At 60.7% G+C, this 112929-nt stretch carries 107 protein-coding genes and 2 pseudogenes (1 of these 109 cut by a window edge); 54 read left to right on the top strand and 55 right to left on the bottom strand.

From position 1 onward, the window contains the following. Positions 1–367: pseudogene (locus FJD34_RS03240) on the bottom strand (ribonucleotide-diphosphate reductase subunit beta); the annotation flags it as partial. A 322-nt stretch (positions 368–689) separates the two neighbouring features. Between FJD34_RS03240 and fae the strand changes: the two are divergent. From fae to FJD34_RS03220, 4 genes are all read left to right on the top strand, one after another. Next, on the top strand, positions 690–1202 hold the full coding sequence (gene fae / locus FJD34_RS03235) for a formaldehyde-activating enzyme (protein ID WP_032860693.1): 513 nt from the start codon (positions 690–692) through the stop codon (positions 1200–1202). A 10-nt stretch (positions 1203–1212) separates the two neighbouring features. Beyond that, the gene (locus FJD34_RS03230) at positions 1213–2247 is read left to right on the top strand and encodes an aldo/keto reductase (protein ID WP_065943304.1); all 1035 of its coding nucleotides are present in this window, start codon (positions 1213–1215) and stop codon (positions 2245–2247) included. After that, a complete protein-coding gene (locus FJD34_RS03225; RefSeq protein WP_032860688.1) occupies positions 2244–3677 on the top strand; it encodes an NAD-dependent succinate-semialdehyde dehydrogenase in 1434 nt (477 codons plus the stop codon). Before FJD34_RS03230 ends, FJD34_RS03225 begins: the two co-directional genes overlap by 4 nt. 103 nt (positions 3678–3780) lie before the next feature. Then, positions 3781–5154, top strand: coding sequence for an MFS transporter (locus FJD34_RS03220; protein WP_090293128.1), 1374 nt, complete (start codon positions 3781–3783; stop codon positions 5152–5154). On the opposite strand, the gene FJD34_RS03215 is transcribed toward FJD34_RS03220, so the two are convergent. Continuing rightward, positions 5101–5976 carry a LysR substrate-binding domain-containing protein gene (locus FJD34_RS03215; protein ID WP_032860685.1) on the bottom strand — a complete coding sequence of 292 codons (876 nt, stop codon included), beginning with the start codon at positions 5974–5976 and terminating at the stop codon, positions 5101–5103. The two genes, FJD34_RS03220 and FJD34_RS03215, sit on opposite strands and share 54 nt — an antisense overlap. Positions 5977–6241: 265 nt before the next feature. Here FJD34_RS03215 and FJD34_RS03210 point away from each other — a divergent pair, with 265 nt between their 5' ends. The 3 genes from FJD34_RS03210 to FJD34_RS03200 all read left to right on the top strand — a co-directional run bounded on the left by FJD34_RS03210 (position 6242) and on the right by FJD34_RS03200 (position 10022). Beyond that, positions 6242–6682, top strand: a complete 441-nt coding sequence (locus tag FJD34_RS03210) for a c-type cytochrome (RefSeq protein WP_029294425.1) — start codon at positions 6242–6244, stop codon at positions 6680–6682. Between the two features lie 3 nt (positions 6683–6685). Then, the gene (locus FJD34_RS03205; protein WP_032860682.1) at positions 6686–8107 is read left to right on the top strand and encodes a cbb3-type cytochrome c oxidase subunit I; all 1422 of its coding nucleotides are present in this window, start codon (positions 6686–6688) and stop codon (positions 8105–8107) included. A 73-nt stretch (positions 8108–8180) separates the two neighbouring features. Next, the gene (locus tag FJD34_RS03200) at positions 8181–10022 is read left to right on the top strand and encodes a nitric oxide reductase activation protein NorD (protein ID WP_090290994.1); all 1842 of its coding nucleotides are present in this window, start codon (positions 8181–8183) and stop codon (positions 10020–10022) included. Here FJD34_RS03200 and FJD34_RS03195 read toward each other — a convergent pair. Continuing rightward, the gene (locus FJD34_RS03195) at positions 10016–10216 is read right to left on the bottom strand and encodes a hypothetical protein (RefSeq protein WP_032860680.1); all 201 of its coding nucleotides are present in this window, start codon (positions 10214–10216) and stop codon (positions 10016–10018) included. The two genes, FJD34_RS03200 and FJD34_RS03195, sit on opposite strands and share 7 nt — an antisense overlap. Continuing rightward, on the bottom strand, positions 10213–10914 hold the full coding sequence (locus FJD34_RS03190) for a Crp/Fnr family transcriptional regulator (protein ID WP_032860678.1): 702 nt from the start codon (positions 10912–10914) through the stop codon (positions 10213–10215). The genes FJD34_RS03195 and FJD34_RS03190 overlap by 4 nt, the downstream gene beginning before the upstream one ends. 514 nt (positions 10915–11428) lie before the next feature. Here FJD34_RS03190 and FJD34_RS03185 point away from each other — a divergent pair. After that, entirely contained in the window at positions 11429–12616 is a 1188-nt protein-coding gene (locus FJD34_RS03185; protein ID WP_032860676.1) for an NnrS family protein, read from the top strand. 10 nt (positions 12617–12626) lie between these two features. Further along, the gene (locus FJD34_RS03180; protein WP_065943300.1) at positions 12627–13058 is read left to right on the top strand and encodes a hypothetical protein; all 432 of its coding nucleotides are present in this window, start codon (positions 12627–12629) and stop codon (positions 13056–13058) included. Positions 13059–13171: 113 nt separating this feature from the next. Here FJD34_RS03180 and FJD34_RS03175 read toward each other — a convergent pair. Continuing rightward, positions 13172–13621: pseudogene (locus FJD34_RS03175) on the bottom strand (hemerythrin domain-containing protein); the annotation flags it as partial. Positions 13622–13799: 178 nt separating this feature from the next. On the opposite strand from FJD34_RS03175, the gene norR reads away from it, so the two are divergent. The 7 genes from norR to ubiT all read left to right on the top strand — a co-directional run bounded on the left by norR (position 13800) and on the right by ubiT (position 20388). Next, entirely contained in the window at positions 13800–15317 is a 1518-nt protein-coding gene (gene norR / locus FJD34_RS03170) for a nitric oxide reductase transcriptional regulator NorR (protein WP_090293129.1), read from the top strand. Positions 15318–15417: 100 nt separating this feature from the next. Then, positions 15418–16065, top strand: a complete 648-nt coding sequence (gene pdxH / locus FJD34_RS03165; protein ID WP_032860674.1) for a pyridoxamine 5'-phosphate oxidase — start codon at positions 15418–15420, stop codon at positions 16063–16065. A 91-nt stretch (positions 16066–16156) separates the two neighbouring features. Continuing rightward, positions 16157–16711, top strand: a complete 555-nt coding sequence (moaB, locus tag FJD34_RS03160; RefSeq protein WP_032860673.1) for a molybdenum cofactor biosynthesis protein B — start codon at positions 16157–16159, stop codon at positions 16709–16711. Then, positions 16708–17943: a molybdopterin molybdotransferase MoeA gene (locus FJD34_RS03155; RefSeq protein ID WP_090290995.1), complete on the top strand. Its 1236-nt coding sequence runs from the start codon at positions 16708–16710 to the stop codon at positions 17941–17943. Before moaB ends, FJD34_RS03155 begins: the two co-directional genes overlap by 4 nt. 87 nt (positions 17944–18030) lie before the next feature. After that, positions 18031–19026, top strand: coding sequence for a ubiquinone anaerobic biosynthesis protein UbiU (gene ubiU / locus FJD34_RS03150; protein WP_090290996.1), 996 nt, complete (start codon positions 18031–18033; stop codon positions 19024–19026). A 10-nt stretch (positions 19027–19036) separates the two neighbouring features. Then, positions 19037–19927, top strand: coding sequence for a U32 family peptidase (locus tag FJD34_RS03145; protein ID WP_090290997.1), 891 nt, complete (start codon positions 19037–19039; stop codon positions 19925–19927). Continuing rightward, positions 19921–20388 carry a ubiquinone anaerobic biosynthesis accessory factor UbiT gene (gene ubiT, locus FJD34_RS03140; protein ID WP_032860669.1) on the top strand — a complete coding sequence of 156 codons (468 nt, stop codon included), beginning with the start codon at positions 19921–19923 and terminating at the stop codon, positions 20386–20388. Before FJD34_RS03145 ends, ubiT begins: the two co-directional genes overlap by 7 nt. Positions 20389–20539: 151 nt before the next feature. On the opposite strand, the gene ampC is transcribed toward ubiT, so the two are convergent. Further along, positions 20540–21682: a class C beta-lactamase gene (gene ampC / locus FJD34_RS03135; protein ID WP_065943296.1), complete on the bottom strand. Its 1143-nt coding sequence runs from the start codon at positions 21680–21682 to the stop codon at positions 20540–20542. A 133-nt stretch (positions 21683–21815) separates the two neighbouring features. Here ampC and FJD34_RS03130 point away from each other — a divergent pair, with 133 nt between their 5' ends. Next, a complete protein-coding gene (locus FJD34_RS03130) occupies positions 21816–22694 on the top strand; it encodes a LysR family transcriptional regulator (RefSeq protein ID WP_090290998.1) in 879 nt (292 codons plus the stop codon). Positions 22695–22743: 49 nt separating this feature from the next. On the opposite strand, the gene yghX is transcribed toward FJD34_RS03130, so the two are convergent. From yghX to FJD34_RS03115, 3 genes are read right to left on the bottom strand one after another with little or no spacing between them, the layout of a single operon-like run. Beyond that, the gene (yghX, locus tag FJD34_RS03125; protein ID WP_032860665.1) at positions 22744–23631 is read right to left on the bottom strand and encodes a YghX family hydrolase; all 888 of its coding nucleotides are present in this window, start codon (positions 23629–23631) and stop codon (positions 22744–22746) included. Between the two features lie 46 nt (positions 23632–23677). Beyond that, positions 23678–24172: a PaaI family thioesterase gene (locus tag FJD34_RS03120; RefSeq protein WP_090290999.1), complete on the bottom strand. Its 495-nt coding sequence runs from the start codon at positions 24170–24172 to the stop codon at positions 23678–23680. A gap of 51 nt (positions 24173–24223) precedes the next feature. Then, entirely contained in the window at positions 24224–25114 is an 891-nt protein-coding gene (locus FJD34_RS03115; RefSeq protein WP_032860662.1) for a DMT family transporter, read from the bottom strand. Positions 25115–25205: 91 nt separating this feature from the next. Between FJD34_RS03115 and FJD34_RS03110 the strand changes: the two genes are divergently transcribed. Next, positions 25206–26534, top strand: coding sequence for an aminotransferase-like domain-containing protein (locus tag FJD34_RS03110; protein ID WP_032860661.1), 1329 nt, complete (start codon positions 25206–25208; stop codon positions 26532–26534). Positions 26535–26623: 89 nt separating this feature from the next. On the opposite strand, the gene FJD34_RS03105 is transcribed toward FJD34_RS03110, so the two are convergent. The 4 genes from FJD34_RS03105 to FJD34_RS03090 all read right to left on the bottom strand — a co-directional run bounded on the left by FJD34_RS03105 (position 26624) and on the right by FJD34_RS03090 (position 35723). Then, positions 26624–31633, bottom strand: a complete 5010-nt coding sequence (locus FJD34_RS03105; protein ID WP_090291000.1) for a glycosyltransferase — start codon at positions 31631–31633, stop codon at positions 26624–26626. Positions 31634–31794: 161 nt separating this feature from the next. Beyond that, a complete protein-coding gene (locus tag FJD34_RS03100; RefSeq protein ID WP_090291001.1) occupies positions 31795–34206 on the bottom strand; it encodes a TonB-dependent siderophore receptor in 2412 nt (803 codons plus the stop codon). A gap of 75 nt (positions 34207–34281) precedes the next feature. Continuing rightward, positions 34282–35211 (bottom strand): FecR family protein, encoded by a 930-nt coding sequence (locus FJD34_RS03095; RefSeq protein ID WP_090291002.1) that lies wholly within the window; start codon positions 35209–35211, stop codon positions 34282–34284. Then, entirely contained in the window at positions 35208–35723 is a 516-nt protein-coding gene (locus FJD34_RS03090; RefSeq protein ID WP_032860657.1) for a sigma-70 family RNA polymerase sigma factor, read from the bottom strand. The genes FJD34_RS03095 and FJD34_RS03090 overlap by 4 nt, the downstream gene beginning before the upstream one ends. A gap of 589 nt (positions 35724–36312) precedes the next feature. On the opposite strand from FJD34_RS03090, the gene FJD34_RS03085 reads away from it, so the two are divergent. Genes FJD34_RS03085 through FJD34_RS03075 form a run of 3 tightly spaced genes read left to right on the top strand, consistent with a single transcriptional unit; the run spans position 36313 to position 40388 of the window. Next, the gene (locus FJD34_RS03085) at positions 36313–37722 is read left to right on the top strand and encodes an NAD(P)/FAD-dependent oxidoreductase (RefSeq protein ID WP_032860656.1); all 1410 of its coding nucleotides are present in this window, start codon (positions 36313–36315) and stop codon (positions 37720–37722) included. Continuing rightward, positions 37709–38947: an NAD(P)/FAD-dependent oxidoreductase gene (locus tag FJD34_RS03080; RefSeq protein ID WP_065943291.1), complete on the top strand. Its 1239-nt coding sequence runs from the start codon at positions 37709–37711 to the stop codon at positions 38945–38947. The genes FJD34_RS03085 and FJD34_RS03080 overlap by 14 nt, the downstream gene beginning before the upstream one ends. Before the next feature lie 25 nt (positions 38948–38972). After that, entirely contained in the window at positions 38973–40388 is a 1416-nt protein-coding gene (locus FJD34_RS03075) for an FGGY family carbohydrate kinase (protein ID WP_032860654.1), read from the top strand. Positions 40389–40392: 4 nt separating this feature from the next. On the opposite strand, the gene FJD34_RS03070 is transcribed toward FJD34_RS03075, so the two are convergent. Then, a complete protein-coding gene (locus tag FJD34_RS03070; RefSeq protein WP_065943290.1) occupies positions 40393–41172 on the bottom strand; it encodes a DeoR/GlpR family DNA-binding transcription regulator in 780 nt (259 codons plus the stop codon). Positions 41173–41572: 400 nt separating this feature from the next. On the opposite strand from FJD34_RS03070, the gene eutH reads away from it, so the two are divergent. The 3 genes from eutH (at position 41573) to FJD34_RS03055 (ending at position 44292) form a co-directional block, all read left to right on the top strand. After that, positions 41573–42817, top strand: a complete 1245-nt coding sequence (eutH, locus tag FJD34_RS03065) for an ethanolamine utilization protein EutH (protein ID WP_032860651.1) — start codon at positions 41573–41575, stop codon at positions 42815–42817. Between the two features lie 56 nt (positions 42818–42873). Then, a complete protein-coding gene (locus FJD34_RS03060) occupies positions 42874–43230 on the top strand; it encodes a DUF1937 family protein (RefSeq protein ID WP_090291003.1) in 357 nt (118 codons plus the stop codon). Between the two features lie 210 nt (positions 43231–43440). After that, positions 43441–44292: an urea carboxylase-associated family protein gene (locus FJD34_RS03055; protein WP_032860649.1), complete on the top strand. Its 852-nt coding sequence runs from the start codon at positions 43441–43443 to the stop codon at positions 44290–44292. 106 nt (positions 44293–44398) lie between these two features. On the opposite strand, the gene FJD34_RS03050 is transcribed toward FJD34_RS03055, so the two are convergent. Together FJD34_RS03050 and FJD34_RS03045 are read right to left on the bottom strand one after the other, a co-directional pair. Beyond that, entirely contained in the window at positions 44399–45421 is a 1023-nt protein-coding gene (locus FJD34_RS03050) for an NAD(P)/FAD-dependent oxidoreductase (protein WP_090291004.1), read from the bottom strand. Then, positions 45408–47615: a hypothetical protein gene (locus FJD34_RS03045; RefSeq protein ID WP_090291005.1), complete on the bottom strand. Its 2208-nt coding sequence runs from the start codon at positions 47613–47615 to the stop codon at positions 45408–45410. The genes FJD34_RS03050 and FJD34_RS03045 overlap by 14 nt, the downstream gene beginning before the upstream one ends. A gap of 405 nt (positions 47616–48020) precedes the next feature. Here FJD34_RS03045 and FJD34_RS03040 point away from each other — a divergent pair, with 405 nt between their 5' ends. The 3 genes from FJD34_RS03040 to FJD34_RS03030 all read left to right on the top strand — a co-directional run bounded on the left by FJD34_RS03040 (position 48021) and on the right by FJD34_RS03030 (position 52424). Then, positions 48021–48527, top strand: coding sequence for a sigma-70 family RNA polymerase sigma factor (locus FJD34_RS03040; protein ID WP_032860645.1), 507 nt, complete (start codon positions 48021–48023; stop codon positions 48525–48527). Continuing rightward, positions 48524–49489: a FecR domain-containing protein gene (locus FJD34_RS03035; RefSeq protein ID WP_090291006.1), complete on the top strand. Its 966-nt coding sequence runs from the start codon at positions 48524–48526 to the stop codon at positions 49487–49489. The genes FJD34_RS03040 and FJD34_RS03035 overlap by 4 nt, the downstream gene beginning before the upstream one ends. A gap of 97 nt (positions 49490–49586) precedes the next feature. Then, positions 49587–52424, top strand: a complete 2838-nt coding sequence (locus FJD34_RS03030; RefSeq protein ID WP_090291007.1) for a TonB-dependent receptor — start codon at positions 49587–49589, stop codon at positions 52422–52424. Positions 52425–52590: 166 nt separating this feature from the next. On the opposite strand, the gene FJD34_RS03025 is transcribed toward FJD34_RS03030, so the two are convergent. Beyond that, positions 52591–53394 (bottom strand): helix-turn-helix domain-containing protein, encoded by an 804-nt coding sequence (locus tag FJD34_RS03025; RefSeq protein WP_032860641.1) that lies wholly within the window; start codon positions 53392–53394, stop codon positions 52591–52593. 112 nt (positions 53395–53506) lie between these two features. On the opposite strand from FJD34_RS03025, the gene FJD34_RS03020 reads away from it, so the two are divergent. Then, on the top strand, positions 53507–53818 hold the full coding sequence (locus FJD34_RS03020; RefSeq protein ID WP_032860640.1) for a hypothetical protein: 312 nt from the start codon (positions 53507–53509) through the stop codon (positions 53816–53818). Between the two features lie 18 nt (positions 53819–53836). Here FJD34_RS03020 and FJD34_RS03015 read toward each other — a convergent pair whose 3' ends face one another. Further along, complete coding sequence (locus tag FJD34_RS03015) at positions 53837–54439, bottom strand: glutathione S-transferase family protein (protein WP_032860639.1); 603 nt, start codon at positions 54437–54439, stop codon at positions 53837–53839. Between the two features lie 107 nt (positions 54440–54546). Here FJD34_RS03015 and FJD34_RS03010 point away from each other — a divergent pair, with 107 nt between their 5' ends. From FJD34_RS03010 to FJD34_RS03000, 3 genes are all read left to right on the top strand, one after another. Further along, positions 54547–55455: a LysR substrate-binding domain-containing protein gene (locus FJD34_RS03010; RefSeq protein WP_090291008.1), complete on the top strand. Its 909-nt coding sequence runs from the start codon at positions 54547–54549 to the stop codon at positions 55453–55455. Positions 55456–55528: 73 nt separating this feature from the next. Then, entirely contained in the window at positions 55529–55705 is a 177-nt protein-coding gene (locus tag FJD34_RS03005; RefSeq protein ID WP_082445595.1) for a DUF2188 domain-containing protein, read from the top strand. A gap of 236 nt (positions 55706–55941) precedes the next feature. Then, a complete protein-coding gene (locus FJD34_RS03000; RefSeq protein WP_090291009.1) occupies positions 55942–56673 on the top strand; it encodes a DUF533 domain-containing protein in 732 nt (243 codons plus the stop codon). Positions 56674–56877: 204 nt separating this feature from the next. Here the strand turns inward: FJD34_RS03000 and FJD34_RS02995 are convergent, their stop codons facing one another. The 10 genes from FJD34_RS02995 to FJD34_RS02950 all read right to left on the bottom strand — a co-directional run bounded on the left by FJD34_RS02995 (position 56878) and on the right by FJD34_RS02950 (position 65992). After that, positions 56878–57684, bottom strand: coding sequence for a hypothetical protein (locus tag FJD34_RS02995; RefSeq protein ID WP_090291010.1), 807 nt, complete (start codon positions 57682–57684; stop codon positions 56878–56880). 25 nt (positions 57685–57709) lie between these two features. Beyond that, complete coding sequence (locus tag FJD34_RS02990; protein ID WP_032860634.1) at positions 57710–58057, bottom strand: DUF2493 domain-containing protein; 348 nt, start codon at positions 58055–58057, stop codon at positions 57710–57712. 61 nt (positions 58058–58118) lie between these two features. Continuing rightward, positions 58119–60833 (bottom strand): magnesium-translocating P-type ATPase, encoded by a 2715-nt coding sequence (mgtA, locus tag FJD34_RS02985; protein ID WP_090291011.1) that lies wholly within the window; start codon positions 60831–60833, stop codon positions 58119–58121. 208 nt (positions 60834–61041) lie between these two features. Continuing rightward, complete coding sequence (locus FJD34_RS02980) at positions 61042–61326, bottom strand: hypothetical protein (RefSeq protein ID WP_083204843.1); 285 nt, start codon at positions 61324–61326, stop codon at positions 61042–61044. A 309-nt stretch (positions 61327–61635) separates the two neighbouring features. Further along, positions 61636–62247 (bottom strand): LysE family transporter, encoded by a 612-nt coding sequence (locus FJD34_RS02975; protein WP_065943279.1) that lies wholly within the window; start codon positions 62245–62247, stop codon positions 61636–61638. A 15-nt stretch (positions 62248–62262) separates the two neighbouring features. Further along, entirely contained in the window at positions 62263–63099 is an 837-nt protein-coding gene (locus FJD34_RS02970; protein ID WP_090291012.1) for an AraC family transcriptional regulator, read from the bottom strand. A gap of 52 nt (positions 63100–63151) precedes the next feature. After that, positions 63152–63838 carry an arsenical resistance protein ArsH gene (gene arsH / locus FJD34_RS02965; protein ID WP_090291013.1) on the bottom strand — a complete coding sequence of 229 codons (687 nt, stop codon included), beginning with the start codon at positions 63836–63838 and terminating at the stop codon, positions 63152–63154. A gap of 12 nt (positions 63839–63850) precedes the next feature. Next, positions 63851–64321, bottom strand: a complete 471-nt coding sequence (locus FJD34_RS02960) for an arsenate reductase ArsC (RefSeq protein ID WP_065943276.1) — start codon at positions 64319–64321, stop codon at positions 63851–63853. A 12-nt stretch (positions 64322–64333) separates the two neighbouring features. Further along, on the bottom strand, positions 64334–65617 hold the full coding sequence (locus FJD34_RS02955) for an arsenic transporter (RefSeq protein ID WP_032860626.1): 1284 nt from the start codon (positions 65615–65617) through the stop codon (positions 64334–64336). Between the two features lie 18 nt (positions 65618–65635). Continuing rightward, positions 65636–65992 carry a metalloregulator ArsR/SmtB family transcription factor gene (locus tag FJD34_RS02950; RefSeq protein WP_032860624.1) on the bottom strand — a complete coding sequence of 119 codons (357 nt, stop codon included), beginning with the start codon at positions 65990–65992 and terminating at the stop codon, positions 65636–65638. 176 nt (positions 65993–66168) lie between these two features. Between FJD34_RS02950 and FJD34_RS02945 the strand changes: the two genes are divergently transcribed. The 5 genes from FJD34_RS02945 to FJD34_RS02925 all read left to right on the top strand — a co-directional run bounded on the left by FJD34_RS02945 (position 66169) and on the right by FJD34_RS02925 (position 68713). Then, the gene (locus tag FJD34_RS02945) at positions 66169–66384 is read left to right on the top strand and encodes a hypothetical protein (RefSeq protein WP_003212603.1); all 216 of its coding nucleotides are present in this window, start codon (positions 66169–66171) and stop codon (positions 66382–66384) included. Positions 66385–66503: 119 nt separating this feature from the next. After that, the gene (locus FJD34_RS02940; RefSeq protein WP_090291014.1) at positions 66504–67199 is read left to right on the top strand and encodes an alpha/beta hydrolase; all 696 of its coding nucleotides are present in this window, start codon (positions 66504–66506) and stop codon (positions 67197–67199) included. A gap of 117 nt (positions 67200–67316) precedes the next feature. Further along, positions 67317–68012 carry an AzlC family ABC transporter permease gene (locus tag FJD34_RS02935; RefSeq protein WP_032860728.1) on the top strand — a complete coding sequence of 232 codons (696 nt, stop codon included), beginning with the start codon at positions 67317–67319 and terminating at the stop codon, positions 68010–68012. Further along, positions 68009–68320, top strand: coding sequence for an AzlD domain-containing protein (locus FJD34_RS02930; RefSeq protein WP_032860621.1), 312 nt, complete (start codon positions 68009–68011; stop codon positions 68318–68320). Before FJD34_RS02935 ends, FJD34_RS02930 begins: the two co-directional genes overlap by 4 nt. A 39-nt stretch (positions 68321–68359) precedes the next feature. Next, on the top strand, positions 68360–68713 hold the full coding sequence (locus FJD34_RS02925) for a hypothetical protein (RefSeq protein WP_032860619.1): 354 nt from the start codon (positions 68360–68362) through the stop codon (positions 68711–68713). Positions 68714–68850: 137 nt separating this feature from the next. On the opposite strand, the gene FJD34_RS02920 is transcribed toward FJD34_RS02925, so the two are convergent. The 10 genes from FJD34_RS02920 to FJD34_RS02875 form a co-directional block, all read right to left on the bottom strand. Further along, positions 68851–69555 (bottom strand): YoaK family protein, encoded by a 705-nt coding sequence (locus tag FJD34_RS02920; protein ID WP_032860618.1) that lies wholly within the window; start codon positions 69553–69555, stop codon positions 68851–68853. A gap of 80 nt (positions 69556–69635) precedes the next feature. After that, entirely contained in the window at positions 69636–71270 is a 1635-nt protein-coding gene (locus FJD34_RS02915; protein ID WP_090291016.1) for an ABC-F family ATP-binding cassette domain-containing protein, read from the bottom strand. 312 nt (positions 71271–71582) lie between these two features. Next, positions 71583–72668, bottom strand: a complete 1086-nt coding sequence (gene modC, locus FJD34_RS02905; protein ID WP_223232751.1) for a molybdenum ABC transporter ATP-binding protein — start codon at positions 72666–72668, stop codon at positions 71583–71585. Beyond that, entirely contained in the window at positions 72668–73348 is a 681-nt protein-coding gene (gene modB / locus FJD34_RS02900) for a molybdate ABC transporter permease subunit (protein ID WP_032860616.1), read from the bottom strand. The genes modC and modB overlap by 1 nt, the downstream gene beginning before the upstream one ends. Beyond that, on the bottom strand, positions 73349–74101 hold the full coding sequence (gene modA, locus FJD34_RS02895) for a molybdate ABC transporter substrate-binding protein (RefSeq protein ID WP_032860615.1): 753 nt from the start codon (positions 74099–74101) through the stop codon (positions 73349–73351). It abuts the gene before it with no gap. 110 nt (positions 74102–74211) lie between these two features. Beyond that, positions 74212–75276 carry an NAD(P)H-dependent flavin oxidoreductase gene (locus FJD34_RS02890; RefSeq protein WP_032860614.1) on the bottom strand — a complete coding sequence of 355 codons (1065 nt, stop codon included), beginning with the start codon at positions 75274–75276 and terminating at the stop codon, positions 74212–74214. Between the two features lie 83 nt (positions 75277–75359). Further along, positions 75360–76436 carry a bifunctional DNA-binding transcriptional regulator/O6-methylguanine-DNA methyltransferase Ada gene (gene ada / locus FJD34_RS02885; protein ID WP_032860613.1) on the bottom strand — a complete coding sequence of 359 codons (1077 nt, stop codon included), beginning with the start codon at positions 76434–76436 and terminating at the stop codon, positions 75360–75362. An 86-nt stretch (positions 76437–76522) separates the two neighbouring features. Further along, positions 76523–77191: a DNA oxidative demethylase AlkB gene (gene alkB / locus FJD34_RS02880; protein WP_032860612.1), complete on the bottom strand. Its 669-nt coding sequence runs from the start codon at positions 77189–77191 to the stop codon at positions 76523–76525. A 32-nt stretch (positions 77192–77223) separates the two neighbouring features. Next, positions 77224–77391, bottom strand: a complete 168-nt coding sequence (locus tag FJD34_RS28025) for a hypothetical protein (RefSeq protein ID WP_090293131.1) — start codon at positions 77389–77391, stop codon at positions 77224–77226. A 29-nt stretch (positions 77392–77420) separates the two neighbouring features. After that, positions 77421–77723 carry a DUF1883 domain-containing protein gene (locus FJD34_RS02875; RefSeq protein WP_003173824.1) on the bottom strand — a complete coding sequence of 101 codons (303 nt, stop codon included), beginning with the start codon at positions 77721–77723 and terminating at the stop codon, positions 77421–77423. 212 nt (positions 77724–77935) lie between these two features. Between FJD34_RS02875 and FJD34_RS02870 the strand changes: the two genes are divergently transcribed. The 4 genes from FJD34_RS02870 (at position 77936) to FJD34_RS02855 (ending at position 80345) form a co-directional block, all read left to right on the top strand. Next, a complete protein-coding gene (locus FJD34_RS02870) occupies positions 77936–78286 on the top strand; it encodes a hypothetical protein (protein WP_029294633.1) in 351 nt (116 codons plus the stop codon). A gap of 183 nt (positions 78287–78469) precedes the next feature. Further along, on the top strand, positions 78470–79120 hold the full coding sequence (locus FJD34_RS02865) for a c-type cytochrome (RefSeq protein WP_032860610.1): 651 nt from the start codon (positions 78470–78472) through the stop codon (positions 79118–79120). Further along, positions 79117–80040: a c-type cytochrome gene (locus FJD34_RS02860; RefSeq protein ID WP_090291017.1), complete on the top strand. Its 924-nt coding sequence runs from the start codon at positions 79117–79119 to the stop codon at positions 80038–80040. The genes FJD34_RS02865 and FJD34_RS02860 overlap by 4 nt, the downstream gene beginning before the upstream one ends. A gap of 74 nt (positions 80041–80114) precedes the next feature. Next, positions 80115–80345 carry a hypothetical protein gene (locus tag FJD34_RS02855; protein WP_032860607.1) on the top strand — a complete coding sequence of 77 codons (231 nt, stop codon included), beginning with the start codon at positions 80115–80117 and terminating at the stop codon, positions 80343–80345. Positions 80346–80354: 9 nt separating this feature from the next. Here the strand turns inward: FJD34_RS02855 and FJD34_RS02850 are convergent, their stop codons facing one another. Continuing rightward, a complete protein-coding gene (locus FJD34_RS02850; protein ID WP_065943270.1) occupies positions 80355–80636 on the bottom strand; it encodes a YgdI/YgdR family lipoprotein in 282 nt (93 codons plus the stop codon). A gap of 145 nt (positions 80637–80781) precedes the next feature. Next, on the bottom strand, positions 80782–80967 hold the full coding sequence (locus FJD34_RS02845) for a hypothetical protein (protein WP_032860603.1): 186 nt from the start codon (positions 80965–80967) through the stop codon (positions 80782–80784). Between the two features lie 309 nt (positions 80968–81276). On the opposite strand from FJD34_RS02845, the gene galU reads away from it, so the two are divergent. After that, positions 81277–82116, top strand: a complete 840-nt coding sequence (galU, locus tag FJD34_RS02840) for a UTP--glucose-1-phosphate uridylyltransferase GalU (RefSeq protein WP_029294645.1) — start codon at positions 81277–81279, stop codon at positions 82114–82116. Positions 82117–82217: 101 nt separating this feature from the next. Continuing rightward, on the top strand, positions 82218–83576 hold the full coding sequence (gorA, locus tag FJD34_RS02835) for a glutathione-disulfide reductase (protein WP_090291018.1): 1359 nt from the start codon (positions 82218–82220) through the stop codon (positions 83574–83576). On the opposite strand, the gene FJD34_RS02830 is transcribed toward gorA, so the two are convergent. Continuing rightward, positions 83577–84584 carry a DNA-binding protein gene (locus tag FJD34_RS02830; RefSeq protein ID WP_065943268.1) on the bottom strand — a complete coding sequence of 336 codons (1008 nt, stop codon included), beginning with the start codon at positions 84582–84584 and terminating at the stop codon, positions 83577–83579. Positions 84585–84778: 194 nt separating this feature from the next. Here FJD34_RS02830 and FJD34_RS02825 point away from each other — a divergent pair, with 194 nt between their 5' ends. The 3 genes from FJD34_RS02825 to ahpF all read left to right on the top strand — a co-directional run bounded on the left by FJD34_RS02825 (position 84779) and on the right by ahpF (position 88091). Beyond that, the gene (locus tag FJD34_RS02825; protein ID WP_065943267.1) at positions 84779–85711 is read left to right on the top strand and encodes a site-specific integrase; all 933 of its coding nucleotides are present in this window, start codon (positions 84779–84781) and stop codon (positions 85709–85711) included. 132 nt (positions 85712–85843) lie between these two features. Next, positions 85844–86407: an alkyl hydroperoxide reductase subunit C gene (ahpC, locus tag FJD34_RS02820; protein WP_010210361.1), complete on the top strand. Its 564-nt coding sequence runs from the start codon at positions 85844–85846 to the stop codon at positions 86405–86407. Between the two features lie 130 nt (positions 86408–86537). Then, positions 86538–88091, top strand: coding sequence for an alkyl hydroperoxide reductase subunit F (gene ahpF, locus FJD34_RS02815; RefSeq protein WP_065943266.1), 1554 nt, complete (start codon positions 86538–86540; stop codon positions 88089–88091). 65 nt (positions 88092–88156) lie between these two features. Here ahpF and gloA read toward each other — a convergent pair whose 3' ends face one another. Further along, positions 88157–88678, bottom strand: a complete 522-nt coding sequence (gene gloA, locus FJD34_RS02810; protein ID WP_090291019.1) for a lactoylglutathione lyase — start codon at positions 88676–88678, stop codon at positions 88157–88159. A gap of 199 nt (positions 88679–88877) precedes the next feature. On the opposite strand from gloA, the gene FJD34_RS02805 reads away from it, so the two are divergent. Beyond that, on the top strand, positions 88878–89414 hold the full coding sequence (locus FJD34_RS02805) for a DUF4946 domain-containing protein (RefSeq protein ID WP_223232752.1): 537 nt from the start codon (positions 88878–88880) through the stop codon (positions 89412–89414). 201 nt (positions 89415–89615) lie between these two features. Here the strand turns inward: FJD34_RS02805 and FJD34_RS02800 are convergent, their stop codons facing one another. Together FJD34_RS02800 and FJD34_RS02795 are read right to left on the bottom strand one after the other, a co-directional pair. Then, positions 89616–89981: a histone-like nucleoid-structuring protein, MvaT/MvaU family gene (locus tag FJD34_RS02800; RefSeq protein WP_029294664.1), complete on the bottom strand. Its 366-nt coding sequence runs from the start codon at positions 89979–89981 to the stop codon at positions 89616–89618. Positions 89982–90186: 205 nt separating this feature from the next. After that, positions 90187–91722 carry an EAL domain-containing protein gene (locus tag FJD34_RS02795; protein ID WP_090291021.1) on the bottom strand — a complete coding sequence of 512 codons (1536 nt, stop codon included), beginning with the start codon at positions 91720–91722 and terminating at the stop codon, positions 90187–90189. A gap of 350 nt (positions 91723–92072) precedes the next feature. Between FJD34_RS02795 and FJD34_RS02790 the strand changes: the two genes are divergently transcribed. The 5 genes from FJD34_RS02790 to FJD34_RS02770 are packed head-to-tail and all read left to right on the top strand — an operon-like array spanning position 92073 to position 97800. Further along, complete coding sequence (locus tag FJD34_RS02790; RefSeq protein ID WP_032860593.1) at positions 92073–92636, top strand: fimbrial protein; 564 nt, start codon at positions 92073–92075, stop codon at positions 92634–92636. 18 nt (positions 92637–92654) lie between these two features. Continuing rightward, entirely contained in the window at positions 92655–93401 is a 747-nt protein-coding gene (locus FJD34_RS02785; RefSeq protein WP_090291022.1) for a fimbrial biogenesis chaperone, read from the top strand. Positions 93402–93431: 30 nt separating this feature from the next. After that, the gene (locus FJD34_RS02780; RefSeq protein ID WP_223232750.1) at positions 93432–96044 is read left to right on the top strand and encodes a fimbria/pilus outer membrane usher protein; all 2613 of its coding nucleotides are present in this window, start codon (positions 93432–93434) and stop codon (positions 96042–96044) included. Further along, on the top strand, positions 96041–97081 hold the full coding sequence (locus tag FJD34_RS02775) for a fimbrial protein (protein WP_157695978.1): 1041 nt from the start codon (positions 96041–96043) through the stop codon (positions 97079–97081). The genes FJD34_RS02780 and FJD34_RS02775 overlap by 4 nt, the downstream gene beginning before the upstream one ends. Beyond that, positions 97078–97800 (top strand): fimbrial biogenesis chaperone, encoded by a 723-nt coding sequence (locus tag FJD34_RS02770; RefSeq protein WP_090291024.1) that lies wholly within the window; start codon positions 97078–97080, stop codon positions 97798–97800. Before FJD34_RS02775 ends, FJD34_RS02770 begins: the two co-directional genes overlap by 4 nt. Before the next feature lie 47 nt (positions 97801–97847). Here the strand turns inward: FJD34_RS02770 and FJD34_RS02765 are convergent, their stop codons facing one another. After that, entirely contained in the window at positions 97848–98735 is an 888-nt protein-coding gene (locus FJD34_RS02765) for a LysR family transcriptional regulator (protein ID WP_032860590.1), read from the bottom strand. A 78-nt stretch (positions 98736–98813) separates the two neighbouring features. Here FJD34_RS02765 and FJD34_RS02760 point away from each other — a divergent pair, with 78 nt between their 5' ends. Then, the gene (locus FJD34_RS02760; RefSeq protein ID WP_032860589.1) at positions 98814–99743 is read left to right on the top strand and encodes a DMT family transporter; all 930 of its coding nucleotides are present in this window, start codon (positions 98814–98816) and stop codon (positions 99741–99743) included. A 269-nt stretch (positions 99744–100012) separates the two neighbouring features. Beyond that, entirely contained in the window at positions 100013–101089 is a 1077-nt protein-coding gene (gene hppD / locus FJD34_RS02755; protein ID WP_032860588.1) for a 4-hydroxyphenylpyruvate dioxygenase, read from the top strand. Between the two features lie 47 nt (positions 101090–101136). Here hppD and rarD read toward each other — a convergent pair whose 3' ends face one another. Next, on the bottom strand, positions 101137–102018 hold the full coding sequence (rarD, locus tag FJD34_RS02750; RefSeq protein ID WP_090291025.1) for an EamA family transporter RarD: 882 nt from the start codon (positions 102016–102018) through the stop codon (positions 101137–101139). Positions 102019–102151: 133 nt separating this feature from the next. On the opposite strand from rarD, the gene FJD34_RS02745 reads away from it, so the two are divergent. Beyond that, positions 102152–102628: an Lrp/AsnC family transcriptional regulator gene (locus FJD34_RS02745; protein WP_032860586.1), complete on the top strand. Its 477-nt coding sequence runs from the start codon at positions 102152–102154 to the stop codon at positions 102626–102628. A gap of 108 nt (positions 102629–102736) precedes the next feature. On the opposite strand, the gene FJD34_RS02740 is transcribed toward FJD34_RS02745, so the two are convergent. From FJD34_RS02740 to FJD34_RS02700, 9 genes are all read right to left on the bottom strand, one after another. Next, the gene (locus FJD34_RS02740; protein ID WP_090291026.1) at positions 102737–103747 is read right to left on the bottom strand and encodes an aldo/keto reductase; all 1011 of its coding nucleotides are present in this window, start codon (positions 103745–103747) and stop codon (positions 102737–102739) included. 54 nt (positions 103748–103801) lie between these two features. Next, complete coding sequence (locus tag FJD34_RS02735; protein ID WP_032860583.1) at positions 103802–104974, bottom strand: acyl-CoA dehydrogenase family protein; 1173 nt, start codon at positions 104972–104974, stop codon at positions 103802–103804. Positions 104975–104982: 8 nt separating this feature from the next. Beyond that, the gene (locus FJD34_RS02730) at positions 104983–106623 is read right to left on the bottom strand and encodes a dipeptide ABC transporter ATP-binding protein (protein ID WP_090291027.1); all 1641 of its coding nucleotides are present in this window, start codon (positions 106621–106623) and stop codon (positions 104983–104985) included. Then, complete coding sequence (locus FJD34_RS02725; RefSeq protein ID WP_090291028.1) at positions 106620–107471, bottom strand: ABC transporter permease; 852 nt, start codon at positions 107469–107471, stop codon at positions 106620–106622. The genes FJD34_RS02730 and FJD34_RS02725 overlap by 4 nt, the downstream gene beginning before the upstream one ends. Beyond that, positions 107468–108796 carry an LLM class flavin-dependent oxidoreductase gene (locus FJD34_RS02720; RefSeq protein ID WP_032860580.1) on the bottom strand — a complete coding sequence of 443 codons (1329 nt, stop codon included), beginning with the start codon at positions 108794–108796 and terminating at the stop codon, positions 107468–107470. The genes FJD34_RS02725 and FJD34_RS02720 overlap by 4 nt, the downstream gene beginning before the upstream one ends. 14 nt (positions 108797–108810) lie before the next feature. Continuing rightward, positions 108811–110052, bottom strand: coding sequence for an acyl-CoA dehydrogenase family protein (locus FJD34_RS02715; protein ID WP_090291029.1), 1242 nt, complete (start codon positions 110050–110052; stop codon positions 108811–108813). Positions 110053–110151: 99 nt separating this feature from the next. Continuing rightward, positions 110152–111075, bottom strand: coding sequence for an ABC transporter permease (locus FJD34_RS02710; RefSeq protein WP_032860578.1), 924 nt, complete (start codon positions 111073–111075; stop codon positions 110152–110154). Then, complete coding sequence (locus FJD34_RS02705; protein WP_090291030.1) at positions 111072–112784, bottom strand: ABC transporter substrate-binding protein; 1713 nt, start codon at positions 112782–112784, stop codon at positions 111072–111074. Before FJD34_RS02705 ends, FJD34_RS02710 begins: the two co-directional genes overlap by 4 nt. Positions 112785–112800: 16 nt before the next feature. Then, on the bottom strand, positions 112801–112929 hold the 3' end of the coding sequence (locus FJD34_RS02700) for a TonB-dependent receptor family protein (protein ID WP_223232749.1). It continues 2001 nt past the right edge of the window; only the last 129 of its 2130 coding nucleotides appear in the window; its start codon lies beyond the right edge, outside the window; its stop codon occupies positions 112801–112803.

The raw sequence follows: 112929 nt of genomic DNA, 5'->3' as shown, positions 1-112929 counted from the left end.
CCTCTTGCGGCATCCAGTGGTTGGCGCAGCCGTCGAGGTATTTCTGCCAGGCCCAGTCGTACTTGAACGGCACGAGTTGGTTGAGGTCGGCGCGGCAGTTGATCATGCGTTTTTCGTCAACGGCGACACGGGCGCTGGCGCCTTCGAGCTCGGCGAGGCCTTCGGCGACGTCGAGTTTGTCCAGGGCAGCCTTGGCCCGCACGATGGCGGCGGAGTCATTGGCGGTGACGGCGCGGGCTTCGATGGCGGCGGCAGCGCCGGCACCGTCGAGGCGGTCCATGTTGGCTTCGGTGGCGTGGCCGGCGTTGGCGCCGCGGATCACGGCTGCACCGGTGTCTTCGTTGTCGACTTCATCCCAACTCAGCATGAAATACTCCTTCCTGGTCTGTGCTGACGGGCGTGTAGACCCGTCCAAAAATATGTAATTTGCAGGCTTCAAGGCATTGAAATGCTGCGCATAGTGTGGTCGACGAATAGCGGGCTTGCACACTATGTAGTGGTCGGTTGTGTTTGTTGGCACACTATATGGTGTGTAGGAAAGATGGTCAACGCACAAGAAGGGTCCGTTGTCGCAGGGCGCTATGAGTAAAACTCACATCACCATGACTTTTAATGGTTACGCCCGATTTCATCGCCAGTGCTAAAAAATCGCCAACCAGCTCCCCATAACAACAAAGAGCGTTTGCGAAATGAAAGCACTTGATCTGTACATCGGCGAAGGCTTCGAAGGCCCAGGCGTCAATGCCGCCCATATCAATATCCTGATCGGTCCGCGTAATGGCCCGGCCGGCCAGGCCTTCGCCAATAGCCTCGCGTCCCCAAGCCAGGGGCACTGCCCGTTCATGGTCATTGCGCAGCCCAATATCCCCGTCAAACCCATGACCCTCTACGTCAACAAGGCTGCGATTGGCAGCGAGTTGCATGGCAATGCCACCTGGGGCGCGTCCCAGGCCGGTATCGCCAAAGCGGTACTTGAGGCTCTGCTGGATGGGACTTTGCCGCCGGAAGCGGAAGATGAATGGGCCATCGTCACGGCCAACTGGGTGAATCCGGCCTGCGACGACCTGGATGCGGTCTACCTGAATAACTACAACGCCTGCCGCACCGCGATCCGCGCCGCCCTTACTGGCAAACCGCAGACTGCGCAGTTAGCCGATGTGGTCAACCACATCAGTAACCCTTTCTACACGCCAAAAGCCTGAGGACAACCCTATGCAATATATCCGCTTGGGTAACTCCGGCCTGCAAGTCTCGCGTCTGTGCCTGGGCACCATGAACATGGGCACCCCGGACTGGAAACCGTGGATTTTTGACGAGAAGCAAAGCGAACCCATCGTTGCTCACGCCCTGGACAATGGTGTCAACTTTATCGACCTGGCGGACTTCTACTCCGCAGGTGTCGGTGAAGAAGTGGTGGGGCGCATCCTCAAGCGCCTGGCACGGCGTGAAGATATCGTGGTCACCACCAAGGTTGGCTACGGCACCGGTAGCGGCATCAACGCCAGCGGCCATTCACGCAAGCACATCATGGACAGCATCGACGCTTCACTGAGCCGCCTGGGCATGGATTACGTCGATGTGTTCATGCTGCATTACTTTGATGTGAACACCCCGGTGGAAGAGACCATGGGGGCGTTGAACGACATCGTGCGTTCCGGCAAGGCGCGCTATATCGGTGTGTCCACCATGCTTGCCGGGCAGTTGGCGAAGATCCTCATAGCGTGTGAGCGCAACGGTTGGGTCAAGCCGATCAACATGCAACTGCAACTGAACTGCGCCTACCGCGAGGAAGAGCGCGAAATGATCCCGTTCTGCCGCGACCAGGGCCTGGGCGTCTCGGTGTTCAGTCCACTGGCTCGTGGGTTGCTCACCGGTGATGCGCAGTCCAACCGGAACCAGACTGACTTCTTTACCCAGCAGATGTACAGCGACCAGGCATCGTTCGACATTGCCCGCTCTGTACAACGCGTGGCCCGTGCCCGTGGTGTGAGCAATGCGCAAATTGCTCAAGCGTGGGTCGCCAACCATCCTGGCGTGGATGTGATGCTGGTGGGCGCCGATACCACCGAGCAATTTGATAGTGCTCTCGCGGCCTTGGATACCCAATTGGATGCCGAGGAACTGCATGAACTGGAGCGCAACTACACCCCGTGCGATGTGATCAACGATTACACCGCTGGCAAGCGCATCCTGCGCAGCGCCCGTCCGGGCCTGGACCGTTTTAACCTGATTGAGGTTGTGGCATGAACCCGTTGATTCGTACTGGCAACTACATCGATGGCCAATGGTCCAGCGGTGGTCTGACCTACCCGGTGGTCAACCCGGCCAATGGCGCGTTGATCGTAGATGTACAGCGCGCTGGCGCTGAGGAAACCAACCTGGCTATCAAAGCCGCTGATTGCGCTTTGCCGGCCTGGCGCAAGCTTACTGCCAAGGAACGCAGCCAACGCCTCAAGCGCTGGAGCGAGTTGATGCTGAGCAATCAGAAGGATCTGGCTCACTTGCTTAGCCTTGAACAAGGCAAGCCCCTGGCCGAAGCCATGGGGGAGGTGGTCTACGCCGCGAGCTTTTTGGAGTGGTTCGGCGAAGAAGCCAAGCGTGCCTATGGTGATGTGATCCCTAGTCACAAGGCCGATGCACGAATCATCGTGACCAAGGAAGCGATTGGCGTGGTTGCTGCGATCACGCCGTGGAACTTCCCCCTGGCCATGGTCACCCGTAAGGTTGGCCCGGCTCTGGCGGCCGGTTGCACGATGATCCTCAAACCTTCGGAAGAAACTCCGCTGTCAGCTTTTGCCCTGGCAGTATTGGCTGAGCAGGCGGGTATTCCCGCCGGTGTATTCAATATCGTCTCTGGCGACGCAGTGGCCATCGGCGGCGCACTGCAAGCCTCCAGCGTAGTGCGTAAATTGTCCTTCACCGGCTCCACCCGGACCGGCAAGTTATTGATGCGCCAGGCGGCAGACACCCTCAAAAAAGTCTCGCTGGAACTGGGCGGCAATGCGCCGTTTATCGTGTTCGAGGATGCGGACCTGGACGCTGCCGTCAAAGGCGCCATGGCCTCCAAGTTCCGCAATACCGGGCAGACGTGTGTGTGCGTCAACCGCTTCTTTATCCAGGACAGTGTTTACGACGCGTTCACCGGTAAACTGGCGCAAGCGGTCAGCGCCATGCGCATTGGCAGTGCTTTGGACGGTGAGACCGAACAAGGCCCGCTGATCAACGCTGCCGCCCTGGCCAAGGTTGAAGCGCATGTCGGTGACGCCTTGGAGAAGGGCGCCAAACTACTGTGCGGCGGTCGTCGCCATGCATTGGGCGGCACCTTCTTTGAGCCGACCATCCTCACCGAAGCCAGCGGCGAGATGCTGATTGCCCAGGAAGAAACCTTTGGCCCGGTGGCCGCCTGCTTCCGATTCAATGATGAAGCTGAGGTGTTGCAACGGGCCAACGACACGCCGTTCGGTTTGTCGGCGTATTTCTACAGCCGTGATATCGGCCGTGTCTGGCGTATGGCCGAAGGGCTGGAAGCGGGCATGGTCGGTATCAACGAAGGGATTATCTCCACCGAAGTCGCGCCGTTTGGCGGCATCAAGGAATCGGGCCTGGGCCGTGAAGGTTCCAAGTACGGCCTGGACGACTACCTGGAAATCAAATACCTGCTGATGGGGGGGTTGTGAACACAACCACCTGAGCAAAAGCCCCATCCCGCCCAGCCCGCACCCCCGAGGGAATGGGGGTAGCTGCCGTTACTCCGTCAAGAACAACAATATGGAGAACACCATGTCTACTCAACCAGTAAACATCGACGACCTGCCCATCGGTCGGTTTCACCTGAAAATCGCTGGCCTGACGTTCGGTGCACACCTTGCTGATGGCTACATCCTGGGGATGATCGGTATTGCGCTGACCCTCATCAGCCCACAGATGCAACTGGATGCTTTCTGGCAGGGCCTGGTCGGAGCTTCGGCGCTGATTGGGCTGTTTCTCGGTAGCCTGTTTTTTGGCTGGATTTCCGACACCCTTGGCCGGCAGAAAATTTTCCTGGTCAGTTTTGTTCTGATCACCATCGCCTCGGCGATGCAGTTTTATGTCGAGACAGCCTTGGCGCTGGTCCTGTGCCGGGTGCTGATCGGTATTGGTCTTGGCGGTGATTACAGTGTCGGTCATGCCCTGTTGGCGGAGTTCTCGCCAAAGAAATATCGCGGTGTATTGCTGGGTGCCTTCAGCGTGATCTGGACCTTTGGCTATGTAGCCGCCACGATTGTCGGCACCACAATGCTCAGCCTGGGCGATGATGCCTGGCGCTGGATGTTGGCTTCGTCGGCAATCCCGGCCGGTTTGATTCTGATTGCCCGTATTGGTACTCCGGAATCGCCACGTTGGCTGGTCAACCGTGGGCGAATCGCCGAGGCCCGGGCCATCGTCAAGAAATACTTGGGCGAGCATGTCGTGCTCGACGAAGAGCCTGCGCCGCAGGAACACTCGGGATATGCGGTGTTGTTCAGCCGGCAGTACCGTAAGCGCACCGCGTTTAACTGTCTGTTTTTCGTGTGTATTGTCATGCCGTACTTTGCCATCTACACCTTCTTGCCATCGATTTTGCAGACGATGGGCTTGGCCGAAGGTTTTGGTACCGAATTGATGCTTAACCTGCTGTTGATCATCGGTGCACTGATCGGTATCTGGTGCACCGTGAAATTCTCCCGGCGCGGCTTTTTGATCAACTCATTCATTATTCTGGCGGTGGCGTTGTTTCTGTTGGCAGTACTGCCGGGCAATCTGGCCTGGTTGATGGTGTTGACCTTTGGTGTATTTACCCTGGTGTTATCGGCGGTGAGTAACTTGGTGGGGGTATTCCCGGCCGAGAGTTTTCCGACCCATCTGCGCGCCAGCGGCATCGGCCTGGCGACGGCGGTGAGCCGGCTTGGGTCGGCGGTAAGTACGTTCTTGTTACCGGTGAGTGTGGCGGGGATTGGCTTGAGCCCGACCATGGGCATCCTTGCCGGCATTCTGGTGTTTGGCGCGGTGATCTCCTGGGCCTGGGCACCAGAGACCAAAGCCCTGACGTTGAATCAGGCGTGCCAGGCCGAGCCCGGCGAATCAGGGATTGCTCACCTGGTTCAGCCATTGGGTAAACAAACGAACCTTGGATAAACCCTGTTTGTCACCCGGCACATCCAGCCAGTAGCCATAGGGGCCGATCACTTCTACCGGGGTGATCGGCAACAGGCTGCCATTGGCCAGTTCACGCTCAATCATCTGCCGGTCGATCACCGCCAGGCCACCTCCGGCCAGGGTGGTATGGATGACTTGATCCAGGGTGCTGAACTCCAGGCCCTGATCGGCTTCGATATCCTCACGACCCATGGCTGCGATCCAGTTCTCCCAGACTTTCAGGCGTTTACCGTCGTGCAGGATATGCAGCAACGGAAAACGACGCAGGTCAGGCGGATGGTCGCCTTCGAACAGTTCTGGACTGGCCACGGCGATGTGTCGTTCCATCACCAGCAACTCGCTGTTGCAATGGGTGGCGGGCTCAAGTCCGAAGCGAATCTGACAGTCGATTTCCGCCAAATTGTCGTGACTGCTCTGGTGGGTAACACTGAGGTTGATATCCGGGTAACGCTCACAGAATCCGCGCAAATGCGCCGACAACCAGCGGGTGGCCCAGGTCGGTGGCGCCAGAATGCGCAGTCGCTGACGCAGGTTGGGTACGCGCACGGCTTGCATGGCCCGCTCGATATGGTCGAAGGCGTCGCTCAGGTGCGGGGAAAGGGCCATGCCAGCCTGGGTCAGCGACAGGCCCTGGGGGGTGCGGACAAACAGCGCGATGCCCAGGTAGTCTTCCAACTGCTTGATCTGGCGGCTGACGGCGCCTTGGGTCACGTTCAGACCCACGGCGGCCTGGCTGAAGCTGCGATGGCGCGCGACCTCTTCAAAGACCCGCAGCATATTTAGGGGGGGCAGTTGGCGCATCGAGCGCGACTCCATATTTATTATTCGAGTACTCGGAGCAAGGATACACCGTCGCGCGGCCTTCAATCGCGCCAAGCGAGCGCCGTATTTGGTAACACCTTGGTTTTCTCACTCTAAGAGTCCCTCAAATAAAAGGGTATTGAGTTAACCAAACCTGTTAGTCCCAATACCCGACCAAAACCATCGGCATTTCTTGATCGCCATCAAGCAGGTTTCACCTCCCAGCTTTCTATCATGGTCCCCGCCAAGCAATGAGGAAGCGACCATGTCAGAGACCTTCACCAAGGGCATGGCCAGGAATATCTACTTCGGAGGAAGCGTGTTCTTCTTCCTGATATTCCTGGCCCTGACCTATCACACCGAACAAACCTTTCCCTCTCGCAGCAATCAGGAGCTACTCACCGAATCAGTGGTGCGCGGCAAGGGCGTCTGGGAGCGCAACAACTGTGTCGGCTGCCACACTCTGCTGGGCGAGGGCGCGTACTTTGCGCCGGAACTGGGCAATGTGTTCAACCGCCGTGGCGGCGAGGAAGCGTTCAAGCCGTTCCTGCATGCCTGGATGAAGATGCAACCGTTGGGCGTTCCCGGCCGGCGCGCGATGCCGCAATTCAACCTCAGCGACCAAGAGGTGGACGATATGGCCGAGTTCCTCAAGTGGAGCTCGAAGATCAACACCAACGGCTGGCCGCCAAACAAGGAGGGCTGAGGGATGCGTACCGTCAATCCATATCTGAAATTCCAATCCCAGGCCGTGGCCAAACCCTACTTTGTGTTCGCCCTGATCCTGTTCCTGGGCCAGGTGCTGTTCGGTTTGATCATGGGCCTGCAATACGTGGTCGGCGACTTTCTGTTCCCGTTGATCCCCTTCAACGTGGCCCGCATGGTCCACACCAACCTGTTGATCGTCTGGCTGCTGTTCGGCTTCATGGGCGCCGCTTACTACCTGGTACCGGAAGAAGCCGACCGCGAGTTGCACAGCCCCAAGCTGGCAATCCTGCTGTTCTGGGTGTTTGCCGTGGCGGGGGTGTTGACCATCCTCGGTTACTTGCTGGTGCCCTATGCGGCCCTGGCCAAGCTGACCCACAACGAACTGCTGCCGACCATGGGCCGTGAATTCCTGGAGCAGCCGACCATCACCAAGATGGGCATTGTGGTCGTGTGCCTGGGCTTTCTCTACAACATCGGCATGACCCTGCTCAAGGGCCGCAAGACTACCGTGAGCATGGTGATGATGACCGGGCTGATCGGCCTGGCGGTGTTCTTCCTGTTCTCGTTCTACAACCCCGGCAACCTGGCACGGGACAAGTTCTACTGGTGGTGGGTGGTGCATCTTTGGGTCGAAGGCGTGTGGGAGCTGATCATGGGCTCGATGCTGGCTTTCGTGCTGATCAAAGTCACCGGTGTCGACCGTGAGGTGGTGGAAAAATGGCTGTACGTGATCATCGCCATGGCCCTGATCACCGGGATCATCGGTACCGGTCACCACTTCTTCTGGATCGGCGCGCCCGAGGTGTGGTTGTGGGTCGGTTCGATCTTCTCGGCCCTGGAGCCGCTGCCGTTCCTGGCGATGGTGATGTTTGCCTTCACCATGGTCAAACAGCGTCGGCGCCAGCACCCGAACCGGGCGGCCACATTGTGGGCCAAGGGCACCACGGTCACGGCGTTCTTCGGCGCCGGGGTCTGGGGCTTCCTGCACACCCTGGCACCGGTCAACTTCTACACCCACGGCACTCAACTGACGGCCGCCCACGGCCACCTGGCGTTCTTCGGCGCCTACGCGATGATCGTGATGACCCTGATCAGCTACGCCATGCCGCGTTTGCGCGGTATCGGTGAAGCGCCGGACGCACGCTCGCAGACCTTGGAGATCTGGGGCTTCTGGATGATGGTTCTGTCGATGGTGATGATCACGCTGTTCCTGACGGCGGCCGGTGCCGTGCAAGTCTGGTTGCAACGCTGGCAGGTGGACGGTGTGGCGCTGCCGTTCATGGCCACCATGGACCACCTGAGCCTGCTGTTCTGGGCACGACTGGCCAGTGGCGTGGTGTTCCTGCTGGGCCTGCTCTGCTACCTGTGGAGCTTCCGGCAGCGCGGCAAGGGCTTGAACGCAGCCATCCCCGTGGCTGCTTGAGCGGTCAACGTTAATCCCCAAGAGGGCGGCCCGGCAGGTAGTGCGGGCCGTTTTTATGTCTGGAGCACTTCACATGGCCTTCACCCTTGAGTTGGAAGAGTGGGTTGGCAGTGTCTGGCACCGCTTTATCACCCGCCGCGCCAGTGCTGACTTCCCCGAAGCGCGGGTTGATCTGGTCGACCGCCAGCGCAGCCTGGCCCTGTTGTTCCGCGCCCTGGGCGGCGCCCACGGGATTGCCCTGGAGGCCGCCCGCGAGCGCGACCTGCTGCTGCGGCGCAATCTGCTGATGCGCATCGCCGGCACTTGCCGGCAAGTCCCCTTGGCCTCGTGCGATGGCCATCGACTGCGCCTGCCGGCAAGTCTGGCGGTGTTTCCTTCGGTGGCCCTGAACCTGGAACTGTACCGCTGGCTGGCGCTACTGGCCGCACACGCCGGACCGATGACCCACTGGGCCCGCGACAACCAGCGCTGGACCTGGCTACTGTTGCAGCGCTACCCGGCCATGCTCCCCAGTTATCAGCGCCTGGTGGACGCCCATCTGCAATTGCGCCCGGATCCCGCCACCCTCAACCCCGCCGAAGCCGCCGTGGAAAAGGCCTTGCGCAAGGCCCTGCGTGAACCCGGCAGCATCCGTCAGTTACCCCGTAGCGAGCGCGCCGCCTGGCCGCTGCCGCTGTGGTTGTATCCACCTTTGCACCTGCACAGCCCGCAGGCCGGCGATCTGGATGAGGAGGGCGATGACCTGGCGACCCGCCCCGGCGAACAACAGGGCGCGCCCAAACAAGCCAACCGGGTCGATGACAACAGCCGCGACGGCGGCCTGCTGGTGGTGCGCCTGGAAAACCTGTTCAGTTGGACCGAACACGTCGACCTCGATCGCTGGGCCGATGACTCCGAGGACGAAGATGCCGCCCGGGTCGCCGAAGACCTCGACCAGTTGAGCCTGTCACGCCAGCGCGTGCGCAAGAGCGGCGGGCTGAAGCTGCACCTGGATCTGCCACCGGCCGACGTCGATGACATTCCCCTGGGCGAAGGCATCAAGCTGCCGGAGTGGGACTACCGACAGCAGTGCCTGCAAGCCAACTTCGTCAACCTGCAACTGATGCAACCCCGCGACAGCACGCCCCAGCCGCTGCCGGCGCGCCTGCTGCCCCAGGCCGCGCGGTTGCGCCGCCAGTTCCAGCAACTGCGCACCGACCGTCAATGGTTGCGCCAACAGCCCCAGGGCGCGGAGCTGGACCTGCAGGCGTGGCTGGATTTTCATGTCGAGCGCCAGCACGGCGCGTGCGCCGAGCGCGGTCTGTTCAAGGAGCAGCGCCGCACCCGGCGTGACCTGGCCTGTTTGCTGCTGGCCGATTTGTCGATGTCCACCGACGCCCACCTGAACGATACGCAAAAGGTCATCGACGTGATCCGCGACAGCCTGTTGCTGTTTGGCGAGAGCCTGGCGGGCCTGGGCGATGCGTTTGCCCTGTATGGCTTCTCTTCCCTGCGTCGCCAGCAGGTGCGCCTGCAACAGCTCAAGTCATTCCAGCAACCCTATGATGACCACATCCGTGGCTGCATCCAGGGCCTGAAACCGGGTTACTACACGCGCATGGGCGCAGCCATCCGCCAAGCCACCCAGACCCTTGGCGCTTGTAAGCAGCGGCGCAAACTGCTGTTGATTGTGACCGATGGCAAGCCCAACGATCTGGACTTGTATGAGGGGCGCTATGGCGTGGAGGACACCCGCCAGGCCGTGATGGAGGCGCGGCGCCAGGGCCTGGTGCCGTTCTGCATCACTATCGACAAACAGGCCGGGGATTACCTGCCGTACATGTTCGGCGCCCATGGCTACACCTTGATCCGCCAGCCGGAGCAACTGCCGTTGCGCTTGCCGCAGCTGTACCGGCAGTTGACCGAAGATCAGTAGAAATTGCGGGGCAGCCAGAAGAACATCGTGATGCAGAACACGGCCAGCCCCAGGCAGAACCATTGGAAACGTTTGAGTCGGCGGGCCTCAAGGCTGGCGGTGGACGCGGGCAGGGGCATGGCGCAGCGTTCGCAGGCCGGCTGTGTCGGCGGGTTGGCATGTTGGCAATACAGGCACACACACGCTGCACTCATTCGAATTGCTCCAGGCGCAGGCGATCAAGAATGGCGATCTGGCGACCGTCCTGGGTGATGATTTTTTCATCGATCAGCCGGCGAATGATCCGCGAGAACGTCTCCGGCTGGATCGATAGGTGCCCGGCGATCAACTGCTTGGCCATGGGCAGCTCGAATGAGCTGTCAGCATTGTGCAGGCGCACCAGTTGCGTCAGCAGGTAGCGCACCACGCGGTGGGTGGCGTTTTTCAGGGACAAGGTCTCGATCTCGTTGACCCGCTGGTGCAGGCGCACACACAACTTGCCCAGCAGGGCGAAGGTCAGGCGGCTGTTGCTGTGGAGCAGGCGCATATAGGTGGCGTTGGACAGGCGGTACAACTGCGTCGGGCACACCGCTTCGGCACAGGCCACGTAGTTGGGGGTGTCCATCAGCATCATCGCCTCGGCGAAGGTCTGCCGCTCGCCAATCACCTCAAAGACTTTTTCCTGGCCGTCCGGGGTCAGGCGGTAGATCTTCACCGCGCCGGCAATCACGAAGTAAAACCCATCGGCCGGCTCGCCCTGGCGGAACAGTGGTTCGCCCTTGTCGACACTCAGCAATTGACTGCTGGCCATCAACTCATCCATCTGCTCTTCGTTAAGTGGTTCAAACAGGTGATGGCTGCGCAGGATCTGATGATGTACGCGGTGCAGGACCCTCGGCGCGTCGAGGATCATACAAGCCACAACGACAGGCCACTGGCCGCCGCCATCATCGAACCGAGGATCACGAACCAGGCCAGGGGCTGGATGACTTTTTTCATGGGGACTCCGTGGGGCAGGGTAATGACGGGATAACCGGGTAGAGCAAGAGCTGGGCCAAGGCACGGGCCACGTAAAATCAGAGCTGTAGCCCCTCAAGGGTTGAAATGACCCTACCATTAAGGGTTCTTTTAACCCTTTGATGGTTATTTAAACCCTCATAAACAACGCCAATCCCATGTGGGAGTTGGCTTGCCTGCGATGCAGGCACCTCGGTCTTCCAGTAAAACCGCAGCGATGCCATCGCAGGCAAGCCAGCTCCCACACATGATTGCGGTGGGCCTGAGGACCCGGCCCGGCCCTTGCAACGCCCATCCCGCGACGGCCCCCAGGATATTGCGCCGCCACTGGCCCCTGCTTGATCTGCGACAAGGGCCCGGCGCGGACAATCCCGGATGATCGGGCCGGCAATGACTTGAGGAGTGGTGGTATGCAAGTGCTGGATCGACGCAAGGCTATGTCGATAACCCCGTTGTTTCGCCTGGCTTTCCGGCCATTTTTCCTCGGTGGCTGCCTGTTGGCGCTGCTGGCGATTCCTTTGTGGCTGCTGGCCCTGGCCGGCGACGCGGGTTGGCAGCCGGCAGGTGGCTGGCTGGCTTGGCATCGCCATGAACTGCTGTTCGGTTTTGCCTTGGCAATCATCGGCGGGTTCCTGCTGACGGCGGTGCAGACCTGGACCGGTCGCCCCGGCATCAGCGGTACGCCCCTCGCGATGTTGGCCGGGGTATGGCTGGCGGCACGCCTGGCCTGGCTGTTCAACCTGCCATGGCCGCTGTTGGCCGTGTTGGAACTGACTTTTCCCCTGGCCGTCGCCGGGTTGATGGGCTGGACCTTGTGGAAAGTGCGGCAACAGCGCAACTACCCGATTGTGCTGGTGTTGCTGCTGTTGACCCTGGCCGATGGCCTGTCCCTGTATGGCTTGCTGCGCGGTGACGAAGGCTGGCAGCGCCAGGCGGTGTTGACCGGGCTGTGGCTGGTGGCGGCGATGATGGGCTTGATCGGCGGTCGGGTGATTCCGTTTTTCACCCAGCGTGGCCTGGGGCGCACGGAAGCCGTGAAGCCCTGGCCGTGGCTGGATTACCTGTTATTGGGCGGCTCGGCAGCGGTGGCGCTGCTATACGCGAGCGGCCTGGCGTTGACCGCTAGCCTGTGGGTAGGCCTGTTGTTCGGCTTGCTGGGGCTCGGTCATCTGCTGCGCCTGGTGCGCTGGCACGACCGTGGCCTGTGGCGCGTGCCGTTGTTGTGGTCGCTGCACCTGGCCTATGCCTGGCTGGCCGTGGCTTGCCTGGGCATGGCGCTGTGGCATTTCGGCGTGGCGCTTAACCCGAGTCTGGCGGTGCATGCGCTGACGGTTGGGGCGATGGGCGGGTTGATCCTGGCGATGATCGCACGGGTCAGTCTCGGCCATACCGGCCGACCGCTGGCGCCGCCCAAGGGCATGACCCTGGCCTTCATCCTGTTGAACCTGGCCTGCCTGAGCCGGGTGATGCTGGTGCTGATCTGGCCGTATGCCGCGCTGTGGCTGGCGGGCCTGTGCTGGACCCTGGGCCTGGGTGTGTATCTATGGCGCTATGCCCCAATGCTGTGGCGCGCGCGGGTTGACGGCCATCCGGGCTAGGAGAATGGGAATGCTGTATTCGTGGCTATTGATTGTGCATCTGCTGGCGGCCATCGCCTTTATCGGCACGCTGTTCTTTGAGGTTTTCATCTGGCACCGCGCCCGTGAAGCGTTGGCCTGGTCGGCGCAGTTCACCAGCGAGCAAGCCATTGCCCGACGTTCGCGGCAGGTGCTGCATGGCGTGGTGGTGCTGTTGTATGGCGCGGGGATCGGCCTGGCCTGGCATTACCGCGGCGTGCTGGGCGCGCCATGGGCCAGTCATTTTTCCGCCCTGTTGAGCCTGAAGATTGTATTGGCGCTGAGCATCATCGGGCATTACCTGCTGCTCGCGTACTGGCTGACGCAAAAGCGCCTGAGCCCGCTGCGGGCGGTGTGGATCCGCCGCAGCATCCTTGGGCATATGGTACTGATCGTGATCCTCGCCAAGCTGATGCTGCGCTAAGACACCTCGATCCCATCCTGTAGGAGCGAGCGTGCTCGCGAAAAACATCAACGAAAACGCGGGCTGCCTGGGTAAACGCGTTGTCCGTGAGTTCTTCGCGAGCAATCTCGCTCCTACAGGTTTAGCGCACGGACAAACAACACATCGTTTTCCAGATGAATATGCTCCAGCAAATCCCGATGAAACACTTCCAGTCCGTGATACAGCGTACGCCAGGTATTGCACGCATCGCTGGGCGGCTGGATGTGGTTGGTCAGCGCCTGCAACTGCTCCAGGGCCTGGCCATGTTGCTCATGTTCAAAACGCATGACCTGGATCGGCGGCGCGGCCTGGGGCCCCAGGCCCATTTGCAGCATCGGGAACAATACCTGCTCCTCCTTGAGCATATGGCCTTCCAGCTCTTGCTCGATATCGCGCAGCAAGTCGGCCAGGCCGTTGGGGCAGGCCAGGTGGTGACCGTGAACCTGCTCGACGCGGCTGGCCAGGCGAATCAGTTCCGGCAGTTGTTCGCGGTGGCGGGCGTGGTAGCGCTCCAGCAAATGTTCGATCAGTTGCGTCTGGGGCAAGGTGTCCGGGGCGATGGCGTGCATGGGGTTTCCTCATCAAGTGAACAGATGAAGCGGTGATTGCATGCTGTGTGCCATCGCCAATTTATTGAAAAATAGAGATTAATTTTTTGTGGTGGTCAGGATCACCCTGATGCTGCACGGTAGAACCGACCATACAAGGGTAGTAATGACCATGCTGCGTGAAAGTCTGTCGGCCGACCTGATTGTTGAATTACCCAACGCGGTGCGCCTGCAACGCCTGGTGCAGACCCTGCGTGAATATTTTCATAGCGGCGCCGTCGGCCTGTTGCGCCTGGATGGTGACGACAGCCTGCGCCCCGTGGCCACGGTGGGGCTGGTGCATGAAGCCCTTGGCCGGCGCTTTATGATTGCCCAGCATCCGCGACTGGCGGCGATCATGGCCTCTCGCGAGCCGACCTGGTTCGAACCCGACAGCCGCCTGCCGGACCCGTACGACGGGCTGCTGGACAACCAGGTCGGCGAACCGCTGTCGGTGCATGATTGCATGGGCGTGAGCCTGTTCGTCGAAGGCCGGCCGTGGGGTGCGATCACCCTGGATGCGCTGCATGCCGGTACCTTTGATGCCAACGCGCGCGAGCAACTCAAGCGCTGCACCTTGCAGATCGAGGCGGCGGTACGGGTTACGCGCCTGGAACAGGAAAACCGTAGCCTGCGCCTGTCGCGCAGCGAGCCGGTGGTGGGTTCGCCCGGCGTCGAAGACGGTGAAATCCTCGGCCAGAGCCCGGTATTGCATCAGTTGCTCAACGAGCTGGATGTGCTCGCCGACTCGGACCTGCCCGTGCTGCTGCTTGGCGAAACCGGGGTCGGCAAAGAGCTGTTCGCCCGGCGCCTGCATCGCCTGTCGCGGCGCAGTAAAAAGCCGCTGATCCAGGTCAACTGCGCGGCGCTGCCGGAGTCCCTGGCCGAGAGCGAGTTGTTCGGGCATGTCAAAGGCGCGTTTTCCGGCGCCACCAGTGACCGTGCCGGGCGTTTTGATGCAGCCAACGGCGGCACTTTATTCCTCGATGAAGTGGGCGAGCTGCCGTTGAGTGTGCAGGCCAAGCTATTGCGCACCTTGCAGAATGGTGAGATCCAGCGCCTGGGCGCCGACAAGCCGTTGCATGTGGATGTGCGGATCATCGCCGCCACCAACCGACACCTGCCCGAGAGCATTCGCGAAGGGTTGTTTCGCGCCGACCTGTACCACCGGCTGTCGGTGTACCCGGTGCCGATCCCGGCGCTGCGTGAGCGTGGCCACGATGTGTTGCTGCTGGCCGGGCATTTCCTTGAGCTCAACCGCGCCCGACTTGGCCTGCGTGGTTTGCGCCTGTCACCGGCGGCCGAGCAGACGCTGCTCGGTTATGGCTGGCCGGGCAATGTGCGCGAGCTGGAGCACGTGATCAGCCGTGCGGCGCTGAAGCAGTTGAGCCGGGGCGGCAATCGCAACCAGATCATGACCCTGGAAGCCGAACTGCTGGATCTGGACAGCGCCACCTTGGTGCAGGCTCCTGTGGTTCAAGCCCCGGCGCAGGCGTTCCAGACCTTGAGCGACGCAGTGGACGATTGCCAGCGACAGAAGGTGCGCCAGGCGTTGAGCTTGTCGGGCGATAACTGGGCGAGCGCTGCGCGAATGCTCGGCCTGGACTCCAGCAACCTGCACAAATTGGCGCGGCGCCTGGGGCTCAAGTAGCGGCGCTGCGACGCCATGCCGCGGCGCGCAGTTGATCGCGGTCAAGGTGCCAGGCGCGTCGGCTGATCAGACTGTGGCGAACTGACCGGAGGTTCGCCCCATGCCCCTTTCCCTGGCGCAGATGCGCCGCAACTACACCTTGTACGGTTTGCGGGATGACCTGGTACAGGACGATCCCCTCGTGTTGTTCGGCCAGTGGCTGGAGCAGGCGCGCAAGACCGAAGTGGCGCCGGTGGAGGCCAACAGCATGGCCCTGGCCACGGTCGATGCCCAGGGCCGCGCCCATTGTCGGATCCTTCTGCTCAAGGGCTTTGGCGCCGAGGGCTTCACCTTTTTCGGCCACTACCAGAGCGCCAAGGGCCAGGAGCTGGCGAGCAACCCCAGCGCGGCCATGACCTTTTTCTGGCCGGGCCTGGAGCGCCAGGTGCGCATCGAAGGCACGGTGGTGCGCCTGGCGCCGCAGCTGTCCGACGACTATTTCCACTCGCGGCCGCTGGCCAGCCAGGTCGGCGCCTGGGCGTCGCCGCAAAGCCAACCCCTGGCCCACCGCGCCGAGCTGGAAGGTCGCCTGCGCGATGTGACTCAACGCTTTGCCGGGCAACAACCGCCGCGCCCACCGGAGTGGGGTGGCTATTGCCTGCAGCCCGAGCGCGTGGAGTTCTGGCAAGGCCGCGCCGACCGCCTGCACGACCGTCTTGATTACCGCCGCCACGACGGCATCTGGCAGCGCAGCCGCCTGGCGCCCTGACGCCGCCTAGAGGTACCTCCTCGGAGGAATAGGCCCGCCGGCCTTTGCGGTGCAGGCTGGGCCATTGCTCATTTATCCCGGGATTTTCACCATGGCACATCTGACTCAACGCAATTTTGTCTCGCTGAATATCGCTGTACTGACCATCAGCGACACGCGCAACTTTGACAACGATACCTCCGGGCAAACCCTGTGCGATCGTGTGCAAGCGGCCGGTCATGAACTGATCGACCGGGCCCTGGTGGTAGACGACATCTACCAGATCCGCGCACGGCTTTCGCAATGGATCGCCGACCCGCAGGTGCAGGTGATCCTCACCACCGGTGGCACCGGTTTCACTGCGCGGGACAACACTCCGCAAGCGGTGCTGCCGTTGCTGGACAAGCATGTCGAAGGTTTTGGCGAGCTGTTTCGCCAGGTTTCCCTGCAAGAGATCGGCATGTCGACCCTGCAGTCGCGTGCCCTGGCCGGCATGAGCAATGGTGTGCTGGTGTGTTGCATGCCCGGCTCGCCAGGCGCGTGCCGTACCGGTTGGGACAAGATCCTTCTGGGGCAACTGGACAGCCGCACCGGGCCATGCAATTTCGCCCCGCACCTCAAGCCCCAGGTCGCCCAGGCCCTGCAAGCCTGCGAGGCGCGGTCATGAACCTATCGGTGTGTGAAAGCGGCGAGTTGATCCCGGTGGATGAGGCCATCGACCGCCTGTTGGCCCAGGCACCTGCGCCGCCGTCCACCCAACAGGTGAAAACCGCCCTGGCCCTGGACCGGGTGTTGGCCAGCGATATCTTTTCCCCGGTGAACCTGCCGGCCTGGGACAACAGCGCCATGGACGGCTACGCGCTGCGTGCTGCGGACTTGCCGGCCGAGGGGGGCTACCTGCGTCTGGCCGGGCGGATTGCCGCAGGCGAGGAAGCCGCGACCGCGCTGGTCAGCGGGCAGACCATGCGGATTTTTACCGGTGCGCCGTTGCCGGCCGGTGCTGACACCGTGGTGCCCCAGGAGCGTTGCCGGGTCTACGGCCAACGCATCTGGTGCCCGCCGATGCGGACCGGTGAACATGTGCGCAAGCAAGGTGAAGAGGTGACCCAGGGCGCCTTGCTGTTGCCAGCCGGCAAGCGTCTGCGTGCCCAGGAATTGGGCTTGCTCGCGGCCGCCGGGTTGGCCCAGGTCAAGGTCTATCGACCGTTGCGCGTGTGCCTGTTGAGCAGTGGCGACGAACTGCGTGAGCCGGGGGATCACCTGGCACCGGGGCAGATCTACAACAGCAATCGCCACTGCCTGGCGGCGCTGCTGCAAGGCTGGGGCGTTGAAGTGCATGACTATGGGGTGATGGCCGATGAACTGGCCGTCAGCCGCGATGCATTGACCCTGGCGTCCTCGGAATGCGACCTGCTGCTGACCTCCGGTGGGGTGTCGGTGGGCGAGGAGGACCACCTCAAGCAAGCGATCAAGGAACTGGGCCGCGTGGATTTTTGGCGCCTGGCGATCCAGCCGGGCAAACCCCTGGCTTTTGGCGATGTCGCCGGCAAACCGTGGATCGGCTTGCCTGGCAATCCTTCGGCGGCGCTGATTACCGCATTGGTGGTGGTCCGCCCGTTTCTGTTGCGCGCCCAGGGTGTGACTGAGGTCACATCGGCGCCGATGTTGCTGCCCGCCGACTTTGTGTGGCCCCAGCGCAACCGTCGCCGGCAATACCTGCGCGCACGCCTGGCGCCGGGCATCGATGGCCAGGCGCGCGTCACCCTGCACCCACGGCAAAGCTCGGCGATGCTGAGCGCGGCGTGCTGGGCCGATGGTTTGGCGATTGTGGAGCGCGAGCAGTTGGTGGAAAAGGGCGGGCTGGTGCGGTTCGTGTCCTTTGCCGAACTGATGCAGTAACTGCCGGTGGTGGTCAAGGTGGGAGCAAGGCTTGCTCCCACAAGGAACATGCGGTGTTGGTGATGTATTTTCTGATGAGGATCAACCATGCAACTGGTCTGCCCGGCAGGTAATCTGCCTGCGCTTAAAGCCGCCGTGCGCCAAGGTGCCGATGCGGTGTACGTGGGGTTTCGCGACGACACCAACGCCCGGCATTTTGCCGGGCTGAACATGGACGACAAGCAGTTCGACGGCGCCGTCGCGCATATCCGCCAGCACCAGCGCAAGCTCTATGTGGCGGTCAACACCTACCCGCAGCCCAAGGGCTGGGAACGCTGGCAACGGGCAGTGGATCGCGCCGCCGACCATGGCGTGGATGCGCTGATTGCCGGTGATCCGGGCGTGCTGCAATACGCCAGTAGCCGTTATCCGCAGATGGCCTTGCACCTCTCGGTACAGGGTTCGGCGACCCATGCGGCGGCCTTGCAGTTCTACGCCGAGCGCTACGGCATCCGTCGTGCGGTGCTGCCACGGGTGCTGTCGCTGGCCCAGGTCAAGCACGTGGCTGCCAGCAGTTCGGTGCCGATCGAGGTCTTCGGTTTCGGCAGCCTGTGCATCATGGCTGAGGGCCGTTGCCATCTGTCTTCCTACATCACTGGCGAATCACCGAACCTGTGCGGCGTGTGCTCGCCGGCCAAGGCGGTGCGCTGGAGCGAAGACGCCGAGGGTCTGAGCGCGCGCCTGAGCGAAGTGCTGATCGACCGCTATACCCCGGACGAACCGGCGGGTTATCCGACCCTGTGCAAGGGCCGTTTCATGGTCGATGGCAAGCGCTTCCACGCCCTCGAAGAACCCACCAGCCTCGATACCCTGGACCTGATCCCCGAGTTGATCGCCATGGGCGTCGAAGCGGTGAAAATCGAAGGTCGCCAGCGCAGCCCGGCGTATGTCGAGCAAGTCACCGGGGTCTGGCGCGCGGCGCTGGACGCCCACCGCAGTGCGCCGGAGCGTTTTGTGGTCAAGGACCAATGGCGCAGTGTGCTGGCCGGTCTATCCGAAGGCAGCCAGACCACCCTGGGCGCCTACCATCGTTCGTGGCAATGAGGAACCGCACATGAAACTCAGCCTGGGACCGGTGCTGTTTTATTGGGATAAGCAACAACTGGGGCAGTTCTACTGCGAGATGGCCAACCTGGCACTGGATGTGATCTACCTGGGGGAAACCGTGTGCTCCAAGCGCCGCGCGTTCAACCTCGATCAATGGTTGGGCCTGGGCCGCGAATTGCACTCGGCGGGCAACGCGCAAATCGTACTGTCGAGCCTGACCTTGATCGAGGCCGCATCGGAGCTGTCGAGCCTGCGCCGCCTGTGTGACAACGGCGAGGTGCTGGTCGAGGCCAATGACATGGGCGCGGTGCAATTGCTCGCCGAGCGCAAGTTGCCCTTTGTCGGAGGGCCGGCATTGAATTTGTACAACGGTCACGCCCTGGTGCAATTGCTGGATGCCGGGATGATGCGTTGGGTGCCGCCGGTGGAATGCTCGGCTGCGCTGATTGGCGATGTGTTGGAGCAGGTGCGTGAGCTGGGCCGGCCGCTGCCTGAAGTGGAAGTCTTCGCCTATGGGCACCTGCCCCTGGCCTACTCGGCGCGCTGTTTCACTGCCCGTGCGGAAAACCGGCCTAAGGATGACTGCCAGTTCTGTTGCCTGAACTACCCCGATGGCATGGCCTTGACCAGCCAGGAAGGGCAGGCGCTGTTTACATTAAATGGCATCCAGACCATGTCGGCGGATGTCACTAATCTGCTGGCCGACTATCCGGGGCTGGTCAGTTGCGGTGCTGAGCTACTGCGCCTGAGCCCAAGGGCGCAGGGCATGGTGGGCATCGTCGAAACCTTTGACCGGGTGCGCCAGGGCGCCACGCCGCCACTGTTTGTCGACGGCTGCAATGGCTACTGGCATGGCCAGGCCGGAATGTTGCGGGTCGAGGAGGTAGGGCTGTGCTGAACCGCAAGCAATGGCTGCTCAAGGGCGCCGACCGTTTATTGCCGCTGATGCGCAAGGTGCCATTTGTGGTGCAGCGCCTGGCGTTGCAACAGGCGTTGAATCGCTGCCTGGCCGAACCCTTGCGCGATGGCGGCTTCGAACTGCTGCGCGGACGCTGGATGTGCCTGCGCATTCCCGACCTGGGTTTGCGCTGGTACCTGACCCTTGGTCGTGACGGATTGCGCATCGCCGAACGGGCCGAGGCCCAGGTGACCATCAGCGGCAACTGGCGTGAGTTCCTGTTATTGGCCAGCCGCCAAGAAGATCCGGACACCTTGTTCTTCCGCCGGCGGCTGGTGATCGAAGGGGATACAGAGTTGGGGTTGGGCCTGAAGAACCTGATCGACAGCCTCGATCCGGATGTGTTGCCACCCTGGTTGTGGCGCAATCTGGAACGGGCGGGGAAGGGCTTGGCCGCCTGAAGACCCGCCCGCGAAGCTGCTTCCCTGTGGGAGCGGGCTTGCTCGCGAATGCAGTGTGTCAGTCGCCGGATATGTCGACTGAATCACCGCATTCGCGAGCAAGTCCGCTCCCACATTGGAATGTGGTGGGTTCAAAAAATGTTCAGGTCGGTTATTGCTCCATGGCCTGCAAGATCGCATGGGCCGCTTTCACCCGTTCGGCATTGGGGTAGTTCTTGTTTGCCAGGATCACTACGCCGATGGCCTTGCTCGGTACGTAGGCTACATAGGCGCCAAAACCACCGGTCGAGCCGGTCTTGTTGACCAGCGTGTTGGGTTGCAAGGGTTGCGGCGGGGTCAGCCAGTTGACCTTGTGCGGCTCCATTGCCCAGGCCGTTGAGTTTCGCGCCATCAGGGTGTCAACGGTCAGTGGGTAGGCGGACATTTCCCAGCCCAGCCCCTGGGTGGTGCCGTTGGCGGTGTAGTAGCCGGTGTGAGTGGTGGCGATCGCCGCTTGCAAGGGCTTTTCCAGGTTCGTTGGGTTCATGTTCACCGCTACGTAGCGGATCAGGTCCGCCGGGCTGGTCTTCACCCCGTAGGCTTCGCTGTCCAGCGCCCCAGGGCTGACGCGCACCGGCTTGCCGGCCTTGTCATAGCCCTGGGCGTACAGGCCCATTTGTGCCTTGGGCACCGTGAGATAGGTGTGCTTGAGCCCGAGCTTGGGCAGCAGGGTCTTTTCCATCACCACGTCGAAAGGTTGCTGCAGGCTTTGCGCCGCCAGATAGCCGAACAGGCCCAGGCTGGGGTTGGAATACTGGCGTTGGGTGCCGGGGGCGAAATCGGCTTTCCAGTGCTGGAAGTAGCTGATCATGTGCTGCGCATTGTCCGCCTCGGACGGGAACTGCAACGGCAGCCCGCCGGCCGTGTAGGTGCCCAGGTGGAGTACGCTGATGTGGTCGAACAGGCTGCCGCGCAAGGCTGGCAAGTAATGGCTGGCCGGCTCCGACAGCTTCAGCTTGCCGGTGGCCTGGGCATAGCCGGCCAGGGTCGCGGTGAAGGTCTTGCTCACTGAACCGATCTCGAACAGGGTGTTTTCGCTGATGGGCTGTTGGCTGTCTTTTGCGGCGACACCGTAGTTAAAGTATCGGGCCTTGCCGTCCTGAACAATGGCGACCGCCAGGCCGGGAATGGCCTGTTGCTGCATCAAGGGCTTGACGGTGGCATCCACCACCTGGCGCAGGTCGGCAGCGGCCATGCAGTTGCCGGCGCCGAGCAATAGGCTGAGAATCGTGACGTTGCGCACATGTTCATACATGATGATGTCGCTTCCATGAGGATGATCGGAGGTAATCGCTGCCTGCGCAGGCGTGGCCAAGATAGGCAGTTTGCCGAGCCTGGACAACCGATGATATCTCGCACCAGTCATTAGAAAAATTTGGGCTTAGACCATGTTGCGTTCCCATTTGCCCCTTAACGCTCTGCGTGCCTTCGAAGCCTCTGCCCGGCACTTGAGCTTTACCCGGGCGGCCATCGAACTGTGCGTGACCCAGGCGGCAGTCAGCCACCAGGTCAAGAGCCTGGAGGCACAGCTCAATGTCACCCTGTTCAAGCGTCTGCCCCGTGGCTTGATGCTCACCAGCGAGGGGGAGACATTACTGCCGGTGCTGCGTGAGTCTTTCGACCGCATTGCCCAGACCCTCGGCCAGTTCCAGGCTGGGCATTATCGAGAAGTGCTGACGGTAGGCGCGGTGGGTACGTTTGCGGTGGGCTGGCTGCTGCCACGCCTGGCGGAGTTTCAGGCGCGCTACCCGTTTATCGACCTGCGGCTGTCCACCCATAACAACCGGGTGGATGTAGCGGCCGAAGGGCTGGATTATGCGATCCGCTTTGGTGCTGGCGCGTGGCATGGTACCCACGCCTATGAGTTGCTGGTGGCGCCACTGACGGTGTTGTGTGTGCCGTCGATTGCCCGCCAACTGCACGACCCGGGCGATGTGTTGAAGCACACGTTATTGCGTTCTTACCGGGCGGATGAATGGAGCCTCTGGTTCCAGGCCGCAGGCTTGCCCGCCGACACCCTGGTGCCGCGCAGCATTGTGTTCGACTCGTCCCTGGCGATGATGGAAGCGGCGTTGCAGGGCAATGGCGTGGCCCTGGTGCCGGCACTGATGTTCTCGCGGCAGTTGGCCCAGGACGTGATCCGCCAGCCGTTCGATGTGGGCATCACTACGGGTAGTTACTGGCTGACGCGCCTGCAGTCACGCATCGAAACCCCGGCGATGCTGGCGTTCAAGCAATGGTTGCTGGAGCAGGTGACGAACCTGTAGACGCCAGGCTTGCCTGCGATGGCGCCCGTGAAGTCGCTATCGCTGGCAATTACACGAGGTATTTACGGAACCAACCCAACGTGCGTTCCCAGGCCAGGTTCGCGGCAGCCTCGTCGTAGCGTGGGGTCGAGTCGTTGTGGAAACCGTGGTTGGCACCCTTGTAGATAAACCCTTCATAGGTCGTGCCAGCAGCCTTCAAGGCAGCCTCATAAGCCGGCCAGCCTTCGTTGATTCGCGTGTCCAACTCGCCAAAGTGCAACATGATCGGCGCCTTGATCTTCGGCACGTCCTTGGCGTCAGGTTGGCGCCCGTAGAACGACACCGCTGCGCCCAGTTCCGGGTAGGCCACCGCTGCCGCATTGGTCACGCCGCCGCCGTAGCAGAAGCCGGTGATACCCACCTTGCCGGTGCTGGTGTCGTGGTTCATCAACCATTCGATGGCGGCGAAGAAGTCATTCATCAGCTTGGTCGGGTCGACGGTCTGTTGCAGCGCCACGCCTTTTTCATCATTGCCCGGGTAACCGCCCACCGACGTCAGGCCGTCGGGCGCCAGGGCGATAAACCCGGCTTTGCCCAGGCGCCGTGCGACGTCTTCGATATAGGGATTGAGCCCTCGGTTTTCGTGGACTACCACCACCGCCGGCAGTTTGCCTTCGGCCTTGGCCGGGCGTACCAGGTAGCCGCGCACCGAACCGTTGCCCTTGGGCGAGGGGTAGGTGATGTAGTCGGCGACGATGTCCGGGTCGGTGAACTTCACCTGCTCGGCCAGTGCGTAATTGGGGCTCAGGGAGGCCAGCAGCGCCGAAGCGGTCAGCCCGCCAAAGGTGAACAGGGCCGCACGGTCGAGAAACTCGCGACGGTTGATCTTGCCATGGGCGTAGCCGTCGTAGAGTTCCAGCAGTTGCGGGGCGAAGTCTTTGGCGGTCAGGCGAGTCATCGGCAAGCTCCTCTTTTCGGCACGTGGCGTTGAATGTAGACCATTGTCAGGCTTGTCGGCCATGGGCGACATCGGCCAGGTGCCCGGTATCGACCCGCACGAAGATCGAATCGCCAATTGCCGTCAGCACACCATCGGCATACACCTCGCAGACCACGCGGCTCTTGCGCCCGACCTCACCCTCGACCCTGGCGCGCAGGATCAGTGGCACGCCCATCGGAGTCGGCTTGATAAATTTGATGCCCAGGTTGCCGGTCACACAGTTGATGCGCGGTAGCTCACCGGGTGTGCGCTGTTCTGCGCGGTAGTGATAGGCCATGGCGGTCCAGTTGGAGTGGCAATCGACCAACATGGCGATCAGGCCACCGTAGACCAGGTCGGGCCAGCCGCAGTATTGGGCGTCGGGCAGATGCTCGGCGACGATATGCACGCCGTCCTCATCCCAGCGGCTCTTGATGTGCAGCCCGTGGGCATTGCTCGGGCCGCAGCCGTAACAGACGCCATCCGGCGCAGTGGTGTCTTGCAGGGAAGGGCTGTGCATGGTTGATCCTTATTGTTTTGGGCCAACCCCAGAGACTAATGGCGGGCACGCCTAGCGCGCAAATTTCTTCGCCCCGGCCACGCAGGCAATCACCGCGACGGTCACCGCCAGCATGCCCAGGCTGACCTGTTCATGCAGCAGGGTCGCGGCCAGTGCCAGGCCGAAGAACGGTTGCAATAACTGCAACTGGCCGACCGCAGCAATCCCCCCTTGCGCCAGCCCGCGGTACCAGAACACAAAACCGATCAACATGCTGAACAACGACACATAGCCCAGGCTCAGCCAGGCCGGCAGGCTGATCCCTTCGAAGGAGGCGGGGGCGAGGATAAAGGTCAATGGCGCCACCACCGGCAGCGACACCACCAATGCCCAGCAGATCACCTGCCAGCCGCCGAGGGTACGCGACAGCTTGGCCCCTTCGGCGTAACCCAGCCCGCACACCAGCACGGCCAATAGCATCAACAGGTCGCCAGCGGGGGCGGCGCTCAGGCCCTGGGCAAACGCGTAACCCATCACCAGCAGGCTGCCAAGGATTGAAAACAGCCAGAACACTGGGCGCGGCCGCTCGCCGCCACGCAGTACACCGAACACGGCGGTGGCCAGGGGCAGCAAGCCGATAAACACGATGGAGTGGGCAGAGGTCACGTACTGCAAGGCCAGTGCGGTCAACAACGGGAAGCCGATAACTACGCCAAAGGCGACGATCAGCAACGGCCACCATTGGTCGGCTGCCGGACGCCGCGCCCTGAACAACCACAACAGCGCCAGGCCAAGCACGGCGGCAATGCTGGCCCTGGCCACGGTCAGGAAGACCGGCTCGAATTCCAGCACCGCCAGGCGGGTGGCGGGCAATGATCCGCTGAAAATCAGCACGCCGATCAATCCATTGATCCAGCCGTGGCTGCTGCGTTCTGGAGTGATCAACCGGGAAGTCTGTTCCATGTCAGGAAGGCTCGCTAGGGATGGGTTGTGTTTTGGGCATCCTAGGGTTGAAGATGATGACAATCAAAAAATTGTCATGGATACATCGCCCATGCCCCGTGCCCGTTACAAGTCGTTGGTGGATGCCTTTGCCAGGGATATCCGTGCAGGAACCCTGGTGCCCGGCACCCGCTTGCCTACCCATCGCCAATTGGCCGCGACCCATGGCCTGGCCCTGGTGACGGCCAGCCGGGTATACAGCGAGCTGGAGGCCATGGGTCTGGTCAGTGGCGAGACCGGGCGCGGCACCTTTGTGCGGGAAATTTCCTTGTCGCCAGGGCAGGGCGTTGGGCAGATTGCCGTGGCGGCGGGCATGGTGGACCTTAATTTCAATTACCCGTCCTTGCCCGGCCAGGCCGATCTGTTGCGCACGGCGTTGCGCCAACTGGCGTTGTCCGGTGACCTGGAGGCATTGCTGCGCTACCAGCCCCATGCCGGGCGCCCCCATGAGCGGGCGGCAATGGCGCGGCACTTGTTGCATCGCGGGCTCACGGTCGAGGCTGAACAGGTACTGGTGGTCAGCGGTGCCCAGCATGGATTGACGGTGGCGATGATGGCCATGCTCAAGCCGGGCGATGTGATTGCCGTGGATGCGTTGACCTATTCCGGTTTCAAGGTGCTGGCCGAAACGTTGCATCTGGAGATCGTCGCGATCCCGGTCACGCCGACCGGCCCTGACCTTGCTGCCCTTGAGCAACTGTGTCGACACCGATCTGTGCGGGCACTGTATTGCATGCCGACCCTGCACAACCCCCTGGGCTGGGTGCTGGGGCTTGAGCAGCGCGAGCAGTTGGTGTGCATCGCTCGCAAGCATCAGTTGATCCTGATCGAAGACGCCGCCTATGCCTTCCTCGCAGAAGACGCACCGCCACCGCTGGCACAGTTGGCACCGGAGCGCACGGTGTATGTGGGCGGCTTGTCCAAAAGTGTCGCCACCGGCCTGCGGGTTGGTTTTGTGGTTGCGCCGGCCCAATGGGTGCCGGCGCTGGAGCGCACGATCATGGCCACCGTGTGGAACGCGCCCGGCGTGATGACGGCCATCGCTGCGGGCTGGATCGACGACGGCACTGTGCTGCAACTGGAGGCGCAAAAACGCCAGGACGCCCAGGCCCGGCAGGCACTGGCGACAGAAGTATTGGTGGGGCTGGACTACATCGCTCATCCATCGTCGTACTTTTTATGGTTGCCATTGGGAGAGGATACGCGGGCGGATCAGATCGTCATGGCGCTGGCCCGGGAGAATATCTCGGTCTCCACGGCTGAGCCGTTTTGCGTGTCGACGCTGGTGCCCCATGCTGTTCGACTGGCTTTGGGCTCAGTGGACAAAAGTGCGCTGCGGGCGGCTTTACTGAAGGTGCGGTGGGTGGTGGCGGGTTATTAAGGTTTTTGCAGGTGGGTTGTCGGTACCCACTGACTCCTCATCTCGCAAGTACGAGCTGAGGAGTAAAGGCTATCCTGCTTTAATCATGCCTATGTATTGATCCAAGAGTGTTCGGCGCCAATCTTGATGTTGAATTTCTGGGAAAGTGCAAGATAGTGCTCTTTCATTGCTTTTATGTGTAAACCCAAGAGGTCGGGAGGAGCGATTCCCTTGTTTGTGTAAAATTTTCGTGTGGTGGCTAGAATGTTGACAGTGGGTCCGGATGCGACGAGCTTGTTGTCAACGATTTTTGATTCTTTAGTGATGCCATCGAAACCCAGCTCATACATGTCAGGCCTTTTTCTCTTTAGGATGTCATTAAATAGATTGGGGCCAACGGTCTCAAAAATTTTTCCCTCATAGGCGTCGAACGCAGGAGTATATAAAACGTTTCCATCGGGGCCCCTCGTGGCGACGGGGCGATTGGCGGCAAAGTAGGATTTGTTGGCGGAAAACCGCTCGTTCATTTCTGCGATTATATCTGTAATCACAGGGTTGCCAGGCTGTGTTGCAAAATTACTGGTATTGTAGAATGGCCGGTATTCAGTAAGCTTGTGCGCAACAGGTTTGCTGAGCAGGATGTCATTAGAACCCGCGTTTAATAAAGCATTGCCGATGTCGGATTGAATGATATCGTCGGTATCAAGATAAATGCCCCCGTATTTATTCATGATGGGATAACGTGCGACGTCCGACGCTGCTGCAAGATTTTTTCCTTGCCCTTGGCGAAAATAATCGTACAGTTCACTCTGTTTCAATTGTTTAAAAACGTCGTCTTTATTGAGGTCCATTATCGTCAGTCCAGGGGCCTTTTTTTCTAACTTGCTTTTTATTTGTTGAAAAATGGCTGGGGTGTCGGCATCTACATGCAAAATGGATTTATAGCCTGATGTTTTGGCTGCATTGTTAGCCATGTTTTCTATAAGGTGGGTGGGTACGTCCTGGCCTGCCCAGAAATAGTGGAGTTCTTTGGGCAAAGGCCTCGCATCTATCGGGATTTTTGTAATTGTCGAGGGGGAGACATCAATAAATTGGAATCTGTGGGAGTCGATTTTCTTAGCGTTTTTAAGTTCCTTGAATGTTCCCCGTTGCCATTTGTTCTTACCGACTCTCCAGAAGTAATTCTGGCCTTGATTTTCGATGCCGACAGAGATATTGGCCGCTTTCCATCCCCCGATGGAGCTGTCGAAGATGACAGTGTGGTCCACGCCCAGATAGTTGAGCGTATACGGGGGGTTAGAACCCGCTGCTGCTTTAATATCGTCCATCGGTGCCACATAAGTAGTGTCGCCGAGCTTCCAGGGCGTTGGGGCGTTGCCTGCTCCTCCCAGCAAACGATTTTCTCTTGAGGCGAGACCCCATCCAGAAGGGCCCAGATCCTTGATGGGTATGTCCGGGCCTGCTCCCCTGGCATGACGGATGACTCGTTGACCCTCTTTCAAGTGCGAGGAATAAAGCTTCCCATTAACTTTGACATACTCCTTGTTACTCCGGCCCACATAGATATTGCCTTGCAATCCCCTGATCTTTAGCTCGTCCGGATCTATATGCTTGACTTCATAATCCAGTAAGTCGGCGTGGAGTGATTTGACCTCACCATTGGCCGCCACCCGGCTCGGTTTGAAATCGCTTAGTGGGGGACCAAAGGCTCGTTTCTTCAACGCGTCGTACTGATGCCAATTGCCTTGAAACATGACGACATTACCTTCAATCGTCTCTTGTCCAATCTTGAATGTACCGGTTGCCGCCAGGCCGTGCTGCTGACTCGCGGTCTTTACTGCATCATTGCTACCGATTGTATACAGGCTGTCGGGATCGTTTAGCCTGGGAGTGGCCACGACAAAGTTATCCAGCGGTTTACCGTATGCTAATTTTGTACGCGGATCAAAGGCGTACCATTTATTGCTTGCCTCATCGAACTTAGCCAAGGTTTTGCTTTCACGTGCGCTATTGGTTGCCTTGTAGGTGCCTTCGGCAATATCAGACTTTTTTGCCAACTCCAGCAGATTGAGACTGCGGTAAGAGCCGCGTAGGTATTTGACCCCGTGCAGGGCCTTACGCCCGACAAATACAACACCACGTGCCAGGTCATCAATTCCGCCCAGTGGATTAAGTGCGCCCACCGCCGCCCGGCCTATAATTTTGCCGACTTGGCCTACTTTTGAAAGTGCCGATGCTCCGACGGCAAAGGCCTTGGCGCCCTTGGCAGCGGCACCCAGGCCAACTGCAAAACCGAAGATGTCAAAGGCCAGGTCGATAAGGCCGTCACTAACTTTCCCCTCTATAAAATTCTTTATGGCTGATCTGAGTGGGATCAAACTCAGCGCAATTTCTTCAAGTATCTTATAGGTCGGTACTTCAGTGTCAAAGGTCGTTGCCCCTTTGGCGTATCGTTCTACCGCTGGTAGGTCCATGTCCGTGATCATGGCATCAACAATATATTGAGTTCTGGCACTGCTGAAACTATTAGGTACGCCCTGTGCAGCGTTATTTTCATTCGTTATTTCAGGCGAGTACTGACCTGCAGGTTTTACCACATCGAATCTTTTACCGCCTGAGGAACTCATAAAGCTGCTGCTCGGGGCATACTCCTTATAATTCTGGTTGGGTTGCCTGGTCACAGTACCCTTCAAACGATCGATTGCGTACGTCATGACGTTGCCGTTGCGTTCGGTCTTGACCAGTAGAACGCCTGGTTCAACGCGAGTGGGGTGATCGTTTCTGAGGTATTTGATTTCTTTACGGATGGTTAGTTTGCCGAACTCCAGGTTCTTCCGGTCTTCCAGTGGCAGTTTCGAAATTAGGAGTTTGAGTTGTGCTGACGTAGCTTTTTTGACAGCTTTGGCATAGCCCGCAAAGGTCTCATTAAATGCGTCCAGCGGGCGTGGCAGCTTTTGAAGCTTTGTCATGACATCGTTGATGTTGATAGCCTCCGATGAGGCGACCCATGTCGCCGGTTTTCCATCAGGAGGAAGATCGACGGCCCCAGAAGTAACGGACTTTATAAGGTGACGGCCGGGCTCTCCCCAGTTATCAGCCGAGTCAGGTGTTCCGCGCAGCCCACGACCATCAATATACATATCCAGTATCGAGTAAGGCCCCGGAAAAAACCTGCTGGAGGGTTTCGAGGTAATGCATTTTTGGGTGAACAGTTTTGGGTCCATCTCCGGCAGAGCTTTCTTCAATTGTTCCAGTGCAATGTTTTGGGTCGTGGGCATGCCAGGGAGTTGCGTTTCGGAAGCCTCTTTCAGCTCGCGGATTTGTGCATTGAACGCCTCGCGGACGGCATTCAAGGCGACTTTATCTACGGGGTAGCTCAAGCCGTTGGCGACCCCCCAGTCTTTGATTGCCTCGTTTTGGGCCGCATATTCAACACGACGTTCTTCATCAGTGATCGGTGCAACACCGGCTTCGAGCATGATTTGCGTGTAGCTCATCGCCGCAGTTGCTCCAGGCGATTTTGCTTCTATGCGGGCGGTCGCCGTGACAAGGCTGACCCAACTGTGGGTGCCCACGACTACCTGATTCGGAATGCCCTTGATCAGGAACGCTGGCGCCCGATTGGCCAGCAAAAGATGAGCCTGGACCGCAGCTTTTTCGGAGGACGACGCTATGCCTTTGGCGACGAGGTGATTGACCAGTTCCTTGATGATCGTTGAGGGGGATTTACCCGTATTGTCAGGCGAGACCAATCGGTAACCTTGAATCTCGCCGTGTGATTGATTTTTCGTCTGGTCACTCGTACGGCCGTCGTTCTCCACGTTCAAGGCCGCCAGTAGCCAGTCAGCAGCGCTGCCTTTAACACTGCGCGCCTCGAATGTGCCCTGGATGGCCTGACCTACTGCCTTGCCCCTGGGGGAATTGACCAGGGTATCAATCAACACGCGTGGATTACTCTGCTCTTCAGGAGAGATGGGCCGGCCATCAAGCAGATAATCCAGAACCCTGTTAAAGGGGAGGAGTGTTATAGCGCCTAACGTGCCTGTACGCAGATCTGCTTTCAATTGCTCCAGGCTGTCCTGCTCAAGCGGTGCGGGCCAGGTCAGTGCGCCACCCAGGTTGCCATTGACGGGTGCCTTGGGTGTGGGAGTGGAGAGGGCGCTCGCAAGATTCACCAGTTGCTCATGATGGTCGGGAATATCCCAACCATGATCTTCAATGAATTGCAGGAGACTGACCCTGTTCGATGGGGGGTGGGTGGTTGCCTGATAGGTGCTGTCCAGGGACAGATCAATCATCCTCTTCTTCAGTTCATCCTTGATTTGCCCGGCATATTCGATGCCACCCTCCACTGACGTTGCCAAGTGACGGAGCTCGGCGCTGGCTTGGTGTCGATCGTAAATGTCGCCCAAATAAGCTTTCTGGTTTTGAAGTGCGTCCTCGCTGCGCGATTTAATCAAACTTGCAAAGGTGCTCGGATCGAGTGTTGTAAAACCCTGGTTGCGGTCAATTTCCACCGCACGCTGGCGCATCGAAGGCTGCGTAAGGTTCGGCTGTTCTTTATAAAAATGCCCGATCAACTCATATGGAACCGGTTGATCGAGATCGGTTGCAGGTGGGGTGAACGTAGTCTCGGCGTGGCCTGCAGAGAGGACTCGTCCGGCCTGGAGGATAGGCCCGCTGATTGCAGCCCATTGCCAGTCGTCTTGCCCGACGGTGAATCGCTTCTGTTCGGGATCAAGGTGGCGTTGACGCTTGAAAGAGATCTGGCCTGACTCCGGGTTGAGTGTGATCGACCCTGTGTTGATGCCTTTATCTTCAATCCACTGACGGACTTCGGGTGAGTGAAAAGCCTCTTTCAGTTGGGCCCACCATTGGCCGAATGTGGAGTCGGGAGCAATAGTGTTGATCGTGACATTTCTTTCGCGATTGGCGGCCAGGAGCAGTGCCGAGTGATACGCCATGGCTAACTCGCGATCGCCTTGGGTGCGAGCGCTTTCGGTTGATTCTGATGGGGCCGGGGCTTCACGTTTGGGCCGGGAGGGCGGCTGTGGCGAGAGAGAGTTTGGTGCGCAGAATGGGCGAGGTTGCGCAGTCATGTGATTGGAAACACTGTTCATAAGGGTTGCCGCCTGAGGAATCGAGGAGAGGTCTTGGGGTAAACAACTGCCATGGCATGAGCTATGAGTAGTTGTTTGCCCCAAGATGATTCCCTCGTTCTGTCAATAGGCTTTTGCCTTATGTTTCAAGCAACGCCTGTCGACAGCTCCAGGTCGGTGAATCAGAAATTCCAGCGGGTGGTAAGCATCACATTGCGCGGGTCGCCGTAGTAGGCGGTGTTATAGAACCCAATGTTGGTGTAGTACTTCTTGTCGAACGCATTGTTCAGGTTCAACGTCGCTGACAGGTTCTCAGTGACCTGGTAACGCGCCATCACATCCACCAGCCAGTAGGCTTCTTGGGCAAACTCCTCATTCTTGCCCTTGTAGCGGTTGTACAGCTCCTGCCAACTGCGGTTCTGCCAGCGCGCACCGCCGCCCACGGTCAAGCGGTCCAGTGGGCCCTGGAGTTTGTAGGTGGTGTAGAAACTGAGCTGGTCCTCCGGCTCCCAGGTCGAGACTTTCTTGCTGCTCTCGTCACGGATGATTTTGTGGGTGTAACCTGCCTGGGCCTGCCAGCCGGGCGCCAGTTCACCGGACATTTCGGCCTCAAAACCCTTGGTCTTGGCTTCGATACCCTTGGAGGCATAACCCAATGATGGGTTGGTCGGCGCGGCGTTGTACTCGGCGTCGGCTTCTGCTCGGTTGCTCTGGTGGACTTCAAAATAGGCCAGGCTGGTATTGAGTCGGCCGCCAAAGAATTCACCCTTTAAACCGCCCTCGTAGTTCTTGCCTTCGGAGGGTTCCAACAGTTTGTTGTTGCGGTCGCGGTTGTAGCTTTCCGGCATGAAGATATCGGTGTAGCTGGCATAGGCGGTGAAGTTTTCGTTCAGGTCGTAGGTCACGCCCGCGTAGGGCACCAGCCGCCCGGTTTCCGTGGAGTCGTCGGTACCACGCAATTTGTAGTTGGCGACGCGGGCGCCGAGGAACAGGTTCAACGGGTCGGTCAGGTTGAAGCGTGCGCTCATGTAGCCCGCGCTTTGGCGGGTGGTCAGGTCGTTGATGTAGGTGGGTGCGCCCCAGTCAGGTTCGGCAATATTGCCGTCGAAGTTCCAGAAGTCCACCACATTGCCGTTGGGGTGTTTGGGGCTGCCATAGTCCTTGCCTTTCCAGTGGGAGCTGGAGGCCGAGCCGCCGACCACCAGCTCATGCTCGCGTCCCAGCAGGTTGAATGGGCCGCTGACGTAGACATCGGCGGCATTGGCGCGGGTCTGGCCGGTGAACTTGTTGGCATAGACGGTAGACAGGCCGGTGGTGGGGTTGGGCGCGCTCTGTATCGAGCCCAGGGGCGCGTAGTAACCGCTGAGTTGGTGGGTCAGTTGCGCCTTGGCCACCCAACCGTTGGCGAAGCTGCGTTCCAGCGTGGCGAATGCGCCACGGTTGTACTGTTCCCAGCGGCTCCACTTGGCGCCGTTGTTGTACGAGCGCTTGACGTCAATACGGTCACCGTTGGTGTTGAATAACGGGCGGCTACCGGACCAGCCCGAGCCTTGCGGGTCGTTGTCCTGATAGTCAACACCCACGGTCAGCAAGGTGTCGTCGTCGAGGTCTGCTTCCAGGGTGGCGAAGTACACGCTGGTCTTGCGCTGGTAGCGTTCCATGAACGAATGCTTGTCCTGATAGGCCGCCACGGCCCGCCCACGGATGTTGCCGCGCTCGGTCAACGGGCCGCTGACGTCGACCTGGGAGCGATAGTTATCCCAGCTGCCGGCGCCCAGTTCGACACTGGCCTTGAAGTCACGGGTCGGCTTTTTGCGGATCAGGTTGAGGGTCGCGCCCGGCGCGCCGGCACCGGTCAGCAGGCCGGTGGCGCCCTTGAGAATCTCCACGCGGTCGTAGATCGCCATGTCGGTGAGGGTTTGCCCGGACGAGTAGGCCGAGTTGCGCAGGGTCGGGATACCGTCGTACTGGAAGTTCTCGATGGAAAACCCACGGGCAAAATAGTTGGTGCGCTCGCTGTCATAGGTCGAGACGGTGATGCCAGGCGTGTGGCGCATCACATCGTCAATGGCATTGAGGCCGAAGTCGTCCATGTGCTGGCGGGTGATCACGGTGATCGACTGTGGGGTCTCCCGGGGCGTCAGAACCATGCGTGTGGCGGTAGCGATGGTGCCTGGGGTGTAGGAACCCGTGCCTTCAGTGACTGTGCCCAACTGGTTCGACGTGATCTCGGTGGCCGCCAGCGCCAGGGTGCCGCTGGCCTCGGTCAGTGCCTGCAACTGGTAGCCATCGGCGCTGGCCTGCGCCGTGAAGCCCGTGCCTTCCAGGACCTTGGCAAAGCCCTCCGCCACGCTGTAGCTGCCGCGCAGGCCAGCACTGTTCAGGCCGGCCACTTGTTGCGACTGGAACACAATCGGCGTGCCGGCGGCCTGGGCATAACGGCCGAGGACTTCGCCGAGGGTTCCTGGGGCGATGTCAAAGGCCTGGACCTGTTGCTGCGCACAGGCAATGGCTGGCAGTGCCAGCGGCAGGCAGCCAAACAACAAGCGGCTGGCCAGCAGCAGGCTGGCACGGGGGGACGGGGTGGAAAACATGGAATCGCTGCTCCTTTGGATGTTGGCCAAGAAAAGGACGCGGCAGAACTGAAAACACGCAGACTTTATTGAGAATTATTCGCGCTGTTTTTTCAAAGACACACGGGTGACCCATGGGGTGTAGCTGCTGATCTCGATCGGCAATGTGCGCTGGAGCAGGCGCAAGGCCCGCGCCGGGTCGTCGAACGGCAGCATCACCGTGACCCGCAAGCCGTGCAGGGCCTGGCGATCGAACAGCAACAGGCCGCTGCGATGACGGCCCAGGCGCTCCAGGACATCGGCCAGGGGCTCGTCGCTGGCCAACAGTTGATGGGTATCCCAGGCGGCTTCGTGGGCGCGGGCATCGAATGCTTCCACGCGCCCCGGGCCACTTGCCTCAAGGCGCACACGCTGGCCGGGGTTGAGCGTCAGTTGTTGTGTACCGCTGTCGATGCGGGTGGACGATTCAAGCATCCTGACCACCGTCGCATCGCCGCTGCGTTCGACGATAAAACGCGTGCCCAGCGCCCGAATGCTGCCTTGCGGGGTATCGACATAGAACGGGCGCCGGGCATCCTTGGCCACATCCACCAGCAATTCACCCTGCAGCAGGCGCACACGGCGCTGGTTGGCATCGAAGTGCAGATCGACGGCCGAACCACCGTCCAGTTGCAGTGCGCTGCCATCGTCCAGGCGTTGTTGCTGCCACTGGCCACTGGCAGTGCTGAGGTCGGCGAACAGATAACCACGCTGGCTGTACTGATAGACCGGCAGGGCGAGCAAGCCGATTAACAGGCCCAGTGCCAGGCCCTTGATCGCCTTCGGCTGTTGGCGCGCCCGGCGCAATGCCGCACGGGCCGGGGCTTGTTTGAGGGGTGACAGGTGGCCCTGCAAGCGCGCAACAGCCAAGGGATGTTGCGGGTCGGCGGCCAGCCAGGCATGGAAGGCCTGTTGGCTGGCGGCGTCGGGCTGATGGTCGAGGCGGACCAGCCATTCAGCGGCCTGGCGCAGGATGGTCGGGGTCATGGCTGGGCGCACGCATCGCAGGCCAGCAGGGCTTCCACCAGGTCTTGTTGTACGGTGCGCACCGAAACCCCGAGGCGCTCGGCGATCTGTGCCTGGTCCAGGCCATCGAGGTGACGCAGGATAAAGGTTTCGCGAATCCGTGGCTTCATTCGCGCCAAGGCCCGGTCAATCGCCTCCAGCACCTGCACCGCTTGCAAAATCTGCTCGGGCGAGGGCGCCTGGTCGAGGTACTGGGCACAGCGTTCCAGTTCGTCCTGATAAGCCCGTTCCAGGCGACGCCGGCGATTCTTGTCCATCAATAAACGACGGGCCACGGTGGCAAGGTAGGCCTGCGGTTCGCGGGGCGCGACGTAAGGCCCGGCCGACAGCAGGCGGATAAACGTGTCGTGCGCTACATCGGCGGCGTGATGGGAGCAATCCACACGGCGGCGCAGCCAACTCAGCAGCCAGCCGTGGTAGCCGCGGTACAGGGCTTCAAGCGTCGCGGCTTCGGCGGGCTGGGCTGGTTTCATGCGAAAAATTCGTAAGTGGGAATTAATCTTATTCTAGTTGTTTCTGACTGGCGGCTGCAATGGGCGAGGGAGCCTCGGTCTCAGAACCGGCCCTTTCAACGTCTTTCTAGGAGGCGCCGCAGAAAGACGGTTCCGCGTCGTCAATAAGAGGGGTTTATAGGGTTAATTTTTTATATCGGTCACATTTACTTGGTTTTTTTGACTGAACAGATGTGGATGAGCGCGATATGGCCTTGGGGAATCGGTCTTGGTTATGCCTTAAGGTGTTTAAAGGTAACCATTTTTAAGTAGCTGTGTATTTATGTAGCGATTTTATGTGTGTTGATCGAATCCACAGTAACGCCTTTTTGACAGGATCAGTTCTGTGCGCAACGAATCGGTCAGCCTTTTCCACGTTGTGTTTAAAGGCCGGATAGCAATAAACATTAGATGTCTGCATGGCTGAGGATGCTTGCCCTGCCGCAGAGCCCTTGGGCAGTGAGTGAACGGCTATGGCCAATCGGTCATTCCAACCCCGGTTCGGTCAGTGGCATATGCCCTGCACCCCTCCAAGGCAATACATGCGCTCACTTCACCCATAGGCTTGATCATGACGAAACCCTTCCCGAATCAGAGCGGTATCTACGACGTCATCGTTGTGGGCGGTGGCGTGGTGGGATGCGCGATGGTCCGGCGTTTTACCCTGGAGGGCGCGCGGGTGCTGTTGCTGGAAAAAAGCCCGGATATCCTGTCTGGGGCGAGCAAAGGCAACAGCGCGATCTTGCACACGGGCTTCGATGCGCCAACCGGTAGCCTGGAGCTGCAATGCATGAAGGACGGGTACCAGGAGTACCTGCAGATCCACCAGAAGATGTCGCTGCCGCTGCTCAAGACCGGTGCGATGGTAGTGGCCTGGAACGAGGATGACCTGGGCAAGCTGCAAGGCATTGTCGAGCAGGCGCACGCCAACGGGATTGCCGATGTCAACCTGATCGGCCGCGAGCGGGTGCGTGCCCTGGAGCCGAATCTGGCGCACAACGCGTTGGGGGCGGTCGAGGTGCCTGGCGAGTTTCTTATCGATCCGTGGTCGGCGCCCCTGGGTTACCTGCTCCAGGCGATGATGCATGGGGCGCAGGTGCGGTTCAACACCGAGGTCAACGGCGGCTATTTTGATGGCGAACTCTGGGCCCTGGAGACCACCAACGGGTTTGTGCGGGGGCGCACGATCATCAATTGCGCCGGGTTGTTCGGCGATGTGCTGGAGCAACAGTTGCTGGGTGCATCGAGCTTCTCCATTCATCCGCGCAAAGGTCAGTTCGTGGTGTTCGATAAGGCGGCCGCGCGCTATCTGGGCAATATCATCCTGCCGGTGCCCAATGAGCGCACCAAGGGTATCGTCCTCACTCGCACGGTCTACGGCAACCTGTTGGTGGGGCCTACCGCTGAAGAGCAGGAAGACCGCCTGCACGCAGGCCTCGACAGCGACGTGTTGCGCCAGTTGGTGGATGCCGCAGTCGAGCGTATTCCAGCACTCGAAGGCATGCCGGTCACTGCCACCTATGCCGCGCTGCGGCCGGCCACGGAAAAGAAAGAGTATCGGGTGCAGCGGGTCGAAGGTAAGAACTGGATCAGCGTAGGAGGCATCCGCTCCACCGGCCTGACGGCAGCGCTGGGCATTGCCCGGCACGTGTTCAGCCTCTATCAGCGCGAGCACACACCGGTTCCCGCACCCATCCTGCAATGGCCGACGCTGCCTAACCTCGCTGAACATCTACCGCGCGATTACCAGCGCCCGGGCTACGGCGAAATCGTGTGCCATTGTGAAATGGTAACGCTACGGGAAATCGAGAATGCCTTGGCCAGCGCGCTGCCGCCCGGTGACCTGGGTGGGTTGAAGCGCCGTACGCGGGCCTGCATGGGGCGCTGCCAGGGTTTTTATTGTGGGGCGCGGGTAGCCGAGCTGAGCGCTGGCCACCTGGCCATTCCCCTTGCAACAGGTGTTTGTCATGAAGCCCATTGAAGTCGAAAACATTGATGTCGCGATTATCGGTGGCGGGCCGTCGGGGCTGTCGGCGGCGATGACCCTGCGCAAGCTGGGTGTCGACAAGGTCGTGGTGCTCGAACGTGAGCCCGAAGCTGGCGGCATCCCGCGTCATTGTGGGCATCCACCCTTTGGCTTGCGCGAATATGGCCGGATTTACACGGGGCCTGCGTATGCGCGCAAAAATGTCGCGCAGGCGTTGAAGGCGGGGGTGCAGATCCGCGTCAAACACTCGGTGACGCAGATGGGCCAGGGCGGGCGCCTGGAGGTAGTGAGCCCTGACGGCGCCCAGGTGATTCAGGCGCGCCGGGTGCTGATCGCCACCGGTGCGCGGGAAACGCCACGCTCGGCACGCCTGCTGGGCGGCGATCGCCCGTTGGGGGTGATCAATACTGGCGCGTTCCAGTCCTATCTGTACCTGGAGCACCTCAAGCCCTTTGAGCGGCCGTTGATTGTCGGTACCGAACTGGTCAGCCTGTCGGCCGTCATGAGTTGCCGACGCGCGGGGATCAAGCCGGTGGCGATGATCGAAGCCAATCTTCGGGCCACGGCGCGCTGGCCGCTGTCGCTGTTCCCACGGCTGTGCGGGGTGCCGATGCATTTCGGCGCGCAGCTGTTGGAAATCCACGGTACCGGGCGGGTGGAGGGCGCGACGGTGCGCCTGGCCGACGGGCAGACCAGGACCTTCGACTGTGACGGCGTGCTGCTCACCGGCCAGTTCACCCCCGAATCCAGCCTGGTGCGCCTGAGCGATTTGCGGCTCGACCCGAAAAGCGGCGGCCCGTATATCGATCAATACGGGCGCTGTAGCGACCCGGCCTACTTTGCCGCAGGTAATCTGTTGCGCCCCGTCGAGACGGCAGGTTGGTCGTTTCGCGAAGGTCACAAGATCGCTACGATGATCGCCCGTGATCTGCAGGGGCAGTTGCCGGCTGCCACGCCGAGTATCGAGATTGCCTGCAAGGGCGATTTGAAACTGTGCGTGCCGCAGTGCTTGAGCAACTCTTCTGTGGTGGGCATGCAGCACCTGCAACTGCGTGTCAGCCGTGCGGTGAAAGGGCGCCTGGTGGTGCGGGCCGATGGCAAGGAAATCTGGTCGCGCGCCGGCAGTTCGCTGCCCGAGCGCCGGCTGCTGATCCCCATCGCCAGCCTGAACCTGCCCCAGGGCGTACAGCAACTCGAAGTCGACTTTGTCGGCCAATAACAAGACCTGCCGAGGAGTCTTCACTATGCGCATTGCCGCGCTCGATCAAGGCACTACCAGCACCCGTGTGTTGGTGGTGAGCCAAAATGGGTCTGCTGATATCCAGCTCTCGTTACGCCACCAGCAGCATCATCCCCACCCCGGTTGGGTGGAGCACGACCCGCTGGAGTTGCTCAATAACCTGCAGCGTTGCCTGGAGGCCACCGGCCGGGTAGATGCCATCGGCCTGGCCAACCAGGGCGAGAGTTGCCTGGCGTGGGACGCCAAGACCGGTGAGCCGTTATCGCCGGTCATTGTATGGCAGGACAATCGCACCTCGGCCGAGATCGCCCAACTGCGTGGTGATGGCGGCGAGGCCCTGACCCTGGAGCGTGCGGGGTTGCCCCTGGATCCATACTTTTCGGCGAGCAAGCTGGCCTGGATCATCCGCAATCTGCCGGCCGCGCAGAGCGCCTTGCGGGCCGGAAGGCTGCGCCTGGGCACCACCGATGCGTATTTCCTCGACCGCCTGACCGGGGTCTTCGCCACTGACGTCACCACCGCTTCGCGCACCTCGCTGATGAACCTGGCGACCGGGCAGTGGGACAGCCAGCTCTGCGAGCTGTTTGGCGTGCCAATGGAAACGTTGCCGCAGATCCGCGACACCGTCGGGCACTTTGGTGAGATCGGCGCTACGCCGATTACCGCCTCGATTGTTGACCAGCAAGCCTCACTGTATGGCCATGGCTGCCGCAATGAGGGCGACGCCAAGATCACCTTCGGTACCGGGGCGTTTGCCCTGACATTGACCGGCGAGCAGATCATCCGCGCGCCGGATAAGGGCCTGTTGGCGACCATTGCCTGGCAGATCGACGGCAAGCCCACTTATGCCATGGACGGTGGTGTCTACGATGCCAGTTCGGCAGTGGAGTGGGCCGGGCGCCTCGGTTTGTTCAGCGACTTTTCGGAGCTGGCGGCGTTCGACGAGCCGCCGGCGATTGGTCGACAGTTGGCCTTTGTGCCGGCGTTGTCCGGGTTGGCCTGCCCGCATTGGGATCGCAGTGCGGCGGCCCTGTGGGTGGGCATGAATGGCAGCACCACGCGCCAGGATATGTGTCAGGCGGTGCTCGAAGGCGTGGCGTTGCGCAGTGTTGAAGTGATCACGGCGATGGACGAATTTCTCAGCGTGACCGATCACCTGTCCATCGATGGTGGCTTGGCGCGCAGCCCGTATTTCGCGCAGTTTCTCGCCGATGCCTTGCAGCGTTGCATTGTCACCCAGCGTTTTGATGAACTGACTGCGTTTGGCTGCGCGGCGCTGGCAGCCAAAGGTATTGGCGTGGCGCTCAAGCCGCCGCGTAACACCAGTACCACCTTTCACCCCAAAGTCAGTGCCGAGCAAGCCCGGCAGTGGCGTGCCTCGTTCAGCGATGCGGTCACCCGTTGCCGCGACTGGCGCTGACCGGTCACCATTCAGGCCGGGTCAGGGCAGGGGCCTCCAGTACTTCAACCTGGGCCTGTGCCAGGGCCTTGGCCAGCTCGCCCAGGGGTTTGCGGTCGATGATCAAGCGATCGATGCGCTCCAGGGGAAATACCTGGAACAGTGCGTGTTTGCCCATTTTCGAGGAGTCGGCAATGACCGTGAGGTAGCGCGTGCGGGCGATCATGGCGCGGGTGATTTCGGCCTCTTCGATGGAGAAGTCGAAGGCACCGTCGGTGTTCAGGGCGCCAATCGTGACCACGGCATGTTCGGCGTTGAAGCGTGCAATCTGCTCCATGGCCAGGGCGCCGATATTCTGTTCCGATTCGGGGCGGTATTCGCCGCCGATCATGAATACGCGATTACCACTGGTGCCAATGGCGGAGGCGATCAACAAGGAGTTGGTGATGACAGTGATGCGGTTGAGCTTTGCCAGTTCACGGGCAAAAAACAGAGTGGTGGTACCGGTATCGATCAACAGGCTGTCGCCCGGCGCATAGAGCCCGGCGGCGAACCGCGCCACCGCACGTTTCTCCTGGGAGAATTCATTCATTCGGGTCTGGAACGCGTTCTCATGTTCACCGCTGGGTGGCAGCGAGGCACCGCCGTGGAACTTGGTGACCTGGCCTTCTTCGGCCAAGGCCGTGAGGTCGCGGCGAATGGTTTCCTGCGAAGTGCTGAGCGTGCGCGCCAACTCGTCGACCGAAATGCGTTCACGCTGGCGTAGCAGCTCAAGGATATGTTGGCGTCTTTCATTGGGGCGCATGGGAGTCATCCTCTTGATGCTACGTGAATGCGCCACAGGTGCGCAGTGCTGTTACCGAGGCACTCAAATGATGCCGGGGCAGCGCGTGTTGGGGTGCTTGGGCGCCAGCGCCGGTGGTGTGAACTTGGTATTGGCGTTTGCCGTTCACGGCCGTAGAGTCCGCTGCCTTGAAAGGTATGACTAGAGATTACGCAATAGAATTGACCGATTCCAGTGTGTTTAACCCGCAAAACCACAATAAACACACGATTGGCATGGGAAGTGGTTAGTAATAGGGTGTGAAAGCGCCGTAAATGAGGCGGTAAAACACTCATGGGTGCCAACGTTTGGCCAATGGAGCGACCGGACTGGGGCGTACTCCTACAACAACAATTGATTCAGTACAGATGGAGCGAAAGTAATGGCGGAATTCGGGAACTACGTTATTTATCTGATCATGATCGGCGCGGTGGTCGGCGCGTTTGCCTCCGTGATCAAGCCGGACAGTGGCCTGGGCAAGGAGTTTGTCAACGGCATCCACTCCATCGGCCCGGTGTTCCTGGCGCAGGCGGGCATCATGGTGGCGATTCCATACCTGTCTAAATTCATCGAGGTCGCACTGGGGCCGTACTTTGGTGCGATGGGTTCTGACGTCTCCATTGCGGCACTGTCGATCATCGCCGTGGACATGGGCGGCTACCAGCTCGCCGACGCCCTGGCGGCGAACCGCGACATGTGGATCACCGCGATGATCGTCGGCTACACCTCCGGCGCGACCATCGTCTACCTGATCCCGGTCGGGCTGATGATGCTCGAACGCAAGGACCACAAGTACCTGGCGCTGGGGGCCATGGCCGGGTTGATCAGCATCCCGTTTGCCGTGCTTGCGTCGCTGATGATGATCACCGCCTTCAACCTGCCGGTGCGTGACATCGTGTCCACCACCTCGCCGGCCCTGCATTACCTGAGCCTGGGTTTTGTCGACTGCGTGCGCTTGCTCGCGCCACTGTTTGTGTTCTGCTTCCTGCTGGCTGCCGGCTTGCGCTACCGGGCCTCGTGGATGGTGGCCGGGTTCCTGGTGTTCGGCAAATTGATGGACGCCTTTATCAAGATCGTCCTGGCGCTGGCCATCGTCGAGCACTTCACTGGCTTCTTCATGAAAAACTTCGGCGTGTGGGGCTTCGATCCGATGTTCGCCGACGAGAAGGAACTGTTCCGCGCCATCGAGATTGCTGGCTACATCGGCATCATGCTCGCCGGTACGTTCCCGATCTGCTACCTGTTCAACCGCTACTGCAAGAAGCCCATGGAAGTACTCGGCAGGCACATCGGGTTGTCGGCCAATGGCGCGGCGGCGTTTGTGATGGTGTTTGCCAATATCATCGCGGTCTACCATCTGTTCAAGAAAATGAATGCCCGGGACAAGGTCTTGTGTGTGGCCCTGGGCGTCTGCGCGCAGGCCACCATCGGTGATCACCTGGCCTTTACCGCGAACTTCCAGCCGACGCTGATCATGCCGATCCTGCTCGCCAAGCTGTTTGGCGGCCTGCTCGCCGTGGCAATCGCGATCAAGATCTCCGTGCCTGCCGCTCAGCGCTACGAAGCACAGGAGCGTGAGCGCGACGAGGCCCAAGCATCCGGCGTGCCCGCAGCCCAGGCGGTCTGACGCTAACTCTTTAACCCCCGCAAGGGCGCGAGCCCTTGCATTGCCCTGAGGTAACAATGAGAAAGATCTTTCTGGCCTGCCCCTACAGCCATGCCGATGCGTCGGTCACCCTTGAGCGCTTTATCCAGTGCAACAAGGTGGCGGCCTCGATCATCGAGTCAGGTCATGGGGTGTTCAGTCAGGTGTCGATGTCGCACCCGATCAACCTGGCGTTTGAAGGCAAGGACAGTGCAACCATCGGCAAGCTGTGGGCGCCGGTGGACGCGCTGTTCATGGAGATGATGGAGGAACTGATCATCCTCGACCTGCCGGGTTGGGACCTGAGCTCGGGGATCAAGCGTGAAATCGAGTTCTTCAAGAATCGCGGGCAGAAGGTCAGCCTGTGGTCCGAAGTTTCTGGCGAGTTCAACTGACGACGCCCCCCCTTGTAGGAGCGAGCTTGCTCGCGAAGAACTTGAGAGCGCCGCGTTTACCTAGCAAACACGCGTTATCGTTGATGTCCTTCGCGAGCAAGAACTAGGCGTCCCCCTCGCTCCTACAGAAAGCAGTATCCGCTTAACTGACTGGCATTAGGGCAAGCCCGCTTGTATGGTTTTGCAAAACCCTGCAATGGAGGATCCCCCATGTACAAGGACTATCCCGCCGCCTACCAAGTCAGCAAAGGCGCTGCCTTGCAGGTCGACAAGGCGTTTTATGATCGTGTGCGCGAGTCCGGGGCAGGGCGCACCCTGATCGAGCAGTTCGAAGTGCCGATCCGTACCGGTCGCGCCTGGAAAGTGCCGGCTGGCCATGTGTTTCGCGTGACCACACCGATCGGCCCCCAGGTCGGTGATTTCAACGTGTGGAATGCCAATGATCCGCGCGAGCGTATGTGGGCGGCCCGCACCCGCCAACTGCAAGGCGCGCATGTCAGCACCTATGACCGCCTGTGGTCGAACCTGCCGTTTCTGCGGCCGATGGTCACCATCACCGATGACAGCCTGGCCGGCTACGGCATCGATGAACATGGCGGGCGCCTGCATGACCTGCTGGGTACGCGCTGTGATCCTTATGTGAACAAGATGCTGACCGGCGAGGACTTCCATCACCATTGCCATTCCAACCTGACCCGCGCCGTATTGCCCCATGGCCTGACCGAGTTTGATGTGCACGATGTATTGAACATCTTCCAGTGCACGGGCCTGAATCACGACGATATGTACTTCATGAAGGCGTGCCCGGCCAAGCAAGGTGACTACCTGGAGTTCTTTGCCGAGATCGACTTGCTGTGTGCGTTGTCCACCTGCCCGGGCGGCGATCTGTCGCTGCCGATGTGGGGCCCGGATGCCCAGGACCCGCTGACGGTATGCCGCCCGCTGGGGGTGGAAATCTACCGATTGGATGAGGCGTTGCTGGAGGGTTGGAGGTCGCCTGCGCGTGCGGCGTACAACGGTAACCATGGCTTGCTGATTCCCAAGGCCGAGTGGGAAAAGTAAGTGATGAATATCTAACCTTGTGGGAGCTGTCGAGCTCCAGCGAGGCTGCGATAGCGGTGGGTCAGGCGACGTATTGGGTGAGTCTAACGGCGACTTCTACCGTTCATCAAACCCATGCCGGAGGGTAAGGATGCACGCGATAGAACTGGCGCAGGGCATCGACGTCGGTGTTGAACTGATTGTGCAGCCAGGTTTTATAATGGTTGTGTACGACGTGTTCGCCACTTGGCCACGCGAGGCAGTCGGCAATGGCTTGGGCCGCTTGCATGCCGGACATTAGCGCTTTGAGCACACCGTGCGATGATGCCGGATCCAATATTGCAGCAGCATCACCTACGAGTACATAACCGGCTGCCATGGGAACATTGGACAGGCGCCAAGACACTTCGGCGCCGCGTACCGGACCCGCAGGTGTTAAATGCTTGAGTGTCTCGGGCGATCCGGCTGCCAGTTTGCTGTTTAAGTGAAAGCTCAACGTTGTCCAGTGGAGGAGGTGGTTGTCGACGCGTGCGATCCATTGCCAACCGTCCTTGTTCGCGATAAGTCGCGGTGCGTCATTAACAAGCTCAAGGTCGCCTTGGTAATAGCCATAGCGCGCAATGAGGATCGGCGAAAATTCCAGCCACTGAATCGGCAGTTGGCGCCTGAGCCATCCGTGATGCCCCGAGGCATCGACAACATAGGTTGCCATAAGCCGGTCTGACATGACGTTCACACCGGTGACCCTGTTGCCTTCACGAATCACCGTTGGATTTAAACAAGGCTGAATTATCTTTACACCCAACACACAGGCCTGTTTCACGAGTTGAGCATCGAAGGATGCTCGCTGGACTTGGAAACCTCGCCAAGGGCCAGCAGCATCACCACCGAACTTGATGAAACGCGGCGCTGCGTCCCACTGTACCCAGTGCCCTTCATGTCGTAGACAAGGCTGCTCGCTCAGATCGGGCATCATCCCCAACTGGGCAAGCAGCGGCTCGATGGCCGGGTGAAGGGTTTCACCGGGCCGGTGTCGCGGGAATGTAGCCCGTTCGAGCAGTGCCACGCGCATCCCGCGTTGTGCGCACGCGATCGCAGTGGCACAGCCGGCCGGCCCGGCCCCTACAACAATCACGTCAAAACGATTCATCAAGTAAACGCCACAACGTCTCGTCTTGCTTGATTAATAGGGCGGTCTGACTGACATACAATTGCACTCGCGCTTCAATCTCCACATAACGCCGCTTGAAGTTATCCGATGGCGTGATGATTGCGCCGTGTTTGTAGAGGAAAAAATACATCACCTCACCTTCCAGAAAGTGGCCTGCCTGCTGCTGTGCTGCTTGCAGACCCTCGTCTGCTGATTGCACCAAAGAGAAAGAAAGTACGGGCCATAGCGTTCGTAGCGCTTTATCGGTCCCCGCTCCCACAGCGTGATATGCCCGACGCATTGCCAGGACCCGTTGGTGGTATTGCTGAGTCCCGACTTGCCCAGTGATTGCCGATGACAGTTGCCCGGCCAATGCAGCCCCGGTGTAGTCGCTATATTCGTAGGACTGATACTGGACAACCTGACGCCCATCGTAATCAACCAGAACGGGACCTGTCAGGCCGTCCCAGGAGGTCTCGCCCGTTAGGCCGATCTCTGTGTCTGTTAAGGGGATGACTGTCGAAGCGATGGAACGGGGCTCAAATGTACGGGTTGAATCGGGTGCTACGCCTGGCCAGTAGGAACCCAGCGCTGCGCAAATCCGGGCATCTTCTGTAAAGGGGCTGGCGAGCATGTAACCGTTTAGTACGTTGGTAAAAGGCTTATCGATCAAGCCCCTGCCAACCTCCCAGCCAGGTCCGAACACGCCACTGGCGAAGTCGGGTAAATAGGACTGACGTTGAGCCAAACCGACCTCAGGCACTGCCTGAGCCGTAACAGCCATTGATGCATCGAAGGGTAAGGAGACAATTGCAGTGGCGGTGCGGTCTTCATCGGCAAAGTGGCTGCCCACAAGCGTCGGGTTGATCGGGAAACGGACATCCGACAGGGGATTGACGCGTGTATGCCAAACTTCGGGGCACGGAGGTGTCGGACAGGGGAAAATATCCGGATCACTTGACCAAACCTTCAGTTCGCGCTGTCCACATAGAGGGAAGAAGTCGGGGGCACCGATAATCGAGTAGGCCGCAACGCTATCTTTGTCCAGTCCGCAGGACTCCAGTTGCGGACAGCGCGCGTGCACCCAACCGTCTGCCATTGCGTCCTGATAGTGCAAGGCGCGATACCCTCCCTGCTTGACGATTGCATCAACACCTTCGACATTGTTCAAGTCTTCGATTGATCCGTCGTCATGTACTCGATGGCGACCATGCACCAACCCCCCCGTACCCGACGGCATCGTGAATGATAATGGTCGCTCTTGATAGTAGGCCAGCTCGACCAGTCGTTCCTTGTCATCCGGGACCAGAAGCCCCATGCCAAAGTCAGTTGGCTCGGCCCAATGACAAAGGCCTTCGGTAATTACAAATGGATAATTCAGGATGTCAGGTTCTTGCCATCCCGTATTGTTGAACCTCGTATGCACTTGCCTGATCTTCTCATTGATCTGGTAGTTGTCCAGATGCACCGTCAAGTCCAAGCCGAGCAAGCATTCTTTACCGTTGAATAACTTATGTATCGGCACCCAGAAGTCCAAGTCGGCGTCACTGGGTGTTTGAAAGTTCATGGGGCCGAAGCATTCGCGCGCTCCTTTTTTTTGCATGGCAAGGTACGCGCCATAACGGGCAGGCGTAACACGCATCTGTTGTGTAGCCGTGTCAACAAAGGGCAGGAACCCTCGCCGTGCGGCATCATACAAGACCGGCGCAGTGCCTACTCGTGCGACACCTGTGCGAGAGAAACACAGGTCTGCCTGACACTGATGCACAGTTTCCGGGCGCGGCCGGTATTCATACGCAAAGACTACTATCGCCAAGGGTGCCGTTCCCGCGTACACCCTCAATGTCTCTAAACTGGGTGGGTTAACACCGTAAACGAAGTTCAGCAACTGCTCAATTTCAAGGGCTGATGGGAATGCAGTCAGTTGGGTGCCCTGGGCGGTGGTGATGACATTAGGTGAAGCAAAGGCATGATAGAGCAAACTTTCAGCAGGTTTACCTGCTTCGATGCCTCGTACACCAGAGTGTGAGTAGTCTTCGAAACCCTTGATTGTTCTATCAATGTGTAAGGGTTTTGACAGTTCTTGTTGTAGGTCGAGCGCCGTAATGTCTAAGCCATGTTGTAGTAAGAGTGAGTGCCATCCGTGTTGTGCCAAACGGGAGCATGCAAGTTGTACGTCGCTAATCAAAGTCATATTACAGTCCTCAAGTTATTACTTGAATTTGGGTAACCAAAACTTCTGTTAAATCGGTAATCCTGCTGCCAGCATTTTGTCGTGTAACTCAGAAGCCCATCCTGCCTGCAGGCAGTAAGCTGACCTGCTGAGGACTGTTGGCGTTTGAGTTGATTGAGATAAAAGAGTAGGAATCATGGTGATGACTTTGCCCGACGTGCTAGTCGGCGTATGTCATACAGGTCTTTTAATAAAGTCTGATCGCTCTGTCAGACCTAAGACACTGCCATTAAAGAGCCGCCATCCGTTCGCGGTAGGGGTGGGTCGAAACCTCATATGCAGCAGGGGCAGCAGCAGGCGCTGTACAAGTCTCAGGTTCAGACACTAAAATGAGAAGTATTATCATTACCGCTCATTGGACCTGACATGTACGACGACAGTCTCGTCTCGCCCGTCGAACAACTTTACACCCGTCATCACCACTGGCTGCGCGGCTGGTTGCATCGGCGGCTGGGGCATAGCGCCGACGCCGAAGACCTGGCGCACGATACGTTTATCCGCGTGTTGCGCACCCAGCAGGACGTGCGTGAGTTACGCCAGCCCATGGCGTTTCTGGCCACGATCGCCAATGGCTTGCTGATCAATCGCTGGCGTCGTCAGGCCATTGAGCGGGCCTACCTTGAGGCGCTCGCCGCGCGTCCAGAAGGTGAGGAACCCTCGCCCGAAACGCGCTACTTGATGATCGAAACCCTGCTGCAGCTCGATGTGCTGCTGGTGGGGTTGTCGATGCAGGTGCGCAAGATTTTCTTCTTGTCCCAGCTCGATGGCCTGACATACCCGCAGATCGCCACGCAGTTGAGCTTGAGTGTGGCCCAGGTGCAGCGGGCGATGGGCAAGGCCTTCAGCGTATGCTACGCGAGCCGTTTTGAATGAATGGCACGGTGGTTGCGCCGAAAGTCCGCGAGAGGGCCATTGATTGGATCGTCAGGGTTCAGTCCGGAACGATGAGCCCGGCCGATCACCAGGCGTTGCAGCAGTGGCGCCTGGCGCGTGCCGAGCACGAATACGCCTGGCAACGCGTCGCCAGCTTGCCGCTGATGCTCCAGCCCGGGGCCAACCTGCTGGCCGATGTCACCGCGCGGCGGGCGTTGGAATCTGCCGGGGTTGATCCGGCGCGGCGCCGGCAAGTCCTCAAGTGTTTGTTGGGGTTGGGCCTGCTTGGCGGTTTGTCCTGGCAGGGCGCTGATTCGACGCGGGTGCGCGCAGCCTTTGCCACTTACCGCACGGCGACCGGCGAGCGCCGCCGGTGGACGCTGGCCGATGGCTGTTCGCTGTGGTTGAACACCGCCAGTGCCGTCAGCCTGGAACTCAGCGCACACCTGCGCAGCGTGCAGTTGATCGAGGGCGAGGTGGCGCTGGATGCGCGAGCCGAGTCGCGCCCACTGCAACTGCTCACGCCGGATGCGGTGGTGCGCAGTCAGGACGCCAATCTGCTGGTGCGTCACGATCAGCGGGGCACGCGGATTACTGTATTGCGTGGCCTGGTCGACGTAAGTTCGCCGCGCAGCCTGTCACCGGTGTCGGTAGCGGCGGGGTGGCAGACCCAGGTGGACCGCCACGGCGTGGGCACGCCACGGCAAACCGATGGGTTTCTGGCGCAGGCCTGGTTGCGCGGCATTCTGCCCGCCGAACGCATGCGCCTGGATGTGCTGCTGGCCGAGCTTTCCCGTTATCGTCCGGGCGTCTTGCGATGCAGCGAGCAGGTCGCGGCGTTGCGCGTGACCGGTAGTTTTCAACTGGACGATACCGATGCCGCACTGGCGTTGGTGGCCCATGCCTTGCCGGTGCGCATCGAACGGCGCACCCGCTATTGGGTGACAGTGGTGCCCGCCTGAAACTTTTTTTGTGTACTCGCCGCAGTTTTTCAAACCTCGCTTGGCCTCTAGGAATAACCCACCGAAACAGGTGGGCCTTCACCTCTAGGAGCCCTGCATGATTTCTCCCGCAAGTGTCTTGCGCACCCGCACATTGGGTCTGTTGTTACTCAGCCTGCAACCGTTGTACAGCACGGCGGTTTTCGCCCAGGCCGAGCGCCAGCCCTACAGTATTGACGCCGGTCCCCTGGACCAGGCGCTCTCGCGTTTCGGCGTGCAGGCGGGGATCAGTATGGCGGGCAACTCGACGCTGACGGCGGGCAAGCGCAGCAATGGCCTGCGCGGGGATTTCAGCACCGAAGCCGGTCTTGCGCGGTTGCTGGCGGGCACCGGGCTGAGTTTCCAGCGCCAGGCCGACGGCAGCTTCGAGTTGCATCCGGCAACCAGTGCAGTGGTGTTGCCGTCGCAGAAGGTCATCGGCGATGACCTCGATAAGAAAGCCGTCTATTCGGCACCACGTTCGGCTGTGTATATCGCCCCGGAAGAAGTCCAGCGCTTTGGCGTGATCTCCGCCGGTGACCTGCTCAAGGGCCTGCCAGGGGTGCAGGTCGGTGACAGCCGCAATGGCGGTGGCCTGGATGTGAACATTCGCGGGATCCAGGGGCAAAGCCGGGTCGCGGTCACGGTCGACGGCTCGCAACAGGCGCTGGATGTCTATCGTGGCTATGCGGGCACGCAGCAGCGTAGCTACATCGACCCCGACCTGATCAGCGATGTGTCCATCGACAAGGGGCCGAGCCTGGACTCCAGCGCCATCGGCGGCAAGGTGGCGATCCGCACGCTGGGTGTGGATGACATCCTGCGTGACGGCAAGACCGTGGGCCTGCGCTTGAAGGGCGATGTGTGGAACAACGGCGTGTCGCCGGCCTCGCGCAGCAGTCATTCGGCGACCCAGGAGTTGTACGCCGAGCCGCATCAGAGCCGTGGTGGCCTGTTTGGCTCCGACGCCGAGTCAGGCAGTGCGGCGTTTGCCTATACCCATGAGCTGTTTGATGTGGTGGCGGCCTATGCCCATCGTAACCAAGGTAACTATTTCTCCGGCAAGCACGGTCAGGATCGCTATCGCACCTATGACCGCTATGGTCGCGAAAACAGCACGGTGGCCACCACCTACAACGCCGGTGAGGAGGTGTTGAACAGCTCGGCAGAGACTGAATCGATCCTGCTCAAGACCACACTGCGACCTGCGGACGACCATACGTTCGACTTCGGCTACATCCGCTACGACGGGCGCATGGGTGAGATCATGCCATCGGACATCTTCCGTTTCGGCACGGGCGGCATTTATCAGTACCCTCGGGGCCGTACCGAGATCGACACCTATACTGCCCGTTACCACTACTTGCCGACAGGCAACATGCTGGTGGACCTGACGACCAGCCTGTGGATGACCGATGCCAAAACCAGCCAGTTGACCTCGGTGATGGCCCCGGCATCCCAGGCCTATCGTTCGGACCGTAACTGGACCCGCCAGGCCAACCGGCGCATTGGCGGTGAGCTGGCCAATACCTCGCGCTTTGTGACCGATCACGGCGATTTCAAGTTGGACCTGGGTGGCGGGTTCCAGGTCGAGGAACTGCGTCCGCAAAAAGGCGTGGTCACGACCCAGCACGATATCAACGCCAACCGTGGCCTGCGTGATGGTTCCCGGCAAGAGTTCAGCCTCAACGGCAAGCTGGAGTACAAGCCGGTCGATGAGCTGACGCTGTGGGGCGGCGGACGCTACCTCTACTACCGCACCCAGGACCATATGATGCATTCCACCGCGCAACGCGAGGAGCGTGAGGCGCGCTATGTGAACGTCATCAAGCCTGGACGCTACGACTTCATGATGTGGTTCCCCGACGAGAACGGGCAATACACCGATGCCACGGACCCGCGCTTGAACAACGGGATTGTCTTCAGTAACACCAACCATCCGTTCGAAGGCACACCGTACAACGACTATGGCGGGACGGGTACGCGAGTCTTCCCCGCGAGTGTCGGTGAAGTGGTCACCGGTTATACGTACGCGAAGAAGCAAAGTGACAGTGCCGGTGCATTTTCTCCGGCCTTTGGCGTCAATTTCGAAGTGGCGCCAGATACCTTCCTCTATGCCTCTTACACCCAGGGCCTGCGCATGCCCTCGTTGTTCGAAAGCAGCCTGGGCACTTTGCAGACCCTGCCAGGCAAGGGGCTCAAACCCGAGCGCTCCAGTAACTGGGAAGTCGGCGCGAGCACAATGCAAAAAGGCTTGTTGGCCGACAACGACTCGGCGGCGATCAAGCTGGCGTACTTCAATAACAGCATCAAGCACTACATCACTCGCTATTACGACCCAACCCCTGGCCAGAATGGCCTGATGAACTTCAGCAATACCGATAGCTTCAAGACCAGCGGCCTGGAACTGCAATCGAACTACGATGCCGGGCGGGTGTTTGCCGACCTGTCCGCGACCTACTATCTGAAGACCGAAACCTGTGACTCGGCTTTCGCCGCACGCCTGCGGGCCAGCAGTACCCGCTGGAATGACCTGAGCGCCACGCCCAATTGCACACCGGGCAGTTTCATGGGCTCATACACCAATACCCAGAACCCGCCACGGGCCTCTGGCAACCTGACCACGGGGTTGCGCTTCTTTGACCAGACATTGACCGTGGGCGGGCGCTTGACCTATACCTCCGGCCCGACCGTGACGGCTGACAAGAACTGGCAAACCGGCGCCACCACGCCGCAGTTGGTCTACCGCGAGGTGGCGCTGTTTGATCTGTTCCTCAACTACAAATGGCAGGATCACACCAACGTTAACCTGTCGCTGCAGAACCTGACGGACCGCTATTACCTGGACCCGCTGGCCCAGAGCTTCATGCCGGCGCCGGGACGCACGTTGCGTATGGGGCTGGTGACCAAGTTCTAGCGGCTGGTGATCTATCAGCTATGCCCGTTCCAAATATGGGATCTGTGATGTACCCAAAATTTCTGGCTGATGATATTCCCCTGTGGGAGCGGGCTTGCCCGCGATAGCGGTGGTTCAGTCACTACATCTGATGGCTGGCAGGCCGCCATCGCAGGCAAGCCAGCGCCTACAGGGACTGTTCGTAGGCCGCAGTCATGACTTGCCAGGTATGGGGATTGGCCGGGATCAGATGTTCGATCCGCAATGAAGTGACGGTGATGTCCTGGGGCATGCCGAAGGTGGTGAAGGTGGACATGAAGTCCAGCTCGCCCTGGCGCGAGTTGATGCGCGTCAGCACCAGCGGCGGCAGGTCATTGGCCGGTGCTGTCGAGCCCTGGGGCACCGGCAGGCTTTCCAACAGTGTGGCCAGGGTCGGATTGCCCAGCGCTTCACGCGCGGCGCGTTGCCAGGCCAGGTTGCGGATTTCCTCGGCATTGAGCAAATAGTCGCCCAAGCCCCCCGGTTGCAGCAGTGTCGTCAGCAGGTTCAGACCCTGCGCGGCGTCTGGCGCCAACCCCACCAGATCAAACAGGACCTGGGTGCTGGCGTTGGCGGCAAGCACTTCCCAGTGACTACCCAGCACGATGGCCGGTGCCGGGTTGTTGGCCTTCAGTACATGGCTGATCGCGTCCCGAATGGCATCCATCGACGGCGCGGCGAGTGGCGTGGCTTCGTAGCGTGGGGCATAGCCGGCGGCGAGGAACAGGCTGTTGCAGTGCTCCAGCGGCACATCGAGAGCGCTGAGCAGGTTATGCAGCGTGCCAGGGCTGGCCTTGGCGCGGCCGGTTTCGATACAGCTCAAGTGGCGCTGGGAAATACCACTGATCAGCGCCAGTTGCAGTTGGCTCAGCTTGGCCTGGCGGCGCAATAGCCGCAGCTGTGTGCCGGCGTCGGTATCGGGAGTGGCTCGGGGGAAAGGTGGGCGGCTCATGGGGTGACTCTGGCAGGGCGGGTCGAGGGGCGTCCATGACCTCGCAGGTCATTGAGATGGCGGCGACGTTATCACTAATCTGCGGCTTGCCCAATCCTGCACGGTGGACCCCATGCACAGACCCTATATCGCCCTTGCCAGCCTGTTGGCGTTTTCGCTGTACACCCTGGGCACCTTGCTCTGGGCCGAGCAGTCGCTGCTGGCGTTCGGCATTGAACTGTTATCCAGGCCAGACACCGCCCAGGTGGTGATTGACCTGTACCTGATGGCAGCCCTGGCGTGTGTGTGGATGTACCGTGACGCACGCGCCAAGGGCAAGTCCCTGGCCAGTGTCATGCCTTACTGGTTGCTGACAATGGTGTTCGTCTCGGTCGGGCCGCTGCTGTATATCGTGGTCAACGGCTTTGCCAGGGGGCGACGATGATCGGCGTTGCGTTGCTGCCTATTCGATAGGGTATTTGCCGAACGCCGGGTGTTGCTCGGCCAGCCGGGCGTGGCGCTGTAGGTTGGGAAAGTCTTCGGCCTTGACGACCGAGGGCACGGCGTACCTGGAGAAGGACCAGGCCACCGCGACGCTGAGTGATGCTTGGCTCAATGACTCGCCTTGAGGGTTGGCCAGCAGTTGTTCCAGGCCTGAGTAGGCCGCCAGCAACTGCCCGGTTACCCGGTCGAGCCAGGGCTCATGCAGTTTCTCTGCTGGTCGCAGGTTGTGCTCGTAGTAAATCTGCACGCTCTTGTCGCAGGCGGCCAATGCCAGGCCGATTACTTGCAGGTCCCGTGCACGGGCCGCAGCGGTTTGGGGCAAGAGCTTTTTATCGGCCGGCGCCAAGGCTTCGAAGTAATCCAGGATCAGGCTGGAGTCCATCAATACCGTCCCGTCGTCGAGCACCAGTGTCGGAGCCTTGACCACCGGGTTGATCCGGGAAAACTCCTTGAATGTGCTGAAGACCGACAGCGATTGCTGCTCGAAATCGACGCCGTACAGTTCCAGGGCAATCGCTACGCGGCGCACATAAGGTGAGTCCAGCATGCCAACCAGTTTCATGAAGCCTCCATTCTCGATGGTGTGATTGTTAATTACGGATTACTTTATAGCGGCGATACTCCTTTAAATATCCATATTTTTTACCTTAAAAGGTTAGCCGGCCTTACATGAGTGCCTTTCCTCCCTTGACCTCCCTGCGCAGTTTCGAGGCCACCGCCAGGCTGGGTAGTGTCACTCTCGCGGCCAAAGAGCTGCATGTCACACACTCGGCCATCAGCCAGCAGATCAAGGTGCTGGAAGCGATCGTCGGCCTCACGCTGTTCGTGCGTGAAGGGCGTGGCTTGCGCATCAGCGAAGATGGTCGGCTGTATGCGTTGCAGATCCGCCAGGCCCTGGGGGATATCGCCGATGCCACGCGCCTGATCCAGGCCCAGCCCAAGCGCGATGAGCTGGTGGTGGCGGTGCTGCCTTCATTCGCGCGTTCGTGGTTGCTGCCACGGCTGCCGGATTTCCAGCGTCGCTACCCGCATATCAGCATTCGCCTGCAAGCCACCCTGGCGATCACCAACTTGCACCAGGAGTCGGTGGACGTGGGCATCCGTATGGGCAAGGGCGATTGGGAAGGGGTGGAGCGCAAACTGTTGTTCCACGACGAAATGGTGGTCGTAGCCGCCCCGCATTTCAATGGCGGGCAATTGCCGCGAACCCCGCAGCAAATCGTGCACAGCCCGATCATCTACAGCAATGAGTCCTGGCAGCCCTGGTGCCAGGCCGCAGGTATTGAGATGAGCTCCGAACGCAAAGGCCTGTGCACCAATGACTCCAACCTGGTGCTGGAAGCGGTCCGGCTGGGGCAGGGCATCGCCCTGGAGCGGCGTAGCCTGGTGCATGACGCCATTGTGCGCGGGGAACTGGTGCAGTTGTGCGACATCCGCGCGCCGTATGCCTACCCGTATTGGTTGGTTTGGCCACCTCGGGAAAGCTCGGAAAACAAACAGCGGGTGTTTTCCGAGTGGTTGTATGGGGAAGTGCAGTACTACATGACGCAATTGGCCAGCATCAGCGACGTTCGGTAGGCCACGCTGCCTGGATCGGGAGTATGGTGGATCGGGCAACCCGTGGATTATCTCTGGAATAGGAGAGGTGACTATGAGCGTTCCCCTGTTGAACAAGATGCATTTCAATGGCTATGACATTGTCCGGGTCAACAGCGGCCCGTGGCGCGTGTGCACCAAGGATGATCGATTGGCTTCCTTTGGCTCCCGTGAGCAGGCACTGGCCTATGCCGCGACGTTACCGGGCTACAAGGTCCGCCCAAGACCCTGATCCCGTATCCGCCGGCCAGCCTCTACAAAGAGGTCAATGTAGGGAGCTGGCTGGCGTTCAGACGTGATCCTGACCACCCTTGATCTGAAGAATTCTCACGGTCGTTACCGCGCGGCACCGGGTTTGTTGAGGCGCAGGCCCGTCGACAAAAATACTCTGGTCTACGGGTGTTGGCGTTATAGGCAGCAGCGACTATTGTTGCTGGTCTGGAGCACAGCCCACAGGAGGGCAATACCATGAACACCAGCGATCTACTGGGACAACTGCTACAGGCGGCGATCAAGCCGCAAGGCGGTTCGGCGGCACCTCAAGGCGGAGCCGGAGGGCTCGGTGGGTTGGGCGGTTTGCTCGGTGGTCTGCTGCGGGGCGGTGGCGCCGGCGCGGGCGGTGCAACTTCGGGCGGCGGCGGCCTGGGTGATTTGCTCGGCGGCCTCGGCGGGATGCTGGGCGGTACCGCATCCGGCGGCGCGCGCCCGACGCGTTCAGGCGGCACCAATTATGCGGCGCTGGCTTCACTGGGAATGATGGCGTTCCAGGCGTATCAAGCCTGGCAACAGCAACAGGCTTCGGCACCGCAACAGGCGTTGCAGACGGTGGATCAACTGTCCGGCCCGGCGGTCGAGGAGCATAGCCATGCGCTGCTGCGGGCGTTGATCGCGGCGGCCAAGGCGGACGGGCGGATTGACGCGCAGGAAGAGGAGAGGATCTCGGCTGAGATTGGTCGTCATACCGATGACCCCGACTTGCAGCAATGGCTGGACGCTGAGGTCGCCAAACCCTTGAATGCGGCAGACTTTGCCGATTGCGCCGCAGATCCGGCAATGGCTGCCGAGGTCTACCTGGCCAGTGTCCTGCTGGTGGATGACCAGCAGGATGCCGAGCGCAACTATCTGGATGAACTGGCGGGCGTGCTGCGGATTGATCCTGAGTTGCAAGTGCATCTGGAGCAACAAGCCAAAGCGGCCTGACGCCCGGCGCATATCCCCTGTGGGAGCGGGCTTGCCCGCGATAGCGGTTTTTCAGTCATATATCTGTTGGCTGGCACGCCGCTATCGCAGGCAAGCCAGCTCCCACATTTGATTTGTGGCGTACCCAAAACTCTGCTTCGCCGAGCCCCCCTGTGGGAGCGGGGTGCGACATGGATCACATCCCACCTTTGCTAAAACGGATCGTCAAAACCGTAAAGTAGCCCCCGTGGTCAGCCACTGATCGCGGTCGCCGATCAGGCTGCGGCCGATCACCAGGTCCACATCCACCTGCCTGCCCAAGTGCAGGCGCGGTCCGGCCTGCCAGGCCTGGTCGCCGCGTTGCTGGCCGTAACGTTCAGCCACCAGCGTCAGTGAATCCGCCACGCTGTACTCCAGTCCCGTACCCCAGGTCAGGCGGTGATTCTGCTCGCCGTCATCATAAGCGTGGGCCCAGCCGGCGTTGAGGTTCAGGCGCAGGGCTGGCAACGGTTGCCAGGTCAGTGGCACCGTCAGGTCGGCACCGTCGAAAGCATGGCGGCGATTGAGCGCAATATGCGCCGCGCCGGCCACGGCAATTTCCACGCCCGCGTCATCCCAGGACCACAGCGATGCCTTGATCTGCGGGCTGACCTGCGTCTGGTCCGGGTCATCCTCAATGGCTGCGCCCCATTGCACTGTCGGCAGGCCACGGGCGGTACAGGCTGCGGATAAACTGCTGTGGTGGGTGGACGCGTCATGACGGTTGCGGGTGTACCAGGCGTCAAGGTTGCATTCGCCCGGCGCATTGATCGCCGCATCATCGACCACATACGAACCTCCTGCGGCAAAGGCCTTGGACAGCAGGCCCAGGACCAGGATGCCGCCCAGGGTCGCGCCGACAAAGATCAAGTTGCGGCGCAATGCCCGCCGCCGCGATGCAGGCAGCAATGCAAAGGCCGTCAGGGATTGGTGTTGCTGGCGGCGACGGTATTTGGCAAAGCCGTCCGGGCGCCGCGAGGTGTGTTTGTGCATGGCTACATGCTCCAAAAAATAGATGTCAGTTGTCGACGGTCAGCACTTGGATGCCGCAGGCCTTGGCCTGGTTGACCAGTTCAGAGGTGTCATCGCCACCGGGTAGCGCGATGACCACGTCGGGGCGGCTGTCGCTCAGCATGAATTGGTTGCGATGGCGTTCAGCCTGTTTGCCATGGCGCTGCCAGTTGGGTGGGTAACGCACAACGTCTATGCCCGTTTCCCGCGCCCAATCCTCTATATCGCTGCCCAGGAACTGGCTGCCACCGTGGATCAATACCTGCACCGGGTGCAGGCGATGCCAGGCATCCAGGACCTGGCGGGACCTTTTGCTATCGGCGTAATGACGACCCGCACAGATCAACACGCGCATGCTGGAATTTCCTTGTGTTGCCCAGGCGCGGGCCATCGAGTGAGAGCCCGCGCCTGGTCGGTCAGTACCACTGCTTGAAGCGGCGGATGTAGAGGGTTTTCATCAGTTGCGCGACGCAGCAGTAGGCAAGCAGGGTGCCGACCAGCCAAGGGAAGTAGGCCCAAGGCAACGGTTGCAGGCCCACCAGCGTGCCCAGGGGCGAGAAGGGCACATAGATCCCCAGCGCGATGACGATGCCGGTCATCATCAGCACCGGCCAGGCGGCGGTGCTCTGGAAGAACGGGATCTTGCGGGTACGCAGCATGTGCACCACCAGGGTCTGCGAGAGCAGCCCTTCGACAAACCAGCCGGACTGGAACAGGGTCTGCATCTCTACGCTGTTGGCCGAAAACACGTACCACATCAGGGCAAAGGTGGTGATGTCGAAGATCGACGAGGTCGGCCCGATCCAGATCATGAAACGCCCGATGTTCTGCGCGTCCCACTTGCGCGGCTTGGCCAGGTACTCCTTGTCCATCTTGTCCCATGGCAGGGCCAGTTGGGAGATGTCATACATCAGGTTTTGCAGCAGCAGGTGGATCGCCAGCATCGGCATGAAGGGAATGAACGCACTGGCCACCAGCACCGAGAACACGTTGCCGAAGTTGGAGCTGGCCGTCATGTTCAGGTACTTCATGATATTGCCGAAGGTCTCGCGGCCTTTGAGCACACCTTCTTCGAGGACCATCAGACTCTTTTCCAGGAGGATGATGTCTGCCGATTCCTTGGCGATGTCGGTGGCGCTGTCTACCGAAATACCGACGTCGGCATCGCGCAGGGCGGGTGCATCATTGATGCCGTCGCCGAGGAAACCCACGGTGTGACCATTGGACTGCAAGGCCTTGAGCACCCGGGACTTCTGCAGCGGGGTCAGTTTGGCGAACACTGTGCGTTGTTCGACCTGGTGCTTGAGGGTGGCATCGTCCATCGCTTCGATATCCACGCCCAGCAGTGGCTCACCGGGCTCCAGGCCGACCTGGCGGCAGATGGTGCGGGTGACCACGGCGTTATCGCCGGTCAGCACTTTGATCGCGACACCGATCTCTTGCAGGGCGGCAATCGCCGGGCCGGCGGTTTCCTTCGGTGGATCGAGGAAGGTCAGGAAACCGTGGATCACCAGGTTGCGTTCATCGGTGGGAGTGTATTGCTGACGCGCCAAGGCCTTGGGAATGTTGCGGGTGGCCACCACCAGCACGCGGAAACCGTCTTCATTGAACTCGTTGGCAGTGTTGAGCAACGCCTGGCGGCGCTGCTCATCCAGGGCCACGGCGCTATCGCCCTCCATCACATGGGTGGCGATTTCGAGCATTTCTTCCACGGCGCCCTTGCACACCAACAGATGATCGCCGTGGTTGTCCTTGACCACAATCGACAGGCGTCGGCGTACAAAGTCGAAGGGCAATTCATCGACCTTGCTGTAGGCAAACGGTACCTGGAACTTGGGGTTGTGCTGGGAGAACGCCAGCACCGCCTGATCCATCAGGTTCTTCATGCCGCTTTGGTGATGGCTGTTGAGCCAGGCCAGGGACAGCACCTGGTCATCCCGCTGGCCGAAGGCGTTGACGTGGTGCTCCAGGATGATTTTGTCCTGGGTCAGGGTGCCGGTCTTGTCGGTGCACAGCACGTCCATCGAGCCGAAGTTCTGGATCGCATTGAGGCGCTTGACCACCACTTTGCGCTTGGCCATGGCGTTCGCGCCCTTGGCCAGGTTGGCGCTGACGATCATCGGCAGCATTTCCGGGGTCAGGCCCACGGCCACCGCCAGGGCAAACAGGAAGGCATCGCCCCAATCGCCCTTGGAGAAGCCATTGAGGAAGAACACGATGGGCACCATCACCAGCATGAAGCGAATCAACAACCAACTGACGCTGTTCACCCCGCGGTCGAAGGCGGTTTGCACCCGGGAGCCGACGATGGCCTTGGCCAGAGAGCCGAAATAAGTGCGCGGCCCGGTCGCCACCACCACCGCCAGGGCGCGGCCGCTGACCACGTTGGTGCCCATGAAGCAGATGTTGGGCAGGTCCAGCAGGTTGCTCTGGTCTGCCGCCTGAACCGTGGCGGATTTTTGCGTGACATCGCCCAGGGTGTCGTATTTTTCTACCGGCAAGGCTTCACCGGTCAGCACCGCCTGGCTGATAAACAGGTCGCGGGACTCGATCAGGCGGATATCGGCCGGGATCATGTCGCCGGCTGACAACTGCACGATATCGCCGGCCACCAGTTCGCGCATCGGCACTTCGCGCAGGGTCGGCTTGGCGCCAACCTGCTCGCGGCGCAGCACCGTTGCGGTGGTGCGCACCATGGCCTTGAGTGCTTCGGCGGATTTGGCCGAGCGGTGTTCCTGCCAGAAGCGCAGCAGGCTGCTCAGGGCGACCATGGTCATGATGATGATGACTTTGGTCAGGTCCACTTCCTCACCGGCGCGCAGCGGCAACCAGTAGTCAGTGACAAAACTGATCGCCGCCAGGGTCAGCAAGACGTAGATGAAGGGGTTGTTCAGGGCCTGGAGGAACTGCACGAAGGCATGGGGCGGCTTGTCGTGGGCCACCTCGTTAAAGCCTTCGCGTTGCAGGCGGGCGCTGGCATCCAGTTCAGTCAGGCCGTCCTTGGTCGCCCGGACGTTGGCCAGGGTCGCCGCCAGGCCGTTTTGCGCTTCGCGGGCAGCACGCATCGACAGTTTGGTGTCGGCAGCGGTGCTGTTTTTGTTTGGCAGTTGTGTGGTTTTTACGGCGCTCATTGTGAGTACTCCTGTCGACATACTTGTGGCTGACCTGACAGGCAGGCACACGCAAGTAGGCCGAGTCGCAATTTATGCGATCGATTTAAATAACTTTAAATAGGCGAGTTAATTAACGGGCGCGCAGAAAACTACGGCTGGCTTAGTTCGCAAGGAACGCCAGTTAATTAATTAACCAATAATCAGGAAGTTGCTGTTTTCAGTCAGCTTATGCCGCGCGAGCGTTGAGCATCAGGCGCGCTTGGGCAAGCAGGCTGAAAACGCTCCGTCTCTGCGGATCTTGAGGGTCGGCGTGGTCCCAGTGCTGGACCAGATGGCCGGTGGTGGGGCACAGGCGCCAGTGAGCCTGGAGGTGCACCGGGTTGATACGCGGGGAGGGGGAAGCAAAGGCCGTGCGTGCGGGAGTAACACCCAGGGAGCCACGGCACAGCTTGGCACGCAGGACCGAGGCCAGCGTGCGTACATCAGGTAGAACAAGGGTCTGGAAATTCATAACACACCTCGGGACCGGACTGGCGCCGGCTCAAGGCAGTTACGTTGGAGCATCAAGCTCTAGCGCAGCTTACCCGGCCTTGAAGGCGAGTCCCGTCATTACTCTGGGTTTGGCGCCCGGCCCCCGCATTCGCGGGTGAAGGACAGCGACTAGATACTGTGTCCATTGGCTTCTTTTGTGAGGTTGAAAAAAGGCCCGAGTTGCAGGCACGGGCAATCTACTCAGGCAGGCACTGGATGTCAATATATAATGAGCCTGTTTGTTGTATGTTCAGAGTTTATTCAGGTTGGCAGTGTTGGATATATAAGCTCATAGACTGTATGCCGCCAGTAACGCGAGATAAATCAACACTAAGCCACAGGCACCATGACTGATGCGTTGCCAAGTTGCCGAGGCGTTCTTTCGCAAGATATTCACCAACGCCGCAATCAAAAAGCACGACAGGATTGAAGCCAGCATGAAGCCGGCGAAGAACATCAATGTCTGGCCGTGACTCGGGGTGGCGCCAACGATGCCTGACAGGGCACTGCCCAGGGCGCCCCAATAGACGATGTTCTTCGGGTTGGCCAATGAAATGGCAGCCCCCACCACCAGCGCATTGCGCCCGCTGCTGGCCGGGGCGCTGTCGGGTTGTGGCAGGCGCCAGGCATCCAGCAGGCTGCGCAGGCCGAGCCAGGCCAGGTACAACGCGCAAAGGGCCGTCAGGGGCACGCGCACCGCTTCGTGCTGGATCAGCAGGGCCATGCCGGTCAGGCCGATCACCGCCCAGGTCGCGTCGCCCACCAGCGAGCCTACCTGCACCAGCAACGCAGGGGTGAACCCATGCAGCAGGCCACGGCGTAGCGTCTCTGCCAGCACGGCACCGGGAGACAGGCAAAACACAAAGCCGAACACCAGCGCGGAAAAAAAGATCGTCAACATCAGTGTCACCCATGATTAACCGGTAATGGGGCCAGTCTGATGCCGGGGAAGTGGAGTTGTCTTGGACCCGATTGCGCTCTGATAGCGGCCAGGAGTCATGCCATAGGCCGCGCGAAAGTGCCGGTTGAGATGGCTTTGGTCGGCAAAGCCCAGGTCATGGGCGACGTCGGCGGCGTTCAAGCCGCTGCGCAGCAAGCCTTTTGCCCGGCGGGTGCGCAGTTGCATGGCCCACTGGCGGGGGCTCAGGCCGGTTTCTTTCTGGAACGTGCGCAAGACGTGGAATTTCGACAGGCCCAAGGCGTCACCCAGTGCGCCCAGTGCCACGCTCTGATGCAACTGCGCGGCGAGCAGTTCCTGGGCTCGGGCGACCATGCCTGTCCCCGCACTGGCGCCACCCGGCAAGCGCACACCGCTGAGCCTGACCACATCGCCCAGCAGCAGCACCAGCGCCTCTTCGTTCAGTTCGCGCACCAGTGGGTCGACATTCAATGCGCCCTTGGCGGCCTGCGCCAGTTGCGCCGCCAAAGCCGGGGCAAAATACAATGCGCGATCAAACTCCAGGTGCGCCAGCCCCAGGTCGGAGGCCAGGCGGTCGGCCCCGGCGTACAGGCTGACAAAGTGCCAGGGCGCACCCTGGGCCGCGCCGCCGCCCTGGATCTGCCCGGGGTTGTACAGGGTGATACTGCCGGGCCCGGCCTCGAAGGTGCGGCGGTCCAGCCAGACCTTTTCCTCACCGATCAGGTTGACGCCAATCACGCACTCGTCGTGGCTGTGGCGGGCAAACGTCAGGCCGCTGCAGGTGGTGCTGCTGATTTCGTAATCGCCCAGCCAGGCGTGGTGCGAGGAACTCATGGGACGGGCTCAGTGGCGGCGGTTGCTGCAAAGCATACGCGTTCAGCGGCGTTCAAATCGACCGTTGATTGACCCGTTCAGAGAGCGCCTGCGCATCCTCCTTGCGCTCGGAATAGCGCTGCACCAGGTCCGGACGCTCACGCACCAGCAGGGTGAACTTGATCAGTTCCTCCATGACATCCACGACCCGATCATATAGAGCGGAAGGCTTCATCCGGTCCTGTTCATCGAACTCCATGAAAGCCTTGGGCACGGATGACTGGTTGGGGATGGTCAGCATCCGCATCCAACGCCCCAGTACGCGCAGCTGGTTGACGGTGTTGAATGACTGCGACCCGCCGCAGACTTGCATCACCGCCAGTGTCTTGCCCTGGGTTGGGCGGATGGCGCCCAGTGCCAGGGGCACCCAGTCGATTTGCGCCTTGAACACTGCCGACATGGAGCCGTGACGTTCCGGCGAGCACCACACCTGGCCTTCGGACCACTGCATAAGGGCCAATAGCTCCTGGACTTTTGGATGGTCATCCGGGGCGTCGTCGGGCATTGGCAGGCCCGACGGGTTGAAGATCCGCGTGTCGGCGCCCAGATGCTGAAGCACGCGTGCGGCTTCTTCCACCAGCAATCGGCTGAAAGAGCGCGTGCGATTGGAACCATACAGCAGGAGAATCCGTGGTCGTTGTTCGGCATCCGTGTGCAGTGGCGTGAGCAGTGTGAGGTCGAGGTTGGGCAGGGTGGTCATGACATTCTCCGTTTACAACAGGCCGATTCGATCAAGTTCAGCCTTGACCTGTGCCGCGTCGAGGCGGCTGAACGGGAGGGCGAACAGCGCCCGACAGCGGGCTTCGATGATCTTTAGAGTGGCCTGGAAAGCGGCATCCATATGCGCCTCATCGCCGCTTTTGTCCGATGGGTCTTCAAGCCCCCAGTGCGCCTTGATCGCCGGGCCGAAGTACACCGGGCAGGCTTCGGCGGCGGCTTTGTCGCACACGCTGATCACAATGTCTGGCGGGCTGCCTTCAAACGCGTCATTGCCTTTGCTGTACAAACCTTCGGTGCGGATGCCGGCAGTTTGTAATGTGCTCAAGGTGCGGGGTAGCACCTGGCCCTTGGGAACGCTGCCGGAACTGACGGCGTGGAACCCTTGTGGGGCCAGGTGGTTGAACAGGGCTTCGCTGAGGATGCTGCGGCAGCTGTTGGCGGTGCAGATGAACAGGACTTTCATGACAACTCTCCGTTAAAGGCTCAGGCGCAGGGCCAGCGCGGCCAGGGTGATCAATAGCACCGGCAGGGTCAGGACGATGCCGACCTTGAAGTAATAGCCCCAGGTGATACGAATGCCTTTGCGCGCCAGAATGTGCAGCCAGAGCAGTGTCGCCAGGCTGCCGATAGGGGTGATTTTCGGGCCCAGGTCGCTGCCGATCACATTGGCGTAGATCATCGCGTCCTTGACCACGCCCACGGCATGGCTGGCTTCGATGGACAGTGCACCGATCAGCACGGTCGGCAGGTTGTTCATCACCGAAGACAGCAGCGCCGTCAGCAACCCGGTGCCCAGCGCCGCGCCCCACACGCCGTAATCGGCGAAGGTGTTGAGCCAGGTGGCCAGGTAAGTGGTCAGGCCGGCGTTGCGCAGGCCATACACCACCAGGTACATCCCCAAGGAGAAAACCACGATCTGCCAGGGGGCTTCCTTGAGCACCTTGCGCGTGGAAATCCTGTGGCCTTTGGCGGCGATGACCAGCAGTAGCAGGGCGCAAGCGGCCGAGATGGCACTGATAGGAATGCCCAGCGGCTCCAGGGCAAAGCAGCCGATCAGCAAGATGCCCAGCACCCACCACGCGGCGTGGAAGGTCGCTGGATCATGGATGGCGCTGGCCGGCTCGGGCAGGTCGGCAGGGTCATAGCTTTGTGGGATATCACGTCGGAAGAACCACAGCAGCACCGCCAGGGTCGCGGCGACGCTGACCAGGTTGACCGGCACCATGATCGCCGCGTACTCGTTGAAGCCGATCTTGAAGTAGTCCGCCGAGACGATGTTCACCAGGTTGGACACCACCAGCGGCAGGCTGGCAGTGTCAGCGATAAAGCCTGCGCCCATCACGAACGCCAGGGTCGTCGCTGGGGAGAAGCGCAACGCCAGGAGCATCGACATGACAATCGGCGTCAGGATCAGGGCCGCCCCGTCATTGGCGAACAGTGCCGAGACCAGCGCTCCCAGCAGCACCATATAGGCAAACAGGCGACGGCCATGGCCACGCCCCCAGCGCGCAACGTGCAACGCGGTCCAGGCGAAAAAACCAGCCTCGTCGAGGATCAGGCTGATGATGATCAATGCGACAAAGGTGCCGGTGGCATTCCAGATGATCTGCCACACCACCGGGATGTCTGCCAGGCTGATAACCCCGCAGGCCAGGGCGAGGATCGCACCGATGGAGGCGCTCCAGCCCACGCCCAGGCCTTTGGGTTGCCAGATGACCAGCACAATGGTGACTAGAAAAATCGCGGCTGCGATCAGCATGAGGCTCTTCTCCAGGGGTCAGCAGCAGGTGCTGGCTCGTTGTGGTCGGTCGCCCATTGCATCGAGGCGCTGCGCGTCGTTTTGCAGCCAGGGCTGATTGGCGTGCAAGGTGGTCTCCAGCACCGTACTCACCCAGTGCGGCAATTGCGGGTTGAGGCGGTAGTAGATCCACTGGCCCTGGCGACGGTCTACCAGCAGCCCGCAACTGCGCAGTTGTGCCAGATGCCGTGAAATTTTCGGCTGGCTGTCATCCAGGGCATGGATCAGTTCGCAGACGCACAGTTCGCCTTCGCGCAGGATCAACAAGGCCAGCCTGGTGCGGGTCGCATCGGCCAGGCATTTGAATACATCGGGAGGAGAGAAAAGATCAGTCATGATTGTCGTAGCTCTATATATGCTTATTCGAATATACGGATATTCATATGTATTGGGCAAGCCCAGATCCTGTTGATCTGGATCAACGCCTTGGGCATTGCTGCCAAGTGGTTGAAATTAAACTGAAACACAACTGTCCTAAAGTGCCCGCCATTGGTGATAAAGGAAGTAACGGTGTGACCCGTGCCACTCGCAATCTGCGCAAGACCCTCGATTCTGTCGCGGACAACAACGAAACCGCGGCCTTCGACTTGATGCGTGCCGTCGAAAAACTCAGTGATGAAGTGCTGCGCCAGCGCCTGCTCAACACCATCCACCGCCTTAACCAGGATGCCCACGAACTGCGTGAAGCCCGGGATGCGGTAGAGCGAGTGTCGGTCAAACTCGCCTGATATAGCGGCGCGTGACCGTCCAGCGACTGGGGGGTGACGATTGCGTCGGCTGCGTCGACACTGGGCAGGGTCACGGTTGTCCGTGAGACCTTCATGCTCAAACCACAGGAAGTCATCGAATGAGTGAAAAACCGGCAATTGTCCTGGTACACGGCTTTTGGGGCGGCGCAGCGCATTGGAGTCGAGTGATCGTCGAGCTGCAGAAAAAGGGCTATCGCGACGTGCACGCGGTGGAAATCCCCCTGACCTCACTGGCCGACGACGCCGAACGCACGCGCAAGATGGTGGCCCAGATCAAGGGGCCGGTGTTGTTGGTCGGGCATTCCTATGGCGGGGCGGTCATTTCCCAGGCGGGCAACGAACCCAACGTCCAGGGCCTGGTGTTCATTGCCGCCTTTGCTCCGGATGCGGGGGAAAGCCCGGGCGCAATCACCCAGGCGCATTTGCCCAAGGCTGCCGCCAACCTGGTCCCGGACAGCGATGGCTACCTGTGGGTCAAGCCCGAGCTGTTCCATGAAAGTTTCTGCCAGGACTTATCGCAATCAGAGGGCGATGTGCTGGGCATCACGCAGAAGGCACCGCTGGCCAGTACCTTCGGCGATGAAGTCAGCAACCCGGCGTGGAAGAACAAACCGTCGTGGTATCAGGTGTCCACCCAGGACCACATGATTCACCCCGATAACCAGGTGCGCATGGCCGCGCGCATCAAGCCCCGGGAGACTCTCACCCTGGACGCCAGTCACGCCTCGCTGGCCTCCAGGCCAGGTGAAGTGGCGGCATTTATTGACAAGGCGGCGACGGTCCTGCAGCAGTAAATCCGGCGGGCAACATTCCTTCCCTGTGCAGGAGTGTTGCCCACTGCAAGATCGTTCAAGACAATCCTGGTGGGCGCTGCCATGCTTGTCGACTGTCTGTCGATGAGCCTGTTGTCCATGCCTACTGCCTTGCCGCATTACGCTTTCGCCCGTGGTGCGATTGCGATTATTCCTCTGTCGTTGGCCTGTGCCCCGTGGGGCCTGCTGGCCGGTTCCCTGGCGATTGACGCCCAGTTCACCCCGTTGGAAAGCCAGGGCCTGTCGGCCATTGTGTTTGCCGGTGCCGCGCAGTTGGTGGCGATTGGCATGGTCAAGAGTGGTGCCAGCCTGATCGCCATTTTGCTCACCACCTTGCTGCTGACCTCCCAGCACTTGCTGTATGGCATGCATATGCGCGCAACGCTGTCGCCCTTGCCGGCGCGGTGGCGCATGAGCCTGGGCTTTTTGCTGACCGACGAGTTCTTCGCCCTGGTCAGCCAGTACGACCGCCAGACCTTCAACCGCTGGTATGCCCTGGGGGTGGGCCTGACGTTCTACGTGGCCTGGAACCTGTTTACCCTGGCCGGTATCGTCCTCGGCAAGAGCATCCCCAATTTGGATCAACTGGGCCTGGAGTTCTCCATCGCCGCGACCTTTATCGCCTTGATCACCCCGGTAGTGCGCGATGTGCCGACGGTGGTGTGCGTGGCGGTGGCCTTGCTGTTCTCAGTGCTGCTCAGCTACTGGCACTGGGAGTCGGCGGTGGTGGTGTCGGGGTTGCTGGGGATGAGTGCAGGGTATGCCTGCAAACGCTTGGGAGTGGGGCAGCGATGATTTTTGTGATGATTATCGGCATGGGCCTGGCGGTGTTTTTCAATCGTTACCTGTTTTTGGAACCGCGTTTGCCAGTGCGCCTGAATCGCGGCGCGCGGGAGTTTCTCGGGTTCGCGGTGCCGGGTATGTTGACGGCGATTTGTGGGCCGATCATCTTCCTGGCCGAGCACAAGCTCAACCTGAACCCCACCAACCCCTACCTGCTGGCCGGTATCTGTGCGGTGGCCCTGATGTTCTGGACCCGCAGCGTATTGATCACGGTGTTGTTGAGCATGGCGCTGTTCTATCTGTTTCGCTGGTTGTTGTAGGCAGTGGTACAGTCGCGTTTTTTTCAAGGAAGCGATGGCATGCGGAAGGTGGTGATAGGTGCGTTGGTCCTGGCGGCGCTGGCCGGTTGCGCAGGTTCGAAGATGAAAGACGCACGCTCTGGCGCGCCCTATAAAACCCTGGCTTCCGACAAGGCCGCGCTGGTTGTCGCCCAGTGCATTCAGTTCGGCTGGCAGGACGAGGCGGTGTTCGGCGTCGATGCCGGCGGCTTCATGGAGCCAGCGCAAGGCGGTGGCCATACGGTCTACACCACGGGCGGTAACTACTTTGTCGATGTACAGAGTGCTGGTACCAGCACCACGGTCCGTTACTACGCCGCCGAGGACAATTGGGCCACCAAGCGTCGCCTGGCAGCCTTGGCGACCTGCCTGTAAGTTGTTTCCTTAGATTTCTTCAGAAATACCCGGCGGACACACCGCCGGCTTTGCCTTAAAATGCCTGCGCTTGCCCGACATGATGGCTCTTTACCAGTACATGGACGTCGAGGCCTTAATGTCGGGCAAGCACCTTTTCAGCGTGGCATATACCCCAAGTGCCAGCGCCTGGGAATCTTCAGCGACGCCAGGCCCAGCAGCGCCGACAGCAGGCCGCTGACCAGCAGTGCCTTGATCCCCATCTGATGCTCCAGCAAGGCGCCGATCACCGCGCCGACAAACATCCCGGCCCAGGGAATCAACTGGACACGCCAGCCATTGCGCCGCTCCCCCAGCATCCAGCGCCCCAGCCCGCGACCGAAACGCGACAACGCGCCGGTCACATAAGTCAGCCCCACGGGCAGGCCATTGACCTGTTCCACCGCCGCATTGAGCATGCCCATGGCAATGATTGCGGCGAGCACGGCCGGCAACTGCTCGGTCATCGGCCACGCCGCTGCCCCGCACAACAGCGTGGCAATACACAGCAACAGCGGCAACGCGTGGCGCTTGCTGAGACGGCTGATGATCACGCCCAGTGCGTTCCCCAGAATAAACGTCGCCACCAGCAGCGTCAGGCGACCGGTCAGCCCCAGGTCGCCTTCACTGATTGCCACTGCCAGCCGGGTGGTGTTGCCGCTCATGAACGAGACAAAGTCGCCACTGGCCATAAAGCCGATGGCGTCGGTCATGCCGGCCAGCACCGAAAGGCTGGCCACCAGCGCCAGCCCGATGCGGCCGCGCCATTTGTGCTGGTGTTGCAGGGCGGCATTGACCATGGGTTTAGGGGAGGAGGGCAGCACGGCGAGAGGTTCCTCAATGAGATTATCCGGCCACTACCGTAGGACGCTTTCCTGCGGACTGCAATGACCTGGCACATCCTTCAATTCACCTCCAGCTGCCATCCAGAGGCTGCCCAGGTCAGGACGTGAGTTGGCTTGAGCGCCTTGAGAAACGCCGCATCATGGGAGACCGCAATCAGCGCGCCGGCAAATCCTTGCAAAGCCTGTTCGAAAGCCAGGACCGACTCCAGGTCCAGGTGGTTGGTGGGTTCGTCCAACAGTAACAGTTGTGCTGGGATCTTGCGCCATAAGGCAACCGCCATGGCGGCCTTCAAGCGTTCACCGCCGCTGAGTTGGCCGATGGGTTGAGTCACACGCAAGGCGTCCAGGTGCAACAGGGCCAGGCGGGTGCGCAGTTCGGCTTCGGCCAGTGGTGTGTCCATCAGTCTCAGTTGTTCGACGATTGATTGGCGGTCGTCGAGTAGGCTCAACTGCTGGTCGAGATAGGCACAGGGCACGTGAACCGTGCATTCGCCGCTGATGGGTTGCCATTGGCCGGCCAACAGCTTGAGCAAGGTGGATTTACCGCAGCCGTTCGGCCCGTTGACGGCGACCCGAACCGGCCCGCACAGGCTAGCGTTGATCAAGGTACTCGGCGCGTGGGGATCGAGCCAGGGCAACTGGGTGTCGACCAGGGTTGCGACCTGGCGGCCCGCCGGCAGTGGCATGCCGGGCAAGGCCAGGAAAGTCGGCGTTTCGTCGATCACTCGTTCATGGGCCGAGCGCACACGCTCGTTCAAGGCCTGTTTGTGCTGCACATGGGCGCTGCGCACGTGGCTGACGATTTCGTTGGCGGCGCCTTTCCACCTGGATTTGGTGAAGGCATCGACATTGGCGGTCTCGGCATGTTTACGGGCGCTGGCAGCGTGGCGCTGGAAGCTGTCGAGGTCCTTTTTCAGGCGCTGGTGCTCGCGACGTCGATCCAGCCGGGCCTGCTCCAGGGCCGCCTGGGCGGCGTGCTGTTCGGCATCACGCTGCACACGATAGTCGTCGTAGTTGCCGCCATACAGCCGGGCACCGAGGGGTGACAATTCGATGATCCGCCCCAGGGTGTTGAGCAGGTGTCGGTCATGGCTGACCACGACCAGGGCGCCGCGCCAGGCGCCGAGGGTCGCCAGCAGCCAGTCGCGGCTGGCGCTGTCGAGGTGGTTGGTGGGTTCGTCGAGAATCAGCAACTGCGGCGCACACAGCAGGGCGCCAATCAGGGCGACCCTGGCCAGTTGGCCGCCACTGAGCTGTTCTGCGGGGTGGTTGGGGTCTATCTCGGGCAAACCGGCGCTGTCCAGCGCCTGGCGTAGGCGTTCGGCCAGGTCCCAGCGATCATCGATCAGTTCCAGGTCTTCAGGCAGCGCTTGCCCTTTGGCCAGGCGCTCAAGAGCCGCCAGGATTGGCGCGCAACCGCTGACCTGGGCCACGGTCTGCCCAGGCAACAACGCTATGGTTTGTGGGATATAGGCGATACGGGCCGAGGATTTGATAACGCCGCTGGAAGGAAGAAGCACGCCGGCCAGCAGGCGCGCCAACACACTCTTGCCCATGCCATTACGGCCGACAATTCCGGTCGGGGTGTGATCAATAGACAGGTTGAGGTCTTCCAGCAGCGTCTCGCCATTGGCGAACTGGAAACCCACGTGATGCAAGGAAACAAGTACAGGCAGCCGGTTGACGTCAGTCATCAGCACCTCCAGAACAATGTGGCACAAGCCAACAAGCGCGCCAGGCGGCTCGTTGCGTTTACATGTTGGAAGGCTTAGTGGTTCACGTCGGCGGTCGTCCTGATATAGGAAAGGACCGGTAGCCTAGCGCAGTTGCGTCATATTTCCTACGCCTGTGGCAAGGCCAATACCACCTGTAGGAGCGAGCTTGCTCGCGAAGGGCGTGAACGATAACGCGTGTATGCAGGGTAAACGCGGCGCTCTCAAGTTTTTCGCGAGCAAGCTCGCTCCTACAGTTGTTCAAGAAACATCGCCAGCCCCACCTCTTCCCGTTCAAGCCAATACCGCGACCGCCTTGATCTGTGCCCACAGCACCTGGCCGGGATGCACCTGCAATTGGTCCCGCGAGTAACGGGTGATCCGCGCCAGCAACGGCGTCCCCGCTGCGTCGAGCCGCACCAGTACATGCGCACTGTTATCGGCAGGGATTTCCTGGGTCACGGTCACGGGCAGGCAGTTGAGGATACTGCTGTGCTCCCCGGGTTGCAGGCTGAGGCTCACATCCCGTGCCCGGACCTTGAACCGCAGGTGTTTGCCCAAATCGAGCGGGGCATGGGCTACGCGCATTTGCAGCGGGCTGTCGGGCAGTTGCAGGGTCAGCAATTGATAGTGGGCGTCATGGCCACTGACCGTGCCATTGATCACCACGCCAGCATCGTCGCCCAGGGCCAGCGGCAGGTCGAGCCGCGCCAGGGTTTCGCCAATCGGGCCGCTGGCCAGGGCCTTGCCCTCACTGAGCAGGACAAGGTGGTCGGCCAGGCGTGCCACTTCATCCTGGGCATGGCTGACATACAGCACCGGGATTTCCAGTTGCTCGTGCAGGCGTTCCAGGTACGGCAGGATTTCGCCTTTGCGTTGGCTGTCGAGTGCGGCCAGGGGCTCGTCCATCAGCAATAGCTGCGGGCTGGTGAGCAGGGCGCGGGCGATGCCGACGCGTTGGCGCTCGCCGCCGGACAAATGCTGTGGATGGCGATCCAGCAAGTGGCCGATGCCCAGCAATTGCGTGGCCTGGGCCAGGTCTACGCGGCGCTGGGCCTTGGGGATGCGCTTGAGGCCGAACTCCAGGTTGGCCAGCACCGACAGGTGGGGAAACAGGCTGGCCTCTTGAAACACATAGCCGAGGGCGCGTTTGTGCGGTGGCACAAACACGCCGTTGTGGCTGTCTTGCCAGACTTGATCGTTGATTTGCACAAAGCCGTCGCTGGCTCGCTCCAGCCCGGCAATGCAGCGCAGGCAGGTGGTCTTGCCCGAGCCGGAATGCCCGTAGAGCGCGGTCACGCCACGCCCCGGCAATTGTAGGTCGACGTCCAGGGCAAACCCGGAATAATTCAGTTGCAGGCGTACCTCAATCATCGACATCAGCTCCAGCCTGCCTTGGTTTTACGGCTGGAGTAGAGCGCCAGCAACACCAGGAAAGAAAACACCACCATGGCTGCGGCGAGCCAGTGGGCCTGTGCATATTCCATGGCTTCGACGTGATCGTAGATCTGCACCGAGACCACGCGGGTCTTGTCGGGGATATTGCCGCCGATCATCAGCACCACGCCGAACTCGCCCACGGTATGGGCAAAACCGAGGATCGACGCGGTGATAAACCCGGGACGGGCCAGGGGCAGGATCACCGTGAAAAACGTGTCCCAGGGATTGGCCCGTAACGTGGCAGCGACTTCCAGGGGGCGGCTGCCGATGGCCGAGAACGCGTTCTGCAACGGTTGCACCACAAACGGCATGGAATAGATCACCGAGCCAATCACCAGGCCGGCGAAGCTGAAGGTCAAGGTGCCCAGGCCCAGCCATTGGGTGAACTGCCCGAGGTAGCCATGGGGGCCCATGGTCAGCAGCAGGTAGAAGCCAATCACAGTGGGAGGCAGCACCAGCGGCAGGGCGACGATCGCGCCGATGGGGCCGCGCCACCATGAGCGGGTGTGCGACAGCCACAGGGCAATCGGAGTGCCGATGACCAGCAGGATCACAGTGGTCAGCGACGCCAGTTTCAGGGTCAGCCAAATGGCAGAGAAGTCGGCACTCGATAGCGGCATTTACAATTGATAACCGTAGGATTTGATAACCGCGGCAGCTTTTGGCCCCTTGAGGTAGTCAACCAGTGCCTTGGCGGCCGGGTTGTCCTTGCCTTTGTTGAGAATCACCGCGTCCTGTTTGATCGGGTCATGCATCTGGCCGGGAACGATCCACGCCGAGCCGCTGCTGACTTTGCCGTCTTTATAGATCTGCGACAAGGCGACAAAACCCAACTCGGCATTGCCGGTGGACACAAATTGATAGGCCTGGGTGATGTTCTGGCCTTCGACGAGTTTGCTCTTGACCTGTTCGGTCAGGCCCAGCTTGGCCAGCACCTGGGTGGCGGCGAGTCCGTAGGGTGCAGCCTTAGGGTTGGCGATCGACAGGTGCTGGTAGTCATTTTCCTTCAGGACAGCGCCCTTGGCATCCACATAGCCTTCCTTGGCCGACCACAGTGCTAGGGTGCCCACGGCGTAAGTGAAGCGCGAGCCCTTGACGGTGTCGCCTTCGCTTTCGAGCTTTTGCGGGGTGGTGTCGTCGGCGCTGAGGAACACTTCAAACGGCGCGCCGTTCTTGATCTGGGCATAGAACTGCCCGGTGGCCCCGTAGGCGGCGACTAGTTTGTGCCCGGTGTCTTTTTCAAAGTCGGCGGCGATGGCCTGGATCGGTGCGGTGAAGTTGGCGGCAACCGCCACTTGCACTTCGTCGGCATGGGCCGAGCCGAGGGTGAACAGGGCGATCAGGGTGGCCAGGCGTGAGGCACGAATCATCATGAAGCAGCTCCTTGGGGGGCCGACGTGGCGGCTTGTTATCGTTAATCGCTATGTACGGGAATATATAGCGGTTCGCCATCGTCGGTACAGTGCAAAGTTGTCTCAGGGGCTTAACCCTTGTTGAGTTGCATCAGGGCTTGCCGGGCCAGGTCCAGGGTCAGTTCGCGGGTTGTCAGGTCTTGCCCCAGGCGCAGTGCCTGGCCGGCCCACAGGCTGCTGAAACCGGCCTCGTCCAGGGCGCGCAATGGCATCAAAGCACCGCCAGCCAGTGGAAACGCTGGGGCGGTGGGATTGATCGGTCCCAGTTCGCGCATCACACGATTGACAATGCCTCGCGCCGGGCGCCCGGTAAACAGATTGGTCAGTGCCGTATCGCTGGCCTGGGCGCTGTGCAGCGCCTGGCGGTGTGCGGGCGTGATGGTGGCTTCGGGCGTGAACAGATACGCCGTGCCGATCTGCACGGCCGAGGCCCCGAGGGCGAATGCAGCGACGATCCCCCGCGCATCGCCAATCCCACCGGCGGCGATCACCGGCACGCTGACGGCATCGACGATTTGCGGCACCAGGGCCATTGTTCCGATCTGGCTGGTAAGGCGGTCGCTGAGAAACATCCCGCGATGCCCCCCGGCCTCGTAACCCATGGCGATAATCGCGTCACAGCCATGCTGTTCCAGCCAGATGGCCTCTTCGACGGTGGTGGCGGACGACACTACTTTCGCCCCGGTGGCCTTGACCCGGTCCAGCAGGGCTTTTTCCGGCAGGCCGAAGTGAAAACTGACCACTTCGGGGCGGAACTCTTCCACCACCTCGCAGCTGGCATTGTCGAACGGTGCGCGGTTGGAGACCGGGGTGGGCGCTTCAAAGTCGGCACCCAACTCACGGTAGTAAGGCTCCAGCAGGTCCTTCCACTGGCAGTCGCGCTCGGGGTTGGGGGTCGGTGGCTGATGGCAGAAGAAGTTGACGTTCAACGGGCGGTCGCTGGCCTGGCGAATGGTGATCAGGGCCTGGCGCAGTTGCTCGATATTCAACGTGGCCGCTGGCATCGAGCCCAAGGCGCCGGCCGCACTGGCGGCGATCACCATCTGTGGGCTGGTGCTGCCGGCCATGGGGGCCTGGATGATCGGCAGTTCAATGCCCAGCAGGTCAAGAATCCGGGTGTCTGGCCAGGTGCTCATGGATCGTTTCTCCAGGGGTGGAACGCTCAGGAAGGACTGCCCGGCATTTTTAACAGGGGCGGCCAGGGCAAGGCCAGTTTGTATTATTCACTGGACGCAGGTGGCTGTTCATGCGGGGTGCGGCGTTCGCGCTGGAGCAACTGCTGCTTGCGTTCCACGCCCCAACGGTAGCCCGAAAGATGGCCGTCGCTGCGCACCACGCGGTGACAGGGAATCGCCACGGCCAGGCTATTGGCACCACAGGCCTGGGCCACGGCGCGAAAGGCGCTGGGTGCGCCGATACGCTTGGCGATGTCGGCATAGCTGGCGGTGCTGCCCACCGGAATTTCCCGCAGTGCTTGCCAGACCCGCTCCTGGAAAGCGGTACCGCGCAGATCCAGAGGCAGGTGCAGGCCCAGGGCTGGTGCTTCGATAAACCCCACCACCTGGGCGATCAGTTGTTCAAATCCAGGGTCGGCACCGATCACATTGGCCTGCGGGAATTGGTCTTGCAGGTCGCGCGCCAGTTGGTCCGGGTCGTCGCCCAGGAGGATCGCGCAGACTCCGCGATTGCTCTGCGCCACCAGTATCGCGCCCAGGGAACACTCGCCGACGGCAAAGTGGATATCGTTATGGGTGCCACCGGCCTTGTAGTCGCTGGGTTTCATGCCGAGTAACTGGTCGGCTGATTCATAGAAGCGGCTGTTTGAGTTGAAGCCTGCGTCGTACAGCGCATTGGTCACCGACTGATTGTCTTGAAGGTGGGCCCGCACCTTGCGTGAACGATGGGCGTGGGCGTAGCCCCTTGGCGTCAGCCCGGTCAGGGTCTTGAACACCCGGTGAAAGTGGAACGGGCTCAAGCCGGCGCCGTTGGCCAGGTCTTCCAGGGAGGGCAGGGTCTGGGCCTGCTCGATGTGGCGGCAGGCGGCAGCGACCAAGTGTGCATGGCGTTGTGCAACCTGGGTTTGATCGGCCGAGGTACGTTTGTTGGGGCGGTACCCGGCCGCTTCGGCTTGCTGTGGCGTGTCGAAGAATTCGACGTTTTTGCGCAGCGGCTGGCGTGCGCTGCTGCTGGGCCGGCAGTACACACCGGTAGTCTTGACCCCATAGACGAAGGCCTGGTCGGCCGCGGGGTCGCGGGCGACAATGGCCGCCCAGCGCAGATCATCTTCAGTGCTCATGGCAGTAGCTCGGCAAGGGATCAATGGCCAGGATAATCGCTACGGTGGGGCCGGACACTCCGTTGCTTGCGGTTGAATTCACCGGGTCAGCCAGCCGCGCGAAACGTCAGGTTGATCCGTTGTGGCCCCATGCGCGGGTGCACGCCTTCCTTGATTGGCAGCACACCATGAAAGCGCAGGCGATCGACGCCGCCCCATACCGCCACGTCGCCATGGAACAGTGAGATCTTGCGCGGCTTGTCACTGCGCTGATGGCCGCCGAACAGAAACACCGCTGGCAACCCCAGCGACACCGAGACCACGGGCGCACTGAAGTCACGCTCGTTCTTGTCCTGGTGCAGCGACATCCTGGCGCCTGGTACATAGCGGTTGATCAGGCAGGCGTCAGGCGCAAAGCCATCAAACCCTGCGGCGGCGGCAGCCGTTATCGCCAACTCACGCAGCCCATCCGGCAACTTGGGCCAGGGCAGTTGGCGCTCGGGGTCGATGGGGCTGTAGCGATAGCCCTGGCGGCTGGTGGTCCAGCCCAGCTCGCCGCAACTGCTCAGGGCTGCCGACATGGTAAACCCGCCGGGGGTGACCATGTGCCGGAACGGTGACTGGGTCAGGACTGCGCGCAACTCCGGCAACAAACGCTCAAGCCAGGGCAGGGCATAGCCTCTGAAAACGTAGGATTGTTCGCCGATTTGTTCACGACCGGCCGGTTGTTGCAGGGCATCGTCGTTGAACAGATCGGCGGTGGAATGAGTGTCCATCTTGCAGAATCACTCCGTCGCCGGTAATGGTTTTACAGGGCCTTGCTCACGGTGATTTCAGTGATTTCATCACTGGCATCGTGAATTTTCGCCAGGGCCTCTTGGGCCTCTTCGACGCTGGCCGCGTGCAACTGGGCAAATTCGAAACGGCGTTCACCGTTGAGTTTGTACTTGATGACGTATTTGGTGGTTTGAGTCACGGTCATTCCTGTGGCTTGGGGCCGCGCAATCAGCTCAGTTTGGTGCTGGTGCGGCGGACAATGCGGATTTTATGGGACAAGGCCGGCTTGCGGGTGACGCTGATGGCACGGCGCGTCACGACATCCAGGGTGATGTTCCAGAACCCGGTGCTGGGCGCGGTGATCTTGGCCGGGAACTTGTCGAATGCGCCACCGTGATAAGTGTGGCGACCACCATTTTTGAAGCTGCGAAAATTCGCATCGCTCATCAGGCGGATATTGCAGGTCTGCGAGCATTCAATGACGACAATGTCCCCTTCGTTCAAGTGTTCGCGCTGGTGGATGAATTTCATGGGGGTGTCTCCAGAAGGGCTTTTTCTGAAAAATCAGAACGATACGTAGGTTAAGATGGAGTTTATCAGCCCCAGCACGTTTATTATCGGGTCGTCGTCGACGTCTTCGACAATTTAAAACAGTTATTTACCGATATATCAGGGATAAATCCTACGTGGGCGGGAGAAAAATACCATCTCCGCTGTCGTAGGGTCTTTATCGGAGGTTTTGTATGAAGTGGAGTGTATTGGTTCTGGCCCTGGCAATAGGTGGATGTGCTTCGGTTTCAGACATCAAGCAGACACCGCCAACCCTGGCGGTTATCTCCGGGAAAAAACCACAGGAATACGCGGCATGTGTGGTGCAGAAGCTGTCTTCGACCCGTCGTCCGTCGCAGATCGAGCCTCACAAGGAAGGTGTGCGCGTGATTGTGCCGCAGAAGTTTTCTGCTGACCCATCCGCCATTTTTGAAATTGAAGACCGCTCCAGCGGTAGCAGCATCAAGCTCTACGAGAGCATGTCCAATGTGCCGATTCGCCCGGGTGACGTGAAGAAAGCTGCGGAAGACTGCATTTCCGGCTGAGCCCACGACGCCGCTCATACGCGATCAGCTCCGATCAATAAGCCTGGCACTGCGGTTGTAGTGCCGGGCTTTTTATTGTCTGAGATTTCTTACTCGACGGTTGTGACTGTCCGCTCATTACCCTACCATTTGTAGGCTTATGCATTGTAGGTCTAAGCATATAACTATAAAAATGGAGTCGTGATGATGTCTGTGGAGAGAGTGTTGATGGGTGGCGCCCTGCTGCTCATGCTGGGCAGCGCGCAGGCGCTGGAGGGCAAAAAGGTTTTCAATGAAGGTGGCGCGCAGCCTGGCGCGGCCGCTTGCATGGCCTGTCATGGTGCTGATGGCCTGGGGTTGGCCGCGGCGGGTTTCCCCAGGCTGGCGGGGTTGCCGGCGGCGTATTTGAGCAAGCAACTGCATGACTTCAAGAGTGGAGCGCGCAGCAACCCGGTGATGACGTCGCTGGCCAAGGCGCTTACCGAGGAAGAAATCGCGGCGGTGAGCCAGACATTGGCGGCGATGCCGGCGCCGGTCGCGCCTGCCGGCCATCGCAGTGCCACTCCGACCAATCCCGCCGAAAAACTGGCGCTACAAGGCGCCTGGGAGCGGCAGATTCCTGCGTGTGTGAGCTGTCATGGCCCGTCGGGTATCGGTGTTGGCGAGGCGTTTCCGCCGCTTTCCGGGCAATCTGCCGCCTATCTGGTCGCCCAGCTCAATGCCTGGCGCAGTGGCACCCGGCACAATGATCCCAATGACCTGATGGGGCATGTGGCCAAATCCCTCACGGAGGATGAAGTGCAGGGGATTGCCAACTACTTCGCCTCCTTGCCTGGCCAGGAGGTCAAGCCATGAAGAACCTGTCATTTGTACCCGTGTTGGCTGCGTTGATCAGTGTGCAGGTGTCGGCGGCACCGATCGCCATGGAGGATCAGTCGCAATTGCAGGTGCCAGCTGCGGCTCCAGTGGCCACGGCGTTTCAGCCACCCCAGGAAAGCGAGTTGCCCGACAACGCCTACGGCAAGCTGGTGATGCAGGGCTATGCGTTGTTTGTCGATACCAAGCGCCTGGCCCCGCAGTTTGTCGGCAACGGCCTCAACTGCAGCAACTGCCACCTGGATCAGGGTCGCCTGGCCAATTCGGCGCCGCTCTGGGGCGCGTACCCGATGTACCCGGCCTATCGCAAGAAGAATGACAAGGTCAACACCTTCGCCGAGCGCCTGCAGGGCTGTTTCCAGTTCAGCATGAACGGCGGCAAGCCACCGGCCGCGGACAGCCATGAGATTACCGCGCTGTCGACCTATGCCTATTGGTTGGCGAGCAAGGCGCCACTGGGGGGGGAGTTGCCAGGGCGCGGTTACCCCGAGGTGCCGCAACCGGCCAAGGGCTACAACCTGGCGCAGGGTGCCGAGGTGTACAAGGCTCAGTGTGCGGTGTGCCATGGCGCCGAAGGGCAGGGGCAGAAGGTGGGCGACAGCTATGTGATGCCACCGTTGTGGGGTAAGGATTCCTACAACTGGGGGGCAGGCATGCATCGGATCAACACGGCGGCCTCCTTTATCAAGCACAACATGCCGCTGGGTAAAGGCGGCAGCTTGACCGACCAGCAGGCCTGGGACGTGGCAGCCTACGTCAACCGCCACGAGCGCCCGCAGGACCCACGCCTGGTGGACGGTTCGGTGGAGAAAACGCGCATCAAGTTCCACGCCAATGACGGCGTGAATCTGTATGGGCAAACGGTCGATGGCGTGCTGATTGGCCAAGGCATCCGTTAAACTATTGGCAGACCACAAAAAATGCCGCTCAAACCCCGGGGTTTGAGCGGCATTGTCATTCTGGAAAACCAATTATGAAACGTGAACGCGTTAGAGAGCGGCATGCAGAGGGTCACATCTCTGCGACCCATGTGATTCAAAATCCGGCCAACTCGGGGGAATGGATTGTGTTTTTCAAGAAAAGCGGCGGGCGCAGCTTTTTCCTGGTGGATGACCAGGATGAGGTCGAATCCTTTGAGCGCCTGGATGACCTGATCGACACCATTCGTGGGCTTGGGATCAAGTTCGCCGAGATTCACATGTAACCGCCCGGGTTACTTGCAGACCACCACCACGCTGCGGCCTTTGAAATTGCCGACATCCGCGCCCAGGGTCTTTTCGCTGTCCTTCAAGGCTGGCGTGCCTTCGGTGCCGACGATGCGGTAACCGGTGCCTGCACAGGACGCGTCGGCTTTTTCGTAGCAACTGGCCCAGGAATTGGCCTCGCCCGAACAATCAATGGTCAGGCCCTGTTCGCCGTTTTTCAGATAAATGTCGGAAGTGGTGGTGCAGCCGGCGAGCGCCAGGACCGTTGTCAGTGCCAGGATCTTGTTCATCTAAGGGTCGTCGTTCAGAAGTGTTGAGGGGCGTGCTGACACTGGTGTGGGGCGTTTTCAGCGAGATTATAGCGAACGGCCATCAAGGTACAGACAAACACTAAAAAGCCCCGTTTGCCGGGGCTTTTTGCGCAGTTGCGGTGGCTTACTTGGTCTTGGGTCTTTTGCTCGACGCGTGACCGGCCTCGTCCACAAACACTTCAGCTACCGCAATAGCCTGGCTTTCAGTCGCGAAGGTCCCGGCGACGCTGTCTCCGTGAAAATTGATCAGGTGCCAGCCGTCTGCTCGCTTAGTGATCAGGTAGCCGTTTACGCCTTTGGGTTCTGACATCGATTAACAATCTCGTGGTCTGGTTCAAGTGGGCAATGATAGCGCCAAATGCCGTGGGGGAGCGTAAGTTGTTGCAGGTCAGTGCCGAACCCCATAAAGCGTGCTAAAAAGGATGTGGCCCTTTGAAATCAGGGGCAGGCTGGTTTTTTCCAGTGCCGCTGGGGCCGCTTGTTTGAACACGGGCGGAACTAACGCCGACATTTTTTCTCTATGTTGACATCGCAACGCCAGCAGCGCCCATTGTAAGGTGGCTGCGGCCTGATTAGACTGCGCCGAATTTCGTACGCACAGCCCTTATTAAGGACTTTTATGATCAAGAAATGCTTGTTCCCAGCAGCCGGTTACGGTACTCGCTTCCTGCCAGCGACCAAGGCCATGCCTAAAGAAATGCTGCCGGTGGTAAACAAGCCACTGATCCAGTACGGCGTCGAAGAGGCACTGGATGCCGGGCTGAACGAAATCTCCATCGTGACCGGCCGTGGCAAACGCGCGCTGGAAGACCACTTCGACATCAGCTATGAGCTGGAAAACCAGATCAAGGGCACCGACAAGGAAAAGTATCTGGTCGGTATCCGCAAGCTGCTCGACGAGTGCTCGTTTTCCTACACCCGTCAAACCCAGATGAAAGGCCTCGGCCATGCCATCCTCACCGGTCGCCCACTGATCGGCGACGAGCCGTTTGCCGTGGTATTGGCGGATGACCTGTGCGTGAACCTGGAAGGCGACGGTGTCTTGACCCAGATGGTCAAGCTCTACCAGAAATACCGCTGCACCATCGTTGCGGTGCAGGAAGTCGATCCTTCGGAAACCAACAAGTACGGCGTGATCGCTGGTGACGATATCGGCGATGGCCTGATTCGCGTACGTGACATGGTCGAGAAACCGGCGCCGGAAGACGCCCCGTCGAACCTGGCGATCATTGGTCGCTACATCCTGACCCCGGATATCTTCAAGCTGATCGAAGAGACCGAGCCAGGCAAGGGCGGCGAAATCCAGATCACCGACGCCCTGTTGAAGCAGGCCAAGGACGGTTGCGTGATTGCCTACAAGTTCAAGGGCCGTCGTTTTGACTGTGGTGGCGCAGAAGGCTACATCGAGGCGACCAACTTCTGCTACGAGCACTTCTACAAGACTGGCAAGGCTTACTGATTCAAGCATTGCCTGTTGAGTCTCAAGAAAGCCACCTTCGGGTGGCTTTCTGGTTTTTTGGGCGCAAGCGGGTATCCTGATGCCCTGCCGAGGAGAGTGAAATGGCCTACGATTTTGATCTTTATGTAATTGGCGCCGGTTCCGGCGGTGTGCGAGCGGCGCGGTTTGCCGCAGGATTTGGCGCAAAGGTGGCCGTGGCGGAAAGCCGCTACCTGGGCGGGACTTGCGTCAACGTTGGCTGTGTGCCGAAAAAGCTGCTGGTCTACGGTGCGCACTTTGCCGAAGATTTCGAGCAGGCCAGTGGCTTTGGCTGGTCCTTGGGCGAGGCTGATTTTGATTGGGCGACGCTAATCGCCAACAAGGATCGCGAGATCAACCGCCTCAACGGGATCTACCGCAACCTGTTGGTCAACAGCGGCGTGACCCTGCATGAAGGCCATGCGCGCCTGACTGGGCCCCATGAAGTCGAGATCAATGGCGAGCGCTTCACGGCCAAGAACATCCTGATCGCCACGGGCGGCTGGCCGCAGATCCCAGAGATCCCAGGGCATGAGCACGCCATTGGTTCCAATGAGGCGTTCTTCCTTAAAGCACTGCCCAAGCGCGTGCTGGTGGTTGGCGGCGGTTATATCGCGGTGGAGTTCGCCGGGATTTTCCACGGGCTGGGCGCGCAGACGTCGCTGCTGTATCGCGGTGATCTGTTCCTGCGAGGGTTCGATGGTGCGGTGCGCAAGCACTTGCAGGAAGAGCTGACCAAGCGTGGCCTGGACCTGCAATTCAACGCCGATATCGCGCGTATCGACAAGCAGGCCGATGGCAGCCTCAAGGCCACCTTGAAGGACGGTCGTGTGCTGGAGGCCGATTGCGTGTTCTATGCCACCGGCCGGCGCCCGATGCTGGATAACCTGGGCCTGGAACATACTGGGGTCAAGCTGGACGAGCGTGGTTTTGTCGCGGTCGATGATCTGTACCAGACCGCCGAATCGTCGATTCTGGCCATTGGTGATGTGATTGGTCGCGTGCAGTTGACGCCAGTGGCCTTGGCCGAAGGCATGGCCGTGGCGCGTCGTCTGTTCAAGCCTGAGCAATATCGCCCGGTGGACTACGCGATGATTCCTACGGCGGTGTTCAGCTTGCCGAATATCGGTACCGTGGGCCTGAGCGAAGAGCAGGCCCGGGCTGATGGGCATAACGTGCAAATCTTCGAAAGCCGTTTCCGGCCGATGAAGCTGACCCTGACCGAGTGTCAGGAGCGCACGTTGATGAAGCTGGTGGTCGATGCAGACACCGACAAGGTGCTGGGTTGCCATATGGTCGGGCCGGATGCGGGCGAGATCGTCCAGGGGCTGGCGATCGCCCTCAAGGCGGGGGCGACCAAGCAGCATTTCGACGAGACCATTGGCGTGCATCCTACGGCGGCGGAAGAATTCGTCACCATGCGCACGCCAGTGGCTGGCTGATCAGTCCTCGGTTGTTGCCTCTGGCGCCGTTGCAACGACGGCAGCCAGGCGCAGCGCCTCGATGGTGGCCTGGGCCTTGATCAGGTCCAGTTCTACAGTCTTGTGGGTGTGCTGCTGCTTGGTCAGCGCGTCCTGGCGTGACTGGCTGTCCAGCACGGCAACCCGCAGACGCTCCTGGAGCAAGGTGCGTTCGCTCTCGATCAGGCTTACCTGTTCGCTCAGCTTGAGTTGCTGGGCTTGATCCTTGCGGCTTTGCTCTTGTAGGGCGGCCAATTCCTTCGCCGTTATCCGGTGTTCAATCAATAGCCGCTCATTGTCACGATGCAGCTGGGTGATTTCATCCTGACGCACCATGGCGCTCTGCTGCGCCTGGCGCAATTCAGCCTGGAGTTGTTGCAGTTGGCCTTCATGGCGACGTTGCTCCTGCTCGCGCTGGTCCTTGATGGCGTTGCGGTAGTGCTCAAGGGCATCGCGGGCGTGCAGGTGTTTTTCTTCCAGTGAGCGAATCTGTTCGTCCTTATCCGTAATCCGTAGCTCGTAGTCACTGCACGCCTGGCTGAGCCCGGCGTTGCGGGTTTGTTCGGTCTGCAGGCTGGTGCTGGCGGTTTGCAGGGCGGCGCTTTCTTGCGCCAGGGCGGCGGCCTGGATATCCAATTGCTGTTGGAGCTGGCTGTGTGCTGCTTCAAGTGTTTCTACCTGGGTGAGCAGGGCGGTTTTCTGCTGCTCGAACTGCGCCAGGGCCAGGTCGATGGGCTCCTGGGCCTTTTCTTTCAGGCGCTGGGCCAGGCGTGAGACCAGTTCGCCAAGCTCATCATCGAGGGGCGCCTCGGTGATGGTGAGGCGGGTTTCGCTCTCGTCCAGTTCCTTCAAATAGCGGTGAATGGTGGTTTTCGAGCCGGTATTGCCCATCTCGATGCGTACGGCGTCGATGCTGGGGTTCTCGCCGCGGGCGAGGATTGCCAGGCGTGCCGTTTGAACTACTGCTTTATTGATGCCGCCGCGAGCCATGGGGTCTCCGTCGATTTAGTACTGTGGTATGTAGTATGTATATACGTAATATATCATGAATAACAAAACGTATAAATTGATGAGTTATAAGATGGGATATTGGCGTATTATCCCGTGTCAGTGCCCATTGGACTCAATTGCAGCCCAATGTCCGTACACCAATCCCTGTAGGAGCCGGCTTGCCCGATAGCGGTATGAGTGAACTTGATCGCTACCTGAACGCCGCCACCCGTGACAACACCCGCCGCAGCTACCGCGCGGCTATCGAGCACTTTGAAGTGACTTGGGGTGGTTTCCTGCCCGCCACCAGCGACAGCGTGGCGCGTTACCTGGTGGCCTATGCTGGGGTGTTATCGGTCAATACTCTGAAACTGCGCTTGTCGGCGCTGGCGCAATGGCATTCCAGCCAGGGCTTTCCCGACCCCACCAAGGCGCCGGTAGTGCGCAAGGTGCTCAAGGGGATTCGCGCCTTGCATCCCGCCCAGGAAAAACAGGCCGAACCCTTGCAGCTCCAGCACCTGGAACAGGTGGTTGGCTGGCTTGAACGCGAAGGCGAGCAAGCCCGAGCTGCCGGTGATCGCCCGGGCTGGTTGCGCGCCAAGCGCGACGCGGCATTGATCCTGCTGGGCTTTTGGCGCGGCTTTCGCAGCGATGAGTTGTGCCGGCTGCAGATCGAACACGTGCAGGCGGTGCCGGGCGCGGGCATCACCTTGTACTTGCCGCGCAGCAAGAGTGATCGTGAAAACCTCGGGCGCACTTATCAAACCCCCGCGCTGCTGCGCCTGTGCCCCGTGCAGGCCTACATTGAATGGCTGAGTGCCTCGGCCCTGGTGCGCGGCCCGCTGTTTCGCGGGATTGATCGCTGGGGCAATCTGGGGGAGGAGGGGTTGCATGCCAATAGCGTGATCCCGCTGCTGCGCCAGGCCCTTGAGCGTGCAGGCATTGCCGCCGAGCAGTACACCAGTCACTCCCTGCGCCGTGGCTTTGCCACCTGGGCCCATCGCAGCGGTTGGGATTTGAAGTCGTTGATGACGTATGTCGGCTGGAAGGACATGAAGTCAGCCATGCGCTATGTTGAAGCGACGCCCTTTCTTGGCATGACTCAGATCCGCGATCCGCTGCTTTAAGATTTCTTCTATTAATACAGTGTGTTGATAGCCAAAACCAATCGGCAGCATCAGGTTTGCCAATGAGCCATCGGCGATGAGACTGGGTAGGATTCACTCATCAACTTACTAACCCCTGACGGAGAGTCAACGATGCCTATCATCAACAGCCAAGTAAAACCGTTCAAAGCGACCGCTTACAAAAACGGCAACTTCGTAGACGTGTCGGACGCTGACCTGAAAGGCAAGTGGTCTGTCGTATTCTTCTACCCAGCCGACTTCACTTTCGTTTGCCCAACCGAACTGGAAGACCTGGCTGACAACTACGCCGAATTCCAGAAACTGGGCGTCGAGATCTACAGTGTGTCCACCGACACCCATTTTGCCCACGCTGCCTGGCACAACACCTCGCCAGCCATCGGCAAGATCCAGTACACCATGATCGGCGACCCGACCCTGACCATCTCCCGCAACTTCGACGTGCTGATCGAAGAAGCTGGCCTGGCAGACCGTGGCACCTTCGTGATCAACCCAGAAGGCCAGATCAAGATCGTTGAGCTGAACGACGGCGGCGTTGGCCGTGACGCTTCCGAGCTGCTGCGCAAAATCAAGGCTGCCCAGTACGTCGCTGCCCACCCAGGCGAAGTGTGCCCAGCCAAGTGGAAAGAAGGCGAGGCTACCCTGGCTCCGTCCCTGGACCTGGTCGGCAAGATCTAAGTCTGTGAAGTATCAAGGGCGGTGTTGCGCACCGACTAAGTAAGCTGCATCCGCCCACGAAACGCCCGGGCGAGATTCGCTCGGGCGTTTTTTTGTCTGCAATAAACCGAATTAATAGGAAATCGCCCGTATGTTGGACGCCAATCTTAAAGCTCAGTTGAAGTCATACCTGGAACGGGTCACCCAGCCGATCGAGATCGTCGCCTCCCTCGACGACGGTGCGAAATCCCAGGAAATGCTTGCTCTTTTGCAGGACGTAACCAGCCTCACCACGCTGATTACCCTGAAAACCGATGGCAATGACGGGCGCAAGCCGTCGTTCTCCATCAACCGCCCGGGTGCCGATATCAGCCTGCGTTTTGCCGGTATCCCCATGGGTCATGAATTTACTTCGTTGGTGCTGGCCCTGCTGCAAGTCGGTGGCCACCCCTCGAAGGCCAGTGTCGAAGTGATTGAACAGATTCGCAGCCTTAAAGGTGAGTTCAACTTCGAGACTTACTTCTCGCTGTCCTGCCAGAACTGCCCGGACGTGGTCCAGGCGCTGAACCTGATGGCGGTGCTCAACCCGAACATCCGCCATGTCGCGATTGATGGCGCGCTGTTCCAGGCTGAAGTCGACGAGCGCCAGGTCATGGCGGTGCCCAGCGTCTACCTCAACGGGGTGAACTTCGGCCAGGGTCGCATGGGCCTGGAAGAAATCCTCGCCAAGCTGGATACCAGCGGCATCGAAAAGGCTGCCGAAAAAATCAGCGCCAAGGACGCCTTTGATGTACTTGTCGTCGGTGGTGGCCCGGCCGGTTCTGCGGCTGCAATCTACGCTGCACGCAAAGGTATCCGCACCGGTGTGGCCGCCGAGCGTTTTGGTGGGCAAGTGCTGGACACCATGTCCATCGAAAACTTCATCTCGGTGCAGGAAACCGAAGGCCCGAAACTGGCGAGCGCCCTGGAAGCCCACGTGCGTCAGTACGACGTGGACATCATGAACCTGCAGCGTGCCAGCAGCCTGGTCCCGGCGAAAAATCCCGGCGAGTTGCATGAGATTCGCTTCGAGAGCGGTGCGACCCTCAAGTCCAAGACCGTGATCCTGGCGACTGGTGCGCGCTGGCGTGAAATGGGGGTGCCGGGCGAGCAGGAATACAAGGCCAAGGGCGTATGCTTCTGCCCGCATTGCGATGGCCCGCTGTTCAAGGGCAAGCGTGTGGCGGTGATCGGCGGCGGTAACTCCGGCGTTGAAGCGGCCATCGACCTGGCCGGTATTGTCAGCCACGTGACCTTGCTGGAGTTCGACAGCAAGTTGCGCGCCGACGCCGTGTTGCAGCGCAAGCTCTACAGCCTGCCAAACGTTGACGTGATCACCAGTGCGCTGACCAGCGAGGTCAAGGGGGATGGCCAGAAAGTCACCGGCCTGGCCTACAAGGACCGCGATACCGGCGAGTTCAAGACCATCGACCTGGAAGGCATCTTTGTGCAGATCGGTTTGCTGCCCAACACCGATTGGCTCAAAGGCACGGTGGAGCTGTCACCCCGTGGCGAAATCATTGTCGATGCCCGTGGCGAGACTTCACTGCCAGGCGTATTTGCCGCCGGTGACGTCACGACGGTGCCGTACAAGCAGATCGTGATTGCGGTGGGTGAGGGTGCCAAGGCTTCCCTGAGTGCTTTTGATCACCTGATCCGAGCGTAAGGCCTGCAACTAAAAAACCCATGAGCGATCATGGGTTTTTTTGTGGGTGCAGCTTTTGTGGGTGTTTACAGCGGCGCTGGCTGGATGATTTCGACCCAGTACGCATCCGGATCCTTGATAAACGCCAGGCTTTTCATGCGGCCATCAGTCAGGCGCTTCTGGAAGTCACAGCCCAGCGCTTCAAAGCGCTCACAGGCCGCAACGATATCCGGCACCGAAATGCAGATATGGCCAAAGCCGCGCGGGTCGGTGTTGCCATTGTGGTAGGCGAAGTTGGCATCGTTTTCGGTGCCGTGGTTGTGAGTCAGTTCCAGGATGCCCGGGATCGACTTCATCCACTGGGTGCGTTCGGCGGCATCGTCGGGGATCTGCGCCTTGTCGACCAGGGCAAGGAAGTACAGACTGAACTCAGCTTGCGGGAAGTCGCGTTTCTCAACCAGGGAGAACCCCAGGACGCGAGTGTAGAAGTCCAGCGACTTGGTGATGTCCTTGACCCGCAACATGGTGTGGTTGAACACGAAGTTCGACGTGGCGGTGTCGGGTTGGGCAGTGACGCCCGGGAAGGTATTCAATTCGTGCAGGCTCATGGGCCCTCCAGAAAAAATGGGGCAGACGCAGCTCGTGACTTGAGCGGTCCTTTGGCTTGCGGCTGACAGGCATCCGTGCAGCCGGGCCATGATACGCAAGCCGCGCCGGCCGCGCCAAATGAAAAAGCTTACGCGGGCCTTGCGACCATCCCACGCGCAGGCTCAAACTTTACGGCTTGAACTTCGAGTGTTTTTTGCAATGAGCCGATCGAACAAACCGCTGTTGAGCACCTTGTGCCTGATCTTGGCCAGCACTGCTGTACTGGCGGCAGATCCCGAGATTCATTGGCCTAGCGGCTGGCAGGTAGAAGAAGTGGTGTCGGATGCCGACGCGCCGGCCACGCCGTCACCGGTATCTCGCCAGCGTGCAATAAAGAACAATGAAAACGGCGAGACACAGATGGTCATGGAGCTGACGGGTACACCGATCGAGCCTGGACATGTGGTCAATCTGCAAGGTGTGCTGCTTCAGATGCGCAAGTCTATCCAGAAGGACTTTGCCCGCAGTGGTTATCAAAGTGTTTGTAACAAGATGCACTCGACCACTTTAAGTCGCCTTGAGGCGCTGGAAACTACCTGCGTCGTTACCGAGAACGGTCGGCATGTGCTCTCGCAAACACTGGTGGGCGCTGTTGATACGAATAAGGCCTATGTTTTTTCATACGCCGGACACGCTGATGCTTATGCGGCGAGTAAGGAAGAAGTCAGTTCGGTGCGTGCAAGCTTGAAACTTTGATGGGTGAAGGCTAGATGCCTGGCCTGGTTCAGTGACGATTAGCGCACAACTATCCGGCATTGGCGCTCAGCGCCCGCTGGGCGGGTTTGTACCCACTGGAATGTATTTCAAAATTCACTTTCGAAAACCACAGGGTTTGAAAGCGAAGCGCAAAAACAAAAAAGCCCTGCGTCTGCAGGGCTTTTTATTAGTGCGCCAGTATTAGCCGCGAAGCCAGGAGTCTACAGTGGCTGCGCCATACTGTTCTTTCCAGGCTTTCAGGCCGCGGTGGTTGCCGCCCTTGGTTTCAATCAGTTCACCCGTGTGCGGGTTGTGATACACCTTGACCACGCGTGCACGGCGGGTTTTTGGTGCGGCAGCTACCTGGATGCCCGATTTGCCTGGGTTTGGATCAAGGATGGAAATGATGTCGCGCAGGCTCTTGCCGTAGGTTTTCATCAGCCCTTGAAGTTTTTCTTCAAATTCGATTTCTTTCTTCAAACCAGCGTCGTTCTTCAGGGATTCCAGCTGGGCGAGCTGCTCTTGAAGGGCTTTTTCTGCTGCGCGAAATTCGGCGAGTCTGGACAAAATCTTTACTCCAATAGTGTATTTGGCTGATACCAACTGCAAACAAAGCTATAAGCCAAGAGCCTCAGCGTGACTCGGTAAAAAGTGGCTCTCCTGCCGATTCAGCGCAGGCAGGAAAAATTGTAGTAGTTAATGAGTCACGAGTAAATCATGTCTTTTGTATAAATAACAATATTTCATCATCCTGCTAGATGGATATTCAATTTCACTGCAAAGACTTAATGAAGGCGTCAAAAGGCACCGGGCGGCCAAACAGGTAGCCTTGCAAGAAGTCCACGCCTTGCGCCGCCAGATAGTCGCATTGCTCTTGGGTTTCCACACCTTCTGCCACGATGCCCAAGTCAAGCTTGCCGGATAATTCAATGATGCTGTCGAGTATATGCCGCGATAGTGCGTCGACGCCGATCATTGCGACAAAGCTTTGATCGATTTTCAAGTAGTCAACATTGAAGTTGCGCAAATAACCCAGGCTGGAGTGGCCAGTGCCGAAGTCATCAATGGCGATCAGCACGCCCAGTTCGTGCAGGGCCTGGAACAGTTGGCGAGTCACGTCGGTGGGTTCGATCAGTTCGCGCTCGGTCAACTCCAGCGTCAACAGGACTTGGCCCGGCTTAAAGGCCGCAAGGAATTCCCGGCAGTCCTGCACCAACTCCAGGTCCTGGCAATGCCTGGCGGTGATATTGATCCCCACATGGAAATTGTCGCCCAGGCGAGCGGCGTGGGGCGCCAGTTGTGTGGCGACCTGGCGCATCAAGGCGCGGGTCATAGGCACGATCAGCCCGGAGTGCTCGGCCAGGGGGATAAACAGGTCCGGGCGCACCAGGCCTTCCTTTGGATGCTGCCAGCGCATCAATACTTCACAGCCGGCCCATTGCCGGGTGTCGCCGCGAACCACCGGTTGGTAATACGCTACGAATTCATTGGCGCCCAGCGCCCGCTGCAGCTCATGGGTGGGCGCTGAGGAGCGTTTTTGCAGCCAGTGCGCGAGCACGCCTGCCAGCACGCCAAAGAACACCAGGAGGCTGAACAAGGCCGGGTAGCGCGCTTCCATGTAACGCCACACTTCACCTTCGGGCATCCCGGCCTCCACGCTGTAAGCGTAACGCTGGGAGCCGAGCTGGTGGTGGGCCACGGCAAATACCGGTGGTGGGGTGGCGTGGACTTTGCCGTCGCTGCCCAGCCAATTGGGCCCGACCTGCAACACCAAGTCAGCATAACGACTGATAAGGCGCAGGGCATTTGTCAGGTGATAGCCGTCAATCGAGGCAAACGCGGCCTTGTCACCGTCCACCAGCCGGTACACCAACAGTGCGGTATCAGGCGTGACCGGGTTGCCATTCATCAGCCACAAGCGGCCATTGACGTAGTCGTCAGGGTTGACCGGTGACACATAGGCGTCGCCAAACAACGAGCTGCAATAAATGGTTTTTTGCCAGGACAGCGTGGTGGCGCGCACGAACGGGCGTCGGGTGACTTGCTCGCGAAGTGCTAGTTGCGCCGCGTTGTCACAGTCATTGCCTGCCAGTGGCAACAGGGCCTGGGCGGCGAGGGCGGTGTTGTCGAGCATCAGGTCGAACTGGCGCACGGCCTCGACGGCCGTCTGCTCGGTACTTTGCTCCAGAGTCCGTTGGGCCTGCATGTACAGGATGACCACCCCCAGCAGTATCGGCAGCAGGCCACACAGGGCTGTGATCAAGTAACGGGCGGTGCGTTTGCGCGGGCCTTTGATGGTGAGTGGCATTTATGCAGCCTGTAGCGAAGTGGGGGGAGACGCCTGGCAACGGCTACAGGCAATACGTCGAATGTCAGGAGGATAGTTGGCCTATGGAAATAAGCATGTTTCACGTGCGGACCTAGCCACTTGGCCAGTTGTGGGTGTTTTTTAACCTTGCCAAACTTTGCAACACATTTTGACGAGGAAAGGTTGTTTGGTCCATTGCGTTATTGCTTGGATCAGTGCTGGCCCTGATAAACAACCTGCCATTCAAGATCCAGCCCCTTTTGCGTCATTAAGCCCGAATCCGGCGAGCGGGCTTGTGCCTGCGCGTCGTGTGCCGAGGCATCTACTTAACACTTAGGAAAACTTGCGTAATGAAAAACAACCTCCTGGCGATAGTCATGTTGCTTGCCAGTGGCTTCCTCGTACCTGTGGCCTCTGCCGCCGATGGCACCATTACCCTGACGGGCGAAATTACCGGCACCACCTGCACGATCAGTGGCGGAACTGGCGGTGTTGCTGGCTCCGGGGCAAACTTTCCGGTAGTCCTGGACAAGGTACAAGCCAGTGCCCTGTCGACGGCGGGCGCGACTGCCAGTTCCAAGCCGTTTTTTATCTACGTGGGGGGTGGCGCCAGTTGCGCAGATGCGACCAAGGTTGCCGTGTTGTATGAAAGCACCAGCCCGGCCATCAACCCGGCCACGGGCAACTTGCGCAATACCGCCCCAAAAACCGCCGCCGCCAAAGTAGAAGTGCAGATTCTCGACGGCGCAACCCTGCAGCCGATGGATTTGCGTACCGGCCATGTCTCGACCACCGCCACTGTCACAGGCGGGCTGGCGACCTTGCCCTTTGCTGCACGTTACATTGCCACTGGCGGTGCGGCGGGAGTAGGGCTGGTGAGTACGGCGGTGCAGTATTCGGTGATCTTTCCCTGACAAGCGAGGGCGCGAACCATGCCTTGCGTACGCCTGCCCCTTGCGATTTGCCTGTGCCTGGCCTTCGCGCAGGCGCAGGCCGGGGTGATCATCAGTGGCACGCGCCAGATCTATGCCGAGCCGCGTCGGGAAATCACCGTACGGGTGAGCAACGATGACCAGCAGGCTGCACGTCTGGTCCAGGTGTGGATGGATGTGGGCAATGCACAACTGACGGCTGAACACAGTGATGTGCCATTTAGCATCAGCCCACCGGTGTTTCGCCTGGACCCGGGCAAGAGCCAGGCCATACGCCTGGCCTACACCCAGGAGCCGTTGCCCGACGACAAGGAGTCACTGTTCTGGCTCAACGTGCTGGAAGTGCCGCCCCAGACGCGGTCGCCGCCAGCCAGCGCGGATGAAGAGCGCCAGAACCAGTTGCGTTTTGCCTTTCGCATTCGCACCAAGGTGTTTTTCCGGCCCCGGGGCTTGTCAGGCAATTCCCAGGATGCACCCGAGCAACTGACCTGGACCTTGCGTACCGGCAAACAGGCAGCACTTAGGGTGTTCAACCCATCGCCGTTCCATGTGACGTTTCATGAGGTGGCGGTAGTGATGGGCGAGCAGGTGATTGCGACCGACCAGCAAGGCATGGTTGCGCCCTTTGCCAGCCTGGACCTTGCCCTGCCTCCCTTGATGCAGGTGGTGCCCGCCGATGCGCGGGTGCAGTTCCAGTACATCGACGATTTCGGTGGGTTCTCGGCACCCCGCTGGGCACCCCTTTAGCGACTTGAAGTCTGACTTATGTTTTTTTACATGCAACTGTGGAAGGGCAGGCGTGCTGCCCTGTGCCTTCCCGTCATCGTGGTGTTCAGCCAGCTCCTGACGGTTTTTATCGGCCCTGAGGCCCTGGCGTCTTCGGTCACCTTTGACCTGGAAGCGTTTTCCAGTGGTCTGGTACCGGGAGTCGATATTTCCCGCTTCAACCGCCACGACAGCCTGGCGCCTGGCACATATCGCGTTGATGTGCAGCTCAATGGCCAGCCAGTCGGGCGCCATGAGTTGGCGTTTATCGAGCTTCCCGGCCAGGCCGATGTGAGCCCGTGCCTGGACTGGCCGCTGCTGGCTCGGCTGGGTGTCGTGAAAAACAAGGTTGAAACTGACCGGCCCGCAGCCCCCGGCCCGCTGTGTGGGGATCTCTCGCAGTGGATTCCCATGGCCTCCAGTAACGTCGATCCCGGTGCCCTGCAACTGGCCCTCAGCGTACCCCAGCTCTACCTGGCGCCGACTGCGCGCGATACCGTCGACCCGAGCCAGTGGGACGAGGGCATCGATGCCGGGTTGCTCAGCTACAACTTAAGTGCCGCGACCATGACTGCGGGCAGTGGCGAAGACCGTGCCTACCTGGGCCTGAACAGTGGTATCAACCTGGGCAGTTGGCGCTTGCGGCACCAGGGCGCGCAGGCATGGGATTCGCGTGATGGTGCCCAGCCTTATCAGAATACGGCCATCTACGCGCAACGCAGCCTGGCGGCCTGGCAATCACGCCTGACCGTAGGTGACAGCTTCAGCAGCGGCCAGATCCTGGAAAGTACCCGCATGCGGGGCATCAGCCTGGGCACCGACGAGCAAATGCTGGCGCCTTCGCAGCAAGGCTATGTGCCTGTGGTGCGGGGGATTGCGGACAGTAATGCAACCGTTACCGTCAGCCAGAACGGCTATACGCTGTACGAGACCACGGTGGCGCCCGGCCCATTTGTGATCAGTGATTTGTATCCCACAGGTGGTGGGGATCTGAGCGTCAGTGTCAGGGAAGTCGATGGTCGCCAATACAGCTACAGCGTGCCTTTCTCCGTGGCGCCGCAACTGCTGCGCCGCCATGCCAGTCGCTACGACATGACGTTCGGCCAAGTCCGCCAAAAGGGGGTTGAGGGCCAGGCTCCCCTGGCGTTTCAAGGGGCGCTGCAGCATGGCGTGCTGGATGACCTGACGCTGTATGGCGGGAGCAGTTTTGCCCAAGGTTATGCCCAGGGTAAGGCCGGGTTGGCACTCAATACCGCCCTGGGTGCGTTCTCGCTGGACACCACCGGCTCCCGCACGCGGATCCCTGGGCACGCTGTGCTGTCGGGGCGCAATTATGGTGTGGGGTACAACAGGCAACTGGCCCAGACAGGCACCCACCTGGTGTTGGGGGCCTATCGTTTTTCCACGGTGGGCTATCTGAACCTGACGGATGCGGTCAACGTGCGGGAGTTGGGGCGCCAAGGCCTGGACATTGGCACCTATGCCCGACAGAAAAGTCGTATCGACCTGACCGTCAGCCAGCAACTGGGGGCCGGCACGCTGGGCTTCTATGCCAGTTCTACCCAGTACTGGGGCTCACACCAGGGGCGGGAGACCTCTTACAACCTGAGCTATGGCACCACCTGGCGCCGGCTCAACTGGAACCTCAGCGCCCAGCGCTCGCGAGTTGAAGCCCATCATCCGGCCAACCATCTGGAAGAAAGCGAGCAGGTGTTCTTTGCTCGCTCGGACAACGCCGGCCATGTCGACAACCGCCTGATGATGACGTTGTCGCTGCCATTGGGCAGCAGTCTCCGCGCGCCCAGTCTGAGCAGCACCTTGAGCCGCAGTACCGGTGACAGCCGCAGCAGTCAGCAGCAGATCGCTATCAACGGCATGCTGGATGATGACGCGACGCTCAACTATGGCCTCTCTGGCAGCCGCGCGTCAGCCCAGACCAGTAGTTTCAATGCGCATGCCGGCTACAACGCGAGCACGGCGGCATGGCGGGTGGGTTATGGCCAGAGCCATGACAGCAGCCAGCTTTCGTTGAGTGCCGACGGCGGCCTGGTGGTGCACGACGAGGGTGTGACGTTCTCGCACTACCTCGGCGAGGCGGCGGCCCTGGTTCACGTGCCTGATGCCCAGGGGGCACGGTTGAGCAACGGTCATCACCTGCGGGTTGATCGTAACGGCTATGCCGTGGTGCCGTCGCTGCGGGCGTTCCAGGCCAATACCGTGGGCGTCGACCCTGACGGCAGTGCGTATGACGTGGAACTCCAGGAGACCACACAACAAGTCGTGCCCACCTCGGGGGCCGTCTCGCGCCTGCGCTTCGCCACCGTGGCGGGGCGGGCGGTGGTAGTCAAGGCCCTGCGGGAAAGCGGCAAGCCGTTGCCATTTGCAGCCCAGGTATTTGATGAGCAAGGCAGCGAAGTCGGGGTGATTGGCCAGGCCAGCAAGGCATTTGTCAGGGGCATTGCCGATCAGGGCACGCTCACCGTCAAGTGGAGCGAGACCGCCGTCGACCGTTGCTATATCCACTACCGCTTGCCACCCCAGGCAGCCGGACGCCAGGCCCGTGCCGAGCTGGTGCAGGGACAATGCGTGAGGGGCAGGGCGGGTCGAGAGGTGACCGTGCGATGAGCTGTAATATGCGCCAGTTGTTTCTAGCCACACTGATGCTCGTTGCGACACTGGCTGCCTGCGATGTGCAGGCCAATGTCAGTTGCTATCCCGAGCCTCCCGTGGCGCTTTCCATCGCGTCCATCAGTGTGCCGGCCAATCCACGGATGGGGCAGGTCTTGGGCAACCCCCAGGGTTATGCGCTCGATGCCCTCAACGCCGTGAGTTGTTCCTATGCCGCGGGCATCGTCTCCGATCACTGGTCGTACCTGGGCGTGGCCAGGAACATGCGGTTTACCGGCAAGTATTTTGGCCACTCCGGGTTGTCGCTGCCGATCTATACGACGGGTATGGTCGGCGTGGGTTTTGGCTTGATGGCACAGGACCGTGAGGGCGGCGAGTGGAAGAGCATCAGCCAGGGCATCACGATCTTGCGTGGCCCCCTTCGGCCCGGCCTCGCAACCTGGGGCGTGCGCGTTCGAGTGGTGTTCTTCGTGACCGGCACGATCAGCGGCGGGGTGCTGTATCCGCAGCCGTTTGCAGAGTTCAGGGTCCATCCGGAGTTCAACTTCCCCCATTTATTCACCTTCGGGTCTATCGTTGTCGGACCCCCCCTCAAACCCACCTGCTCGGTGTCCACACCCTCGGTCCCGATCAATCTGGGTGCTGTGGCCGCTACGCAGTTCAGGGGTGTGGGCAGTGTTGCCGGCAGCGCCAGCCGCGATATCCAGCTGCAGTGCGCGGGTGGGACGGGCGGCAGTCAAGATGTGCTGCTGACGTTGACCGACCAGATTCAACCGGCCAACCGCAGCGATCGCCTGACGTTGACGGGCGATTCGACCGCCACCGGCGTCGCCCTGCAACTGCTCCATGGCAACGCCGTATTGAGTTATGGCGCGGACTCCAATGCGCCGGATAACCCCAATCAATGGCAGGCCGGCAGCACCGGCAATGGCGCCTTTCAGATAACGCTGACGGCGCGTTACCTGCAGACCGAGCCGACGGTTCATCCCGGCACGGCCAATGGCCTGGCCACCTTTACCTTGAGCTACCGATGAGCTGGACCTGGGTACGTCTGGCGCTGGGGGTATTGGGCGGGCTGGTGGTGTGGAGTGCCCGCGCTGAAATCGTGATTGACCGGACCCGTCTGATTTACCCGGCCGCCTCGGGCCAAGTCACGCTCAACCTGACGAATCAGGCGGATAGCCCGAGGCTGGTGCAGGTCTGGATTGACGCGGGTGATCCCCAGGTGCGCCCTGAGTACAGTGACGTCCCCTTTACCGTGACTCCGCCGATCCTGCGCATGGATGCAGGTCAAGGCCAGGCGCTAAGAGTGGTTTATCACGGGGAGCCAGCATCGGCGGATGTGGAGCAAGTCTATTGGCTGAATGTGCTGGGCATCCGGCCGGCGACGGACGCAAGCCATGCGCTGCAGCTCGCGTTTCGCAGCCGGATCAAACTGTTTTTGCGTGCGCCGCGGTTGCCAGGGCAAGCGCAGGAGGCGGCTCAAGACTTGAGATGGCGCTTGCTCAAGGGCAACGCCCTGCAGGTGCACAACCCCAGTGCTTATCACGTGAGCCTGGCCAGCGTTGTGCTGGGTGCCGATGGCCGTCAGTACCGCAATGATGACCCACCGATGCTTGCCCCCCGTTCCACCGCTACCGTCACCCTGCATGGGCCGTCGGGCAGTGGGGCGGGCGGGGCGCTGGTGCAATTCACCACCCTGGACGATCATGGCAACACCCGCACTCATGAAGCGCCGTTCAGCCCCCTGTAGGCAGCGACCCCGGGGTGCTCTCTGGATCTTCGCTGGCAAGCCGGCGCCTACACAGCCTTTTGCGATAAAGGGAAGAGTTGCTGCGCCATTTGGATAAAAGCCAGGGTCGCCGGAGAGGACTGGCGTCGGTCCAGCACCGCCAAACCGATCTGCCGCGCGACCTTGGGCGATAACGGCCGCTGTACGTAGCGTGGCTGGCCGTCCTGCGGCAATGAGGCCTGGGCCACCACACTCACACCCGCACCCCGGCTGACGGTATCCAGGGTGCTGAGCAGTTGCGAGCAACGATAGCGCACATTGGGCTTGAGCCGGGCACTGTGGAACAGTCGCTCCACCAACTCCGAGGAGCCCGCCTCAGTCAGGACAAACGGGTCGTGACACAAGTCCTTGAGCTTGACGCTGGCTTGATGGGCGAGGGCATGGCCCTCGGGCAGCAGGGCGACCATCTGGTCTTCGAACAGTGCAACAGTGTCCAGGCGTTCCTGTTCCAGCACCACAAAGCCCACGTCAATGCGCCGCTCTTCGAGCCACTGCAGCACTTGGCGATCGGGGCCTTCGTCCACATGCACCTCGATCCCCGGATGGGCCTGGCGAAAGTGTTCGAGGATCCTGGGCAGCAGGCGAATGGATGCAGTTGGCCCGAAGGAGCCGATGCGCAAGGTACCGCTTTTCATCCCTCGGGCATCGGCCGCTTCCTGTTGCAGCGTAGTGGCCAGCCCCAGCATCGCCCGTGCCCGCAGCAGCAGTTGCTGGCCGATATCACTGAGTTCGACCCGCGACTGTTGGCGGCGGAACAGTTCCACCCCCAGCTCCAGCTCCAAAGACTTGATGGCATGGGACACCGCCGATTGGCTGATGCCCAGGCGATGGGCAGCACTGGTGAACCCCTGGAGTTGTGCCACCAGCGAGAAAATTTCCAATTGCGTGAGGGTCATGAGGTTTTACTCATTTTACGATGACTTGGCATTAGGAAAATAATACGCCAAACAGCCTCCCAAATACTCAGGATCCTTATGCCCGGTTCAACCTTTGTACTTGCGGGTGACCGCCTGACCTACGCCAAGCTCGCGGCCGTAACCATGATCTGGGGTGGCACTTTTGTTGCCGGGCGATTCCTCGCCGCAGATCTGGACCCGCTGCTGACGGCAAGCCTGCGGTTTATCCTGGCGAGCCTGGCGTTGCTGCTGTTCATGGCCTTTGCCCGGATCCCCCTGGCGTGTCCGACGCCTGCGCAAATGGCGCGGTTAGTGCTGCTGGGCTTTTTCGGGATTTTTTTCTACAACCTGTGCTTTTTCTATGGCCTGCATTTTATCAATGCCTCGCGCGCCTCCTTGATTGTGGCCCTCAACCCGGCGGTGATTGGCCTGGCGTCATGCTGGTGGTTCAAGGAGCGCTTGGGGCGCAGCCAAGTGCTGGGTATCGTGCTGTGCCTGGGCGGCGCCGCGTGGGTGATTGTCAGCCGCAACCCATTGCTGTTGCAGGGCAGGGCTGATGCGTGGATTGGCGACCTGTTGATTTTTGGCTGTGTGCTGAGTTGGGGCGTGTATTCCCTGGGCTCACGCACGCTGAACCATAGCCTTGGCCCCTTGCAGACGGTGACCTGGTCGGTGCTGCTGGGCACCTTGATGCTGTGCCTCACCACCCTGGTGAGTGGCCGGTTGACAGTGCAAGCGCTGGATGCCATCCATTGGCCGCATTTGTTGGGCCTGCTTTACCTCGGCGTATTGGGCTCGGCCCTGGCCTACATCGGGTATTACGACGGTATCCGGCGTATCGGTGCGACCCGTGCGGGTGTGTTTATCGCCCTCAACCCGCTGACGGCGGTGGTGTGTGGTGCGTTGCTGCTGGACGAACAGCTCAGCACTGCGATGTTCTTCGGTGGGGCGTTGATCCTGCTGGGCATCTACCTGTGCAATAAACCCCTTGCGCCCGCCAGGGCATAGGGATTTGATAAGGAATACGGACAAAGCTGTTTACGCTGTGTAGAATCGGTTTACGCATACAAGAATAAGCGCCTGACATCCCGCAGGCCTCGTCCGTCAGAGACGCCCGTAAGAGAATGATCCAACCATGAAGCTACTCGGGTTCCAACTCATCTACGGTGACTTCCTCGCCCGCAGCGTGCGGGGCATTTCCTGTGCGCCACCTGCCCACCTCATCCTTGCTGGCAATTAATTAATTTAATTCTAAAAAGATGATGAGGCGCCAAATCATGGCAGATCTATACGAAAACCCAATGGGCCTGATGGGCTTTGAATTCATTGAATTTGCATCGCCGACCCCGGGCACCCTTGAGCCGATCTTCGAGATCATGGGGTTCACCCAGGTGGCGAGCCACCGCTCGAAAAACGTGCACCTGTACCGCCAGGGCGGGATCAACCTGATCCTCAACAACGAACCCAACAGCATCGCTTCGTACTTTGCCGCCGAGCACGGTCCATCGGTGTGTGGCATGGCGTTCCGCGTTAAGGATTCGCAGCAGGCCTACACCCGCGCCCTGGAACTCGGTGCCCAGCCGATCCATATCGAAACCGGCCCGATGGAGCTGAACCTGCCGGCCATCAAGGGCATCGGCGGCGCGCCGCTGTACCTGATCGACCGTTTCGGTGAAGGCAGCTCGATCTACGATATCGACTTCGTGTTTATCGACGGTGTGGACCGCAACCCGGTGGGCGCGGGCCTGAAGGTCATCGACCATTTGACCCATAACGTCTATCGCGGGCGCATGGCCTACTGGGCGAACTTCTACGAGAAGCTGTTCAACTTCCGTGAAGCGCGCTACTTCGACATCAAGGGCGAATACACCGGCCTGACCTCCAAGGCCATGAGCGCCCCGGATGGCATGATCCGCATCCCGTTGAACGAAGAGTCGTCCAAGGGCGCAGGCCAGATCGAAGAGTTCCTGATGCAGTTCAACGGTGAAGGCATCCAGCACGTAGCCTTCCTCACCGAAGACCTGGTCAAGACCTGGGACGCGTTGAAGAAGATTGGCATGCGCTTCATGACGGCGCCGCCAGACACTTACTATGAAATGCTCGAAGGCCGCCTGCCAAACCACGGCGAACCGGTGGACCAATTGCAGGCCCGGGGTATTTTGCTGGACGGTTCGTCCGTCGCCGGCGACAAGCGCTTGCTGTTGCAGATCTTCTCGGAAACCCTGATGGGCCCGGTATTCTTCGAGTTCATCCAGCGCAAGGGCGATGACGGCTTCGGCGAAGGCAACTTCAAGGCCCTGTTCGAGTCGATCGAGCGTGACCAGGTCCGTCGTGGCGTGCTGACCACCGACTGACATGGTTTTTTGTAGGAGCGAGCTTGCTCGCTCCTACAGTTATTGGGTCAGGCTCTGCGCTGACGCATCAGGTGCTTGAACCCTTCAAACACCAACACCATCACCGCCAACCAGATCGGGATATAAGTCAGCCATTCACCCGGCCCGATACTTTCCCCCAGCAGCAACGCCACCCCCAGCAACAGCACCGGCTCCACATAGCTGAGCAGGCCGAACAGGCTGAACGCCAGCAGCCGGCTGGCGATGATGTAGCACACCAGCGCCGAAGCACTGATCAACCCGAGCATCGGGATCAAGGCGTACAAGCCTTTATGGGCATCCAGCACGGCGAAGCCCTGTTCGCCACTTTGTACAAACCAGAACGCCACCGGCAGCATCAGCGCCATGTCCAGCCATAACCCGCCCAGGTGGTCAGTGGCCAGGCGTTTGCGCAGCACGAAGTAGATGGGGTAGCCGATGATCACCAGCAGCGTCGCCCAGGAGAACCCGCCCATCTGGTACAGCTCGTTAAGCACGCCAATCGCCGCAAACACCACCGCGATCCATTGCAGCCGCGACAGCTGTTCGCCATACACCAGGCGCCCGGTCAGGACCATGGTCAGCGGCAACAGGAAGTAGCCCAGGGACACATCCAGGCTGCGGCCGTTGAGCGGCGCCCACATGAACAGCCACAGCTGCACGCCCAGCAACACCGATGACAGCACAATTGCGCCGATCAGCCGTGGCTCGCCCGCCAGTCGCTGCAGCAGCGCCCAGACCTGGCGCCACTCACTGCTGAGCACCATGAAAACGGTCATGCACGGCACGGTCAGCAGCATGCGCCAGCCGAAAATTTCCAGTCCGCTCAACGGCGTGAGCAGCGATGTGAAGTAATACATCACGGCAAACAACACCGAGGCCAATACCGATAAAACAACACCTTTAGACACGCGATCCTCGCGAAACCGATTCAAACGAAAGAGGGGGGAATTTCAGGTGGGAATATATTGCTTTTGAGGTGAGACGTTTGCTCTGTTTTACGGCATTTTATGGGAAATTTTCTCACGCCCAAGGTTCGCCAGCATGCCCGTCAGCCCCCAACCGCCCCTGGATGATTTCGACCGCGCGATTCTCAAGCACCTGCAACGCGACAACACCACCGCGCTGCGGGTGATTGGCGAACAGGTCAACCTGTCGACCGCAGCCGTGCAGCGGCGTATCAAGCGCATGGAGCAGGGCGGGGCGATCAGCGCCAATACGGCGGTGGTCAATCAGGACGCGGTAGGCAAGCCGATCACGATCCTGGTGGAGGTGCACGCCGAGCGCACCCATATCGAAGACCTCGACGTGCTCAAGGTGCAGATGTCGATCCCACAAGTGCAGCAGTGCTATTACGTCACCGGCGATGCGGACTTCATGCTGGTGGTCGTGGTGGAAACCATGAAGGCTTACGAAACCCTGGCCCGCACGCTGTTCTACGAGAACCGCAATATCAAATGGTTTCGCAGCATTGTGGTGATGGACCGGGTCAAGGTCAGCCTGGATGTGCCGCTGGGTTGAATGATCTCGCCATTCAAAACCTGTAGGAGCTGGCTTGCCTGCGATAGCCTCAACTCGGTCTAGCAGATACACCGCGTCGACGCTATCGAGCTCCTACAGGGGGTGTTCTCAGGGACGGTGGATACGCCCTGAGACAAAGTGCCCCACATCATTGAACCCTGGCGTCGACGCATGCCCCGGCGTCACCAGCGAATCAATAAACGCTTCATCCTCAGCACTGATCTTCACCTCAAGCGCCCCGGTATAGGCATCCCACTGCGCCTCCGTACGCGGGCCGACAATTGCCGAGCTGACCGCCTGGTTGTTCAACACCCAGGCAATCGCAAACTCGACAATCCCCACGCCACGGCCCTGGGTGTACTGCTGGATCTGCTGGGCAATGCGCAGCGACTCCACGCGCCATTCGGTTTCCAGGATGCGCTTGTCCTGGCGTGCGGCACGGCTACCCGCTTGGGGGGTGATATCCGGCGCGTACTTGCCACTGAGCACGCCACGGGCCAGCGGGCTGTAAGGCACCACGCCCAGGCCATAGGCTGCGGCCGCGGTGATCTGCTCCACCTCGGCCTGGCGGTTGACGATGTTGTACAGCGGCTGGCTGATGATCGGCCGGTCGACCCCCAGGCGTTCGGCCACGCGCACCACTTCGGCAATGCGCCAGCCCCGGTAGTTGGACAGCCCCCAGTAACGGATCTTGCCCTGGCGGATCAGGTCGCCAATCGCCGAAATCGTGACATCCAGCGGCGTATCGTGGTCTTCACGGTGCAGGTAGTAGATGTCCAGATAGTCGGTGTCGAGGCGGGTGAGGCTGGCTTCCAGCGCGTTGAAAATACGCTTGCGGTTCAGGCCGCTGCGGTTGGGCAGGCCGTCCGGTGGGCCGAAGCCGACTTTGGAGGCCACGACCCAGTCGGTGCGATGACGGCCGATGGCTTCGCCGACAATTTCTTCCGAACGCCCGCCGGTGTAGACGTCGGCGGTGTCGATGAAGTTGATGCCCTGGTCCCAGGCTTTGTCGATGATCCGCAGCGAATCTTCGGTGTTGGTCTGTTCGCCAAACATCATCGTACCCAGGGTCAGTGCGCTGACCTTGAGCCCGGACTGGCCCAGTGTGCGGTAAATCATGGAGAACTCCTTAAAAGCGCAGACAGTTGCTATGCAATACCAGAGAGCAAGGCTCTAGAACAAGCCCGACGTCGGTGGTTCGCTGCCCTTGAGCCGATAGGCGCCGACCACTGCGGCCTTCCAGTGCCGTGGATTGTGGTTGGCCACAGTGCGCGCATTGCGCCAGTGTCGATCGAGGTTATGGCTGCGTCCGGTAGTGGAAGCGCCGCCCACGTCAAACAGCAGTTCGGCGGCCTTGAGTGCGGACTCGGCGGCGATGTATTGCGCCTGGGCCACGTCGACGGCTGCGCGAGTCACCGCATCGTGATCCAGGTCGTGGGCCCAGGCCACGTCGATGCTGTCAGCGGCACGCAACACCACCGCTTCGGCAGCAAACGCACGGGCCGAGATCTCACCCACGGAAAACGCCACATAGGGATCATCCACCGAGCGGCTGGCGCTGCTGTGCTTGATTGGCCGCGCATGGTCTTTTGCAAAGGCCACCGCATCGTTCAAGGCATTGCGCGCGATGCCGGCCTGCACCGCGCCGAGGAACAGTTGCAGGAACGGCGTGATGATCGAACGCTGGCCTTCCTCCACCACCCGCGTGCGGATTTCCTCGCGGCGCACCAGCACGTTGTTCAGGCGTGTGGTGCCGCTGGCGGTCAGGCGCTGGCCCATGGCGTCGAAGTCATCCACCAGTTCCAGGCCTTCGCGGTCGCGGGGCACCACGAACGATACCGGTTCCTCGTTTTCATCCAGCGCCACCGCGCTGACCCAGTCGGCATATAGCGCGCCAGTGCTGTAGTACTTGCTGCCATTGGCGCGAAAGTGCTCGCCCTCAGGCACAAGCCGCGCACTGACCTGGCCGTTGGCGCCGCCGATTTCCCAGCCTGCGTTGCCGAACACTTCGCCTCGCAGGTAGTGGGCAAACCACAACTGGCGTTCGGCTTCGGACTTTTGCACCAGCAGGCTTTCGACAAAGGCAAAGCTGGGGCGCAGCGACTGGGCGATATTGGAATCTACTGCCGCCAGGTCGATCACGAACTGCACCACCTCGCGCACACTGGACTCGCTGCCGCCGTAGCGCTGGGGAATGCGCAGGGTCAGCAGGCGCGCTGCGGCCAGTTGGCGGATCTGCTCATGGGGCAGTTGCCGGGTGCGCTCGCGTTCGGCGGCCCCCTCGGCGATCTGCGGCAATAACACGGCGGCACGCTGCAACAGCGCTGGCACGGACAAAAAGCTCATGACAATCCTTATATGGCAATGGCGTAGGTAATGAAGTGGTGTTCGGGCACCGGGGCCGGCCGGTCGATCTGCGGGATAGCGTCGAGCAGGGCGCGGGTGTAGGCATGCTGGGGGTGGTCAAATACGTCACGCACAGTGCCGCTTTCCACCACCTCGCCGTCCTTCATCACCAGCACCCGTTCGCTGACCTGGTTGATCACGCCCAGGTCGTGGGAGATGAACAGGCAGGCCAGTTTCAGGCGGGTCTTGAGGTCGGCCAGCAGCGCGAGGATCTGCGCCTGCACCGACACATCCAGGGCCGACACCGGCTCGTCGCACACCAGCACCTGGGGGTTGGGCGCCAGCGCCCGGGCAATGGCGATACGTTGGCGCTGGCCGCCGGAAAGCTCCAGGGGACGGCGACTGAGTACGCTGGCATCCAGGCGCACCAGCTCCAGCAGTTCCAGGGTGCGTGCCGGCCAGTCCTGGCGTGGCAAACCCGCCACTTGCAGCGCCTCGTTGAGCACCCGTGCCACGGTGTAGCGCGGGTCGAACGAGCTTTGCGGGTCCTGGAACACCACCTGGATGCGCTGGCGCAACTGGCGTCGTTGTTGATCGTTGAGCGCGCTCCAGGGCCGCCCGTTAAGCCACACATCGCCGGCGTCCGGGCGCTCCAGCCCCAGCAGCATGCGGGTGAGGGTGGTCTTGCCGCTGCCAGACTCGCCGACAATCCCCAGGGTTTCCCCGGCCCGCAGGCTGAAGCTGGCGTTGTGCACCGCGACATGGGGCTGACCGTCGGGGCCAATAAAGGTTTTTTGCAGGTGACGCGCCTCGATCAATGGCAGGTCGAAGCGCTCGACACGCGCCAGCTTCGGCGCCGCCCGGGCCGGACGCTGGAAATGCACGGCGCGCCCAGCCCGCAGCAGCGATTGGGTGTAAGGGTGCTGTGGATCATGCAGGATCGCCTCCACCGGGCCTTGCTCGACAATCACCCCGTGATGCATCACCGCCACCCGGTCCGCCAGGCGCGACACGACCGCCAGGTCATGGCTGACCACCAGCATCGCCATGGCTTGCGAACGCAAGGACTCCAGCAGCGCCAGGACTTGGGCCTGTACCGTGGCGTCCAGCGCCGTGGTCGGCTCATCGGCAATCAACAGACGCGGGCCTGCGGCAATCGCCGAGGCGATCAGGGCCCGTTGGCGCAGCCCGCCCGAGAGTTGATGGGGGTACTGCAACGCGCGTAGTTCCGGTTGTGGGACACCCACCGAACGTAGCAACTCGATGACCCGTGCCTGGCGCGCAGCGCGACCCAGCTCAGTATGCAAGCGCAACGGTTCGGCAATTTCCTTGCCCACCGGGCGCAGCGGGTCGAGGGAGCCGAGGGCGTCCTGCATCACAAAGCCGATCTGCGCACCGCGCAGGGCTTGCCAGGCACGGTCATCCAACTGGCGCAGGTCAGTGCCGGCAAACGCCAGGCGCTCGGCCTGTACCTTTGATCCGGCGCCGCTCAGGCCGCTGAGGGTGCGTGAGGTCACCGTCTTGCCCGAGCCAGACTCACCCACCAACGCCAGGCATTCACCGGCGGTCAGGCTGAACGATATGCCCTTGATAATCGGTGTGTGGCCAAACTGCACCCGCAGGTCTTGCACATCCACTAACGTACTCATCGGGATTTACCCTCGCTGCGTGCCAGCCAGTCACGGCCAATGGCGGTGATCGACACCACCGTCAGGATGATTGCCACGCTCGGCCAGGCCACCAGCCACCAGGCGTTGGCCAGGTAGTTGCGGCCCATGGCGAGCATCGAGCCCCATTCCGGCGCGGGCGGCGAAGCGCCAAAGCCGAGGAAGCTCAAGGCCGCGCCGGTGATGATGTTGTGACCGATACCGATGGTGGCGAGGATCAGGATCGGCTTGACCGCATTGGGCAGCACATGCCTAAACACCACGGCTGCACGATGCCGGCCGAGGGTGGTGGCGGCTTCGACGTAGGGGGCGTCACGCACCACCAGGGTCTGCGCACGCACCATCCGCGCAAAGCGCGGGATGCTCGCCACGCCCACCGCGATCAGCGTGATCCACAGGCCCTGGCCCCAGAACGTGATGATCACCAGGGCCAGCAGCAAGTCGGGAAACGCCAGCAATACATCGATCAAGCGCATGATCGCGCCATCCACCAAGCGCGGGCCAAGGCCTGCCGCCAAGCCGAGGATGATCCCGGCGCCCAGACCGATGGCCGTGGACACCAGGCCCATCAACAGTGAAGGGCGCACCCCGTGGATCAGGCGGGCGAGTACATCGCGACCGTTTTCATCGGTGCCCAGCCAGTGGCTGCTGCTGGGCGGCAGGTAGGCGTTGCGGGCGGCGGCGGCCAGTGGGTCGATACCGGTCAGCCAGTGCGGCACGAGCGCCGCGATCGACAAGCCGATCACAAACAGCCAGGCCAGTGACAGGCCGGGACGAAAGGTGTTCGGCAAGGCCAGGGTAAAGCGCCAGGGAATTGCATAGGTGCTCATGCCAGGCTCCTCGCATACTGACTCTGCGGATACGGCAACCCCAGGTGCTCACGCAACGTGCTACCGCTGTACTCATGGCGGAACACCCCGCGCTTGCGCAGCAGCGGCACCACCTCATCGACAAACACCTCGACCCCTGAAGGAAACATGTCCGGCATGATGTTGAAGCCATCGGCCGCGCCCGCAAGGAACCAGTGCTCCAGGCTGTCAGCCACTTGTTCCGGGGTGCCCACCAGCAACCGATGGCCGACCAGGATGCGCCGTGACAGTTCGCGCACCGTCAAGCCTTCGCGGCGGGCCAGGTTGAGCTGGGCTTCGAGAAACCCTTGGGAGCCTTTCTCATAAGTGCCCACTTCACCGATCCGCGCCCACGGCAGCGGCGCATCCAGCGCCAGCTCCTCGGCCGGGATGCCGATCCGCGCGGCCACTTGCTGGATCAGGCCATGTTCGCCGTGGTAGGCATTGAGTTGATCAAAGCGCGCATGGGCTTCGGCCTCGCTGCTGCCGATCACCGTGGACAGGCCCGGCATGATTTTCAGGTGCTCGGGGTTGCGCCCCCATTGCCGAGCGCGTTGCTTCATGTCGCGGTAGAAGTGCTGGCCATCTTCCAGGCTGGTCTGGGTGGTGAAAATCGCATCGGCATACCGCGAGCCCAGGGCCTTGCCGCCCTCCGACGAGCCGGCCTGCACCAGCACCGGGCGACCCTGGGGCGAGCGGGGCAGGTTTAGCGGGCCCTTGATGGAAAAGTGCTGGCCGACAAAGTCCTGGGTATGGATCTTGCCAGGGTGTGCGTAGTGCCCGTTGCTGGCATCGCCGATGATCGCGTCGTCTTCCCAGCTATCCCAGAGCTTGAAGGCGATATCGATAAACTCTTCGGCGCGGGCATAGCGCTCCCCGTGTTGCAACTGGTTGGCCAGGCCGAAATTCTGCGCGGCGGCGTCGGTGGCGTTGGTCACCACATTCCAGGCCGCGCGGCCCGCACTGATGTGGTCCAGGGAGGCAAAGCGCCGGGCCAGGTTGTAGGGGTCGTTATAGGTGCTGGAGGCGGTGGCGATCACGCCGATGTGTTGCGTGGCGAGGGCCACGGCAGTCAACAGGATGGTTGGCTCCAGGCGGCCCACCGGCTGCGTGGCCACATCACCCGCCAGGGCTGGGCCGTCGGCGAGGAAGATCGCGTCGAGGGTGCCGCGCTCGGAAATGCGCGCGATATTGCGGTAGTACTCCACATCCAGATAGGCATCCGCCGGCACTTCGCCGACCCGCCAGGCCGCCGCGTGCGCGCCGAAACCGAGGATGTTCATGCCAATGCTCATTTGCGCTTTCATGCAAGTTCCTTGGGTTAGACGGCGCTGGCTTCATCGCGGGCGCTGGCATGCTCGGGGTGGTCAGCCACCGCCTGTTCCTGGGCGGCACGCCAGGCGGCAGCGGGGCTGACATCGTTGAGGTAGAAATCGCCAAGGGCCCGTTCGCGGTAGATCGCCGGGTTGTGCGAGGCCAGGGTGCGGGCATTGCGCCAATGCCGGTCAAGGCGCCGTACCTGGCTGGTGGCCGAGGCACCGCCGACTTCGAACAGCAGGCTGGTGGCTTCCAACACCAGCGGCAGGATCACTTGCTGTGCCTGATAAGTGCGCACATCCGCGTCGACGTATTGCGCTTCGCTGATGGAGCCGTCGAGCACAGCCTCATGGGTGGTTTGCAGCACCTGCGCGGTGGCCTGTACCAGGCTGTCGGCGGCATAGGACAGGCTCGACAGCTTGCCGATCACCCGTTGCACCAGCGGGTCCAGGCGCGGGCTGGATTGCCCGGGAATACCGAACGCGCGGGTGCGGCCCTGGACAAACTCCACGGCATCGCGCAGCGCGGCCCGGGCGATCCCGGCCAGGGTCGCGAGGTGGAACAACTGGTAGAACGCCGAGATATATGACTCGGCCCGCAATTCGCCGGGCTTGAAGCGCCGCAGTACCTGATGTTCGGGCACGGCTACCCGGTCGAAGCGCGTGGTGCCGCTGCCGCTCAGGCGCTGGCCAAAACCATCCCAGTCATCCACGCGAGTCACGCCGGGCGCATCGGTGGGCACCACCACGCTGATAAAGTCGGCACCGTCGGCGGCAGCCACGGCGACCCAGTCGGCATACAAGGTGCCGGTGCAGTAATACTTCTGGCCGTCCAGTTGCCAACCATCGGCGGTGGGCTTGAGCGTCACCGAGTTGGTGGTGGTGTCACTGCGCTCGGCCATGGCTGCGCCCCACAATTGCCCGGCGACGACCTTGGGAAACCAGTCCGCCTGGGAGTCACTGTCCTGACTCACCAGCCGGCCTTCGACAAAGCCGAAATGCGCGCGCACGATCTGTGGCAGGTTCGAATCGGCACTGCCCAGCTCGATCAGCAAGGCGAACAGCTCAGGCAGGGTCGCGCCCAGTCCGCCCTGGCTGCGCGGTACGCGCAAGGCACCGAAGCCGGCGTCTTTCAACCAGGCGACGGCGTCGAATGCCAGGGTACGCTCCTGCTCACGTTGCACCGCGCCTTGGGCAATGCGCTGGAAAACCGGGGCGAAACGTTCGTGCAGTTGGGTGTCGCTCATGTTCGGTTCCTAATCTGAAATTGAGTCATTCAAAGCTGACGATGATCCACTGTGGGAGCGGGCCCGCTCCCACATAAAGCAGATGGTGTGAACCAGCCGTCATCGCGGTTTAACCCGTGGATCAATCAACCCGTTCAGCACATCCACCAACAGGTTCACCCCCACATAAACCAGCGCCGCCAACAAGGTGATCCCCAGCACCACCGGCGCATCCTTGGCCACGGCCGCATCGAGCATCATTCGCCCGATCCCCTGGCGGGCGAACAACATTTCCGTGACCACCGCACCTCCCAGCAGGCTGGCGAAGATGAACCCGGACAGGGTCACCAGCGGCACCAAGGCATGGCGCAAGGCATGGCGCAGGCGCACGGCGGTCTGCGACAGGCCGCGCGCGCGGGCCATGGCGATAAAGGGTTGTTCGAGGATGTCTTCCAGCTCTTGGCGCAGCACCTGGCTGAGCATCCCGGCAATCGGCAACGCCAGGGCGATGGTCGGCAGGATCAGGGTTTGCCAGCCGTTGGAGCCGGCCGGCGGCAACACCGGCCACTGGAAGGAAAACACCAGCAACAGCAAAATCCCCAGCACGAACGACGGCGATGACGACAGCACCAGCTCGCTGGCCGAAGCCACGCGGCGTACCCAGGGGTTGCGCTTGGCGGTGAGCACCGCGCTGGCCAGCGCCAGGCCGATGGCCAACAGTGCAGCGCTCAGGGCCAGTTGCAAGGTGGCGCCGATCTGCTTGCCGATCGCCTCGGTGACGGGAATGCGCAGGCGGTACGACTCGCCAAAATCGCCGTGGGCAATCCGACCCACGTAGCGCCCGTATTGCACCCACAGCGGCTGGTCAAAGCCGTATTCCTCGCGAACCTGAGCCAGTTGCTGCGGGGTGGGGATGGCGTCCGGCCCGCCGAGAATCGCCAGCACCGGGTCGCCAGCACTGAAATGGATGGCGACGAAGGTCAGGGTGGCCGCGCCCCACAGCACGCCTACCCCGGCCAGTAGTCGAGCGGCAAGCTGTTTCATGGAGCCTCCTGATCCAGCCACACGCTGGTAAAGAATGGGGTGTTGTGCACGGCGTCGAAGATCAGCCCCTTGACCGCCGTGCGATAGGCGATCAGCACCTGGCTTTCGAAGTCCGGTACCGCGGGCACCACTTCGGTCAGGCGTTGTTGCGCGGCGCTGTACAGGGCCTGCAGTTCTACCGGGTCATGGGAGCGGCGAGCTGCGCCGAGCAGTTGGTCCAGGCGCGGGTCGCTGAGGTTGCTCAGGTTGTTGCCGCTTTTGGTGGGCGAGGCGCGCGAGTCGCTGTGGTACAGGATGTACAGGCCGTCGGGGGTGTTGGTGTGCCAATAGCCGCCGCCGATGGCGTCATAATTGCCAGCGGTACGACGGTCGGTGAGCTGGGCCAGGGGCATCATTTGAATGGTCAGTTGCATGCCGACTTTCTTCACGTCCGCCTGTACGGCAACCGCGACGTTGCTGGGGAATGACGGGCTTTCGAAGCCCAGCAGTTGCGCCGACAGGCGTCGGCCGTCCTTGACCCGATAGCCCTGGGCATCGCGCAGGGTCCAGCCGGCTTCGTCCAGTTGGCGGTTGGCGGCGTCGACGTCGTATTTCAGTACATCACGGTAGGCCGGGTCGTAGAACGGTGTGTTCACCGCCAGGTAATCGCTTTTCGCTAAAAGCTCGCCGAACCCGGCAATCCAGGCCAGGCCGTCACGGTCGATGGCCTGGGCGATGGCCTTGCGCACGCGCACATCGTCGAATGGAAAACGCAGGGTGTTGAAGGTGACACTGCGATACGGGCTGGCCATGCGAATCCGGTTGCGTACCACCAGGTTCTGCGAGGCGCGCATTGCTGCGGTATTTTGCGCCGGGGCATCCAGGGTGAAGTCCGAACGCTTGGATTGCAGGGTGCTGTAGCGGGTCATGGCCTCGGGGACGATGCTCAGCTCGATACGGTCCAGGTAGGCCGGACCGATGTGCCGGGTAACCGGTGGTGCCCAGTGATAGTCGGCGCGCTTGATAAAGGTCGCACCTTGTTCGCGGGTATAGCTTTGCAACACGAACGGCCCGGAACCGATAGGGTGCTCGGCGATGCTCTTGGGCGCTTCGCGGATCTGTTTGGGCGAGACCATGCTCAGCCAGGACTGCGCCAACACATACAGGAACGGCGAGTAGGGCTCGCGCAAGTGCGCCTCGAAGGTGTACTCGTCGATGATCCGGCCATCGATATAAGGCGCTATATACGCGGCGGCCAGCGGTGATTTGGTCGCCGGGTCACGCATATGCTCCAGGTTGATCCGCAACGCCTCGGCATTGAATTTTGCGCCGTCGCTGAAGGTCACGTCATCGCGCAGGTGGAAGGTGTAGGTCTTGCCGTCTTCGGACACGTCCCAGGACTTGGCCAGCCAGGGCGAAATCTTGCCGTTTTCGTCCTGATACAGCAGGCAGTCGTAGACGATCCGCGCCAGCCATTGCACGTTGCCGTGGTAGCTGGAATGCACATCGAAGGTGCCGGTATCCAGCGCCGCCGACATGCGCAAGGTGCCGCCCGGCGTGCCCTGGCGGGTTTCGTGGTAGTCGCCGGGGTCATAGCTGAGCAGGCCCTGGGCATCCAGGTGCCCGTCGACCCGCTGCACCGAGCTGGGCGGTGGGGCGTCCGGCGAGCAGGCGCTCACCAGCAGCAACCCCAGGAGCAGGCCGAACCGGCTCCAGTGATTGATCGGCATCGTGAAGGCTCCCACCTTAGAAGTTGAACGCCACACCGGTGAAGGCGCCAAAACCGTCCCCTGGATACAGCGCGGCAACGTCTTTGCCCTGGGCGTCGTAGATCGGCTGGATGGCAGTAACGTAGTTCTGGTCGGTGAGGTTTTT

Origin of the sequence: Pseudomonas brenneri (assembly GCF_007858285.1) — a bacterium.
GTDB classification, from domain to species: Bacteria; Pseudomonadota; Gammaproteobacteria; order Pseudomonadales; family Pseudomonadaceae; genus Aquipseudomonas; species Aquipseudomonas brenneri.
The sequence above is the reverse complement of the archived record's forward strand: the minus strand, read 5'-3'. Positions and strand labels throughout refer to the sequence as shown.

What these genes read in the sequence shown, in the direction of transcription:
- FJD34_RS03035 (WP_090291006.1), top strand. Translation starts at nt 48,524, where the DNA reads ATGAATGGCACGGTGGTTGCGCCGAAAGTCCGCGAGAGGGCCATTGAT.
- FJD34_RS03085 (WP_032860656.1), top strand. Translation starts at nt 36,313, where the DNA reads ATGACGAAACCCTTCCCGAATCAGAGCGGTATCTACGACGTCATCGTT.
- FJD34_RS02780 (WP_223232750.1), top strand. Translation starts at nt 93,432, where the DNA reads ATGCAACTGTGGAAGGGCAGGCGTGCTGCCCTGTGCCTTCCCGTCATC.
- modA (WP_032860615.1), bottom strand. Translation starts at nt 74,101, where the DNA reads ATGATGATTCGTGCCTCACGCCTGGCCACCCTGATCGCCCTGTTCACC.
- FJD34_RS02955 (WP_032860626.1), bottom strand. Translation starts at nt 65,617, where the DNA reads ATGCTGATCGCAGCCGCGATTTTTCTAGTCACCATTGTGCTGGTCATC.
- gorA (WP_090291018.1), top strand. Translation starts at nt 82,218, where the DNA reads ATGGCCTACGATTTTGATCTTTATGTAATTGGCGCCGGTTCCGGCGGT.
- FJD34_RS03025 (WP_032860641.1), bottom strand. Translation starts at nt 53,394, where the DNA reads ATGAGCCGCCCACCTTTCCCCCGAGCCACTCCCGATACCGACGCCGGC.
- ahpF (WP_065943266.1), top strand. Translation starts at nt 86,538, where the DNA reads ATGTTGGACGCCAATCTTAAAGCTCAGTTGAAGTCATACCTGGAACGG.
- FJD34_RS02735 (WP_032860583.1), bottom strand. Translation starts at nt 104,974, where the DNA reads ATGAGCTTTTTGTCCGTGCCAGCGCTGTTGCAGCGTGCCGCCGTGTTA.
- ubiU (WP_090290996.1), top strand. Translation starts at nt 18,031, where the DNA reads ATGCAACTGGTCTGCCCGGCAGGTAATCTGCCTGCGCTTAAAGCCGCC.
- FJD34_RS02725 (WP_090291028.1), bottom strand. Translation starts at nt 107,471, where the DNA reads ATGAGCACCTATGCAATTCCCTGGCGCTTTACCCTGGCCTTGCCGAAC.
- FJD34_RS02995 (WP_090291010.1), bottom strand. Translation starts at nt 57,684, where the DNA reads ATGCACAAACACACCTCGCGGCGCCCGGACGGCTTTGCCAAATACCGT.
- FJD34_RS02975 (WP_065943279.1), bottom strand. Translation starts at nt 62,247, where the DNA reads ATGTTGACGATCTTTTTTTCCGCGCTGGTGTTCGGCTTTGTGTTTTGC.
- FJD34_RS02745 (WP_032860586.1), top strand. Translation starts at nt 102,152, where the DNA reads ATGCCCGTCAGCCCCCAACCGCCCCTGGATGATTTCGACCGCGCGATT.
- FJD34_RS02970 (WP_090291012.1), bottom strand. Translation starts at nt 63,099, where the DNA reads ATGAGTTCCTCGCACCACGCCTGGCTGGGCGATTACGAAATCAGCAGC.
- FJD34_RS03180 (WP_065943300.1), top strand. Translation starts at nt 12,627, where the DNA reads ATGCTGTATTCGTGGCTATTGATTGTGCATCTGCTGGCGGCCATCGCC.
- FJD34_RS03120 (WP_090290999.1), bottom strand. Translation starts at nt 24,172, where the DNA reads ATGCACAGCCCTTCCCTGCAAGACACCACTGCGCCGGATGGCGTCTGT.
- FJD34_RS02765 (WP_032860590.1), bottom strand. Translation starts at nt 98,735, where the DNA reads ATGACCCTCACGCAATTGGAAATTTTCTCGCTGGTGGCACAACTCCAG.
- FJD34_RS02715 (WP_090291029.1), bottom strand. Translation starts at nt 110,052, where the DNA reads ATGAGCGACACCCAACTGCACGAACGTTTCGCCCCGGTTTTCCAGCGC.
- FJD34_RS03145 (WP_090290997.1), top strand. Translation starts at nt 19,037, where the DNA reads ATGAAACTCAGCCTGGGACCGGTGCTGTTTTATTGGGATAAGCAACAA.
- FJD34_RS02915 (WP_090291016.1), bottom strand. Translation starts at nt 71,270, where the DNA reads ATGACTGACGTCAACCGGCTGCCTGTACTTGTTTCCTTGCATCACGTG.
- ahpC (WP_010210361.1), top strand. Translation starts at nt 85,844, where the DNA reads ATGCCTATCATCAACAGCCAAGTAAAACCGTTCAAAGCGACCGCTTAC.
- arsH (WP_090291013.1), bottom strand. Translation starts at nt 63,838, where the DNA reads ATGACCACCCTGCCCAACCTCGACCTCACACTGCTCACGCCACTGCAC.
- FJD34_RS03095 (WP_090291002.1), bottom strand. Translation starts at nt 35,211, where the DNA reads ATGACCCCGACCATCCTGCGCCAGGCCGCTGAATGGCTGGTCCGCCTC.
- FJD34_RS02805 (WP_223232752.1), top strand. Translation starts at nt 88,878, where the DNA reads ATGAGCCGATCGAACAAACCGCTGTTGAGCACCTTGTGCCTGATCTTG.
- FJD34_RS03060 (WP_090291003.1), top strand. Translation starts at nt 42,874, where the DNA reads ATGAGAAAGATCTTTCTGGCCTGCCCCTACAGCCATGCCGATGCGTCG.
- FJD34_RS02830 (WP_065943268.1), bottom strand. Translation starts at nt 84,584, where the DNA reads ATGGCTCGCGGCGGCATCAATAAAGCAGTAGTTCAAACGGCACGCCTG.
- yghX (WP_032860665.1), bottom strand. Translation starts at nt 23,631, where the DNA reads ATGACTCGCCTGACCGCCAAAGACTTCGCCCCGCAACTGCTGGAACTC.
- FJD34_RS02950 (WP_032860624.1), bottom strand. Translation starts at nt 65,992, where the DNA reads ATGACTGATCTTTTCTCTCCTCCCGATGTATTCAAATGCCTGGCCGAT.
- FJD34_RS02785 (WP_090291022.1), top strand. Translation starts at nt 92,655, where the DNA reads ATGCCTTGCGTACGCCTGCCCCTTGCGATTTGCCTGTGCCTGGCCTTC.
- moaB (WP_032860673.1), top strand. Translation starts at nt 16,157, where the DNA reads ATGGCACATCTGACTCAACGCAATTTTGTCTCGCTGAATATCGCTGTA.
- FJD34_RS02845 (WP_032860603.1), bottom strand. Translation starts at nt 80,967, where the DNA reads ATGTCAGAACCCAAAGGCGTAAACGGCTACCTGATCACTAAGCGAGCA.
- FJD34_RS03185 (WP_032860676.1), top strand. Translation starts at nt 11,429, where the DNA reads ATGCAAGTGCTGGATCGACGCAAGGCTATGTCGATAACCCCGTTGTTT.
- FJD34_RS03130 (WP_090290998.1), top strand. Translation starts at nt 21,816, where the DNA reads ATGTTGCGTTCCCATTTGCCCCTTAACGCTCTGCGTGCCTTCGAAGCC.
- ampC (WP_065943296.1), bottom strand. Translation starts at nt 21,682, where the DNA reads ATGTATGAACATGTGCGCAACGTCACGATTCTCAGCCTATTGCTCGGC.
- FJD34_RS02980 (WP_083204843.1), bottom strand. Translation starts at nt 61,326, where the DNA reads ATGAATTTCCAGACCCTTGTTCTACCTGATGTACGCACGCTGGCCTCG.
- FJD34_RS02730 (WP_090291027.1), bottom strand. Translation starts at nt 106,623, where the DNA reads ATGAGTACGTTAGTGGATGTGCAAGACCTGCGGGTGCAGTTTGGCCAC.
- FJD34_RS03030 (WP_090291007.1), top strand. Translation starts at nt 49,587, where the DNA reads ATGATTTCTCCCGCAAGTGTCTTGCGCACCCGCACATTGGGTCTGTTG.
- alkB (WP_032860612.1), bottom strand. Translation starts at nt 77,191, where the DNA reads ATGGACACTCATTCCACCGCCGATCTGTTCAACGACGATGCCCTGCAA.
- modB (WP_032860616.1), bottom strand. Translation starts at nt 73,348, where the DNA reads ATGCCGCTATCGAGTGCCGACTTCTCTGCCATTTGGCTGACCCTGAAA.
- FJD34_RS02710 (WP_032860578.1), bottom strand. Translation starts at nt 111,075, where the DNA reads ATGAAACAGCTTGCCGCTCGACTACTGGCCGGGGTAGGCGTGCTGTGG.
- FJD34_RS03115 (WP_032860662.1), bottom strand. Translation starts at nt 25,114, where the DNA reads ATGGAACAGACTTCCCGGTTGATCACTCCAGAACGCAGCAGCCACGGC.
- FJD34_RS02990 (WP_032860634.1), bottom strand. Translation starts at nt 58,057, where the DNA reads ATGCGCGTGTTGATCTGTGCGGGTCGTCATTACGCCGATAGCAAAAGG.
- FJD34_RS03190 (WP_032860678.1), bottom strand. Translation starts at nt 10,914, where the DNA reads ATGATCCTCGACGCGCCGAGGGTCCTGCACCGCGTACATCATCAGATC.
- FJD34_RS03220 (WP_090293128.1), top strand. Translation starts at nt 3,781, where the DNA reads ATGTCTACTCAACCAGTAAACATCGACGACCTGCCCATCGGTCGGTTT.
- eutH (WP_032860651.1), top strand. Translation starts at nt 41,573, where the DNA reads ATGGCGGAATTCGGGAACTACGTTATTTATCTGATCATGATCGGCGCG.
- FJD34_RS03055 (WP_032860649.1), top strand. Translation starts at nt 43,441, where the DNA reads ATGTACAAGGACTATCCCGCCGCCTACCAAGTCAGCAAAGGCGCTGCC.
- FJD34_RS03100 (WP_090291001.1), bottom strand. Translation starts at nt 34,206, where the DNA reads ATGTTTTCCACCCCGTCCCCCCGTGCCAGCCTGCTGCTGGCCAGCCGC.
- FJD34_RS02705 (WP_090291030.1), bottom strand. Translation starts at nt 112,784, where the DNA reads ATGCCGATCAATCACTGGAGCCGGTTCGGCCTGCTCCTGGGGTTGCTG.
- gloA (WP_090291019.1), bottom strand. Translation starts at nt 88,678, where the DNA reads ATGAGCCTGCACGAATTGAATACCTTCCCGGGCGTCACTGCCCAACCC.
- FJD34_RS02760 (WP_032860589.1), top strand. Translation starts at nt 98,814, where the DNA reads ATGCCCGGTTCAACCTTTGTACTTGCGGGTGACCGCCTGACCTACGCC.
- galU (WP_029294645.1), top strand. Translation starts at nt 81,277, where the DNA reads ATGATCAAGAAATGCTTGTTCCCAGCAGCCGGTTACGGTACTCGCTTC.
- FJD34_RS03110 (WP_032860661.1), top strand. Translation starts at nt 25,206, where the DNA reads ATGCCCCGTGCCCGTTACAAGTCGTTGGTGGATGCCTTTGCCAGGGAT.
- FJD34_RS02935 (WP_032860728.1), top strand. Translation starts at nt 67,317, where the DNA reads ATGCCTACTGCCTTGCCGCATTACGCTTTCGCCCGTGGTGCGATTGCG.
- FJD34_RS03200 (WP_090290994.1), top strand. Translation starts at nt 8,181, where the DNA reads ATGGCCTTCACCCTTGAGTTGGAAGAGTGGGTTGGCAGTGTCTGGCAC.
- FJD34_RS02870 (WP_029294633.1), top strand. Translation starts at nt 77,936, where the DNA reads ATGAAGTGGAGTGTATTGGTTCTGGCCCTGGCAATAGGTGGATGTGCT.
- ada (WP_032860613.1), bottom strand. Translation starts at nt 76,436, where the DNA reads ATGAGCACTGAAGATGATCTGCGCTGGGCGGCCATTGTCGCCCGCGAC.
- FJD34_RS02720 (WP_032860580.1), bottom strand. Translation starts at nt 108,796, where the DNA reads ATGAAAGCGCAAATGAGCATTGGCATGAACATCCTCGGTTTCGGCGCG.
- FJD34_RS02925 (WP_032860619.1), top strand. Translation starts at nt 68,360, where the DNA reads ATGCGGAAGGTGGTGATAGGTGCGTTGGTCCTGGCGGCGCTGGCCGGT.
- FJD34_RS03105 (WP_090291000.1), bottom strand. Translation starts at nt 31,633, where the DNA reads ATGAACAGTGTTTCCAATCACATGACTGCGCAACCTCGCCCATTCTGC.
- FJD34_RS03230 (WP_065943304.1), top strand. Translation starts at nt 1,213, where the DNA reads ATGCAATATATCCGCTTGGGTAACTCCGGCCTGCAAGTCTCGCGTCTG.
- FJD34_RS02865 (WP_032860610.1), top strand. Translation starts at nt 78,470, where the DNA reads ATGATGTCTGTGGAGAGAGTGTTGATGGGTGGCGCCCTGCTGCTCATG.
- FJD34_RS03010 (WP_090291008.1), top strand. Translation starts at nt 54,547, where the DNA reads ATGAGTGCCTTTCCTCCCTTGACCTCCCTGCGCAGTTTCGAGGCCACC.
- FJD34_RS02770 (WP_090291024.1), top strand. Translation starts at nt 97,078, where the DNA reads ATGAGCTGGACCTGGGTACGTCTGGCGCTGGGGGTATTGGGCGGGCTG.
- FJD34_RS02860 (WP_090291017.1), top strand. Translation starts at nt 79,117, where the DNA reads ATGAAGAACCTGTCATTTGTACCCGTGTTGGCTGCGTTGATCAGTGTG.
- FJD34_RS03020 (WP_032860640.1), top strand. Translation starts at nt 53,507, where the DNA reads ATGCACAGACCCTATATCGCCCTTGCCAGCCTGTTGGCGTTTTCGCTG.
- FJD34_RS03195 (WP_032860680.1), bottom strand. Translation starts at nt 10,216, where the DNA reads ATGAGTGCAGCGTGTGTGTGCCTGTATTGCCAACATGCCAACCCGCCG.
- FJD34_RS02930 (WP_032860621.1), top strand. Translation starts at nt 68,009, where the DNA reads ATGATTTTTGTGATGATTATCGGCATGGGCCTGGCGGTGTTTTTCAAT.
- mgtA (WP_090291011.1), bottom strand. Translation starts at nt 60,833, where the DNA reads ATGAGCGCCGTAAAAACCACACAACTGCCAAACAAAAACAGCACCGCT.
- modC (WP_223232751.1), bottom strand. Translation starts at nt 72,668, where the DNA reads ATGTCGATGATTGAGGTACGCCTGCAACTGAATTATTCCGGGTTTGCC.
- FJD34_RS02740 (WP_090291026.1), bottom strand. Translation starts at nt 103,747, where the DNA reads ATGATTTACCGCACACTGGGCCAGTCCGGGCTCAAGGTCAGCGCACTG.
- FJD34_RS03215 (WP_032860685.1), bottom strand. Translation starts at nt 5,976, where the DNA reads ATGCGCCAACTGCCCCCCCTAAATATGCTGCGGGTCTTTGAAGAGGTC.
- FJD34_RS03075 (WP_032860654.1), top strand. Translation starts at nt 38,973, where the DNA reads ATGCGCATTGCCGCGCTCGATCAAGGCACTACCAGCACCCGTGTGTTG.
- FJD34_RS03000 (WP_090291009.1), top strand. Translation starts at nt 55,942, where the DNA reads ATGAACACCAGCGATCTACTGGGACAACTGCTACAGGCGGCGATCAAG.
- hppD (WP_032860588.1), top strand. Translation starts at nt 100,013, where the DNA reads ATGGCAGATCTATACGAAAACCCAATGGGCCTGATGGGCTTTGAATTC.
- FJD34_RS02775 (WP_157695978.1), top strand. Translation starts at nt 96,041, where the DNA reads ATGAGCTGTAATATGCGCCAGTTGTTTCTAGCCACACTGATGCTCGTT.
- FJD34_RS02960 (WP_065943276.1), bottom strand. Translation starts at nt 64,321, where the DNA reads ATGAAAGTCCTGTTCATCTGCACCGCCAACAGCTGCCGCAGCATCCTC.
- FJD34_RS02940 (WP_090291014.1), top strand. Translation starts at nt 66,504, where the DNA reads ATGAGTGAAAAACCGGCAATTGTCCTGGTACACGGCTTTTGGGGCGGC.
- FJD34_RS02855 (WP_032860607.1), top strand. Translation starts at nt 80,115, where the DNA reads ATGAAACGTGAACGCGTTAGAGAGCGGCATGCAGAGGGTCACATCTCT.
- FJD34_RS03205 (WP_032860682.1), top strand. Translation starts at nt 6,686, where the DNA reads ATGCGTACCGTCAATCCATATCTGAAATTCCAATCCCAGGCCGTGGCC.
- FJD34_RS03015 (WP_032860639.1), bottom strand. Translation starts at nt 54,439, where the DNA reads ATGAAACTGGTTGGCATGCTGGACTCACCTTATGTGCGCCGCGTAGCG.
- fae (WP_032860693.1), top strand. Translation starts at nt 690, where the DNA reads ATGAAAGCACTTGATCTGTACATCGGCGAAGGCTTCGAAGGCCCAGGC.
- FJD34_RS02825 (WP_065943267.1), top strand. Translation starts at nt 84,779, where the DNA reads ATGAGTGAACTTGATCGCTACCTGAACGCCGCCACCCGTGACAACACC.
- FJD34_RS03050 (WP_090291004.1), bottom strand. Translation starts at nt 45,421, where the DNA reads ATGAATCGTTTTGACGTGATTGTTGTAGGGGCCGGGCCGGCCGGCTGT.
- FJD34_RS03070 (WP_065943290.1), bottom strand. Translation starts at nt 41,172, where the DNA reads ATGCGCCCCAATGAAAGACGCCAACATATCCTTGAGCTGCTACGCCAG.
- FJD34_RS02790 (WP_032860593.1), top strand. Translation starts at nt 92,073, where the DNA reads ATGAAAAACAACCTCCTGGCGATAGTCATGTTGCTTGCCAGTGGCTTC.
- FJD34_RS02890 (WP_032860614.1), bottom strand. Translation starts at nt 75,276, where the DNA reads ATGAGCACCTGGCCAGACACCCGGATTCTTGACCTGCTGGGCATTGAA.
- FJD34_RS03040 (WP_032860645.1), top strand. Translation starts at nt 48,021, where the DNA reads ATGTACGACGACAGTCTCGTCTCGCCCGTCGAACAACTTTACACCCGT.
- FJD34_RS03155 (WP_090290995.1), top strand. Translation starts at nt 16,708, where the DNA reads ATGAACCTATCGGTGTGTGAAAGCGGCGAGTTGATCCCGGTGGATGAG.
- FJD34_RS03090 (WP_032860657.1), bottom strand. Translation starts at nt 35,723, where the DNA reads ATGAAACCAGCCCAGCCCGCCGAAGCCGCGACGCTTGAAGCCCTGTAC.
- FJD34_RS03225 (WP_032860688.1), top strand. Translation starts at nt 2,244, where the DNA reads ATGAACCCGTTGATTCGTACTGGCAACTACATCGATGGCCAATGGTCC.
- FJD34_RS03210 (WP_029294425.1), top strand. Translation starts at nt 6,242, where the DNA reads ATGTCAGAGACCTTCACCAAGGGCATGGCCAGGAATATCTACTTCGGA.
- FJD34_RS03005 (WP_082445595.1), top strand. Translation starts at nt 55,529, where the DNA reads ATGAGCGTTCCCCTGTTGAACAAGATGCATTTCAATGGCTATGACATT.
- norR (WP_090293129.1), top strand. Translation starts at nt 13,800, where the DNA reads ATGCTGCGTGAAAGTCTGTCGGCCGACCTGATTGTTGAATTACCCAAC.
- FJD34_RS03080 (WP_065943291.1), top strand. Translation starts at nt 37,709, where the DNA reads ATGAAGCCCATTGAAGTCGAAAACATTGATGTCGCGATTATCGGTGGC.
- pdxH (WP_032860674.1), top strand. Translation starts at nt 15,418, where the DNA reads ATGCCCCTTTCCCTGGCGCAGATGCGCCGCAACTACACCTTGTACGGT.
- FJD34_RS02850 (WP_065943270.1), bottom strand. Translation starts at nt 80,636, where the DNA reads ATGAACAAGATCCTGGCACTGACAACGGTCCTGGCGCTCGCCGGCTGC.
- FJD34_RS02875 (WP_003173824.1), bottom strand. Translation starts at nt 77,723, where the DNA reads ATGAAATTCATCCACCAGCGCGAACACTTGAACGAAGGGGACATTGTC.
- FJD34_RS03045 (WP_090291005.1), bottom strand. Translation starts at nt 47,615, where the DNA reads ATGACTTTGATTAGCGACGTACAACTTGCATGCTCCCGTTTGGCACAA.
- FJD34_RS02795 (WP_090291021.1), bottom strand. Translation starts at nt 91,722, where the DNA reads ATGCCACTCACCATCAAAGGCCCGCGCAAACGCACCGCCCGTTACTTG.